Origin of the sequence: Nocardia crassostreae, assembly GCF_001613405.1 — a bacterium.
Lineage (GTDB): Bacteria > Actinomycetota > Actinomycetes > Mycobacteriales > Mycobacteriaceae > Nocardia > Nocardia crassostreae.
In genome coordinates, this window is record NZ_BDCH01000012.1 from 226,922 (window position 1) to 339,377 (window position 112,456).

At 67.8% G+C, this 112,456-nt stretch carries 111 protein-coding genes, 1 tRNA gene and 11 pseudogenes (2 of these 123 cut by a window edge); 69 read left to right on the plus strand and 54 right to left on the minus strand.

Annotated features, from left to right (window positions below; translation table 11 throughout):
• Positions 1-504 carry the 5' portion of a DUF5984 family protein gene (locus tag NC4_RS07830; RefSeq protein WP_369690696.1) on the minus strand. It extends 297 nt beyond the left edge of the window, so only the first 504 of its 801 coding nucleotides appear in the window; its start codon is at positions 502-504; the stop codon falls past the left edge of the window.
• Here NC4_RS07830 and NC4_RS41490 point away from each other — a divergent pair.
• A complete protein-coding gene (locus NC4_RS41490) occupies positions 388-846 on the plus strand; it encodes a hypothetical protein (RefSeq protein WP_218021021.1) in 459 nt (152 codons plus the stop codon). The two genes, NC4_RS07830 and NC4_RS41490, sit on opposite strands and share 117 nt — an antisense overlap.
• Before the next feature lie 203 nt (positions 847-1,049).
• On the opposite strand, the gene NC4_RS42260 is transcribed toward NC4_RS41490, so the two are convergent.
• The 3 genes from NC4_RS42260 to NC4_RS07845 all read right to left on the minus strand — a co-directional run bounded on the left by NC4_RS42260 (position 1,050) and on the right by NC4_RS07845 (position 2,785).
• Entirely contained in the window at positions 1,050-1,607 is a 558-nt protein-coding gene (locus NC4_RS42260) for a hypothetical protein (protein WP_245721551.1), read from the minus strand.
• A gap of 175 nt (positions 1,608-1,782) precedes the next feature.
• Positions 1,783-2,328 (minus strand): hypothetical protein, encoded by a 546-nt coding sequence (locus NC4_RS42265; protein ID WP_245721552.1) that lies wholly within the window; start codon positions 2,326-2,328, stop codon positions 1,783-1,785.
• A gap of 106 nt (positions 2,329-2,434) precedes the next feature.
• Positions 2,435-2,785, minus strand: coding sequence for a DoxX family protein (locus NC4_RS07845; protein ID WP_067534410.1), 351 nt, complete (start codon positions 2,783-2,785; stop codon positions 2,435-2,437).
• A gap of 75 nt (positions 2,786-2,860) precedes the next feature.
• Here NC4_RS07845 and NC4_RS07850 point away from each other — a divergent pair, with 75 nt between their 5' ends.
• Together NC4_RS07850 and NC4_RS07855 are read left to right on the plus strand one after the other, a co-directional pair.
• Positions 2,861-3,811: a sigma-70 family RNA polymerase sigma factor gene (locus NC4_RS07850; RefSeq protein ID WP_067534413.1), complete on the plus strand. Its 951-nt coding sequence runs from the start codon at positions 2,861-2,863 to the stop codon at positions 3,809-3,811.
• Positions 3,812-3,826: 15 nt separating this feature from the next.
• Positions 3,827-4,527: pseudogene (locus tag NC4_RS07855) on the plus strand (alpha/beta fold hydrolase); the annotation flags it as partial.
• A gap of 305 nt (positions 4,528-4,832) precedes the next feature.
• Here the strand turns inward: NC4_RS07855 and NC4_RS07860 are convergent.
• Both NC4_RS07860 and NC4_RS43845 read right to left on the minus strand, forming a co-directional pair.
• Positions 4,833-5,372 (minus strand): annotated as a pseudogene (locus NC4_RS07860) (LysR substrate-binding domain-containing protein); the annotation flags it as partial.
• The gene (locus tag NC4_RS43845; RefSeq protein WP_281186245.1) at positions 5,291-5,566 is read right to left on the minus strand and encodes a helix-turn-helix domain-containing protein; all 276 of its coding nucleotides are present in this window, start codon (positions 5,564-5,566) and stop codon (positions 5,291-5,293) included. The pseudogene NC4_RS07860 and the gene NC4_RS43845, both read right to left, overlap by 82 nt.
• Before the next feature lie 131 nt (positions 5,567-5,697).
• Between NC4_RS43845 and NC4_RS07865 the strand changes: the two genes are divergently transcribed.
• On the plus strand, positions 5,698-6,009 hold the full coding sequence (locus tag NC4_RS07865) for an EthD family reductase (protein WP_067534416.1): 312 nt from the start codon (positions 5,698-5,700) through the stop codon (positions 6,007-6,009).
• Between the two features lie 36 nt (positions 6,010-6,045).
• Here the strand turns inward: NC4_RS07865 and NC4_RS07870 are convergent, their stop codons facing one another.
• Entirely contained in the window at positions 6,046-6,942 is an 897-nt protein-coding gene (locus NC4_RS07870; protein WP_218020959.1) for a LysR family transcriptional regulator, read from the minus strand.
• A gap of 48 nt (positions 6,943-6,990) precedes the next feature.
• Here NC4_RS07870 and NC4_RS07875 point away from each other — a divergent pair, with 48 nt between their 5' ends.
• Positions 6,991-7,716, plus strand: a complete 726-nt coding sequence (locus NC4_RS07875) for an SDR family NAD(P)-dependent oxidoreductase (RefSeq protein WP_067535931.1) — start codon at positions 6,991-6,993, stop codon at positions 7,714-7,716.
• 16 nt (positions 7,717-7,732) lie between these two features.
• Here the strand turns inward: NC4_RS07875 and NC4_RS07880 are convergent, their stop codons facing one another.
• A complete protein-coding gene (locus tag NC4_RS07880) occupies positions 7,733-8,674 on the minus strand; it encodes an MBL fold metallo-hydrolase (RefSeq protein ID WP_245721553.1) in 942 nt (313 codons plus the stop codon).
• Between NC4_RS07880 and NC4_RS07885 the strand changes: the two genes are divergently transcribed.
• The 3 genes from NC4_RS07885 to NC4_RS07895 all read left to right on the plus strand — a co-directional run bounded on the left by NC4_RS07885 (position 8,663) and on the right by NC4_RS07895 (position 10,298).
• Positions 8,663-9,268: a helix-turn-helix domain-containing protein gene (locus NC4_RS07885; protein WP_067534422.1), complete on the plus strand. Its 606-nt coding sequence runs from the start codon at positions 8,663-8,665 to the stop codon at positions 9,266-9,268. The genes NC4_RS07880 and NC4_RS07885 overlap by 12 nt on opposite strands.
• A gap of 96 nt (positions 9,269-9,364) precedes the next feature.
• Positions 9,365-9,871 carry a DUF1772 domain-containing protein gene (locus NC4_RS07890; RefSeq protein WP_245721554.1) on the plus strand — a complete coding sequence of 169 codons (507 nt, stop codon included), beginning with the start codon at positions 9,365-9,367 and terminating at the stop codon, positions 9,869-9,871.
• A gap of 28 nt (positions 9,872-9,899) precedes the next feature.
• Complete coding sequence (locus tag NC4_RS07895) at positions 9,900-10,298, plus strand: PPOX class F420-dependent oxidoreductase (RefSeq protein ID WP_067534426.1); 399 nt, start codon at positions 9,900-9,902, stop codon at positions 10,296-10,298.
• Between the two features lie 84 nt (positions 10,299-10,382).
• Here NC4_RS07895 and NC4_RS07900 read toward each other — a convergent pair whose 3' ends face one another.
• From NC4_RS07900 to NC4_RS07910, 3 genes are read right to left on the minus strand one after another with little or no spacing between them, the layout of a single operon-like run.
• Positions 10,383-10,691 carry a transcriptional regulator gene (locus tag NC4_RS07900; RefSeq protein WP_067534429.1) on the minus strand — a complete coding sequence of 103 codons (309 nt, stop codon included), beginning with the start codon at positions 10,689-10,691 and terminating at the stop codon, positions 10,383-10,385.
• Positions 10,679-11,122 (minus strand): hypothetical protein, encoded by a 444-nt coding sequence (locus NC4_RS07905; RefSeq protein WP_067534432.1) that lies wholly within the window; start codon positions 11,120-11,122, stop codon positions 10,679-10,681. Before NC4_RS07905 ends, NC4_RS07900 begins: the two co-directional genes overlap by 13 nt.
• A 56-nt stretch (positions 11,123-11,178) precedes the next feature.
• Positions 11,179-12,105, minus strand: a complete 927-nt coding sequence (locus NC4_RS07910) for a MerR family transcriptional regulator (protein WP_067534436.1) — start codon at positions 12,103-12,105, stop codon at positions 11,179-11,181.
• A gap of 78 nt (positions 12,106-12,183) precedes the next feature.
• Here NC4_RS07910 and acpM point away from each other — a divergent pair.
• Positions 12,184-12,478, plus strand: a pseudogene (gene acpM, locus NC4_RS07915) (meromycolate extension acyl carrier protein AcpM).
• A 6-nt stretch (positions 12,479-12,484) separates the two neighbouring features.
• On the opposite strand, the gene NC4_RS07920 reads toward acpM, so the two are convergent.
• The 3 genes from NC4_RS07920 to NC4_RS07930 all read right to left on the minus strand — a co-directional run bounded on the left by NC4_RS07920 (position 12,485) and on the right by NC4_RS07930 (position 14,066).
• Positions 12,485-12,937, minus strand: a complete 453-nt coding sequence (locus NC4_RS07920) for a DUF1761 family protein (RefSeq protein WP_067534439.1) — start codon at positions 12,935-12,937, stop codon at positions 12,485-12,487.
• Positions 12,938-13,104: 167 nt separating this feature from the next.
• Positions 13,105-13,695 carry an LmeA family phospholipid-binding protein gene (locus tag NC4_RS07925; protein ID WP_245721555.1) on the minus strand — a complete coding sequence of 197 codons (591 nt, stop codon included), beginning with the start codon at positions 13,693-13,695 and terminating at the stop codon, positions 13,105-13,107.
• Between the two features lie 50 nt (positions 13,696-13,745).
• Positions 13,746-14,066, minus strand: a complete 321-nt coding sequence (locus NC4_RS07930) for a hypothetical protein (RefSeq protein ID WP_157554374.1) — start codon at positions 14,064-14,066, stop codon at positions 13,746-13,748.
• Between the two features lie 611 nt (positions 14,067-14,677).
• Here NC4_RS07930 and NC4_RS42270 point away from each other — a divergent pair.
• The 4 genes from NC4_RS42270 (at position 14,678) to NC4_RS07950 (ending at position 17,739) form a co-directional block, all read left to right on the plus strand.
• Complete coding sequence (locus tag NC4_RS42270) at positions 14,678-15,133, plus strand: hypothetical protein (protein WP_245721556.1); 456 nt, start codon at positions 14,678-14,680, stop codon at positions 15,131-15,133.
• A 40-nt stretch (positions 15,134-15,173) separates the two neighbouring features.
• Positions 15,174-15,911, plus strand: coding sequence for a MerR family transcriptional regulator (locus NC4_RS07940; RefSeq protein WP_067534445.1), 738 nt, complete (start codon positions 15,174-15,176; stop codon positions 15,909-15,911).
• A 274-nt stretch (positions 15,912-16,185) separates the two neighbouring features.
• Positions 16,186-16,971 carry a GNAT family N-acetyltransferase gene (locus NC4_RS07945; protein ID WP_245721557.1) on the plus strand — a complete coding sequence of 262 codons (786 nt, stop codon included), beginning with the start codon at positions 16,186-16,188 and terminating at the stop codon, positions 16,969-16,971.
• A 243-nt stretch (positions 16,972-17,214) separates the two neighbouring features.
• A complete protein-coding gene (locus tag NC4_RS07950; protein ID WP_067534448.1) occupies positions 17,215-17,739 on the plus strand; it encodes a hypothetical protein in 525 nt (174 codons plus the stop codon).
• A 6-nt stretch (positions 17,740-17,745) separates the two neighbouring features.
• Here NC4_RS07950 and NC4_RS07955 read toward each other — a convergent pair whose 3' ends face one another.
• Positions 17,746-18,225, minus strand: a complete 480-nt coding sequence (locus NC4_RS07955) for an MmyB family transcriptional regulator (protein WP_067534451.1) — start codon at positions 18,223-18,225, stop codon at positions 17,746-17,748.
• 122 nt (positions 18,226-18,347) lie between these two features.
• Between NC4_RS07955 and NC4_RS07960 the strand changes: the two genes are divergently transcribed.
• The 4 genes from NC4_RS07960 to NC4_RS07975 all read left to right on the plus strand — a co-directional run bounded on the left by NC4_RS07960 (position 18,348) and on the right by NC4_RS07975 (position 25,194).
• On the plus strand, positions 18,348-21,947 hold the full coding sequence (locus NC4_RS07960) for an ATP-binding protein (protein ID WP_084528670.1): 3,600 nt from the start codon (positions 18,348-18,350) through the stop codon (positions 21,945-21,947).
• An 85-nt stretch (positions 21,948-22,032) separates the two neighbouring features.
• Positions 22,033-22,647 carry a CHAP domain-containing protein gene (locus NC4_RS07965; protein WP_067535937.1) on the plus strand — a complete coding sequence of 205 codons (615 nt, stop codon included), beginning with the start codon at positions 22,033-22,035 and terminating at the stop codon, positions 22,645-22,647.
• A 205-nt stretch (positions 22,648-22,852) separates the two neighbouring features.
• Complete coding sequence (locus NC4_RS07970) at positions 22,853-24,196, plus strand: hypothetical protein (protein WP_067534457.1); 1,344 nt, start codon at positions 22,853-22,855, stop codon at positions 24,194-24,196.
• A 272-nt stretch (positions 24,197-24,468) separates the two neighbouring features.
• Complete coding sequence (locus tag NC4_RS07975) at positions 24,469-25,194, plus strand: DUF1906 domain-containing protein (protein WP_067534460.1); 726 nt, start codon at positions 24,469-24,471, stop codon at positions 25,192-25,194.
• Positions 25,195-25,198: 4 nt separating this feature from the next.
• Here NC4_RS07975 and NC4_RS07980 read toward each other — a convergent pair whose 3' ends face one another.
• Together NC4_RS07980 and NC4_RS07985 are read right to left on the minus strand one after the other, a co-directional pair.
• The gene (locus NC4_RS07980) at positions 25,199-25,558 is read right to left on the minus strand and encodes a hypothetical protein (RefSeq protein WP_067534463.1); all 360 of its coding nucleotides are present in this window, start codon (positions 25,556-25,558) and stop codon (positions 25,199-25,201) included.
• Between the two features lie 126 nt (positions 25,559-25,684).
• The gene (locus tag NC4_RS07985) at positions 25,685-26,467 is read right to left on the minus strand and encodes an Rv1157c family protein (RefSeq protein ID WP_067534465.1); all 783 of its coding nucleotides are present in this window, start codon (positions 26,465-26,467) and stop codon (positions 25,685-25,687) included.
• Positions 26,468-26,766: 299 nt separating this feature from the next.
• Between NC4_RS07985 and NC4_RS07990 the strand changes: the two genes are divergently transcribed.
• Complete coding sequence (locus NC4_RS07990; RefSeq protein WP_084528672.1) at positions 26,767-28,005, plus strand: mannosyltransferase; 1,239 nt, start codon at positions 26,767-26,769, stop codon at positions 28,003-28,005.
• Here the strand turns inward: NC4_RS07990 and NC4_RS07995 are convergent.
• Positions 27,934-28,227 (minus strand): 4a-hydroxytetrahydrobiopterin dehydratase, encoded by a 294-nt coding sequence (locus NC4_RS07995; RefSeq protein WP_067534468.1) that lies wholly within the window; start codon positions 28,225-28,227, stop codon positions 27,934-27,936. The genes NC4_RS07990 and NC4_RS07995 overlap by 72 nt on opposite strands.
• Positions 28,228-28,247: 20 nt before the next feature.
• A complete protein-coding gene (locus NC4_RS08000; protein WP_067534471.1) occupies positions 28,248-28,427 on the minus strand; it encodes a hypothetical protein in 180 nt (59 codons plus the stop codon).
• A gap of 104 nt (positions 28,428-28,531) precedes the next feature.
• Here NC4_RS08000 and typA point away from each other — a divergent pair, with 104 nt between their 5' ends.
• The 10 genes from typA (at position 28,532) to NC4_RS08040 (ending at position 39,019) form a co-directional block, all read left to right on the plus strand.
• Entirely contained in the window at positions 28,532-30,472 is a 1,941-nt protein-coding gene (gene typA / locus NC4_RS08005; protein ID WP_439957488.1) for a translational GTPase TypA, read from the plus strand.
• A 299-nt stretch (positions 30,473-30,771) separates the two neighbouring features.
• Positions 30,772-32,490: an ABC transporter family substrate-binding protein gene (locus NC4_RS08010; RefSeq protein WP_067535942.1), complete on the plus strand. Its 1,719-nt coding sequence runs from the start codon at positions 30,772-30,774 to the stop codon at positions 32,488-32,490.
• 73 nt (positions 32,491-32,563) lie between these two features.
• Positions 32,564-33,490, plus strand: coding sequence for an N-acetyl-1-D-myo-inositol-2-amino-2-deoxy-alpha-D-glucopyranoside deacetylase (gene mshB, locus NC4_RS08015; RefSeq protein ID WP_067535945.1), 927 nt, complete (start codon positions 32,564-32,566; stop codon positions 33,488-33,490).
• Positions 33,491-33,495: 5 nt separating this feature from the next.
• Entirely contained in the window at positions 33,496-33,654 is a 159-nt protein-coding gene (locus NC4_RS40960) for a hypothetical protein (RefSeq protein WP_169814747.1), read from the plus strand.
• Positions 33,651-34,154, plus strand: a complete 504-nt coding sequence (locus NC4_RS08020) for a hypothetical protein (protein ID WP_067534474.1) — start codon at positions 33,651-33,653, stop codon at positions 34,152-34,154. The genes NC4_RS40960 and NC4_RS08020 overlap by 4 nt, the downstream gene beginning before the upstream one ends.
• Positions 34,155-34,279: 125 nt before the next feature.
• Positions 34,280-35,590, plus strand: a complete 1,311-nt coding sequence (locus tag NC4_RS08025; RefSeq protein WP_067534477.1) for an FAD-binding oxidoreductase — start codon at positions 34,280-34,282, stop codon at positions 35,588-35,590.
• 215 nt (positions 35,591-35,805) lie between these two features.
• A complete protein-coding gene (locus NC4_RS42275; RefSeq protein ID WP_245721559.1) occupies positions 35,806-36,111 on the plus strand; it encodes a hypothetical protein in 306 nt (101 codons plus the stop codon).
• Between the two features lie 23 nt (positions 36,112-36,134).
• A complete protein-coding gene (locus NC4_RS08030) occupies positions 36,135-38,213 on the plus strand; it encodes a sensor histidine kinase (protein WP_369690721.1) in 2,079 nt (692 codons plus the stop codon).
• A gap of 39 nt (positions 38,214-38,252) precedes the next feature.
• Positions 38,253-38,648 (plus strand): roadblock/LC7 domain-containing protein, encoded by a 396-nt coding sequence (locus tag NC4_RS08035; RefSeq protein WP_067534480.1) that lies wholly within the window; start codon positions 38,253-38,255, stop codon positions 38,646-38,648.
• Complete coding sequence (locus NC4_RS08040; RefSeq protein WP_067534482.1) at positions 38,645-39,019, plus strand: DUF742 domain-containing protein; 375 nt, start codon at positions 38,645-38,647, stop codon at positions 39,017-39,019. Before NC4_RS08035 ends, NC4_RS08040 begins: the two co-directional genes overlap by 4 nt.
• A 2-nt stretch (positions 39,020-39,021) precedes the next feature.
• On the opposite strand, the gene NC4_RS08045 is transcribed toward NC4_RS08040, so the two are convergent.
• The 3 genes and pseudogenes from NC4_RS08045 to ilvD form a co-directional block, all read right to left on the minus strand.
• Positions 39,022-40,566, minus strand: coding sequence for a GMC family oxidoreductase N-terminal domain-containing protein (locus NC4_RS08045; RefSeq protein WP_369690701.1), 1,545 nt, complete (start codon positions 40,564-40,566; stop codon positions 39,022-39,024).
• Between the two features lie 70 nt (positions 40,567-40,636).
• A pseudogene (locus tag NC4_RS44435) lies at positions 40,637-40,978 on the minus strand (oxidoreductase); the annotation flags it as partial.
• A 115-nt stretch (positions 40,979-41,093) separates the two neighbouring features.
• A complete protein-coding gene (ilvD, locus tag NC4_RS08050) occupies positions 41,094-42,944 on the minus strand; it encodes a dihydroxy-acid dehydratase (protein ID WP_067534485.1) in 1,851 nt (616 codons plus the stop codon).
• Between the two features lie 179 nt (positions 42,945-43,123).
• On the opposite strand from ilvD, the pseudogene NC4_RS08055 reads away from it, so the two are divergent.
• Positions 43,124-43,918: pseudogene (locus tag NC4_RS08055) on the plus strand (helix-turn-helix transcriptional regulator).
• 91 nt (positions 43,919-44,009) lie between these two features.
• Positions 44,010-44,468 carry a hypothetical protein gene (locus NC4_RS08060; protein WP_067534488.1) on the plus strand — a complete coding sequence of 153 codons (459 nt, stop codon included), beginning with the start codon at positions 44,010-44,012 and terminating at the stop codon, positions 44,466-44,468.
• A gap of 14 nt (positions 44,469-44,482) precedes the next feature.
• Here NC4_RS08060 and NC4_RS40010 read toward each other — a convergent pair whose 3' ends face one another.
• Positions 44,483-44,695 carry a hypothetical protein gene (locus NC4_RS40010; RefSeq protein WP_157554376.1) on the minus strand — a complete coding sequence of 71 codons (213 nt, stop codon included), beginning with the start codon at positions 44,693-44,695 and terminating at the stop codon, positions 44,483-44,485.
• Between the two features lie 158 nt (positions 44,696-44,853).
• Between NC4_RS40010 and NC4_RS08065 the strand changes: the two genes are divergently transcribed.
• Positions 44,854-45,309, plus strand: a complete 456-nt coding sequence (locus tag NC4_RS08065) for an SRPBCC family protein (RefSeq protein ID WP_067534491.1) — start codon at positions 44,854-44,856, stop codon at positions 45,307-45,309.
• Positions 45,310-45,315: 6 nt separating this feature from the next.
• Here the strand turns inward: NC4_RS08065 and NC4_RS08070 are convergent, their stop codons facing one another.
• Both NC4_RS08070 and NC4_RS08075 read right to left on the minus strand, forming a co-directional pair.
• A complete protein-coding gene (locus tag NC4_RS08070) occupies positions 45,316-46,887 on the minus strand; it encodes a PH domain-containing protein (RefSeq protein WP_084528846.1) in 1,572 nt (523 codons plus the stop codon).
• Positions 46,888-46,943: 56 nt separating this feature from the next.
• Positions 46,944-47,450, minus strand: a complete 507-nt coding sequence (locus NC4_RS08075) for a PH domain-containing protein (RefSeq protein ID WP_157554379.1) — start codon at positions 47,448-47,450, stop codon at positions 46,944-46,946.
• 167 nt (positions 47,451-47,617) lie between these two features.
• Here NC4_RS08075 and NC4_RS08080 point away from each other — a divergent pair, with 167 nt between their 5' ends.
• From NC4_RS08080 to NC4_RS08110, 7 genes are all read left to right on the plus strand, one after another.
• Complete coding sequence (locus tag NC4_RS08080; RefSeq protein WP_067535947.1) at positions 47,618-50,305, plus strand: bifunctional FO biosynthesis protein CofGH; 2,688 nt, start codon at positions 47,618-47,620, stop codon at positions 50,303-50,305.
• 135 nt (positions 50,306-50,440) lie between these two features.
• Positions 50,441-50,764, plus strand: a complete 324-nt coding sequence (gene fdxA / locus NC4_RS08085; protein WP_067534504.1) for a ferredoxin — start codon at positions 50,441-50,443, stop codon at positions 50,762-50,764.
• 7 nt (positions 50,765-50,771) lie between these two features.
• Complete coding sequence (gene dapC / locus NC4_RS08090) at positions 50,772-51,875, plus strand: succinyldiaminopimelate transaminase (RefSeq protein ID WP_067534507.1); 1,104 nt, start codon at positions 50,772-50,774, stop codon at positions 51,873-51,875.
• A 69-nt stretch (positions 51,876-51,944) separates the two neighbouring features.
• Positions 51,945-52,018 (plus strand) — tRNA-Asp (locus tag NC4_RS08095).
• A 131-nt stretch (positions 52,019-52,149) separates the two neighbouring features.
• A complete protein-coding gene (locus NC4_RS08100) occupies positions 52,150-53,799 on the plus strand; it encodes a GMC oxidoreductase (RefSeq protein WP_245721561.1) in 1,650 nt (549 codons plus the stop codon).
• 72 nt (positions 53,800-53,871) lie between these two features.
• Complete coding sequence (gene pruA, locus NC4_RS08105) at positions 53,872-55,509, plus strand: L-glutamate gamma-semialdehyde dehydrogenase (protein WP_067534513.1); 1,638 nt, start codon at positions 53,872-53,874, stop codon at positions 55,507-55,509.
• The gene (locus tag NC4_RS08110; RefSeq protein ID WP_067534516.1) at positions 55,506-56,453 is read left to right on the plus strand and encodes a proline dehydrogenase family protein; all 948 of its coding nucleotides are present in this window, start codon (positions 55,506-55,508) and stop codon (positions 56,451-56,453) included. The genes pruA and NC4_RS08110 overlap by 4 nt, the downstream gene beginning before the upstream one ends.
• Here the strand turns inward: NC4_RS08110 and NC4_RS08115 are convergent.
• Positions 56,450-57,319 (minus strand): oxygenase MpaB family protein, encoded by an 870-nt coding sequence (locus NC4_RS08115; RefSeq protein ID WP_067534519.1) that lies wholly within the window; start codon positions 57,317-57,319, stop codon positions 56,450-56,452. The two genes, NC4_RS08110 and NC4_RS08115, sit on opposite strands and share 4 nt — an antisense overlap.
• Positions 57,320-57,473: 154 nt before the next feature.
• Between NC4_RS08115 and NC4_RS08120 the strand changes: the two genes are divergently transcribed.
• Positions 57,474-58,106: a TetR/AcrR family transcriptional regulator gene (locus NC4_RS08120; RefSeq protein WP_067534522.1), complete on the plus strand. Its 633-nt coding sequence runs from the start codon at positions 57,474-57,476 to the stop codon at positions 58,104-58,106.
• Between the two features lie 18 nt (positions 58,107-58,124).
• Here NC4_RS08120 and NC4_RS08125 read toward each other — a convergent pair whose 3' ends face one another.
• From NC4_RS08125 to NC4_RS08135, 3 genes are all read right to left on the minus strand, one after another.
• A complete protein-coding gene (locus NC4_RS08125; RefSeq protein ID WP_067534525.1) occupies positions 58,125-58,982 on the minus strand; it encodes an oxygenase MpaB family protein in 858 nt (285 codons plus the stop codon).
• Between the two features lie 117 nt (positions 58,983-59,099).
• Positions 59,100-60,287, minus strand: coding sequence for a Cmx/CmrA family chloramphenicol efflux MFS transporter (locus tag NC4_RS08130; protein ID WP_067534528.1), 1,188 nt, complete (start codon positions 60,285-60,287; stop codon positions 59,100-59,102).
• A 77-nt stretch (positions 60,288-60,364) separates the two neighbouring features.
• Positions 60,365-60,937, minus strand: coding sequence for a TetR/AcrR family transcriptional regulator (locus NC4_RS08135; protein ID WP_067534531.1), 573 nt, complete (start codon positions 60,935-60,937; stop codon positions 60,365-60,367).
• Between the two features lie 92 nt (positions 60,938-61,029).
• Here NC4_RS08135 and NC4_RS08140 point away from each other — a divergent pair.
• Both NC4_RS08140 and NC4_RS08145 read left to right on the plus strand, forming a co-directional pair.
• Positions 61,030-62,461, plus strand: a pseudogene (locus NC4_RS08140) (acyl-CoA synthetase).
• Between the two features lie 34 nt (positions 62,462-62,495).
• Positions 62,496-62,867 (plus strand): PPOX class F420-dependent oxidoreductase, encoded by a 372-nt coding sequence (locus tag NC4_RS08145; protein WP_067534534.1) that lies wholly within the window; start codon positions 62,496-62,498, stop codon positions 62,865-62,867.
• 148 nt (positions 62,868-63,015) lie between these two features.
• On the opposite strand, the gene dapD is transcribed toward NC4_RS08145, so the two are convergent.
• Positions 63,016-63,969: a 2,3,4,5-tetrahydropyridine-2,6-dicarboxylate N-succinyltransferase gene (gene dapD / locus NC4_RS08150; RefSeq protein ID WP_067534537.1), complete on the minus strand. Its 954-nt coding sequence runs from the start codon at positions 63,967-63,969 to the stop codon at positions 63,016-63,018.
• Between the two features lie 217 nt (positions 63,970-64,186).
• Here dapD and dapE point away from each other — a divergent pair, with 217 nt between their 5' ends.
• From dapE to NC4_RS08185, 7 genes are all read left to right on the plus strand, one after another.
• Positions 64,187-65,299: a succinyl-diaminopimelate desuccinylase gene (gene dapE / locus NC4_RS08155; protein ID WP_067534540.1), complete on the plus strand. Its 1,113-nt coding sequence runs from the start codon at positions 64,187-64,189 to the stop codon at positions 65,297-65,299.
• A 51-nt stretch (positions 65,300-65,350) separates the two neighbouring features.
• Positions 65,351-66,157 carry an LOG family protein gene (locus tag NC4_RS08160; RefSeq protein ID WP_067534543.1) on the plus strand — a complete coding sequence of 269 codons (807 nt, stop codon included), beginning with the start codon at positions 65,351-65,353 and terminating at the stop codon, positions 66,155-66,157.
• Positions 66,151-66,702 (plus strand): LOG family protein, encoded by a 552-nt coding sequence (locus NC4_RS08165; protein ID WP_067534546.1) that lies wholly within the window; start codon positions 66,151-66,153, stop codon positions 66,700-66,702. Before NC4_RS08160 ends, NC4_RS08165 begins: the two co-directional genes overlap by 7 nt.
• 73 nt (positions 66,703-66,775) lie before the next feature.
• Complete coding sequence (locus NC4_RS08170) at positions 66,776-68,545, plus strand: long-chain-acyl-CoA synthetase (protein WP_067534549.1); 1,770 nt, start codon at positions 66,776-66,778, stop codon at positions 68,543-68,545.
• A gap of 41 nt (positions 68,546-68,586) precedes the next feature.
• Positions 68,587-68,982: an SRPBCC family protein gene (locus NC4_RS08175; RefSeq protein WP_067534552.1), complete on the plus strand. Its 396-nt coding sequence runs from the start codon at positions 68,587-68,589 to the stop codon at positions 68,980-68,982.
• Between the two features lie 72 nt (positions 68,983-69,054).
• Positions 69,055-69,927: a dihydropteroate synthase gene (gene folP, locus NC4_RS08180; protein WP_067534555.1), complete on the plus strand. Its 873-nt coding sequence runs from the start codon at positions 69,055-69,057 to the stop codon at positions 69,925-69,927.
• Positions 69,924-70,844: a glucosyl-3-phosphoglycerate synthase gene (locus tag NC4_RS08185; protein WP_067534558.1), complete on the plus strand. Its 921-nt coding sequence runs from the start codon at positions 69,924-69,926 to the stop codon at positions 70,842-70,844. The genes folP and NC4_RS08185 overlap by 4 nt, the downstream gene beginning before the upstream one ends.
• Before the next feature lie 3 nt (positions 70,845-70,847).
• Here the strand turns inward: NC4_RS08185 and NC4_RS08190 are convergent, their stop codons facing one another.
• The 5 genes from NC4_RS08190 to sigE all read right to left on the minus strand — a co-directional run bounded on the left by NC4_RS08190 (position 70,848) and on the right by sigE (position 74,945).
• Positions 70,848-71,684 carry a hypothetical protein gene (locus tag NC4_RS08190; RefSeq protein WP_067534560.1) on the minus strand — a complete coding sequence of 279 codons (837 nt, stop codon included), beginning with the start codon at positions 71,682-71,684 and terminating at the stop codon, positions 70,848-70,850.
• 59 nt (positions 71,685-71,743) lie between these two features.
• Positions 71,744-72,145 (minus strand): Sec-independent protein translocase protein TatB, encoded by a 402-nt coding sequence (tatB, locus tag NC4_RS08195; RefSeq protein WP_067534563.1) that lies wholly within the window; start codon positions 72,143-72,145, stop codon positions 71,744-71,746.
• A 71-nt stretch (positions 72,146-72,216) separates the two neighbouring features.
• Positions 72,217-73,800, minus strand: a complete 1,584-nt coding sequence (locus NC4_RS08200) for a S1C family serine protease (RefSeq protein ID WP_084528676.1) — start codon at positions 73,798-73,800, stop codon at positions 72,217-72,219.
• A 10-nt stretch (positions 73,801-73,810) separates the two neighbouring features.
• Entirely contained in the window at positions 73,811-74,203 is a 393-nt protein-coding gene (locus tag NC4_RS08205; protein ID WP_067534566.1) for a hypothetical protein, read from the minus strand.
• Between the two features lie 70 nt (positions 74,204-74,273).
• Positions 74,274-74,945: an RNA polymerase sigma factor SigE gene (gene sigE / locus NC4_RS08210; protein ID WP_067534569.1), complete on the minus strand. Its 672-nt coding sequence runs from the start codon at positions 74,943-74,945 to the stop codon at positions 74,274-74,276.
• Between the two features lie 235 nt (positions 74,946-75,180).
• Here sigE and NC4_RS08215 point away from each other — a divergent pair, with 235 nt between their 5' ends.
• From NC4_RS08215 to NC4_RS08240, 6 genes and pseudogenes are all read left to right on the plus strand, one after another.
• Positions 75,181-75,828, plus strand: coding sequence for an O-methyltransferase (locus NC4_RS08215; protein ID WP_067534573.1), 648 nt, complete (start codon positions 75,181-75,183; stop codon positions 75,826-75,828).
• A gap of 97 nt (positions 75,829-75,925) precedes the next feature.
• Positions 75,926-76,570, plus strand: coding sequence for a TetR/AcrR family transcriptional regulator (locus NC4_RS08220; RefSeq protein WP_067534576.1), 645 nt, complete (start codon positions 75,926-75,928; stop codon positions 76,568-76,570).
• Positions 76,571-76,611: 41 nt separating this feature from the next.
• A pseudogene (locus tag NC4_RS08225) lies at positions 76,612-77,577 on the plus strand (ABC transporter ATP-binding protein).
• Entirely contained in the window at positions 77,574-79,220 is a 1,647-nt protein-coding gene (locus NC4_RS08230; RefSeq protein ID WP_067534579.1) for an ABC transporter permease, read from the plus strand. The pseudogene NC4_RS08225 and the gene NC4_RS08230 overlap by 4 nt, the downstream one beginning before the upstream one ends.
• A 303-nt stretch (positions 79,221-79,523) precedes the next feature.
• Positions 79,524-79,742 (plus strand): hypothetical protein, encoded by a 219-nt coding sequence (locus NC4_RS08235; RefSeq protein WP_067534582.1) that lies wholly within the window; start codon positions 79,524-79,526, stop codon positions 79,740-79,742.
• A gap of 77 nt (positions 79,743-79,819) precedes the next feature.
• Complete coding sequence (locus tag NC4_RS08240; RefSeq protein WP_067534585.1) at positions 79,820-80,245, plus strand: hypothetical protein; 426 nt, start codon at positions 79,820-79,822, stop codon at positions 80,243-80,245.
• A 33-nt stretch (positions 80,246-80,278) separates the two neighbouring features.
• On the opposite strand, the gene NC4_RS08245 is transcribed toward NC4_RS08240, so the two are convergent.
• Together NC4_RS08245 and glgC are read right to left on the minus strand one after the other, a co-directional pair.
• Entirely contained in the window at positions 80,279-81,469 is a 1,191-nt protein-coding gene (locus tag NC4_RS08245) for a DUF7373 family lipoprotein (protein WP_067534588.1), read from the minus strand.
• A gap of 76 nt (positions 81,470-81,545) precedes the next feature.
• Complete coding sequence (gene glgC / locus NC4_RS08250; RefSeq protein WP_067534591.1) at positions 81,546-82,760, minus strand: glucose-1-phosphate adenylyltransferase; 1,215 nt, start codon at positions 82,758-82,760, stop codon at positions 81,546-81,548.
• Between the two features lie 117 nt (positions 82,761-82,877).
• Here glgC and glgA point away from each other — a divergent pair, with 117 nt between their 5' ends.
• Positions 82,878-84,047 (plus strand): glycogen synthase, encoded by a 1,170-nt coding sequence (glgA, locus tag NC4_RS08255; RefSeq protein ID WP_067535953.1) that lies wholly within the window; start codon positions 82,878-82,880, stop codon positions 84,045-84,047.
• On the opposite strand, the gene NC4_RS08260 is transcribed toward glgA, so the two are convergent.
• Positions 84,044-84,550 carry a GNAT family N-acetyltransferase gene (locus tag NC4_RS08260; protein WP_218020961.1) on the minus strand — a complete coding sequence of 169 codons (507 nt, stop codon included), beginning with the start codon at positions 84,548-84,550 and terminating at the stop codon, positions 84,044-84,046. The genes glgA and NC4_RS08260 overlap by 4 nt on opposite strands.
• Before the next feature lie 69 nt (positions 84,551-84,619).
• Here NC4_RS08260 and NC4_RS08265 point away from each other — a divergent pair, with 69 nt between their 5' ends.
• Positions 84,620-85,516, plus strand: a complete 897-nt coding sequence (locus NC4_RS08265) for a LysR family transcriptional regulator (protein ID WP_067534594.1) — start codon at positions 84,620-84,622, stop codon at positions 85,514-85,516.
• Here NC4_RS08265 and NC4_RS08270 read toward each other — a convergent pair.
• The 9 genes and pseudogenes from NC4_RS08270 to NC4_RS08305 all read right to left on the minus strand — a co-directional run bounded on the left by NC4_RS08270 (position 85,498) and on the right by NC4_RS08305 (position 93,789).
• Positions 85,498-86,514 carry a putative RNA methyltransferase gene (locus NC4_RS08270; protein ID WP_439957489.1) on the minus strand — a complete coding sequence of 339 codons (1,017 nt, stop codon included), beginning with the start codon at positions 86,512-86,514 and terminating at the stop codon, positions 85,498-85,500. The two genes, NC4_RS08265 and NC4_RS08270, sit on opposite strands and share 19 nt — an antisense overlap.
• 21 nt (positions 86,515-86,535) lie before the next feature.
• Entirely contained in the window at positions 86,536-86,703 is a 168-nt protein-coding gene (locus NC4_RS38765) for a DUF3117 domain-containing protein (RefSeq protein ID WP_084528678.1), read from the minus strand.
• A 165-nt stretch (positions 86,704-86,868) separates the two neighbouring features.
• The gene (locus NC4_RS08275; protein ID WP_067534597.1) at positions 86,869-87,444 is read right to left on the minus strand and encodes a DNA-3-methyladenine glycosylase I; all 576 of its coding nucleotides are present in this window, start codon (positions 87,442-87,444) and stop codon (positions 86,869-86,871) included.
• Positions 87,445-87,776: 332 nt separating this feature from the next.
• Positions 87,777-88,049 (minus strand): annotated as a pseudogene (locus NC4_RS40015) (DivIVA domain-containing protein); the annotation flags it as partial.
• Positions 88,050-88,151: 102 nt separating this feature from the next.
• Positions 88,152-89,288: an Mrp/NBP35 family ATP-binding protein gene (locus NC4_RS08285; protein WP_067534600.1), complete on the minus strand. Its 1,137-nt coding sequence runs from the start codon at positions 89,286-89,288 to the stop codon at positions 88,152-88,154.
• 43 nt (positions 89,289-89,331) lie between these two features.
• Positions 89,332-90,192, minus strand: coding sequence for a lytic transglycosylase domain-containing protein (locus NC4_RS08290; RefSeq protein WP_067534603.1), 861 nt, complete (start codon positions 90,190-90,192; stop codon positions 89,332-89,334).
• A gap of 168 nt (positions 90,193-90,360) precedes the next feature.
• Complete coding sequence (locus NC4_RS08295; RefSeq protein ID WP_245721563.1) at positions 90,361-91,728, minus strand: lytic murein transglycosylase; 1,368 nt, start codon at positions 91,726-91,728, stop codon at positions 90,361-90,363.
• A gap of 157 nt (positions 91,729-91,885) precedes the next feature.
• The gene (locus NC4_RS08300) at positions 91,886-92,473 is read right to left on the minus strand and encodes a DUF1003 domain-containing protein (RefSeq protein WP_067534609.1); all 588 of its coding nucleotides are present in this window, start codon (positions 92,471-92,473) and stop codon (positions 91,886-91,888) included.
• Entirely contained in the window at positions 92,470-93,789 is a 1,320-nt protein-coding gene (locus NC4_RS08305; protein WP_067534612.1) for a magnesium transporter MgtE N-terminal domain-containing protein, read from the minus strand. Before NC4_RS08305 ends, NC4_RS08300 begins: the two co-directional genes overlap by 4 nt.
• A 72-nt stretch (positions 93,790-93,861) precedes the next feature.
• Between NC4_RS08305 and NC4_RS08310 the strand changes: the two genes are divergently transcribed.
• From NC4_RS08310 to NC4_RS08320, 3 genes are all read left to right on the plus strand, one after another.
• Positions 93,862-94,716: an HpcH/HpaI aldolase/citrate lyase family protein gene (locus tag NC4_RS08310; protein ID WP_067534615.1), complete on the plus strand. Its 855-nt coding sequence runs from the start codon at positions 93,862-93,864 to the stop codon at positions 94,714-94,716.
• Positions 94,717-94,786: 70 nt separating this feature from the next.
• Positions 94,787-95,284, plus strand: a complete 498-nt coding sequence (locus NC4_RS08315) for a YflT domain-containing protein (protein ID WP_067534618.1) — start codon at positions 94,787-94,789, stop codon at positions 95,282-95,284.
• Positions 95,285-95,287: 3 nt separating this feature from the next.
• Positions 95,288-95,863: a suppressor of fused domain protein gene (locus NC4_RS08320; RefSeq protein WP_157554387.1), complete on the plus strand. Its 576-nt coding sequence runs from the start codon at positions 95,288-95,290 to the stop codon at positions 95,861-95,863.
• 3 nt (positions 95,864-95,866) lie between these two features.
• On the opposite strand, the pseudogene NC4_RS08325 reads toward NC4_RS08320, so the two are convergent.
• Positions 95,867-96,943: pseudogene (locus tag NC4_RS08325) on the minus strand (magnesium and cobalt transport protein CorA).
• 71 nt (positions 96,944-97,014) lie between these two features.
• On the opposite strand from NC4_RS08325, the gene NC4_RS08330 reads away from it, so the two are divergent.
• The 5 genes and pseudogenes from NC4_RS08330 to NC4_RS08350 all read left to right on the plus strand — a co-directional run bounded on the left by NC4_RS08330 (position 97,015) and on the right by NC4_RS08350 (position 101,868).
• Entirely contained in the window at positions 97,015-97,869 is an 855-nt protein-coding gene (locus NC4_RS08330; RefSeq protein WP_067535962.1) for a PHP domain-containing protein, read from the plus strand.
• Positions 97,870-97,924: 55 nt separating this feature from the next.
• Positions 97,925-98,191, plus strand: coding sequence for a hypothetical protein (locus tag NC4_RS08335; RefSeq protein ID WP_067534622.1), 267 nt, complete (start codon positions 97,925-97,927; stop codon positions 98,189-98,191).
• Between the two features lie 51 nt (positions 98,192-98,242).
• On the plus strand, positions 98,243-99,502 hold the full coding sequence (locus NC4_RS08340) for an FAD-dependent oxidoreductase (RefSeq protein WP_067534625.1): 1,260 nt from the start codon (positions 98,243-98,245) through the stop codon (positions 99,500-99,502).
• 376 nt (positions 99,503-99,878) lie between these two features.
• A pseudogene (locus NC4_RS08345) lies at positions 99,879-101,060 on the plus strand (NAD(P)-dependent malic enzyme).
• A 196-nt stretch (positions 101,061-101,256) separates the two neighbouring features.
• On the plus strand, positions 101,257-101,868 hold the full coding sequence (locus NC4_RS08350) for a toast rack family protein (protein ID WP_067534628.1): 612 nt from the start codon (positions 101,257-101,259) through the stop codon (positions 101,866-101,868).
• Between the two features lie 54 nt (positions 101,869-101,922).
• Here the strand turns inward: NC4_RS08350 and NC4_RS08355 are convergent, their stop codons facing one another.
• The 5 genes and pseudogenes from NC4_RS08355 to NC4_RS08375 all read right to left on the minus strand — a co-directional run bounded on the left by NC4_RS08355 (position 101,923) and on the right by NC4_RS08375 (position 105,884).
• Positions 101,923-102,345 (minus strand): CBS domain-containing protein, encoded by a 423-nt coding sequence (locus tag NC4_RS08355; protein ID WP_067534631.1) that lies wholly within the window; start codon positions 102,343-102,345, stop codon positions 101,923-101,925.
• 71 nt (positions 102,346-102,416) lie between these two features.
• A complete protein-coding gene (locus NC4_RS08360; protein ID WP_067534634.1) occupies positions 102,417-103,097 on the minus strand; it encodes an ABC transporter permease in 681 nt (226 codons plus the stop codon).
• Positions 103,094-103,804, minus strand: a complete 711-nt coding sequence (locus tag NC4_RS08365; protein WP_067534637.1) for an ABC transporter permease — start codon at positions 103,802-103,804, stop codon at positions 103,094-103,096. The genes NC4_RS08360 and NC4_RS08365 overlap by 4 nt, the downstream gene beginning before the upstream one ends.
• 13 nt (positions 103,805-103,817) lie before the next feature.
• Positions 103,818-104,981, minus strand: a complete 1,164-nt coding sequence (locus NC4_RS08370; protein WP_067534640.1) for an ABC transporter ATP-binding protein — start codon at positions 104,979-104,981, stop codon at positions 103,818-103,820.
• Positions 104,982-104,990: 9 nt separating this feature from the next.
• Positions 104,991-105,884, minus strand: a pseudogene (locus NC4_RS08375) (ABC transporter substrate-binding protein).
• Positions 105,885-106,120: 236 nt separating this feature from the next.
• Here NC4_RS08375 and NC4_RS08380 point away from each other — a divergent pair.
• Complete coding sequence (locus tag NC4_RS08380; RefSeq protein ID WP_157554388.1) at positions 106,121-107,113, plus strand: glycine betaine ABC transporter substrate-binding protein; 993 nt, start codon at positions 106,121-106,123, stop codon at positions 107,111-107,113.
• Positions 107,114-107,210: 97 nt separating this feature from the next.
• Entirely contained in the window at positions 107,211-107,900 is a 690-nt protein-coding gene (locus NC4_RS08385; protein WP_169814748.1) for a Crp/Fnr family transcriptional regulator, read from the plus strand.
• Between the two features lie 598 nt (positions 107,901-108,498).
• Here the strand turns inward: NC4_RS08385 and NC4_RS08390 are convergent.
• Entirely contained in the window at positions 108,499-109,122 is a 624-nt protein-coding gene (locus NC4_RS08390) for a TetR/AcrR family transcriptional regulator (RefSeq protein ID WP_067535967.1), read from the minus strand.
• An 86-nt stretch (positions 109,123-109,208) separates the two neighbouring features.
• Between NC4_RS08390 and NC4_RS08395 the strand changes: the two genes are divergently transcribed.
• The 3 genes in view from NC4_RS08395 to NC4_RS08405 are tightly spaced (at most 39 nt apart) and all read left to right on the plus strand, a layout consistent with a single transcriptional unit that may run on beyond the window.
• Complete coding sequence (locus NC4_RS08395; protein ID WP_067534646.1) at positions 109,209-110,708, plus strand: flavin-containing monooxygenase; 1,500 nt, start codon at positions 109,209-109,211, stop codon at positions 110,706-110,708.
• A gap of 39 nt (positions 110,709-110,747) precedes the next feature.
• On the plus strand, positions 110,748-111,578 hold the full coding sequence (locus NC4_RS08400) for an SDR family NAD(P)-dependent oxidoreductase (RefSeq protein ID WP_067534649.1): 831 nt from the start codon (positions 110,748-110,750) through the stop codon (positions 111,576-111,578).
• A gap of 11 nt (positions 111,579-111,589) precedes the next feature.
• Positions 111,590-112,456, plus strand: partial view of an alpha/beta hydrolase gene (locus NC4_RS08405; protein WP_067534652.1) — the 5' portion only. Its footprint extends 48 nt past the window's final position; the window shows 867 of its 915 coding nt (coding positions 1-867); the start codon lies at positions 111,590-111,592; the stop codon falls past the right edge of the window.

Genomic DNA, 112,456 nt, shown 5'->3' on the forward strand with positions numbered 1-112,456 from the left:
ATCGGGGGTGAACCGCCACGCTACGGTGACCGTGTCCTGGGAGCCGAGGGTGCGACACCACCGGAAACCGGGCCCGAATCGAAGGTACGAGGTGTCGGTCCATCGCAGGCTATAGGCCTCCGATGCGGCGGCCGCGGAGTCGTCGAGGACGTCCGGATCGCCAGCATCGACGACCCATTCCTCGGCTTCCGCGGCAAAGAACTTCGCCACATTATCGGGTACCGGTTCGAGAGCCGAAGGCAGCACATCGAGCAGGTCCTCCCATAGCCGGACTACGTAATAGTCCACCCAGGGCGGCTCCGATGCGGGGTTCCCGCGTGTCCGGGTCAGGGTCTGCTCGGTGTATCGGAGCAACTCGACGCCACCGACTTCCAACCCGTACCACCCTTGAGTGAGACCGAACCAATGCAGCGTCGAACGCTCTCCCCACGCGACGACCTCGTCCAGGGGCGCAAGCTCGAACGGGATCCGCATCATGCCCCGATCCAACTGCTCGATCCACATCCTGTCGACCCCACGGGCCGCTCACCACTTCGCTTGCCGCGCATCGAGACAGCGGCGTACGTGCGCGGCCGCGTCGCTCCGGGCGGGATCGATGACGATCTGGTACTCGGAGCTGTCGAACACGTCGACCGTCACCACCGGCATGTCATCCGCGTCGGTGGCGACAATGCGACCATCGATCATCTGATCCAAACCCTCGGCGAACCGCTGGATTCCGGCCCAATCGAAGACAGCGACCCCAGTGTCGACCGCGACGTGGAATTCTGCCCACGTGGCGCCTTCGGGAGGTTGTCCGACGCCCTCGAATTCTTCGAGTTTCCACCGCCAGCTGTTCGCCGGTAACAAGGCGAGAACATCACGCAGAGGTACGAAGGAGTGTCGGTCGGTCCACATGGGGATCGTTTCGACGATCATCGAGCATCCTCACCACAGCGCCTACTGGCCGCTCACACCGGAGCACCTGTTGAAACCGTACTCTCGGGCGATGGCGGTGAGTCCGCCGGAGTTCGTGCGGTCGCTGGTTCGGTCAGCGCGGATCGTTTGTCTCACGACACGTCGAGTCCCGGGTTCAGGGCGATCTCCTCGAGCTGCGCTAACGGCAGAAGGTCGGCGGGGGCGTCGGCGAAGGAGATTTCGATCTGTGTTCCGGACGGGCGGGTGACGGTGACCGTGCGGTCGGTTCGCGGCGTTGACGCCGGTGCCGCACTTCGCTCTTCGTGGGTCTCGACCACAGTCCCGTCCGGCAGCCGCCGCCTCGCGTCGCCGTAGGAGGTATTGGGCTCCTGCGGCAGGGGTTGCTCGGTGCTGATCACGATGGCCAACCGCGATTGCCGGTCGGGCGTGGTTACTTGAACCGCCTGGCACACGCCGCCGCCCCACTCTCCTGGCAGCAGCGCCCCCAATGGCCGGTCCATGGTCACACCGTCGAGCGGGATCTGCGCCAGCACCGCATTCCATCGACTGGCCTGGGCCTGATCGATCACCGCGCCGGATATCCCGAAGGGCAGGCAGATCTCGGGCGGGCTCGATGTTCCAGGCGGAACCGGCGCGCTGATGCGTAGTTCGGGATCGGTCACCAGCGCGACAAGTTCATCGATGGCCAAGGGGACGGCTCGGGGACGGCCGCTGCCATCGGCGGCTTGATCGGTGGCGTTCGCGTAGGCGACGGATCCGTCGGGCAGATAGGCGGTGGCGTCGCGCGTAAGGGTGCGAACGCCCTCGATCTCATACCAGGTGTCATCGGTATCGACGATCGTGCCATCGGGAAGGTGGCGCCGTTCATCGAGTTCGCCTGCGACACACGGTGGAATCGGCTTGGTGCACGCTCACCGACAGCATGCCCTCTCGGTTACCGCGCAGCAGCGTGGCGCTCGCCCTGGTCCAACCGCCGAATTCCTTGTTCTGCGTGGCATCGCCGAGAATCGGCTGGAACACCAGCGAGCGCGTTAGCGGGGCGAAGGCGATCTCGACATCACCGGGCAGCCCATCCTGCAGCGCCCGCGTCATCGCGCCCGCCTTGGGACCGGAGAACCACGGATACGACGGATTATCGTATTCGTAGGTGACGGAGCGAACAATCCCGAACGTTTGCCTTTCCCGCGGAGGTTCTACGACATCGCAACCCGGGATCTGCACCGGAAACGCGACCGGCGGAGTGACATAGGAATTGTGGGCCCGATCTGTGGGCTCCGACGGCTCCGGCTCGAACACCAGCCAGGCGATGGGGTAGGCGGCCGCGACGATTGCGGCGCAGGTCAGACCCACCTTCCATCTGCTCACAGCTGGGGAGGGCCGGGCAGCGTCGTTGTCATCACCGTTCTCCACGTCCGCCATTGTGTCTGCCGGTACCGACATGCTGCACACTCGTCGGCGGACCCCATGCACGCATGCTCTTCGGAATAACAGGGTGTCAAGCGAGGCCGAAACGGCCTCAGGCCACGAAGACGGCCATGGCCAGGTAGAGCACCTCGGCGATGGCCGTCGTCCACAAACCGCGCCGGACCCGCACGATGATCGCCCCGGCGAAGAGCAGGGCGGTTCCGGTCGCCGCCACCGGCACCAGGATCGGTGCGATGTCGAGCACGGCGGGCAGGATCAGCCCTACCGCGCCCAGAAGGTCCACGACCCCAAGCGCTTTGAGGGCGCCGGGGCTGAAATCCTTTGCCCACGCGGCGTAGTCGCCCGCAGCCACGATCTTCTCCTTGGGGATCACCAGCTTGGCGCTGCTGACGAAGAGCACGGCCGCCAGCACTCCGGCCACGATCCACAGAGCGACGTTCATGATTTACTGCCTCCACTATTCATGTCGGAACGGCTTCCTGCTTCTCTGACGGGTGACGGCGAGGAAACCAGACACATGAACGGAAACGAGCTGCTCGCACGGCGTTTCGAGGAGCATCGGAGCCATCTGCGGGCGGTGGCCTACCGGATGCTGGGGTCGCTCAGCGAGGCCGACGACGCCGTGCAGACGACCTGGCTCAAGGCCGCCGGGGCCGACACCGACGACGTCGAGAACCTGGCCGGTTGGTTGGCGACCGTGGTGGGCCGGGTGTGCCTGGATATGCTCAGGTCCCGCGAGTCGCGACGCGAGGATTTCCTCGACGAACACGACGCGGACCTCGGTGCGCGGCCCCGGACCGATCCCGAGGAGGAGGCCCTGCTGGCGGACTCTGTCGGCCTGGCGCTGCTGGTGGTGTTGGACAAGCTCGCGCCGACCGAACGTATCGCCTTCGTCCTGCACGACCTGTTCGCCGTACCGTTCGCCGATATCGCCCCGATCGTCGATCGCAGCGCCGAGACGACGCAGCGGATCGCCAGCCGGGCGCGGCGACGGGTGCGAGGTAACCCCGGATCGAGCAGAGACGACCGGATGCGGCGATACCGCGCCGTCGAGACGTTCCTGCGGGCCGCCCAGAACGGTGAGTTCGAGGCGCTCCTGGCAATGCTCGACCCGGACGCGACCTACCGCGCGGACGAGGCCGCGCGGCTGCTGGGAGCAGGGACCGACCTCGACGGCGGCGGAGTCCTCGCCGCAGCATTCTGCGGAAAGGCGCGGCCTGCCCGCGCGATCATGCTCGACGGTGAGTCGGGCATTGCGCTGGCCCCGAACGGGACGCTGATGCTGGTCATGACCGTGCGATTCGCGGGCGAGCGCATCGCGGAGATCAACGCGGTCGCGGACGACGACCGATTGTCGAGAACAGAACTCACGGTGCCCTGGTCCGAACTCGAGCCATGCCGTTTCGGCGGTACCGAGCGTTGGGCGGCATTAGAGTCGCCACGTCCCGCACCCCCGGGCAGGAGCTAGCGTGGAGTCGTGGCCATGGTGCGAGTCGGCGGTCTGGAGATCGCCTACGACCGGGCTGGCGAGGGGCCGCCCGTGGTGTTCCTGCACAGCGCGGGGGACGACGCCCGCATCTGGCGGCCGCAATTTGACGTGCTCTCAGATGAATTCACCGTCGTGACCTGGGACGAGCCAGGAGCGGGCCGTTCATCCGATATCCCCGAGTCGTTCGGCCTCATGGACTACGCGCACTGTCTCGCCGAGGTCGTGGACTCGTTGCGGCTCGGTCCGGCGCATATCGCCGGTCTCTCCTGGGGCGGCACCCTCGCCTTGGAGTTCTACCGTCGACATCCGCACCTGGTGCGGACATTGATCCTCGCCGACACCTACGCGGACTGGAAGGGCTCCCTTCCCGCGGAGGAGGTACGAGCCCGGGTCGAGGGCGCGCGCCAGATGCTGGCCGCGCCGGGTGGTGAGTTCGTTCCGACCCGCCCGGACTGTTCGCTGGCGAGCCGCCCGCCGCGTACGTACCGCTGCTGGACGCGATGGCGGCCGTCGTGCGCCCGGAGACGATGCGCAAGCAGCTGGCGCTGATGGCCGAGGCCGACCAGCGCGATCTGCTGCCCACCGTGTCGGTGCCCACGCTGTTGCTGTGGGGCGAACAGGATGTGCGCTCGCCACTGGCTGTCGCACGGCCGTTCCAGGACGCGATCCCGCACGCCGAGCTTGTCGTGATTCCCGGCGCGGGACACCTGAGCAACCTGGAACGGCCCGAGGAGTTCAACCGCGCCGTACGCACGTTCTGCCACGCCCGCTCCTGATCCATGGTTCGTGGAAACACCTTCCTGGACTGGCCGTAATGACCGATACAGCGTGTCAGTCCGGCAGCCAGTTCAGTTCGTGCGCCAGGGTTTTGGCGACGGTACGGATACGGCGGTGTAGTGGTGATTGCACGCGTGGGAGGACCAGGTGGATGGTCAAGGGGGGGTGCGCCCTGAAGGGGGCGCCAGGTGAGACCGGCCGGTTGGGTCGTGACTGCGGCTTCACCGGCCGGGGCGAGGGTGAGGCCGTCGTGTAGGTCGCGTTGGGACATATCGAAAGAGACTGCGGGCGTGCGGAATCGGGGGTGTGGGCGGATGTCGCGGAACAGCGCGGACAGCTGGTCGTGGATTACGGGGTTGGCCGTGCGGTCGGGGAGTCGCAGCGGATAGGCGGCCGCATCGGCGATCTCGATCTCCGGGTGTTCGGCCAGCGGATGATGCTCTGCCAATTGGACTCCGATGCGCGCACATCGCAGCAGGAAACGGCGTACGCCGCGACCCGGCTGTTCACCGCGGGTGATCCCCGCGTCGATGCGGCCCTCGGCGACCGCGAGGGAGATCTCCGGTGTCGCCATCGGGAACGCGCCGACCTCGAGTCCGGGGCTGTCGCGAATCAGCCTGTCCACCAGCGCCGGTGCCGTCTCGGTCCCGGCGCTGAGGCTGTATCCGATACGCAGCGTGCCTAGTTCACCGGCCCCCGCCTTCCTGGCGGTGTCCCATGCCCGGTCCAGCGCCGCCAGCGCGGGCGGCGCTGGACCGGGCATGGGACACCGGCCGTGGTCAATACGACGCTGCGCGTGTTGCGAACCAGCAGGCTCGTACCGAGTTCGGTCTCCAATCGGCGCATCCGGGCGCTGAGCGCGGGCTGCGCGATACCGATCCGTTCCGCCGCGCGGGTGAAGTTCAACTCCTGCGCCAGCACCAGAAAGTACCGCAGGCTCACCGTATCCGGCGCCACATGCCCTCCCTGCCGATTGATAACGATCCGTTCTGAGCCTATCGCGTCTCGGTCTTTCCCTCGACCGCATATCGCGCCCTAACCTGCACATATGACGATTCAACCGACCGCGGTGGATGCAGGAGGCAGTCATGCATAAGCTGCTGGTCCTCTATCCCGAGCCCACCGACCCCGACCACTTCCGCGACTACTACGTGACCAAACACCTTCCACTGGTCAGGGAGTGGCCCGGCCTGATCGCGTGGCGCTACAGCTTCGACGTGGCGGCCCTCAACGGAGAAGCGCCGTATTTCGCGGTCTTCGAAGGCGACTTCGCCGACGCCGACGCCCTGGCCGCGGCGCAGGCGTCGGAACACGGCCAGCGGCTGGCCGCCGATGTCGCCAACTACGCCACCGGCGGTGTGGTCGTCATCCACTATCCGGTGCAGGACGGCACCGACTGAGGCAGGACGGTGCACGGGATGCGCGGATGTCGTCGGCTAGAGGCGTATCGCCGTGCGGACGAGGTCGGCGATGGGTTTGGATCTGCTGTGCGGGGGCCAGGCGATGACGGTCGTGACGGCCGGTGCGTCCGGCACCGGCACGATGGCGTGATCGTCGCGTAGTTGGGCTCGGAGCGATTCGGGCATGACCGCGCAGGCCCGGCCGAGCCTGATCAGCTGGGTCAGCTGGGTGTGGTCGCGAACCCGGGGGCCGGGCCCGTCCGGATAGCTTCCGTCCGGTCGGGGCCAGCGCGGCAGGGGCAGGTCCGCCAGGGCGTCGACCTCGGCCATCGATATGTGGGGCCGGTCGGCGAAGGGATGTCCGGCGGGCAGGACCACGATCTGCTGTTCGGTGTGCAGGTCCTCGGTGTCGAATCCAGCTGTCGTGTCGTAGGGCCGGTGGAGCAGAGCTACGTCGGCACGCCCGTTGCGTAGCAGGTTTTCCGGTTCGCCGGGACCGCACAGCATCACCTCGACCGCGACGGCGCCGGGCTCGGCGGCATAGGCGTCCAGCAGCTTCGACAGCAGTTCGCTGGACGCTCCCGCCTTGATGGCCAGCACCACGCCGGGCCGGTCGGCCGCGGCGCGGCGGGTGCGGCGCTCGGCGGCTTCGACCGCTTCGAGGGCGAGGCGGGCCTCCCGCAGTAGCACCGCCCCGGCCTCGGTCAATGTGATCGCACGGAAATTGCGGTGTAGCAGAACGACTCCGAGCCGCCGTTCCAGCTGCTGGATCGCCCGCGACAGCGGTGGTTGCGCCATCGAGAGCCGTTGTGCCGCCCGCCCGAAGTGCAATTCCTCGGCGACGGCGACGAAGTATCGCAACTCCCGCGTCTCCACCGGGGCATCGTATCCGGCGCTCACCACGGCCGATACCCGTGCGGTATCGGCGCCCACCCGATCGGTCTTGGCATCCTCATCCGGGTCCGCAGCATGATCGACGGCATGAGTGAACCGACGATCGCGCTGGTGACCGGCGCGAACAAAGGAATCGGATACGAGATCGCGGCGGGCCTGGGCGCCCTCGGCTGGCGAATCGGTGTGGGCGCGAGGGATCGACGACGCCGCGAGACCGCGGTGGAGAAGTTGCGCGCGGACGGGACCGATGCGTTCGGCGTGCCGCTCGACGTCGACGACGACGCGAGTGTCGCCGCCGCGGCCGAGCTCATCGCCGACCATGCCGGAGGGCTCGACGTCCTGGTCAACAATGCCGCGATCACCGGCGGTTCGCCGCAGACACCCACCACGATCGATCCCGCGACCGTGCGAACTGTGGTGGAAACCAACGTGATCGGCGTCATCCGGGTCACCAATGCGATGCTGCCCATGCTGCGCGGCTCGGCCGCACCGCGCATTGTCAACATGTCCAGCAGCGTGGGCTCGCTCGCCCTGCACACGACGCTCGGCATCGACATGGGTCCGATTCCCATGGCGTACCTGGCGTCGAAGACATTCCTCAACGCCGTCACCATCCAATACGCAAAGGAGTTGAGCGACACCAACATCCTGATCAACTCGGGCTGCCCCGGTTTCACCGCCACCGACCTCAACGGTTTCCGGGGCATCCGCACACCACAGCAGGGGGCGGCGATCGCGATTCACCTCGCGACCCTGCCCGCCGACGGACCGACCGGCGGATTCTTCGACGATGCCGGAACCGTGCCCTGGTGAGGTGAAATCTGCTGGATCAGCCGATCGGTAGTGAGAGGTATTGCAGCGCATAACCGTTGCCGGAGGGGGTTACGCGGGCGATGCCGGGCGAATCGAGGTGGGCCCCGGCTACGAAGTGGTGCGGTCGGGTCAGTTGTTCGAGGAGGGCCGCTCGCGCGGCGCGGGCCTGGGATTGATTGCCGTCGAACTCCCAGGACACGTTCGGCTGATCGAATTGGAGCGTGGGAACGTGCACGGTGTCGCCCCAGACGAGAAGGTGGCCGTTACCGCTTCTGATGTCGTAGACGGTGTGACCGGGTGTGTGGCCGGGTGTCGGGATCGCGGTGGTCCAGTCGTTGATCGCGACCTGCTCCGATACGGGTACGACCCGGTCGCGGATCGGCTCGAGTCGCCCGGTGAACACTGCGGTGTCGCCCGCGCCGATCCACACCCGCTCGAGTTCGGTGAACGCCTCTGAACCGTTCGGTGCGATCAAGCCGCTCACGTGGTCCTCGTGGTTGTGGGTGATGGCCACATTGGTGATACTCGCGCGATCGATTCCCGCTTCGTCGAGCGCGTCGTAGATCAATCCCATGGTGGGGTCATGCCAATTGTCGGACGCGCCGGTATCGATGAGAACCGAACGCGTGCCGTCGGTGACGTGGAAGGCATTGACCGACAGCCGCAGGTTGTCACCGACCAGCGGCACGACCGCCGGTAACTCGTCGAACGGGCACCCTTCCTCGTCGCGAAGCCGTGTCGGCGGCATGTCGATGTACCCGTCTCGCAACGAGATCACTTGCAGCTCACCGAATTCGAACACGGCGTGGTGTCGGCCGCTCGAGATCAAACGCATGGAACCTCCATCGTGTCGGACGCACATCGCGCGTCCCCGATAGAAGACCGTATCTTCTTTAGGAGAAAAGTACACTGCGAGCGGCGAAATACCCATCGATCGAGGAGCACGGTGGTCGAGCAAGACGAGAGCGCGACCGAACAACACGGCGACGACCTGGCCGGTGCGTTCGGCGTCAATGTGCGGCGCCGCCGTGAGCAGGCGGGGCTGACGTTGGAGCAGCTGTCCACCCGCTCGTCGGTCAGCCGGGCGATGCTGTCCAAGGTCGAACGCGGTGAGAAGAGCCCGACGATCGGCGTCGCATCCAGAATCGCCCACGCCCTCGACGCGTCCCTCTCGGACCTGATCGGTGGGCCGGGCGGGCCCGCATCCGGTGTGGCCGTCGTCATGCGCAAGAACGACCCCCCCGTTTTCCGTGACCCGGAAACCGGTTTCGAGCGCCACATGGTCTCGGCCGCCCCCGGCGCGGGAGGACCCGAAATGGTCGTCCACTACCTCCCCGCCCAAGTCTCGACGGGCCTGCTCCCCGCATACCCGCCGGGCACGGAGAAACAACTCGTAGTACTCGACGGCACCCTCACCGTCGCAATCGGCGGAATCATCGAAACCCTGAACCCGGGCGACTCTGCGTTCCTCCAAGCCGACGCGGACCACGGCTTCGCCAACCGAACGAACGATCCCTGCGAATACATCATGGTCATCTCACGCCGAGCCTGATCGGACTCTGCTCCTCGTCTGGCGCCCGGTGTTCTGAAATCTAGCAACGCTAGACAAGCTAGCGGTGTTATGTTACCGTTGCTCCATCGTCTAGCTATGCTAGATTTCAAGAAGAGGGAAACCGAAATGCTCGTTGTCGCCGGACAGATCATTGCCGCCACTGCCGTTCTCGCCAATGCCGTGGTCTACGGCACCGACGTCTCCTGCGCCGTGATCACACGGTCGGTCTACCGCAAGCTCGACGACGCGGCCGTGACCATGAGTGCGGGGTGGGGGCACTACTACGGGGACAGGCGTATGCCGATCGTCGGTGTGAGCGGTGTGGTCGTCGCGGTGCTCACGCTGCTGATTGCGTTGGGGGCCGGGCAGGTTGGGGCCGCTGTCGCGGCGGGGATCGCGGTGACGGCGCTGGTGGCCTGGCTCGCCTTCTATGTTCGCATTGCCAAGCCGATCAATACGCAGCAGACGGCTGCCGCGCGGAGCGGCATCATTCCGCCCAATGCCCGTGCGCTGCAGGACAAGTGGGACAGCATTCTGAAGTACCGGATCACCCTGCAGTTCATCGCCATCGCCGGATTGTGCGCCGCGCTCATCCTGTTCTGATTTTCGAATTCACCGAGGAGTAAACGACATGACCTTCACCATCAATGAACAGCAGTTCCTCGCCGAGGCCGGAATCGGCCGATTGGCCACGGTGTCGCCCGACGGTGTTGTGCAGAACAATCCGACCAGCTACCGGGTGAACGCCGACGGCACGATCGACATCGGGGGCATGCGGATGCGTACCAGCCGCAAATACCGCAATGTCGAAGCGGGCAGCCGCGTGTCGTTCGTCATCGACCAGCAGGTCTCACTGGAGCCGTACGTGATTCGCGGTATCGAGATACGCGGCACGGCCGAAGCGCTCGATGACGAGCAGCCGCCGTTCCCGCACCAGGAACGCACGGTCATCCGAATCCGCCCCGACCGAGTCATCTCCTGGGGCATCGACGGAGACTCCTTCGACTTCACCAGTCGCGGCGTCGAATAGTCAGGCAGCGTGCGTGATTCGCGGCGATGACCGAGCGCCCCACCCGGAGATTCGGGTGGGGCGCTGTCGTTTGTGGATGGGAACTCAGATTCCCTGATTCGAGCTCTCTCGCGCAGCTCGCGTGAGCGCGGCGAGTGCGCTCAGGTGCTCGTGGTAGGCGACGCGACCGCTATCGGTCAGTGCGAGCCAGGTTTTCGGCCTTCTCCCGGCATAGCCCTTGCGGATCGTGAGATACCCGCCGTCCTCGAGAACGGTCATGGCTTTCGACAGTGTGGACTTGTTCAGATCGCACAGTCGGGTGATCGTTCCGAATTCGGCTTCGCGGCAACCTTCCAGGAACGCAACCAGTTTCAGGCGTGGCAGGGAGCCGAGCAGCTCGCTCAGTTCGGGCATGCGCGGGCTCGCTGACGTGCGAAACCGAACCACGGTATGCCACCGACGATTACGCCGAACAGGATGTTCAGCCACCCGTGCGCGAAGTCGATCAACATACAGGCGGCCAGCGGTGGCAGTACGTAGAGCAGGAATCGCTGCCATCGTCGCGTGGGTTCGTCCGCCGGTGATCGCGGGATGACGCCTCGACTCCTTTGCGTGCGCCACACCCAAGCCATCATGACCAGAAATATGGCGAACACTCCGTACCCGCTGCACAAGAACCCGCTGCCGTCGTCGGCGTTGCCCAACCCGACCAAGGCCACCGCGCCACCGCCCAAGACTCCCGCCGCCGGTGGCACCCAGCCGGGCATGAACGCCGCGCGCCGCGCGCGCAGCGTGGCGGACGAAGTGATATCCAGCAGGTCCTGTGCCGTCGGTGCATCGCTCACAAACGTCACCCTACGCCAACAGGTTTCCATCCATCAACTAGTTGACTGCCCGTGCATCAGTGGGGGCTGGTGGAGTGGATCAGGGCGTTGTACAGCCAGTCGTGGGCTCGGCCGATGGTGACGCGCGGGCCGAAGAAGCGTTCGGTCAAGGTCCAATAGCGGTGGATTCGGCGGTCGGAATCGGTTGCATTAGTCAGCAACTGCCTGCGGAAGCGCGGGGAATCGCGTTGTCCTCGTGCGTGCGCGTGGGCTTCGACGAAACGGTCGAGTTCGCTTCCGGGGCGTGGGCTCACACCTTCCGATACGAGCGGCACGACGTAGGTCATGACGTTGCCCATAGCGGCGTACAGCTCTCGAGGGTCCCGGATCAGATCCGGTCGACAACGCCAGCATTGCTGCCGCACAGTGCTGCTCAGACCGGGGTCGTTCACCAGCGCGACCAACTCGGCATAGGCGACCACCTCGTCGACGGATGGATCGGCGGGTGGCTCGGGGACATTCCAGCCGACCCACATATCGCTGTCGCCGCGCGGTATCGGCGCGAGAATGCGCCGCCAGAACCGTGCGAGGTAATCGTGCACGGCATCGGCGTCCTGTGCGGCTGCCAGCAGAGCGAGTCGCTCGGCCCGCTGAGCGGGGGCGGCCGTCTCGAGGGCGCGCAGTGATGCCCGCCGCCATGCCAACGATCGGAATTCGATATCGAGCCGGGCACTTTCGGCGGCAATGGCCTCGGTTATCGACCACTTTTCCTGCAGCACTGCGGTGATCGATTCCAGTCCGAGGCCGAGCGTGCGCAATCGCCGGACCACCAGGAGTCGTTCGGTAGCGGTGTCGGCGTCGAACAGTCGATGCCCGCCCGGGCTGCGCTGGGCTTCCAGAATGCCTTCGTCGCAGTAGAACCGGATCGTGCGCACCGCAAGTCCGGTGTGGCGGGCCAATTCTCCGATGCTCAGCAGTGCAACGGGATTCGTGTCCTCTGTCACAAACTCTTGAACCTCCACCCCACTGGAACTCTTAGCGTACTGGCACTGACGTCCGACACCGACAGAGGAGAGTGTTTCGTGGCTACCACGCAAGAAGAGATCGTCGCCGGTTGCGGAGATCATCGAGGAGGTTACGGGGATCGATGCCGCGGAGGTGGTGCCGGAGAAGTCTTTTGCCGACGATCTGGAGATCGACTCCTTGTCGCTGGTGGAGATCGCTGTGCAGTTGGAGGACAAGTACAGCGTGAAGGTGCCGGACGAGGACCTTGCGAGCCTGAGAACCGTGGGTGACGCGGTTGCCTATGTTCAGAAGATGGAGGCCGAGGAGCCGGAGCTCGCTGCCGAGATGGAGGCGAGATATGGCGGCTCGTGATCGGGTTCAGGGTTGGGTGGCGCGGGGTTCGATGCGGAGCAGGGTGATTGTCAGGGCGCAGAGGGTCCAGGCGACGACCAGGCCGGAGGCGTTGATGAGGAAGAGGGTCCAGCTGTGGGCGGGGAGGATTACGAGGTCGTAGGAGTAGACGGTGGCGCCGAGGAGGGTGGCGGCTGCGGCGACTGTGGTGGTGGCGCGCAGGGGGGTTGGCCATCCGCGCCAGCGGAGTAGGACGGCTACGCCGATTGCTTGGATGACTGTGAGCAGGATTCCGGCGGGGTACCACAGGCCGAGGCTTTCGCCGTCCACGTCGGCTTCGGTCACGCCCATCAGGGGCTGCCAGGTGTCACGGAAGACGGCGGCGAACCACATGAACATGGTGACCAGCAGTAGGAAGCCGCCTGCGACGAAGCCGACTACGGGGATTCCGAAAACGGAGAAGGACAGGATCTTGCGCACGACGCGCCTCCCGAATTGTGATGTGCGACACCGATGAATCCACGATATCCGGGACTGTTCCGTGCTGCCGCCGAGTGAATCGGCGGCTGGTCACGGCAGGTTGGAGAAGCGGACTTCGTGGGCGACCGCGGTGACGATCAGGCCGTCGGCCGCGGGGGTGATGGATGTCAGGCGCGCGCCGAGGGGGAGCTGCTGGAGCGGGATGGTGAAGGTGAGGGTTTCGCGGAGGAAGGCCAAGGGGATTGTGAGGCCGCCTCCTGCGGTTCGGACCGAGACCGGAGTGACCTCGATGCCGGTATCGGCGGGACCGAGATGCCCTGCACCGGAAAGGTTCCGGTGACACTGAGGCCGTCCGGGCTGTTGGAGATCGACTCCACTTCGGGTGGGGCGTAACCCTTCACGGTGTCGTACGGAACCAGGGCCGTGGCGGTTGCGGTGGCCGCCACCAGATTCGAGGTGCGGGCGGCCAGCACATCGCTCAGCGGGGCCGAGACGTCGGTGAGAGTGACGTCGAGGTCGCGGACGGAGATGTTCTGCTCGGTCCACTCCCCGACGCGAATATCGACGGTCGGATATTCGCCAGCGACGGCCTGGGTCAGAAATGGGAAACCGCCTATGGTGACGCTCGGATCGTGCGGGAGCGCGTATTCCGCGGCGATCTTGCGGGCGATCTCGTTCTGCGTGAACGTGACCGCGACACGGTCGCCGACAACCAGCGCAATCCCCAGTAGGACGATCAATATCAGCAGTGTGCGCATGCACTCACCAGCTTTGCCATCCCACCATCATGCCGACCGGGTTGGCGGGCCTACAGGTTCGAATGCTCGAAGCGGGGCGTTTCGCTCGGCGTGGGCGCGATCCGCGGGACCGGAATAGTGACCCCGGGGAGAATCTCGATATAGGTTGTCTCGATCTTCGGCGGCGGGAGAGTAGGGCCGGGATTCGGCGCGAACGACGGGGCAGGAGTCGTCGTCGCCATCGCCGTCGTCGTGGATGGTGTGGGCGGCGGCGCGGGGACGGCGGTCGGGGTGGGGCTGCAGCCGGTGAGCGCGACGGTGAATGTCGCTGCGGCCAGTGCGATGACCACGCCGTGTGTCGGTCCATGCTGGCCGGGGGTCCTCGACGGCATCTGCACTCCTGGTTCAGTTCGGGGCAGCTGCGAGCCTACGAATCGGGGCGCATGTGGGCAAAGGCTGTGACCTGCGGGTTGATCGGGAAATGAGCGAGCGGCGGCGAATGTTCGGGTGAAAGGGGTTGACCTTGACGCAGCGTCAGGGTTGCAGGCTTGTCGCATGACGAACAACAGCATGTCCGCGGATCGGCTCGCACCGCCGATCGGCGGGTTCCAGGAGGTCGACGGGCGGCGTATCTTCGTGCATCGGTCGGGCGGCGTGGGACCGGCGGTGGTGTTCCTGCCGGGGGCGAGTGCGGTCGGGCTGGACTATTTCGCTGTCCAGCAACAGGTTTCGCAGTTCACCACCGCCGTCGTGTACGACCGGGGTGGTACGGGGTTCAGCGATACCGTCGAACTGCCGCGCACGGCGGCCGCGGTCGCCACGGAACTGCGTGAGCTGCTGCGGGCGCAGCACATCCCCGCCCCGTATGTGCTCGCGCCGCACTCCCTTGGCGGCCTCTACGCGCACCGGTTCGCGCAGCTGTATCTGCGCGAGGTGGCCGGACTGGTCTGGTTGGACGGCCTGCACCGCGATTGGGACGAGTTCATGCCCCCCCGCACTGCGATTGGCCGCGGCCGAGCAGATGCCGCCGCGGCTGGAGCAGCTCGAAGAGCTGGGCCCGGTCCTGCACGCCGTGCACGCCGAGTTGCTCGCGGACTATCCGGAGCACATCCGACGGACGCTGCTCGAGGCCAAGACGACTGCGGAATGGATCCGCTTCGGCATAGCGGAGCGCAGCACCCTGACCGGGCTGGCCGCCGAACTGAAGGCCGGACCCGACCTGCCCGATGTTCCGCTCATCGCGCTCAGCGCGCTGGGCGCGGATCCGTCCCAACCGGCCGAGACGCTGCGGGCCGTGCACGAGGCCCGGCGGCGCATGGACGCGGCCGTGGCGCGCGCGGTCTCGCACGGGGAACAGCGCATTCTCACCGATACCTTCCACCACCGGCTCTGCTTCGACCGCCCCGATGCCGTGGTCCGGGCGATCCGCGACGTCCTCGACCGTGTGGCCCGCCCCTAGACTCGGGGCGATCACGTTCGACGACGATCCGAGGAGGACAGTGCTCACGATCGGGCAGCTGGCGGCGACCGCCGGGGTGACCGTGCGCGCCGTCCGCCACTACCACCAGGTCGGCCTGCTGCCCGAGCCCGAACGCGATGCCTCCGGCTATCGCCGCTACAGCGCCCAGGCGGCGGTGGATCTCATCCGGATCAGAACGCTCGCCGACGCCGGTGTCCCGCTGTCCCGCATCGACGCGCTACTGCACGCGCACCCGGCCGAATTCGCCGCGGCGCTCACCGATATCGACGCGGAACTACAGCGCAAGATCGACCAGCTAGCCGAATACCGCACCCGGATAGCCGAATTGGCCGGTGGCGAACGCCTCGTCCTGCCACCCGCCGTGGTCGCCGTCCTGGACCGCATGCGCGGCCTCGGCATCAGCGAACAACGCATCCGCCTCGAGCGCGATTCATGGATCCTGTTGCGCGCCTTGGAACCCAACTCCATACCCCGCCGAATCCTGGAGAAAAACGCCGAACTGGATGACCCGGAGACCGCCCGCCTGATGCTCGCCTGCGATCGATCGGTCGACTGGGATCCGGCCGACCCCCGCCTGGACCGCCTCATCGACGACCTGGACGCCTGGGAAATCGCCCACGAACGCGACAACCCCCCCGCCCCCCGAAAACTGGTCTCCGCCCACATCTCCGACACCTCACCGGCATGGCACCGCATCATCGAAACGCTGACCCACCGCGCCGAGCAACGCCGCGCCGACCGGAGCCCTCCGGACTGATAGCCCCAGCAGACTCGTCCCCCCGGGACCGGCGGCCCACAGTGGTGGCGTCCCTCGTTGTCGCCCCCGAACATCTGCGCGCCGATGATGCGCGCGATGGGGTCGAGCGGCTCGGTGCCGAGCACTCACGGCTCGAGCAGGTGCCCACGTCGGCGGCATGTTTTCGGGTGTGCCGCGACACGCGGCGGTGGCGCGGGAAATTTGCGCGCAGCCTGCATTGCTGTGCGCTGGTGTTCCGCTATCGTTCATCCCACTATCGGATGCTGCTACTGGCGTGCCAGGGCTGGTTTCGTCGATTCCGGAGTGGGTGACCGGGGCGGCGCTGCCTGACGCGGGCCTCGACCGTTTCGTGAAAGTTCGAGGGAACGTGCCCGTACCCATTACTCTGACCGGCCGCCTGGTGCGGCTGGAACCCCTTGTGCCGCAGCATGCTTCGGGGCTCGCGGCGGCTGCCGAGGGGAATCGGGACGATTATGCGTTCACGCCCGTACCGCACGGGGTGGACGAGGCGCTGGACTATGTGGCGCAGGCGCTGGCGGGGCATGCGGCGGGTACCTCCCTGGCCTTCGCGATCATCGCGATGGCCAGCGGACGGGTGCTCGGATCGACGCGGTTCACGCGGTTCGACTACTGGCAGGGACCCGTGGTGTGGCCGCTGGTACACGGGCTCCCACCTGGGGATCCGCTACTGGCCGTGCCGGATGCCGCCGAGATCGGCAATACCTGGCTGTCGCCGCAGGCGCGCGGCGTCGGGATCAACCTGGAGTCCAAACTGCTCATGCTGCAGCACGCCTTCGACAGCTGGCGGGTGCGGCGCATCGCCATGCGGGCCGATGTGCGGAACCTACGCTCCCGCATGGCAATCGAGCGTCTCGGCGCCACCAGCGACGGGGTGCGGCGGGCCCACTCGCGCGGCCTGGACGGCGATGTGCGCTGTACGGCCTTCTACTCGATCCTGGACGAGGAGTGGCCCGCCGTGCGGGCGACCATCGCGGGGCAGCTCACCACGCGCACGCGGCTGGTCGACGCCATGGGCGCCGGACCGCTGATCGACGCCTAGCGGGCGGGTGCCGGGCGGTTGCCCGGTGGTGTGCCGAGCGGTTGCCGCGCGCGTCGATCCGGTCGAATCCCATGGGTTCGATTCATGTTCGGGGACTATAATTCCCGATGTCGAACAGGTCGGACGTCGAGGAGATTTGTCCGAGTCGGGTGACTCGGCGACCGGCATTCCCTCGGATCAGAAGTCAGCAACCGGGCGCGGGGCCGCACCAGCGGCCCCTCATTCTCGAAGGAGAAGGCGCGCATGCCCGATCCCATGAGCACCAAGGTCTACCTCTCGGATGCAGCGTCCGGATCCCCCGCCCTCAGCCTTTTCCTCGTCCCCGAACCCCGCGTTCCCGGCGGCTGCATGCTGCATCTGCTGGAGCAGACGCCGCTCACCGGCCGCTCCGTGCCCCGCCCGAATCCCGTCCTGGTCGACTGGTTGCAAGTGCACACCTCGCCCGCCATCCGCACCCGATTCCGGGCCTTCCGCCCCGGCCTGCCCGATCCGCGCCGGGTGCGCGCCGTCCTGCACGATCACTTCATCGCCGATCCGGCCCCGATGGGCTTGGACATCGCCGATCCGGAGGAGCTCACCCGGCTCGAACTGCTGCCCGAGCACGTGCTCGGCGCGCGTCGCATAGACGACTTCCACGATCGGGCCGTGCGCGAGGCCATGCTCGCCGTCTACCGGCACTTCGGCGTGGACCGGCACATACCACTCATGTATCACGGCTATGCCGAACCCGAGGACGGCTGGTTCGAGGTGCCCGCCGCCGAGGCGTGAGCGCGATCAGTCGAAAGGCACCAGGGTCATCAGCGACCAGGGCCGATTCGGATACGCGAAGCGGAAAGTCTGCACGTGCAGCTTGCTCTCGGTATGCGTCTGCGGTGACACCACGACCGCCGTGCGCTGCTGCGGAATCTCGGCGGTATCGGCCTTGTGCCACAGCTGATCCCACTCCGGGGCGCGCTGGCACAGGTTCAGCACCTCCTCGATCCGGCTGGCGGGCACCGATTCCGGAGCGAAGCGCCGGAAGGCCGTGACCATGAGCTGCGCTTCGGCCTCCCAGTCCCGCAGCACATAGCGGGCCATCGGCTCGAGCATGTGCGCGGTCAGCAGATTCATCCCCGACGCGGTGCCGGGAAACAGATCGCGGAATGCGGCATTGGCCTCGATCACGTCGAACGCGCCGTCGTGCAGACAGGCCGGATGCGGAAAGCTGTGCAATACCGCGAGATCGGCCGCGGGCACTCCGGAGGGGGCGAACATTCTTGGCAGTGTGCGGCACAACTCTTCGTGTTCACTTCGTATCGGGTTAAGCCCGGTCACAAGACTGGGTACTGCCGCAGAATTTCTGCCATATTGAAGCTCAAAGTTTGGTCTGGTCCGATATGGGTACGGGGTTGTTCGGTGCGATGGCGGTGACGCGAATCGGGGTGCTCGGCCCACTGCACATCAGCATCGACGGTCAACGGGTGCCGCCGGGCGCACCCATGCAATGCGCCGTACTGGGACGATTGGTCGCCGCGGGCGGGCGGGTGGTGCCCACCGATCGGCTCATCGACGATCTGTGGAACGGCGATCCGCCGACCAAAGCCGTTGCCGCCCTCCAGGTCTACATTCACAATCTGCGCCGGGTGTTCGAACCCGACCGGCCGCGGCGGGGGCGCTCGCGCGTCATCGTCTCCGAATCGCACGGGTACGCGCTCAACCTGGAACCCGCACAGGTGGATTCGTGGCATTTCGAGCAGCTGCTGCACGGGCACGAATCGGCCATGCGGGATCCGGCCGGGCGGCCCGATCCGCTGGAACAGTGCCGGGTGCTGGACGAGGCGCTGGCCTGCTGGCACGGGACGGCCTTCGAATCCTTCGCCGGAATGCCGTGGGCGGCACAGGAAACCGCCCGGCTCGCGGCGCTGCGGCTCACCGCCGCCGAACTCCGGGCGCAGGCCGCGCTGGAGATGAACCGGCCCGCCGAGGTGGTGCTGGCCCTGCGGCCCATTCTGGAGGAGCATCCGGGGCGGGAGGAATGCGCGCGGCTGCTGGCGCTGGCCCAGTACCGGCTGGGGCAATCCCTGGACGCGCTCGCCACGGTGCGGCACAGCCGGGAATTCCTCACCCTGGAGTTCGGGGTGGATCCCGGTCCGGGACTGCGGGATCTGGAAACCGCCATCCTGACGCACTCGGTGGACAGCGATCCGCCGACCACGCCGCTGGTGGTGCGCACCCCCGAACCCGTGGCCGTCCCGGACGAACTGCCGGACAGCGGATATGTCGAACAGCGCGATGCCATCCTGGCGGCGGCCGATATCGCGGCCGCCGGACATGTGCGCCTGGTGTGGGTGTCCGGTGAGGCCGGAGCCGGGAAAACCACACTGGCCGCGGCCATTACCGCGCAGCTGGCGGAACGATCGTGGTCCACGGTGTTCGGGCGCTGTCCCGAGGTGGAGGGCGCGCCGCCCGCCTGGGCCTGGGCCGAGGTCCTCACCGGTCTCGATGACGCCGCTCCGGAAACCTATACGGCCGCAGACGCTTTCACCCTCGCCCGCCGCGTGGTCCGCGCCTGCCGCGAACGCGCGGCCGCGGCCCCCTTCGCCATCGTCCTCGAGGACGTGCACGGTGCGGACACCGCCACCCTGCAGGTGCTGCGCCAGGTCGTGAACTGGCTGCGGGACCGCCCCATCCTCATCATCGCCACCCTGCGCGGCACCGAAGCCGGTCCGGGCGTGCGGGATACGGCCGCGGCCCTGGCCCTGTTCACCGCCGACCGCATCGAACTCGACGGCCTCGATCTCGCCGGAACCCGGCACGCCGCGGCCGCCGCCGGTCTCACCCTGCTCGACGATCGCACCGTCGCCCTGCTCCGCCGCCGCACCGGCGGCAACCCGTTGTTCGTCCGCGAACTCGCCAAACTCGTCGCCACCCGGGGCACCACCGTCGGCCTCCCCGACACCGTCCGCGACCTGCTCGGCCACCGCATCGACCAACTACCCGCCGATGTGGCCGAACTCCTCCAGCACATGTCCATCTGGGGCGAGGACTGCGACATCACCACCCTCGCCGCCGCGACCACCCACCCCACCGACACCGTCATCGATCTGCTCGCCACCGCCGAGGCCGCCCGCCTGCTCCGCACCGACCGCACCGGCCGCCTGGCCTTCGACCACGCCCTCATTCGCGAGACCGTCTACTACGGCATCCCCGTCCTCCGCCGCTCCCGAATGCACTGGGCCGCCTTCGAACTCCTCCGCGACCACAACCCCACCGACGGCAAGACCCCGCCGCCGACCCCCGGCCGCTCCGCCAGCGGCGCGGCCCTGGCCCTCTCCGCCAACAGCGCCGCCCTCGGCTTACCCCGACGCGACGAACCCCCCACCCCCTCCGTCAGCGCCGCAGCCCTCGCCTTCTCGGCAAACGACCCGCTGGCTCCCGCTGCCAGCGATGCGCGCGAGGAGTTCTCGGGGCGTGGGGTGGAGCGGGGGCGGGATGTCGACGCGCTGGCGCATCATGCGGCATTGGGGGCCAGTCCGGAGACCGCGGTGGAGGCGCTGGGGTTCGTGCGGGCTGCGGCTCGGCGGTGTGTGGAGCGGCGGATGCGGGCGGATGCGGTGCGACGGTGGCGGTCGGTGCTGACGTTGCACGAATTGGCGGGGCATGCGGAAGACGGTGCGGGGCAGGGTGATCGGGAGGCGCTGCTGGAGGCGCGGTGTGAGCTCGTCACGGCGCTGGCCTACGACGGGCAGCATATGGCGGCGCGGGCGGTGCGGGAGCAGTCCATCGCATTGGCGGAAGCGCTCGGCGGGACGGAGTTGCTGGCGCGGGCGGTGACCTGCTGGCCCACGCCGCTGATCTGGTCGGTGCACGATTGGCATACGCCGGATCCGCGGATTCGGGAGCCCTTGCGGATCGCGCTGGCGGATCCGGAGCTGCCGGTGCGGGTGCGGATTCTGGCGCAGGTCACCACCGTATTCGACTGGGCGCTCGACGATTCGGACGCGGCACGGGAGCTGGCGGATGCGGCTTTCGCGCTCGCCGCGGAACTCGATGATCCGGATCTGGTGTGCACGGTCGTGAACGCGCAGGCGTTCGCCGCCTTCGCGGCGGGCGGATTCCTGCGCGCCCGCGATGTGAAAAGCCATGCCGCGCAGCTGCTCCGGATTTCCACGGAGGCCAAGCTCACCGAATTCCGGGCGCTGGCGCACTATCTGCTCTTCCGCGCCGATCTAGCCGACGCGGATCTGGTTGCGGCGGACGCGCATGCGCGCAGTGCGGCCGCCTACTCCACCGACGGCCAGTTGCGGCACCTGCTCGACGCCATCACGCCCTTCGACATGGTGCTGGAACTATTGCGCGGCAATGTGGAGGAGACCCTGCGCATGCTGGAGGACGGCAGCTCGGCGGCGGAGGAGATCGTGGCGCATTCCGAGGAGGGCGCGGGCGAGTACACCCGCGACCCCAATGCGCTGCACATCGGCATCGCCATCTCCATCGGATGGCTGACCAACGATCTGTCCGGCCTGGCGGACGACCTCGGCCGACGCGCGGCCATCAAGCCCGAATTGTTCGCCTACGGCCACGCTCTCGCACTGGTGCACGCCGGGCGCGAGGAGGCCGCCCGCCGCGTGCTCGCGGCCAATCCGCCCATGGCGCGGCAATTCTGGTCCAGTTTCACCGCGACCCGCGCCCGCGTCTGCCTCGCGCTGGGCGATCTGTCCGCGGCGCGGGAGATCTACGACCGCTTGCTGCCCTACGCCGGATCGGTGGGCGGTCTGGAAACCGGAGCCACCGTGCTGGGCCCCATGGACCACGTCCTCGCGAACCTCGCCGACGCGCTCGGCCATCCGGATCGCGCCGCCGTCCACCGCGCCGCCGTCCACCGCGCCGCCGGAGACCGGCTGCAACAGCGGCTGCGCGCCGATCTGGCCGCGCTGTCGGAGCAGGCCGCACAGCGGCGAGTCCTGGCGAATCCCCGCCCGCACCCCGCCCTGTAGTTTCGGCGCACCGGTTGCGTTTCGCCGCGGCACGGATATGAAGATCAAGACGCGGCCGACGGGCGGCCGCACTCGGGAGGGGCGCATGATCATCGAGCGGGAGACGCGGCGCGGCAGAGCCTTCGGCTGGATCGCGGTGGCGCTGGGCATCGCCCTGATCGCGACCGCCGGAATCGTCGGCGTGCGCTGGTGGTCCGATCGCGACTGGCCAGCGCTCGCGGGGGAGCGGTTGCGCGATTTCCCAGCGGTCGACCGGACCGGACTGGACGGCACCCAGTCGCGGATCGTGGATGTGCTGCAGCAGGAATTCCGGGCGCAGCAGCCGGGAACGAAGTATTCCGAGGGTGTGGACGAGCCGTGGTGCGCCTACTTCGTGAGCTGGGTGATGCGCGAGGCGGGCCGATCCCTGGCTAATCCGAATTCCGGATCCTGGCGCATTCCGGGCGTGTACACGCTGGAGGAGTACTACCGCGGCGCGGGCCGATTCGAGGCCTGGAACTCGGGTTATCAGCCCAAGGTCGGCGATGTGGTGATGTACACCGACGCCAGCCCCTTCAATCAGCACACGAATATCGTGATCGGCGCGCAGGCGGGAACGATCATTTCCGTGGGCGGCAATGAATTCGGGAAAATCACCATCCACGAGTACCGGCCCGACGCCGTTTCGGGCCTGGTCGGCTACGGCAGGTATGCCGGTTAGACCTCCACTGGTATTGGACCCGGACTCTGGAATGTAGATACCTCGCAGGTTCCACATTCTGGAAACACCGGAACCGGAGGGTAGGACTCGGCGGAACTTCCGCCTACGATGGTGGCGGCGGTGCCCGGCAGCATCGCCGATCGATCCCTGTCCTGCTGCCCCCTCATCGGCAGGACAGGGGTCTCCGCCCGACGAACGCAGCTGGATGACACCGTCCCCGGAACCGACTTGGATCGATTACGCCGAATTCGGCGAACGTTTCGTGGCGGCGGCGGTAACGGAATCCCGGATCGAGGCGGCGGTGTCCGGTATGGACGGACGCGGAATGACCATTGGTCCCTTCTCCATCGGCCCGGCCGGATTGGCGCGATTCGTCGCCAAGGGCAGTGTCGGCAAGCCCACCGTCATTCGACGCGGCCCGCATGTGCACTTCGATGTCGGGTTGCCGGTGAAACTCCGGGTCGACGTCACTTTGGGCGGGCAGCGACTACGGCTGGAAGCGGTCGTGGAAATCGATCTCCAGATGCATGCGCGCGCCGCGGATCCGCTGCTCGTGGTCATCGATATTCCACCGGTCACCGGTCGGGACGTCAGTTTCGTCATGCGGGCGGCGGCCATCGGCACCGCCTTCGAGCTGCTGGTCGACCCCATTGCCAAGCTGGTGCAGAACGAAGTCGCCAACCGCATCAATGCGATTCTCGAGGATCCCGACGCCCAGCGCGGCCGCACCTTCGATGTGGAAGCCATCCTGAACGGCAGCAAATCGCCGTATCGCGGTCGGCCGACCCACGAATGGATCGGCTACGACGAATTCGGCCATCGCTTCTTCGAGCGCATTGTGACCGCCGAACGGGTGCAAGAAGTCGTCGAGTCCATGGCGGGCAAGCCCATCGAGGTCGGCCCGATGCGCGGCGGTCCGGGCAATAAGGCGCAGGTCTCGGTGAAGGGCACCGTGCGACTACCGCGGGTCGCCGAATCCGGCCGGGCCACCGGGGCGTCCGAGGGGTCAGCGGCGGCCGAGCCGGTGACGGCACAGCCCCCCGCGGCACCGCGTATCGCCGAGATCCGGCCCGCCGCACCGGCAACCGCTCCCGCAGCGGCGACCGCCCCCGGACCGGCATCCGCCGACACTCCAAGGCCCGCCACCGCGACCGTGCCCGCCGCGCGTCCGTCCGAGGCCACCGGGGGTTGGCATACCGATGCGCGCACCCAACTGGTGACCTTCGATCTCACCATTCCGGTGAGCCTCGACATCACCGTGGACGTCTTGCAGTCCAATCGGTATCGCGCCGAGGTCCAGGTACCGGTCGCATTGACCGCCCGCGCGGCCGATCCGCTGCTCATCGTCATCGATGCCGCCGCGCCCCGCGCCGAGGACATCGATCTGGAACTCACCGCCGAGGGCTGGCGCGCGGCCGCGCTGGGCAAGGTGGCGGGCATTCGCAAGCAGATCGCCGCCCAGGTGGCGCGGGTGGTGCGGGCCGAGGTTTCGGATGTCTCGCGCCGCACCATCGACGTGGCGGCCCGGCTGCAGGGCACGCGGGTCTGAGCCCCGCGCGGGCCCGCATGTCAATTGCCCGATTGCGCACCTGTGGGACATGTGATGCGTGTGGGTCCCGTGAGCCCGGCGATTCCAATGTGAATGTGGTGAAATGAAGCCACGCTCCAGGGCTCCCGGCGCACTGATGATCAGTTAGTCGTCATCGGGGAAGGTGCGCCGGGCACGCCGCTTCTTGTTCCACCGATCGTCGGCGGATCTTCATTTCTCTCTTCGCCCCCGGTCGGCATGTTCGACCAGCGAGTGTGCGAAGGAGTTCCGCGATGCGTATCGACCATGTCAGCCGCCGGTCCTTTCTCACCGGGGCCGCCGCCCTCGCCACCGGCGTGACGGCGGGACTGACCCTCCCGGCCCCCGCCGCGCAGGCGCGGCAACAGCTGGGCACCCTCCTCGATTACGCGGGCGGCGTCCCCGCGGCCGAGGTCATCAGCGCCGAAGGACATATGGGCGTCATCCGCTACGTCTCCGACCGGCGACCGGGCGCGGAATGGATGGCGGGCAAACCGCTGCTGGCGCGCGAGGTCGAAGCCCTCGCCGCGGCCGGGCTCACCGTCGTGTCCTGCTACCAGTTCGGCAAGGGCCCCACCGCCGATTGGCGCGGCGGCTACGAGGCCGGGCTGAAGCACGCCGCCCGCGGCCTGCTCCTGCACAAATCGGCGGGCGGCCCGGACCACGCGCCCATCTACGCCTCCATCGACGACAATCCCGCTGCGGCGGAATGGGAATCGCAGATCGACCCGTACCTGCGCGGCTGGGAGACCGTGCTGGGCCGGGACCGCGTCGGCGTCTACGCCAATACCCCCACCATCGACTTCATTCGCGACGTGGGCCTGTGTTCCTTCTTCTGGCAACACAATTGGGGCACCCCCAAGGGCTACGTGCATCCGCAGGCGCACCTGCACCAGTTCGAGATCGACAAGCGCGCGGTGGACGGCATCGGCGTGGACGTCAACTCCGTCCTGGCCCCGCAGTACGGGCAGTGGTGGTAGTTCCCTAGGTCTGGCAGTGGCAGGTGGGGTCGGCCCGGAGATCGGGTTCGTCGGCGACGACGCGCAGCAGCGGCCGGGGTTCGTGCTCGGTGGCGCCCTCGCCGAAGGCCTGGCGGTCGCCCATCCACGAGAACATGGACCAGCGCGACAGACCGGAGAAGGCGGAGCCGAGGCTGCCGAACGAGGCCGACGAGATGATCGACCCGAAGGAGCCGACCGAGCCGATCGACAGCACCGAGCCCACGCTGCCGATGGACAGGACCAAATAGGCCGAGCCGATCGAGAGGATCGAGCCCTCCGAACGGATCGACAGGATCGATCGGCGCGAATGCAGTCCCCGGGCGGAGTTCTTCACAGCGGCCATATCTAGCGGTCTACCACAGGAACTCATCGCACACACGGTTCCCGGGTGCGGCGTTGCGATCCGGGCATTGCAAAAGTTCGGGCCCCCTCGCGGTGGCGAGGGGGCCCGAACTTGAGGTGAGCGCTTTTACGCGACGGTGAAGAAGCCGACCGTCGGCAGGAACGAGCAGGTGATGGGCTGCGCGGACTCATCGGCCTGGGTGGTCAGCGAACCCGAGACCAGGGCGACCACGCGGCCGGAGCCGGTGGGGGCGATGGCCGACAGGGTGGCCGGGCCGTCCGGGTTGATCTTGGCCTCGTCGGTCAGGTTCATGACGCCGGTGGCGCGGGTGTCCAGGTTCAGCCACTGCACGGTCATGGGCGGGTTCTGCACCTCGGTGGGCCGCTTGGTGCCCAGCGCGGTGAAGACGAAACCGGTCTGACCGGCCGCCGGTCCGGGCGGGGGCAGGGTGGCCGGGCCCGCCACGGCGAGCGCGGTGCCCACCGAATCGGCGCTGGAGCTGATGCAGCCCTTGCCGATGGTCGGCCACAGGAACTGCGAGATGACCGGGCCGTCCTGCGGGATGTCCGGACCGCCGCCGCCGCTGCCGTCGAGGAACTTGATGATCCGGTTCAGGGTGTCCTTGATCGACTGCGGCAGCGGAGCCGACTCCAGGATCCGCTTCGCCTGATCGAGGATGGCCTGCTGCGGGCCGGGGGAGGCGATATCCGCGGGACCCGCGGCCGCGCCGATGATGGCGGGTACCAGCGAGGCGAGCGCGTCCACCGGGACACCCTCCGGAATTGCCGGAATGCTGACGGTCGCCTGCGTTTCAGGCGCCGCATGCGCGGCGGTCGGCACGACAACGGTGGCGCAGGCCGCCAGGGCCACTGCGGTCAATGCGAACCGCGATCCTCGGGTGCGAAGCACTGGTGTAGCCGTCCTTACCTCGGGTACATCTAGCAGCGATGGAGACATCGCTCCGCGCCACTCTAGGGACCGGGCCGCCGTCTTGTACAGCCACGGTGTGATCTTGCTGTCCTTGATCGGCTCAGGCTATCGAACAACCGACCAATTTGCGTGTTACAGATGTGGTCGTTGATGCGAATGTTACTGCCTAGGATGCGCGTTTCGCTGCACATTCGGGCTTATGACTACTCTTGTTCGTGGTCCTCACCGGGACCGGATTGCCCGCGCCCACATGTCGTCCGAGCTGAAAGTGCCGCGCCGTGAATCGACACTTCCGACTGGCCGTCGCGGCGCTCGGTCTGGCGGCGCTGACCCGCCTCGCCTGGGTGCTGTTATTGCCCAATGGCATGAACTTCGTCGATCTGCACGTCTATGTGGACGGGTCGGCGAATCTGGGTAGCGGACATCTCTACGACTACACCGACGCGAGCAAGACGCCCGATTTTCCGCTGCCGTTCACCTATCCGCCCTTCGCGGCGCTGGTCTTCTACCCGTTGCACTTCCTGCCGTTCGACGTGGTGGCCATCGCCTGGTTGTTGCTGACGGTGGCCGCGCTGTTCGGCGTGGTGTGGCTGGCGCTGGAACTCATGCTCGGGAAAGAAGCGCTGCGCGAACCGAAGTGGCGCACCGTGGCCGTCTGGTGGACGGCCGTCGGCACCTGGCTGGAGCCGATGCGAACGACCCTGGACTACGGCCAGGTCAATGTTTTCCTGGTGCTCATCGCCATGCTCGCCGTGCGCAGCACCCGGTGGTGGATTTCCGGCGCGCTGGTCGGCGCGGCCGCCGGGGTGAAGCTGACCCCGGCCGTCACCGGGCTGTACTTCGTGGCGCGGCGGCGGTGGCTGACCGCGGTGTGGTCGGCGATGGTCTTCGCCGGAACCATCGGGCTGATGTATCTGATCACGCCGGACGAGACCCGGAAGTACTTCGGGGAGTTGCTCGGCGACGCCACCCGGATCGGGCCGGTGGGTTCGGCGACCAATCAGTCGCTGCGCGGCGCGATCAGCCGGTTGCTCGGCCACGATGTGGGTACCGGCCCGGTGTGGATCGTGGCGGTGCTGATCACGGCCGTGCTCGCGGTGCTGGCCTGGCGGGCGCTGGCGGCCGACGACCGGCTGGGCACGCTGCTCATCGTGCAGCTGTTCGGCTTGATGGCCTCGCCGATCTCCTGGTCACACCATTGGATCTGGCTCATCCCGGTCATGCTGTGGCTGCTGTACGGCCCGCTGCGCGAGGCCGCGGGCGCGCGACTACTGGCCGGATACTGGCTGGTGACAACGGCTGTCGGCGTGCCGTGGGTGCTCTTGTACGCGCAGCCGGACATCTGGACCATCTCCCGGCCGGGCCTCTTGTCCTGGCTCGGCACGGTCGATGTGATCGGCGTTCTGATCTTCTATGTGTGGGTGGCCCGATCCGGCCGCCGGAACTCAGCTCTGAACGGCCAGCCGGTCGATCTCGTGCGCCAGGGCCATGTCCAAGGCGGTCAGTCCGCCCGCTGAATGCGTCGATAGCGTGAAAGTTACTCGCCGCCAGCGGATATCGATATCCGGATGATGATCGGCGGCTTCCGCCGCCACCGCGACGCGGCGCACCAGTTCGATGCCCGCCAGGAACGACGGGGCTTCGACGGTGCGGGCGATGCTGTCGCCGGTGCGGATCCAATCGGGTAGGTCGAGCAGGGCCTTGCTGATGTCGTCGTCGGAGAGCAGCGCGGGTGTCATGCCTCCGGTGTACTCCGCGATCAGGCCGCGCGGGCGGCTTTCAGGCCCTTCTTCAGCTCCTTCTTGGAGCAGCAGCCCGAGGCTTCCAGCTTCTTCATGCGCATGATCACGACAGGGCACTTGTAGCACCGCGTCTTCTTGCGGCAGCACTTCTTCTTCGGCTTCAGACTCGAAACGTCCTTCGCCTTCACCTTGCCCATGTTGGTTAGCTTAACCTAACTCGTACGCGCTAAACGTGTGAGTTACCTCGAACGGTAGTGTGTAGCTCGCCGCATGCCCGTGGAGTTTCGCATTTTGCTCAAGCATGACCCGGGTCGGCACCAACACTTTGCACCAGGAGGAATCAATCGTGTCGTCTGTCGAGTTCCGTAACGTCGCCATCGTGGCGCACGTCGACCACGGCAAGACAACACTGGTCGACGCCATGCTGCGTCAGTCCGGGGCGTTCGCCGAACGTGCCGAACTCGTCGACCGAGTGATGGACTCCGGTGATCTGGAGCGCGAGAAGGGCATCACCATTCTCGCGAAGAATACGGCAGTGCACCGCCACAATGCGGACGGTTCGGTGACAGTCATCAATGTCATCGACACCCCCGGCCACGCCGACTTCGGCGGTGAGGTCGAGCGCGGCCTGTCCATGGTCGACGGTGTCGTGCTGCTGGTCGACGCCTCCGAGGGCCCGCTGCCGCAGACCCGCTTCGTGCTGCGCAAGGCCCTGGCGGCCTCGCTGCCGGTCATCCTGGTGGTCAACAAGACCGACCGCCCGGACGCCCGCATCGAAGAGGTCGTCGAGGAGAGCCACGACCTGCTGCTGGACCTCGCCTCCGATCTGGACGACGAGGCCTCCGAGGCCGCCGAGCTGGCCCTGGACCTGCCGGTGCTCTACGCCTCCGGCCGTGAGGGCAAGGCCTCCACCACCCGCCCCGAGAACGGCAGCGCGCCGGACGCGGAGAACCTCGACGAGCTGTTCGAGGTCCTCATGAAGTACGTCCCCGGCCCCAAGGGCGATGCCACCAAGCCGCTGCAGGCGCATGTCACCAACCTCGACGCCTCGCCGTTCCTCGGCCGCATCGGCCTGGTGCGCATTCACAACGGCACGCTGAAGAAGGGCCAGAACGTGGCCTGGATGAGCGCCGAGGGCACCAAGACCGTAAAGATCACCGAGCTGCTCAAGACCGTCGGCGTGGAGCGCTCGCCCGGTGAGGAGGCCGTGGCCGGTGACATCGTCGCCGTCGCGGGCATTCCGGAGATCATGATCGGCGACACCCTCGCCGATCCGGAGAACCCGGTCGCCCTGCCGCGCATCACCGTCGACGAGCCCGCCATCTCGGTGACCATCGGCACCAATACCTCGCCGCTGGTCGGCCGGGTGCAGGGTCACAAGCTCACCGCCCGCATGGTGAAGTCGCGCCTGGATCAGGAACTGGTCGGCAATGTCTCGCTGCGCGTGCTCGATATCGGCCGCCCGGACGCCTGGGAGGTGCAGGGTCGTGGTGAGCTCGCGCTCGCCATCCTGGTCGAGCAGATGCGCCGCGAGGGCTTCGAGCTGACCGTCGGCAAGCCGCAGGTGGTCACCAAGCAGGTCGACGGCAAGGTGCACGAGCCCTTCGAAGAGCTGACCATCGACTGCCCGGACGAGTACCTGGGCGCCGTCACCCAGCTCCTCGCGGCCCGCAAGGGCAAGATGGTGCAGATGAGCAACCACTCCGCCGGGTGGGTGCGCATGGAGTTCATCGTCCCCTCGCGCGGCCTCATCGGCTTCCGCACCGACTTCCTCACCGAGACCCGCGGCACCGGTATCGCCAATGCCGTGTTCAACGGTTACGCCCCGTGGGCCGGTGAGATCCGCGCCCGCCACACCGGTTCGCTGGTGTCCGACCGCGCCGGATCGGTGACCCCGTTCGCCATGATCCAGCTGGCCGACCGCGGCCAGTTCTTCGTGGAGCCGGGCGCGGACACCTACGAGGGCATGGTCGTGGGCATCAACCCGCGCGCCGAGGATCTCGACATCAATGTCACCCGCGAGAAGAAGCTGACCAATATGCGGTCCGCCACCGGTGACGTGCTCGAGACCCTGGCCAAGCCGCTGCAGCTGGATCTCGAAGGCGCCATGGAGTTCTGCGCGGGCGACGAATGTGTCGAGGTCACCCCCGAGGTCGTGCGTGTGCGCAAGGTCATCCTCAATGCCAACGAGCGGCAGCGTGAGATCTCCCGCCGCAAGGCCCGCGACAAAGCCGCGCAGTAGCCAAATGCAACGGCTCGTGGGCCAGTGTGCCCACGAGCCGTTGCGCCACAGCGCCCTCCGGCGCACGCTCCCAGTAGGATCGATTTCCGGTTCGTTCCGCGCTTGCGCAGCTCTAGATCCGGCCGTCTGACGTCCACGATTGTGGTTCGCGGCCGTCTCGTTCTGGACTGACGGAGCGGGGGAGCGAAGCGGAGGAGCGGAGGAGGGAAGAACGAGACCTCAGGGCCGCGAACCCGCCGGAGCGAAGCGGAGGCAAATTGGACACAGCTCGGGTGCGCGCATCGTGGCGTGCGGTGTTGATGGTGGTGGCGACGGGTTTGGCGGTCGCCACCGGGTGCACCGCGAATCCGCCGCCGCCGATCGAGAGCACCGACAGCCCCAAGACGACGCCCGCCAAACCGAGCAAGAGCTCGGTGGTGGTGGCGGTGGACGATATCGGCATCGGGTTCAATCCGCATCTGCGGTCGCAGCTTTCGCCCGCGACCGCCGCGGTGGCCTCCATGGTGCTGCCGAGCCCCTTCCGGCCGGTGCCCAGTCCCGCGGTGCCTGGCGGGACCGACTGGGTTTTGGATCCGGCGCTCATGGTGGCGGCGGACGTCACGGCGCAGGAGCCGTTCACCATTACCTATCAGCTCAAGAACGAGGCGTCCTGGTCCGATGGCGCGCCCATCGCCGCCGAGGACTTCCGATACCTGTGGCAGCAGATGATCGCGCAACCCGGTGTGGTGGATCCCGCTGGGTACCGGCTCATTTCGGATGTCAGCTCCTCGGCGGGCGGTAAGACGGTGACCGTCACCATGGCCTCGGAGTATCCGGCGTGGCGGCAGCTGTTCGCCGATCTGCTGCCCTCGCATCTGGTGAAGGACAGCGGATTCGAGCAGGGGCTGGTCGACACCATCCGCATCTCGGGCGGGCAGTTCCGCATCAAGCAGACCGATCGCGGGCGCGAGGAGATCCTGCTCGAACGCAATGACCGGTACTGGGGCAAACCCGCGGTGCCGGATCAGATTCTGATGCGCCGCGGCGGCACGGCCGCGCAGGTGGCCGAATCGCTGCGGGTCGGGGACGCGCAGATGGCGCTGGTGCGCGGCGGGGTCGCCCTGCAGGCGCAACTGGCCGCCATCCCGTCGGTGCGGACCGCCGTCCAGGCGCAATCGCGGGAAATGCAATTGGTGCTCAATGGCCGCAGTGGCGATCTGGACGATGTGCGGGTGCGCCGCGCCGTCATCGGGCTGCTCGATCCGGTGCTGCTGGCCACGGTGGGCGCGCAGACCGGCAGCTGGGTGGAACCGGTGCGTGCGCAGGTGCTCGCGCCCTCGGATCCGGGCTATGTGCCGACCGCGCCCGCCCGGCTGAGTAAAGAGGAGGCGTTCGCGCTGCTGGCCGAGGCCGGATTCGGGCGCGCGCCGGAACAGCCGGTCAGCGATTCCCCGACCTCGCCCGCGCCGCAACCGCGCCCGATCGCCAAGAACGGCAAATCGCTGACCGTGCGCATCGGCGCGGTCGACGGCGACGACGCGTCGCTGGCGGTGGCCAATTCCGCCGCCGACCAATTGCGCAGCGCCGGAATCGATGTCATCGTCAGCAGCGTCGGAGCCGAACAGCTCTACGGCAAGGATCTGAGCGACAGCGGTATCGACGCCATTGTCGGCTGGGAGCGCGCCGGGGACGATCCGGCCACCGTACTGGCCTCGCGCTACGGCTGCCCGCCCGTGGAACCGCCCGGGGGCAACGGGGATTCGACCGCCGTGGACGATGCCAAGACCGCGCCGTCGAATCTGTCGGGCGTCTGCGATCCGACGCTGCAACCGGCCATCGACGCCGCGCTGCGCGGTATCGACGTGCCGAAGGTGATCGCGGAGGCCGAGCCCAAACTGTGGGAGCTGGCCACCGTGCTGCCCATCGTGCAGGACACCCAGGTCGCCGCCGCCGGGCCGAATGTGGACGGCGCCTCGCTGCAGGGCGCGATCCAGGCCGGTATCTACGCCGATGCCGCGAACTGGCGGCGGCTGCCGTGAGCGAGCGCAGCGAGCGAACCAACGGCGCAGCGCGCACCGCGCACGCCCACGACGAGCGCAGCGAGGAGTGGGCGTGAGCGCCGCGACCGCGACGGGCGGGCTGCTGCTGGTGCACGCGCATCCCGACGACGAATCCATCACCACCGGCGGCACCATCGCGCACTATCGGCGGCTGGGCATTCCGGTGACCGTGGTGACCTGCACCCTCGGTGAGGAGGGCGAGGTCATCGGTGACGAGTACGCGCATCTGGTGGCCGATCGGGCCGATCAGCTCGGCGGCTACCGGATTCACGAATTGACCGGGGCCCTGGCCGCGTTGGACGCGGCGCCGCCGCGGTTCCTGGGCGGCGCGGGCCGTTGGCGCGACTCCGGGATGGCGGGCACGCCGTCGGCCCGGAATCCGCGCGCCTTCGTGAACTCCGGGGATGCGGCGGTGGACGCGCTGGTCCAGGTGATCCTGGAACTGCGCCCGCGCGTGGTGGTCGGCTACGACCCGCGCGGCGGGTACGGGCATCCGGATCACATTCGCGCGCACGAGATCACGATGGCGGCGGTGGACGCGGCGGTCGACTGGGGCTGGGCGGTGCCGAAGGTCTACTGGACCGTCACCGACCGCGCCGTGCTGACCATGCACACCGATGCGCTCAAGCGCCGCACCGTCGATCAGCTGCCGGGCGCGCTGCCGCGCGGCTGGCGGCTGCCGCACGACGGCGAATTGGCCAGTGTGCCCACCGAATCCGTCACCACCACGGTGGACGTCTCGGATGCGCTCTCCGCCAAGCGGGCCGCCCTGCGCGCCCATGCCACCCAGGTGACGGTCGCGCCGTCGGGCCGCGAGTTCGCGCTGTCCAATGACATCGCCCAGCCGGTGCTGCCGGAGGAGCACTACATCCTGGTGCGCGGCGAGCGCGGCCCGGCCGGACCGGACGGCCGTGAGCACGATCTCTTCGCCGGATTGCCCGACACGCTCGGGTCCCGGCCCGTCGACGTGAAACACTGACCGGCATGTACAACTGGGATCTGCAGAATGCCATCGCGGCATTCGTCGAGAGCCAGCGCCCGCACTTCCAGGCGCAGCACGACCTGTACCTGCACGTGCTGTACGGATTCGTCGATATGCAGAGCCACCTGCTGACCCTCCTCGGCTTCCCGCCGGTGCCGTGACCGCCGCCGTGGGCGCCCGTCCGGGCGATTCCGGGGCCGTCACCAAGCGCGGGCGCAGTTGGTTCAACGGGGTGATCGCCGGACTGCTGGTGATCGACGCGCTGGTCACCCTCGTCCTCGAGGTGTTGTTCCTGCCGATCTATGCCGGGCAGGCGAATGTGCCGCAGTCCGATCCCCTGATGGCCGAGGCGTCGGCGCTGGCGGCGAACCTCACCGCCGGGGCCATTCCACTGCCGCTCACGGCCTTGGCGGCGGCCGTGGTGAATGTGCTGCTGGTGGCCGGAATGGCCACCGTCACAGACAATCTCGGCCTCATCGTGGCGCCGCTGACGGTGTGGACGCTCGGATACCTCTATCTCGCGCTGTTCGCGGGGCCCGGCAATGATGTGGTGCTCATACAGGACTGGCCCAGCATGCTGCTGCTGTTGTGCGGGCTGTTCCCGGCCGGGCTGTACCTCTATTGGCGGGTCAACGCGAATCTGCGCCCGGCCACCCGCTGATTTCCGCTGCTCACCCTGCCGCAGTCACACTTTCCGGACCTGCTTCGTCAATGGAGTGAACCGCGCCGCTCCGGCTTCCCGCCGGAGCGATGACGTACCGATCACTTCGATGAACGAGGAAGACAATGGCTTTCGAAGAGCTCCGTAATGCTGTCCAGGGTCGCGTGCTGGTGTCCGGCGACGCCGGGTACGAGGCGGCGGCCGCGGCCTGGAACAGCGCCATCGCGCAGCGACCGGCCTGTGTGGTGGAGGCGGCCGATGCCGCCGATGTGGCCGCGGTGGTGCGGTTCGCGCGGACCGCCGGGCGGCCGGTGGTGACCCAGCCGACCGGGCACGGCGCGACCGGCGAGATCGAGACCGCGATCCTGCTGCGCACGGGCGCGCTGAACACCGTCGAGGTGGACGCGTCTGCGCGACTGGCCCGGGTCGGTTCCGGCGCGAACTGGGGTCGGGTGCAGGCCGCGGCCGCGGTGCACGGGCTGACCGGACTGGCGGGCAGCAATCCGGTGGTCGGCGTGACCGGCTACACCCTCGGCGGAGGCCAGGGCTGGTTCGGGCGCAAGCACGGCTGGGCCTCGGATGCGGTGCGCGCCTTCGAGATCGTGGATGCGCAGGGCCTTCCGGGCCGGGTGACCGCCGACAGCGATGCCGAGCTGTTCTGGGCGCTGTGCGGTGGCGGCGGCGATTTCGCCGTGGTGACCGGAATCGAGTTCGAACTGTTCCCCGCGCCGGGGCTGTACGGCGGCCGGGTGCTGTGGCCCGCGGTGCAGACCCGGCAGGTGTGGGAGACGTTCCGGGAGTTGACCGCGGCGGCCCCCGACGAGCTGTCGGTGTGGTTCCACCGGTTGCAGCCGCCGCAGGCCCCGGAGTTGGTGGCCCTGGACGTGGCGTATCTGGGCGATCCGGAGCAGGGCCGCGTGCTGACCGCCGCCATCGATCGGATCGGCGGGGTGATCGCCGATAAGCGCGGTGCGCTGTCGGTGGCCGATCTCGGTGACATCTGCGCCGAGCCGACCGCGCCGAGCCCGTCCATGTCGCGGGCCGAGCTGCTGACCGATCTGGATGACGCGACGGTGAAAGTTCTGCTGGGCGAACCGCTTGCGCCGCTGATCAATATGCAGGTGCGGCATCTCGGCGGTGCGCTGGCCCGGACCGCTCCGGGCGCGGGTGCGCGCGGACCGGTCACCGAGCCCTACCTGCTGTACCTGCTCGGCCTGGGCCTGCCGCAGCTGAAGGAGGCCGTGGCGGCCAAGCGGCGCGAGATCGTCGAGGCGCTCGGTGCGCACGTCTCGGGTGCGAAGCCGTACACCTTCCTGATTCCGGGCGAATCGGCCGCTGCCGCCTTCGATGCGGAGACGCTCGGGCGGCTGCGCGCGATCAAGACCGCCCGCGACCCGCACAATGTGATCCGGGCCAACTACCCGGTGCGCGGCTGATCCTCCGGATGACATGAATCCGTAGTCACTTCGGGATCCATCCGTTACTCTCACCGCGAGGAAGCGTGACGAATCGCTCATTTCGAGCAGTTCGACACGCAGGTGGGACGCAGAAATGCGTTCGGGAGCGGAAGATTTAAGTGGGCAGCTGGCAGAACTTGCGCAAATCGGTTGGCAGGCTATCCGATTCGAGTGGGCGCGGACTCCGCGGCTGGATGAGCGTCCGCACGCGATTGCTGGCGATCGTGCTCATTTCCAGTGTGACGCTGCTGGCCATCGGCGGCGGTGCGGCCGTGTATCTGGTGCAGAACGCCCGCGAGGCCAAGCAGTGGGCCGAATTGGCGAGCAGCACAACCACACCGGCGATTCTCATGGTGTCCGCCTTCGAGGAGGAACGCCGACTGTCGGTGCTGCGGCTGGCCGGTGATCCGGACGCCGTGAACGAGCTGATCGGCGCCCGCCAGCGCTCGGACGCGGCGCTGGCCGCCGTCATCGCCAAGGGGATGCGGCCCGGGAGCTGAATCCGAACGGGTCGGCCGCCGATATCGAGGGCTACAACAAGCTTTTCGCCATGGTCCCGACACTGCGCGCCGGGGTGGACTCCACCCAGATGGCGGCGGAGCAGGTCTTCGGATTCTTCACGGCGGTGATCGGGACGATCATTTCCGCGTCCATGCTGGCGGCGCGGGTCGCGCCCGATGCCGAGATCGGCATCGAACTGGGTTACGGCGTCGAACCGCTGCGGGCGGCGGAGGCGCTGTCCCAGGCCGACACCATGGGTGCGGTGGCGCTGACCACCGGGGAGATGCCCGCGGCGACTCTGCTCGAATTCGGCCGCCGGGTGGGGGAACTCCGCAGCGAGGTCGCCTATTCGGCCTCGGTGCTGAAGGGGGTGCGGCTCGAACAGCTGAACACCATTACCGCGAGCACCGCCTGGCAGCAGGTCACCGCCATGCAGGACGCGCTGCTGCTGCGCGGGCCGGTGACCGCCGAGACCGACGAGAAGACCGGTAGCGCAGCGGAATCCGAGGAACAGGCGGTCGAGCTGCCGACCGATCTGGCGTCCTGGCAGCACGCGTCCCGGCAGGTCAATGTCGCCCTCCAGACGCTGTGGGAGGACCAGAGCCGCGATGCGCACGTCATCGCCCGCGCGCAGGGCGAGGAGGCCACTCGCAACTCGCTGCTCGGCGGGGCGGGGGTGCTGCTCATCGCCACCGTGGCCTTCGTGCTGGCGTTGCTGCTGGCCAATCGATTCATCGGGCGCATGCGCCGATTGTGCCGCGACACTCTGCAATTGGCCGATGAACGCATGCCCGAGCTGATCCGCAAGCTCGGCGCGGGCGAGGACGTCGATGCCGAGGCCGAGGTCTCGCGGCTGGACTTCGGCACCGATGAGCTGGGGCATGTGGCCGATGCCTTCAACCGCGCCCACGTGGTGGCGGTCTCGGCCGCGGCGGGCGAGGCCAGGACGCGCGCCGGTATCAATGCGGTGTTCCTCAATATCGCCCATCGCAGCCAGGTCGTGGTGCACCGGCAGCTGTCGCTGCTGGACCGGGCCGAGCGCGAGGAGAAGAACGCCGATCAGCTCGAATTGCTGTTCCAGCTCGACCATCTCGCGACGCGGGCGCGGCGCAATGCCGAGAACCTCATTATTCTGGGCGGCGAGCAGCCGGGGCGGCGCTGGCGGAATCCGGTGGCACTGCTGGATCTGGTGCGCGGCGCGGTGGCGGAAAGCCTGGACTACGCCAGGATTCAGACCGGGCGCATGCCGGAGGTGTGGATCGCCAGCCGCGCCGTCGCCGACGTGATCCATCTGCTGGCCGAGCTGCTGGACAATGCCACCGCGTGCTCGCCGCCGGAGTCGGAGGTCACGGTGTCGGCCGTGGTGGTCGGCCGGGGCGTGGCCGTGGAGATCACCGATCAGGGACTCGGCATGACCGAGACCGAATTCGCCGAACGCAATGCGGTACTGGCGGATCCGCCGGACTTCAGTGTGGCGACGTTGTCGGGCAATACCCGGCTCGGACTGTTCGTGGTCGCGAAACTGGCCGCGCGCCAAGGTATCTCGGTGCGACTCGGCGAGTCGGTGTACAGCGGCGTGCGTGCGGTGGTGCTGATTCCGTCGGTGCTGCTCGAGGGTATCGGCGCACATGCTCAGCTGCGCGGCGGCCGGGGCTCCGAACCGCTGAGCGGTGGGCCGGACACCCTGCAGAATCTCGCGCCCGTCTGGCCGAGCGCGCTGCGCTCGGATCGGTTCCCGGCGGTGCCGGTGGCGGATGAACCGGTGCGACAGTCGAATTCGGCTCCGGTGTCGACCCTGGTGAGTGATGGCCCGGCCCTGATCGAGCGTTCCGATTCCGGCGCGCTGGGCGCACCGGCGCTGCCCGCGGCCCCGCAGACTCGGGATCCCCGTCCGGTGCCGGTGAACGGCGCCCGGCCCGCCCTGCCGCGCCGGAGCCGCAAGGCGGCCGAACAGCCGCCCGCCGACGCACCGTCTGCGGCCGCTCCCGCGTCCGCCACCGCGCCGCGCCCGCGCACCGCGGAGGAGGCGCGCAGTCTCATGAGTGCGATCTCGAAGGGCACCCGCCAAGGCCGCCGGGTGCGCCCCGAATCCACCGACTAGACCCGATCCACCCATAACTCCATCGACGAGAAGGCGATCATGACCACTTCCCAGCGCATCGATCTCGGCTGGCTGCTCGACGAACTGGTCAACGGCCTGACCGCCGCGCAGTCGGCCGTGCTGCTCTCCACCGACGGCCTGCTGCTCGGATCCTCTGCGGGACAGGACCGTTCGGAGGCCGAGAAATTCGGCGCCATGGCCTCGGCCCTGCACAGCCTGGCGCGCAGCGCCGGTCACCACTTCAAGGCCGGTGCCGTGGTGCAGACGGTGGTGGAACTGGATCAGGCGGTCCTGTTCATCACCGCGGCCGGGGAGAACGCCTGCCTGGCGCTACTGGCCGCCGACACCGCCGATATGGGGCTGGTGGCCTTCGAGATGAATCAGACGGTGCAGCGCGTGGGCACCCATCTGTCGGTCGACCCGCGCAGGCCATGAACGAGCCACGCGAACACTGGTACGAGGACGAGGCGGGCCCGCTGGTCCGCCTCTACGCCGTGACCCGTGGTCGCGGCCGCACCGAGCGGCCGGAGCTGACCATGTCGACGCTGGTGGTCGTCGCCGACCGCGGACCCCGGCTGCGGCGGACCGAACCGGAGTACGCCGCCATCGAGAACCTGTGCCGCGCACCATTGTCGGTGGCGGAGGTCCCGGCGCACCTGCACCTGCCGCTGACCCTGACCAAGGTGCTGCTCGGCGATCTCATCGACGACGGGGTGATCATCTTCCGGGCGCCGCCGACGCCGACGGGCAGCAGCGCCGATATGGGGCTGCTGCACGCCGTACTGGAAGGCATCCGGTCGCTCTGAGACTAGGTCAGCCGGGCCGCGAGCCGGGTGGCGTTCATATGGGCGATGGCCTCGATGGACACCATGGGGTTGACGCCGGGGGCGGTGGGGAAACTGGAGCCGTCGGCGACGACGATATTGCCGACATCCCAGGTGACGCCGTCGGGATTGGTGGCCGAGAGCTCCGGGGTGCCGCCCATGCGGGCCGAGCCCATGATGTGCAGGGCGCCCATGGCGCACTGGCCCGGACCGTACCCCGCCGCCTTGCACGCGGCGTCGAATTCGGCGAGCGAGCCGCGGGTCCCCGGTTCGAAGGAGACACCGGCCTGATGGCCCGAAAAGATGCGGCGCGCGCCCGCGGCTTCGAGAATCTGTGCCGCGCCGACGATTCCGGTGTGCAGGTAAGCGGCGTCGTAGTCCGAGAGCTTGTACTTCACGATCGGCTCGCCGGTCTTGTCCACCTCGACGGTGCCCGAATCGCGATCGCGGGTAATGACGCCGACGGCATTCGAACGCGCGAAATCGAGCATGGTGGAACGGAATGCGGCCGCGCCGCGCCAGCTCATGAACCCGGTGCCGAGACCGGGATGGGTGGGACCGGTCTCGTAGATGACGCCGTAGCCGTTGCCGTCCAGATCGGCGTGGTGGCGGCTGATGCGGGTCTGCAGGCCGCCCTCCCAGGGGCGGATCTCCTCGTCGAAGACGCCGAAGACGGCGGCGGCCGGGTGCAGGCGCAGGTGGAGGCCGATGTTCTTGTTGCGCAACCCGGATCGTCGCAGCAGCGCGGGTGTCTGGACGGCGCCCGCGGCGACCACCACGGCGCGGGCCGTCACGGTGATCTCCGCGCCGCCGCAGGTGCGCGCCGACACCGATTCGGCGTGACCGTTCTTCACCTCGATGCGGCGCACATCGGCGTCGACCACCAGGCGGGCGCCGTGCGCGGCGGCGTCGGCGAGCCAGGTCTTGGCCGTGGACTGTTTGGCGCCCAGGCGGCAGCCGTAGCCGCAGCGGCCGCATTCGATACCGGCGTCACAGGCATCGGATACGTTGCGGGGCAGGGTGTCCACATCCCAGCCGAGTTCGCGGGCGCCACGCTCCAGGATGGCGTCGCGCAGCGACAGCGGCGAGCGTTGATCGGTCACGCCGATGCGCTTGGACACCGCAGTGAGGGCGTCCCCGTACTCGGCCTCGGCGAACTGCGGCACGCCCAGTTCGGCCCATTCCTGGCGGACCCGGTCGGGGGTGGGCAGCGAGGTGCTCCAGTTGACGACCGTGCCGCCGCCCAGGCAGCTGCCCGCGACCAGCGTGATCTGGCCTTCCGCCGAGGCGGCCGGGCCGGGGGCGTACATGGTGGTGAGGGCCGCCAGTTCGCCTTTGCCGAAATCCCGGTCGTCGTAATAGTTTCCGCGCTCCAGGACGATCACGTCCAGCCCGGCTCCGGCGAGCACGGCGGCGGCCGCGCCGCCGCCCGCACCCGAGCCGATAATGACGACATCGCAGGTGAGCGTGGTGGATTCGGTGAACCGCAGCGGTTCCAGCGGCGGTCTTCGGCGCGGTCGGCAACGCACCCGCCGGAGCCGGATAGCCGATCTCCTTCCACAGCGGATTCGTGCCTGTCGGGCCGGGTGTCACGTTGTAGGTGAGCAGCGCCGCGCCCTTGAGCGCCTGGAAGATGGCGCGCACCGGCGCGAGCCCCGAATCGCCGAGGCGCAGCAGCGCCGCCTCGCGCCGCTCCTGCGGCAGTGTCGAGAACTTCCGCAGGCCGTTGCCGGTGAGCAGCCCCAGCAGCCGCGAATCCCACATGCCGAGCAACATGGCCAGCTGCTTCTGCTCGGCCTCGCGCGGATTGCGCCCCAGAATGGAGAAGATGGTGTCGACGGCGCCGAGCTCGCTCGCCGGTGGCAGCGACAGCCCGTCGCCCGGCAGGAACGTATCGCAGATCATGCCCAGTGCGGCCCGCTGTTCGGCCGTAGGTTCCATGACGAATCCACCCTTCGTGAAGCTCGGGTGATTTCTACCACATAGCCATGAATCCGCGCTTACTTTGACCGGCTTTCAACTGGTGAAAGTTACTGAATCCGAGGTGAATTCGTAATTACATGGCGGCGGTCTCGGGTAGTTCCCGTACGCCGCCCCGGTCCGCGGACTGCGCGAGCAGGGCATAGGCGCGCAGCGCCTTCGACACCGGCCGCTCGCGGTGGCGCGGACGGAACCCGGCGGCGGCCTGTCGGGCGCGGCGCGCGGCGAGTTCGGTCTCGGGCACCTCCAGCCGGAGCGTCCGGGTCGGGATGTCGATGGTGATGCCGTCCCCATCCTCGACCAGGGCGATGACGCCGCCCGCAGCCGCCTCCGGGGAAACGTGCCCGATGGACAGTCCCGAGCTGCCGCCGGAGAAGCGGCCGTCGGTGACGACCGCGACCGAATCGGCCAGGCCGCGGCCTTTCAAATACGCGGTGGGATAGAGCATTTCCTGCATGCCGGGCCCGCCGCGCGGGCCCTCGTAACGGATCACGAGCACATCGCCCGCTCGCACCCGTTCGGTCAGGATGGCTTCGACGGCCTGCTCCTGGGATTCGGCCACCACGGCCTTGCCGTCGAAGGTGTGCATGCCCGCGGCGACGCCCGCGGATTTCACCACCGCGCCGTCGGCGGCCAGATTGCCGCGCAGCACCGCGAGCCCGCCATCGGCCGAGAACGCGTGCGCCACATCGCGAATGACGCCGCGCTCGGCATCGGTATCGAGCGACTCACAGCGCTCCGACTGCGAGAACGCGGTCGCGGAGCGCCTGCCGCCGGGCGCGGCATGGAACAACTCCACCGCCTCGGGCGCCGGATTCGGCCCGCGCACATCCCAGTCGTGCAGCCACTGCTCCAGCGAATCCGTGTGCACCGAACGCACATTCGGGTGCAGCAGCCCGGCTCGGTGCAGTTCGCCGAGGATGGCCGGGATCCCGCCCGCACGATGCACGTCCTCCATGAGCGCGCTGCCGTTCGGCGCGACCTTGCACAGGCAGGGCACGGTGTGCGAGCGCGCCTCGATCTCCTGGAGGGTGTGGTCGAGCTCGGCCTCGCGCGCGGCGGCCAGCAGGTGCAGCACGGTATTCGTGGACCCGCCCATGGCCAGGTCGAGGGCCATCGCATTGTCGAAGGCCGCCCGCGAGGCGATGGCCCGCGGCAGCACCGCGTCGTCGTCCTTCTCGTAGTAGCGGCGGGTGATGTCCATGACGGTCCGCCCGGCGCGTTCGTACAGGTCGCGGCGCGCGGTATGGGTGGCCAGGGGCGACCCGTTCCCGGGCAGGGCCAGCCCCAGCACTTCGACCAGGCAGTTCATCGAGTTGGCGGTGAACATGCCCGCGCAGGATCCGCAGGTCGGGCAGGCATTCTCCTCGATGCGGGCGATGTCCTCGTCCGAGACCGCGTCGTTGACGGCCTCGCTCATGGTGGTGATCAGGTCAAGTCGCTGCACCGTGCCATCGGTGAGCACGGTCCGCCCGCCTTCCATGGGTCCGCCGGAGACGAACACGGTGGGGATGTTCAGCAGCATGGCCGCCATCAACATGCCCGGAGTGATCTTGTCGCAGTTGGAGATGCAGACGAGTGCGTCCGCGCAATGCGCCTCGACCATGTACTCGATCGAATCGGCGATCAGATCCCGCGACGGCAGCGAGTAGAGCATGCCCCCGTGCCCCATGGCGATCCCGTCATCGATGGCGATCGTATTGAACTCCCGCGGTATCCCGCCCGCCTCCCGGATCGCCTCGCTGACGATGCGCCCCACCGGCTGCAGATGGGTATGCCCCGGAACGAACTCGGTGAAGCTGTTGGCCACCGCGACAACGGGTTTCACGCCGATATCGGCGCTGGGCACCCCGGAGGCGCGCATGAGGGCCCGAGCCCCCGCCATATTCCGCCCATGAGTAACAGTCCGAGACCTGAATTCCGCCATACCCGAATCTTGCAATCACCCCCCGCCCTCACGAAGACGCTCCTTCTACTGGTATTCCAACTACCACCCCAACGGGAGCAGGTACTGGTGCAGGTATTTGCCCGATTTTTCCTGCACCATTACCTGCTCGCGTGGGTCGGATACGGGTGTGGTGGGTGGGGGTGCTTAGGCTCGGGGCTGTGGAGGCGAGCGGTCGGCGGCGCGAGGAGCTGGGCGGATTTCTGCGCGCCCGGCGGGCGCAGCTGGATCCGACGGCCGTCGGGCTGCCGCCCGCTGGGCCGCGTAGGAGGGGCGGGCTGCGTCGCGAAGAGGTCGCTACGCTGTCCGGGGTCAGCGCGACGTGGTACACCTGGCTCGAGCAGGGCCGGGATATCTAGCCCTCCCGGCAAGTTCTGGATGCGCTGGCTCGGACGCTGCGCCTGACGCCGACCGAGCACGGGTACATCCTGTCCCTGGCCGGGTATGCGCCGTTGTCGGAATCCCCGGACGCGACAGCCGATTCCGCGCCTGCCCATATCCGGCATCTGCTGGACGCGCTCGATTTCCCCGCCTACGCCATCGCTCCCGACTGGCAGATCACCGGTTGGAACCGCGCGTACGCCGAGCTGTATCCCAATGTGGCGACGGTGGCTCCGGCCGAGCGCAACCTGCTGTGGCTCGTGTTCACCGATCCGTATGTGCGTGATCTGCTCCCGGATTGGGAGGTGACGAGCCGCCGGTTCCTGGCGGAATTCCGCGCCGAAGCCGGTCCGCGGCTGGGTGATCTGGCGCATACCCCGGTCATTCAGCGGCTGCTGGAAACGAGTGAACCTTTCCGTGCGGGCTGGCGCAGTCACGACATCGAAGGTTTCGCCTCGCGGGAACGGGTTTTTCACCATCCGGTGCGCGGAGATCTGCGTTTCGAACACCATCGCCTGGCCCCGGCGGACCACCCCGATCTGCATCTGGTGATCTACACGCCCATCCCGGAGTGACGGCTGAGTTTACGCCGTTTACTAAAACTGCTTTCCGCTTCGCTGGAACGCGTTACTGTTCCGTCAGTACGACCCGGTACCGAGGAGAATCATGGCGGGGAACACCGAACTGGCGGCGGCGATCGAACTGGGCATCGATACGCGAATCGCCTTGGTAGCAGCGGGATTGCTGTTCATCCTGGCGTTGCTGCTGGGCGTGTGGAAATACCAGCAGATCCGCACCTCACCGGATGCGACCGCGCATGTCTACGTCGATATCGCGCATCGGGCGACCCTGCTCTATTCGTTCGCCACAGTGCTGCTCGCGGTTTTCACCGAACTCAGTGCGTGGCCCGCCGCGGTGAATCTCACTGCGGACGTGGTGATCCTGCTTTTCTTTCTCGCGGCCATCGTGGCGTATATCGTGCACGGCTGGCTGCGCGACACCACCAATCAGTACCACGGGCAGACCGATAAGGCCGGGACACATATCTCCATGGTCACGCTGATCGTGGGCGAGGTCGGCGGATTCCTGGTGCTGTTCACCGGATTTGTGGCGGGCCAGTTCTGACCGGCCGCCTCGATTCACCCCGGGAACTGGTGCACGCGGGTCTGCGGGACCACGGCCGGGGCTTGCGGGGCGGGCGGTGATACCGGAGAGGGTGGCGGTGTCGTCGAGGGTGCGGGCGATGCCGAAATCGGTGAGGACCGCGCGCTCACCGTCGCGCCCACCCCGCCCGCACCGAGCAGTCGCCCGATGACGAACCCGGCGAACACCGCCCCCGGTTGCGAACCCACTCGGATCCTGCCCGGCCGATCAACGGGCCCGGCAGCCGAATCATGCTGCGACCCTGAGTGAATGTAGCGCAACCGGCAATCTTGTGGCCCCGCTGTTTTTTCCACAGAATCCGCTGTCGTGCCCCCATTTCGGCGATCGCTCATGAAATGGTGGTGACGTGACGTCTGATGCTGAATTGGACCCCGCTGCAGTAGAGATCGGCAGTTTCTTCCCGCATGCCCCGGACACCGTCTGGTCCGCCCTGACCACCCCGGTCCTGGTCGAGCAATGGCTCATGCGCTCAACCGGTTTGACCCCCGCCGTCGGCACCCACTTCATCTTCGCCGTCCCCACCCAGCCCGCCGGTGAAATCGCCTGCGAAGTCCTCACCGCCCGCCCCGCCGAACAACTCACCCTCACCTGGGTCGACCTCCGCCCCCGCTACCCCGCCCGCTGGATAGTCGACTGGACCCTCCAACCCCAAGGCCGAGGCACCCGCCTCCTCCTCACCCAAACCGGCTTCGACATAGAGAACCGCCGCCAGAAAATGGCCCGCAACGCCATGGAACGAGGCTGGAAATCCGCCCTCACCCGCCTCCGCGACGTCCTCGACGAGAGCAGCGCCGGACGGTGAGCGTCATCAGGACGCGGGAGCGGATGTGACGGCGGGGGAGCGGCGATGGCCGAGCAGGCCGGGGGTGACCGAATCGATCAGGGGCCAAGCTTGATCGAGGGGGAGGTCGATGAGGTGGTAGCGCTTCTTTCCGGCGGCGGTGGCGGCTATGAGGGTGGATACGCCTGCGCGGCGTTGCCAGAAGGTTTGGCGGACGGTCCAGCCGATTATGCCGGGGGCTTCGAGGCAGTCGCGGTCGCGGTCTAGGGAGCCGCTGCGGGTTATGAGCCAGGTGGGGGTGGTGGGGGTGGCGGGGATTACGGCGTGGCCTAGGCCTCGGTAGCGGTCCCAGGCGAGGGCTATGGCTATGGGGATCGCTAGGAGGGTGAGGGTCCAGAGCCAGGCTGGAATGTGTACTCCGGCAAGGGATAGTGCTAGCAGCGTGGCGGCGGAGGTGGCTATGGGGGCGAGGGCGCGGGTGTAGCGGCGGCGGTGGGCGGCGGGGCCGTGGGGGGTTAGGGGGGCGGTGATGGGTGGGGGTGTGGGGAGGGTGGTGTTGTCGATGTCGGGGTGGTTGTCGAGGAGGTGGGCGAGGGTGTGGTCTACGGCGGGGCGGGGGGCCTGGGGGAGGATTTTCTGGCGGGGGTCGGTGCCGGTCATGATGGCTTCCAGTTCGGCGGCACCGGCGAGCCGCAGCAATAGGGGCTCGTTGACGGTGGCGCCGCGGAGGCGGGCCAGGTCGAGGGTTACCTGGCGGGTGGTGAAGAGGCCGTGGCGGATGTGGAGGGTTTTGCCGTCGTCCACGACCTGGAGGCGGTGGTAGGTGGCCAGGTAGCGGGCGCAGGCGGCGAGGCTGACGACTACCACCAGGGCCACGATGAGGACGGCGACGAACAGGGCGATGACCAGGGCGCCGCGATGGCCTACGGCTTGGACGGCATTCGAGTCGAAGACCACCTGGGCGATGCCGTATTGGAAGGCGAGGCCGACGATGGGGGCGATGATGGCGAAGCCGGTCAGCGAGAGGGGGGCGTAGCGGACCCAATTCGGTTGCCAGTGGGCGATTTCCACCGGCGGGCGCGGGGTGGGCTCGGGTAGGCCGTTGGATTTCACCAGGGTTGGGCCGTCGCCGGTGAGCGCTCCGGGCGTGCCCTCCGTGCCCGGGATCGGCTGGGCGTCAGGCGATTCCGTGGTCTCGCGGGTGTGGGCGAGCAGGGCGGTGCGTAGATCGGGCACCAGACTCGCGTCCAGTGAATCGAGTTTGAACTGGTCGCCGCGCTCGGCCTGCTGACCGGTGCCGATGGACAGCACCGCCAGGCCCAGCGCCCGATGCAGCAGATCCGCTTCGACGTCCACCGAGCGCACGCGGTTACGGGGGATGGACAACTTTTTTCGCTGGATCAGGCCGGTGCGGAGTTCGACATTGTCGGTGGTGATCCGGTACGTGGTGGTGAACCAGCGGGTCAGGGCCAGCGCGATGATGACGGCGACCGCGGCCAGACTCCACAGGTGATTGCCGCTCTGGGTACCCGCGATCACCGAGGCCAGCAGCACCGGGATGAAGCGGAGAAGTTCGTTGACGGGGTGGACCAACAGCATTCGGCGATCCAGGCGCTGCCAGGAGCCCGGCCGCTCGTCCGGGTGCGGCGCCTCGGTCACGTCGCGTCTCCCCGGTGCCGGGCCGCGATCTCGGTGAGCCGGGTCACCGTGACCCGCGCGTCCTCGAGTTCGAGGGCGCTGATGTGCACCGCCCCGGCCGAGGACGCGGTGGTCACGGTGACCGTGGCCAGCCCGAGCAGCCGCTCCAGCGGCCCGCGATAGGTGTCGACGGTCTGCACCCGCGTAATGGGAGCGACCCGCGATTCCTGGGTCAGCCACCCGGTGCGGGTGTAGACCGCCTCATCGGTGATCTCCCACCGATGCACCGCGTATCGCCACAGCGGCACCACGGCAATGCTGAAAACGGCCAGCACCAGCATGATTCCGAAGACCCACGCCTGCACCGCGCGCCGATCCGAATCCAGCACCGCCCACACCGCCAGCCCCGCCAGCGGAAACGTCCAGGACAGCGCGGCACTGACGGCCCACAGCAGTTTCGCGCGCGGACTGGGCCGCAGGGCCGGATCCACCATGATGCCGCCGGGTGCGGTTGGCTGGGACATGCCTGCCATGCTTCCACGACTCCCGGTTGGTTCGCTGGACATACGATCGCGCATTCCGCCCGCGCGTGCGCCACCATTATTCGGGGGCGCACGCCGGAATACTCCTCCGGTGCGCCCGGTTGCTTGCTCTTATGGTACCCGAGTCGGATCAGTCGGATGGATGGCGCATGATCGAAGACGTGACGGATCTACCGAACCCGAAACTGCCCCCGTCCGCCCCCACCGCACCCAGCCCCGCCGGTATGCGCCGGGCGCTGAGGCGGGCCCGCGACGGGGCGACCCTCAACCTCGACGAGGCGGTGGTGCTGCTGCAGGCGCGCGGCGCCGATCTGGAGGATCTGAGCGCGTCGGCGGCGCGGGTGCGCGACGCCGGATTACGTGAGGCCGGGTACGCGGCCGCGGCACTCGCGTCAAGCCCGGAGGCGGCAGCTCGCGTAACCATGCAGGGGTCGCGAGTGCCGCAATCGGATACGGCGACGCTGCCGATCACCTACTCGCGCAAGGTGTTCATTCCGCTCACCCACCTGTGCCGGGACAAGTGTCACTACTGCACCTTCGTGACGGTGCCGGGCAAGCTGCGTGCCCAGGGCAAGGGCATGTACCTGGAGCCCGACGAGGTCCTCGAGATCGCCCGCAAGGGCGCCGAATTGGGTTGCAAGGAAGCGCTTTTCACCCTCGGTGACCGCCCCGAGGAGCGCTGGCCCGAGGCCCGCCAGTGGCTGGACGAGCGCGGCTACGACTCCACCCTCGACTACGTGCGCGCCATGTCCATCCGCGTCCTGGAGGAGACGGGCGTGCTCCCGCACCTGAATCCGGGCGTGATGACCTGGGAGGAACTGTCGCGCCTCAAGCCGGTGGCCCCGTCCATGGGCATGATGCTGGAGACCACCTCCACCCGCCTGTTCACCGAACCCGGCCAGGCGCACTACGGCAGCCCGGACAAGGATCCGGCGGTCCGGCTGCGCGCGCTCACCGACGCCGGGCGGCTCTCGGTCCCGTTCACCACCGGCATTCTGGTCTGCATCGGCGAGAACCTCACCGAGCGCGCCGAATCGATCATGGCGATCCGCAAGGCGCACAAGGCCTTCGGGCACGTACAGGAGGTGATCGTGCAGAACTTCCTGGCCAAGCACGACACCGCCATGCGCAATACCCCCGATGCCGACTTCGAGGAATTCCGCGCCACCATTGCCGTGGCCCGGCTGCTGCTCGGCCCGAAGATGCGCATCCAGGCCCCGCCCAACCTGGTCTCCCTGGACGAATGCCGGGCGCTCATCGCCGCCGGTATCGACGACTGGGGCGGGGTCTCGCCGCTCACCCCCGACCACGTGAACCCGGAACGGCCCTGGCCGAATCTGGAAGTCCTGGCCCAGGTGACCGCCGAGGCCGGTTACGTCCTCACCGAGCGCCTCACCGCGCACCCGAAATACGTGCTGGCGGGCCACCCCTGGATCGACCCGCGCGTCTCCAAGCATGTTGCGGCCCTTGCCGATCCGAAGACCGGCCTGGCCCGCGAGGTCAACCCGACGGGCCTGCCGTGGCAGGGGCCCGACCATGACTGGGAGTCGGTCGGCCGCATCGATCTCAATACCGCCATCGACAGCGAGGGACGGAACACCGAGTCCCGCAGTGATTCCGGTCTCGAATCCGACGGTCTTGGCGCCTTCGGCGACTGGGAGAGCATTCGCGAACAGGTGCACGAACTGGCCGCCGCCGCGCCCGAACGCTTCGACGCCGACGTCATGTCCGCCCTGCGCGCCGCCGAACGCGATCCCGCCGGACTCACCGACGACCAGTATCTGGCCCTGGCCACCGCCGACGGCCCGGCCCTGGAAGCCGTCGCCGCACTGGCCGATCAGCTGCGCCGCGACACCGTCGGCGACGATGTCACCTACATCGTCAACCGGAATATCAACTTCACCAATATCTGCTACACCGGCTGCCGCTTCTGCGCCTTCGCCCAGCGCAAGGGCGATGCCGACGCCTTCAGCCTGAGCGCCCAGGAGGTCGCCGACCGCGCCTGGGAGGCGCATGTCGAGGGCGCGACCGAAATCTGCATGCAGGGCGGCATCGACCCGGAACTGCCGGTCACCGGCTACGCCGATCTGGTGCGCGCCATCAAACAGCGCGTCCCGGGCATGCACGTGCACGCGTTCAGCCCCATGGAGGTCGTCAATGGCGCTTCCCGCGGCGGCCAATCCATTCACGATTGGCTGTCGGCGCTGAAAGAGGCCGGGCTCGACACCATTCCGGGCACCGCCGCCGAGATCCTCGACGATGAGGTCCGCTGGGTTCTGACCAAGGGCAAACTGCCCACCTCGGCCTGGGTGGATGTCATCACCACCGCCCACAAGCTGGGCATTCGCTCCAGTTCGACCATGATGTACGGCCATGTCGACAACCCGAAGCACTGGGTCGGCCACCTGCGCGTGCTGCGCGGAATCCAGGACGAGACAGGCGGTTTCACCGAGTTCGTGCTGCTGTCCTTCGTGCACCAGAGCGCCCCGCTCTATCTGGCGGGGGCCTCGCGCCCCGGCCCCACCATCCGCGACAATCGAGCGGCACACGCACTCGCGCGCATCATGCTGCACGGGCGCATCCAGAACATTCAGACCAGCTGGGTGAAACTCGGCATCAAGGGAACGCAGCTCATGCTCAATGGCGGCGCCAATGATCTGGGCGGCACCCTGATGGAGGAAACCATCTCCCGCATGGCTGGCTCCGAACACGGATCAGCGAAGACCGTCGAGGAACTGACCGAGATCGCCACCGGTATCGGTCGCCCGGTCCGGCAGCGCACCACCACCTATGGTGTGCCGCCGCATCGGCCACCGGTCTCCCTAGTGGTTGGATAGACATAATCCAGTCAAGTTAGGGCAGGCTGACCAGTAGTAATGTTGGGGCGTCGGGATACTGTTTCGCCGGGCCGGGATACTTGTTTCGCCAGTGCGGAACGACCCCACATGTGAGGACAGACTAGGAGAGCGGCAGTGCCGTACATCATCGCTGAACCGTGCGTTGACGTGAAGGACAAGGCGTGCATCGAGGAATGCCCCGTGGACTGCATCTACGAGGGCGGCCGCATGCTGTACATCCAACCGGACGAGTGCGTGGACTGTGGTGCATGTGAACCGGTCTGCCCGGTGGAGGCGATCTTCTACGAGGACGACACCCCGGATCAGTGGAGCGGTTACGTCAACGCCAATGTCGAGTTCTTCGATGATCTCGGCTCGCCCGGCGGCGCCACCAAGGTCGGCAAGGTCGACTACGACCCGCCGTTCATCGCCGCGCTACCGTCGATGGCTTCGGAGTAGGTAGAACTTGACTGCGCCGCGTGGCCGGGTCAGTTCGCTGCTGCCCGATTTCCCCTGGGACACCATTGCTTCGGTGAAGGCGAAGGCCGCTTCGCATCCCGGCGGCATCGTGGATCTGTCCGTCGGCACGCCGGTCGATCCGGTGGATCCGCTGATCCGCACCGCCCTGGCGTCGGTGGCCGAGGTACCCGGCTACCCGACCACGCACGGCACGCCCGAACTGCGTGCGGCCGTGGTGGAATCGCTGAAGCGGCGCTTCGGCATCACCGGCATCGACCCGGCCGCGGTCCTGCCCGCCATCGGCACCAAGGAACTGATCGCGGGCCTGCCGCGACTGCTCGGCCTCGGCCCGGCCGATCTGGTCGTCATCCCCGAGGTGGCCTACCCCACCTACGAGGTCGGCGCGCTGCTGTCCGGCTCCCGCATTCTGCGCGCCGACGGGGTGACGCGGCTGGGCCCGGAATCCCCGGCGCTCATCTTCCTGAATTCGCCGTCCAACCCGACCGGCAAGGTGCTGGGCGTCGAACACCTGCGCAAGGTGGTGGAATTCGCCCGCGAGCGCGGCGCGATCCTCGCCTCCGACGAGTGCTACCTGGGGCTGCCCTGGGAGGGCCGGGCGGTCTCCATCCTCGAGGTCTCCGACGGCGATCACACCGGCCTGCTGGCCATCCACTCGCTGTCCAAGACCTCGAATCTGGCCAGCTACCGCGCCGGGTTCGTGACCGGCGATCCGGCGCTCATCGCCGAACTGCTGGAGGTGCGCAAGCACTCCGGCATGATGCTGCCGTACCCCATCCAGGCCGCCATGACCGCCGCCCTCGGCGACGACACCCACGAGGCGCAGCAGCGCGAGCGCTACCGCGCGCGCCGCGAGGTGCTGCGGAAGGCATTGCTGGCGGCCGGTTTCCGCATCGACGACTCCGAGGCGGGCCTGTACCTGTGGTCGACCCGCGGCGAACCGTGCCGCACCACCCTGGACTGGCTGGCCGAGCGCGGCATTCTCGCCGCCCCCGGCGAGTTCTACGGACCCCGCGGCGCGGAGCACGTCCGCATTGCGCTGACGGCCACCGACGAACGCATCGCGACCGCCGCTGAGCGTCTGACCAGCTGATTTCCGTTGGCAATCGGGCTCGTGCTAACGTCTACGGCGTTGCAAGGCCCGGTGGCCTGAATACTTCAAGGCCCTGTGGCGCAGTTGGTTAGCGCGCCGCCCTGTCACGGCGGAGGTCGCGGGTTCGAGTCCCGTCAGGGTCGCACACAAGCGAAAACGAAAGTCCGGTTGCTCCTGCGACCGGACTTTTTTCGTTGTTCCCCGAAACTGACACGGGCATGCTTCACAACATCTATAACAGGTTCTCATTGCACACTCGATGAGGAGCCTTTCAGTGCGTGGACTCGTGTACGAAAACTCTGGTAAGAGCCGCTATGGCAGTAACGTCAGCCGCCGGGGGTTCCTAGCTGCAACAGGTGTCATTCTGGGCGCCGCCGTCCTCGGTCGCCGGACGCTGGCGCAGGCGCTGCCGACCAAGCAGCTGGCAGACGGCGATCGGGTGCCCGCGCTCGTCATCGGCAGTGGCTACGGCGGTGCGGTGGCCGCACTGCGACTGGCGCAGGCCGGGGTGGAGGTCGCCGTCGTCGAGATGGGCATGTCGTGGACCGCGCCCGGCTCCGACGGAAAGATCTTCTGCGGCATGCTGAAACCGGACGGCCGCTCGTTCTGGCTGCGCACCCGGACCGATCAGCCCATCTCCAATTTCGCGGGCGGCGACTACAACAAGGACATCCAGAAGTACACGGGCGTACTGGATTCCGAGAAGTTCAGCGGCATCCGCGTCTACCAGGGACGCGGGGTCGGCGGCGGCTCGCTGGTGAACGGCGGTATGGCCGTCACCCCGAAGCAGGAGTACTTCGGCAGCATCCTGCCCTCGGTCGACGCCAGGGAGATGTACTCCACCTACTACCCGCGCGCCAATGCCGCCCTCGGCGTGAACAATCTCGACCAGAGCTGGTTCGAGGACGCCGAGTGCTACAAGTACGCGCGCGTGGGCCGCAAGCACGCCGAGCGCTCCGGCTTCGCCTGGACCTTCGTGCCCAATGTCTACGACTTCGACTACATGAAGCAGGAGCAGGCGAACCAGGCCACGCGCTCGGCGCTGGCGTCGGAGGTCATCTACGGCAACAACTACGGCAAGAACTCCGTCGACAAGACCTATCTGGCCGAGGCGGTGGCCACCGGCAAGGTCGGCATCGCGCCCCTGCACCAGGTCACGGCCGTCTCGCCGACCGAGGGCGGATACAAGGTCGAGATGAAGCAGCTCGACACCGGCGGAGCCACCGTGGCGACCAAAGCGGTTGTGGCGCAGCGCGTGTTCTTCGCGGCGGGCAGCGTGGGCACGAGCAAGCTGCTGGTGGCCATGAAGGCCCAGGGCAAACTGCCCGATCTACCGGACACCGTGGGATCCAACTGGGGCAACAATGGCAATGTGATGGTGGCGCGGGCCAATCACATGTGGGACGACACCGGCAGCCTGCAATCCTGTATCCCCTGCCTGGGCATCGGCAACTGGGCCGATACCGCCGGACCGGTCTTCGCCGAGGTCTCGCCCATTCCGGCCGGGCTGGAGACCTTCATCAGCCTGTACCTGGCCATTACCAAGAACCCCAACCGCGGCAAGTTCACCTTCAACTCGGGTACCGGCGGCGTGGACCTGAACTGGCAGACCGGCTGGGCGCAGCCCAGTATCGATGCCGCCAAACGGGTCTTCGACAAGATCAACAAGAAGGAGGGGACCATCTACCGGACCGATCTGTTCGGCCTGTACAAGACCTGGGGCGACGATTTCACCTATCACCCGCTCGGCGGTTGCGTGCTCGACCAGTCCACCGACAATTACGGGCGGCTGACCTCCTATCCGGGCCTGTACATCATCGACGGCTCGCTGATTCCGGGCAGCACCACGGTCAATCCCTTCGTCACCATCACCGCGCTGGCCGAACGCAATATCGAGCAGATAGTCGCGACGGATTTACGGTAGCTGCGCGGATACGCCGGAAGGAGCTGGCGCGTTCCTCCCTGCTCGGCGGCAAAGTTCGCGATAGCCTGGGATATGGACGCTGTCACGGTTGTCCCCGCCCCGACCAATGAACCGGTGCACAGCTACGCACCGGGCAGCCGGGAACGAGAGCTGCTGTCGGCCAAGCTCGCTGAGCTTTCCGCTGCATCGGTGGACGTACCACTGGTGATCGGCGGAAAGCATCAGCCTGGTACCGGCGAGCGGTTCGACATCACCATGCCGCATCGTCATCGGCAGGTGCTGGGGACCTATACGAACACCACACACGACGAGGGCCGGGCGGCCATCGAGGCCGCCACGGCCGCCGCGCCGGGCTGGCGGGCGCTGCCCTTCGAGGAACGGGCCGCCGTCCTGCTCCGGGCGGCGGATCTGCTGGCCGGGCCATGGCGGGAAACCATTGCCGCCGCAACGATGCTCGGCCAATCCAAGACCGCGCAGCAGGCCGAGATCGACGCGCCCTGCGAACTGGTGGACTTCTGGCGCTTCAATGTGGCGTTCGCGCGGGAGATCCTGGCGCAGCAACCGGAATCCGCCGCGGGGGTGTGGAATCGGATGGACTATCGGCCCCTGGAAGGGTTCGTGTACGCCATCACCCCGTTCAACTTCACCGCCATTGCCGGGAATCTGCCCACCGCACCGGCCCTGATGGGCAATACCGTGGTGTGGAAACCCTCGCCCACGCAGACGCTTTCGGCCTTCTACACCATGCGGCTGCTGGAGGCCGCGGGCCTGCCGCCCGGCGTGATCAATATGGTGACCGGTGACGGGGCGCAGCTGTCGGAGATCGCACTGGCCGATTCCCGGCTGGCGGGCATCCATTTCACCGGCTCCACCCGTACCTTCCAGTTCCTGTGGCAGTCGGTCGGCGCGAATATCGGCCGCTACCAAGGTTATCCGCGATTGGTCGGCGAGACCGGCGGCAAGGATTTCATTGTCGCCCACTCCTCGGCGGATCCGGATGCGCTGCGCACGGCCCTGATTCGCGGCTCCTACGAGTATCAGGGGCAGAAGTGCTCGGCGGCCTCCCGCGCCTATATCGCCAAATCCGTCTGGCGCAGTATGGGTGAGGACTTCCTGGCGCAGGTCGAGGAGCTCACCTACGGCGATGTCGCCGATCTGTCGAATTTCGGTGGGGCGGTGATCGACAAGCGCGCCTACGACAAGAATGTGGCCGCCATCGCCAATGCCCGCAGCCGCGGCCTGACTATTCCGGCGGGCGGCGTCTACGACGATGCGGAGGGCTGGTTCATCCGGCCGACCGTGCTACTCGGCGATGATCCCGGCGACGAAGCCTTCGCCACCGAGTATTTCGGCCCGGTGCTGTCGGTGCACGTCTACGACGACAGCAGTCCGGACAGCTTCGCGACCATGCTCGCCACCGTCGAGTCCACCTCGCCGTACGGTCTCACCGGCGCGATCTTCGCCCGGGACCGGCACGCGGTCGAACACGCCGCCACCGCTTTGCGTTTCGCGGCGGGCAACTTCTACATCAATGACAAGCCCACCGGCGCGGTCGTCGGCCAGCAGCCCTTCGGCGGTGCGCGCGCATCCGGCACCGACGACAAGGCGGGCTCCCCGCTCAACCTGCTGCGCTGGGTCGCACCGCGCACCCTCAAGGAAACCTTCGTTCCGCCAACCGATTACCGCTACCCGCACATGGAGACGCGATGAATCCGCTGCGGCCGGTCATTCTGGCCGCGGCGAATTCGCCGAAGCTGAAGCGGGCGGTGACGCGCACGCCGCTCACCGCCGCCGTGGTCCGCCGCTTCGTGGCGGGGGAGACGCGCGCCGAACTGGTCCCCGTGGTGCGGGACCTGCTGGCCGGCGGCCGCATGATCAGCGTGGACTTCCTGGGTGAATACACCACCGAGCGCGCCATGGCCGATGCCGCTGTCGCGGAATACGTTTCGCTCATCGACGACCTGGCCGCCCTGGAGGCCGCCGACACCACGGTCCCCGGCGTCGAGGTCTCGGTGAAGCTCTCCGCCCTGGGGCAGTCCCTCGGCCAGGACGGCCCGGCCATTGCCGTGGAGAACCTGCACAAGCTGTGCGCCAAGGCCGACGAATCCCGGGTCTGGGTGACCGTCGACGCCGAGGACCACACCACCACCGAGGAGACCCTGGAGGCGGTCCGCCAGCTGCGCGCCGAATTCCCGTGGCTGGCCGTGGCGGTCCAGACCTACCTGCGCGGTTCGGAGGACCGGCTGCGTGAACTCGCGGCCGCGGGCGCCCGAATCCGCCTGTGCAAGGGCGCGTATCAGGAACCCGAGACCGTGGCCTTCCAGCGCGCCGCCGAGGTGGACGCCTCCTACTTGCGCTGTCTGGACGTCCTCATGCGCGGCAAGGGCTATCCCATGATCGCCTCGCACGATCCGGCCATGATCGACGCCGCCCTGACCCTCGCCGTCGAACAGCACCGCACCCCGGCCGATTTCGAGTTCCAGATGCTGTTCGGCATTCGGGATGCCGAACAGCGGCGGCTGGTGCGCGAGGGCCATGGGCTGCGCGTGTACGTCCCCTACGGCGGCCAGTGGTACGGCTATCTCATGCGGCGGCTCGCCGAACGTCCGGCCAATCTGGGCTTCTTCCTGCGTGCCCTGACCGAAGGGGGTTAGACCAGCGGGCGGCCCAGGCGGCGGCGAATGCGCATATCGGTCAGATAGAAGTTGAATGGGAACAGCCGCAGGGGCGTCGGTATGCGCGTCCACACGGCCGAGATCATGCGCAGCAGCAGGGTGAAGGCGCGTTCGTCGCGGGCGGTCCACGACATGTTCATCTCGTCGCGCAGATGTTGCGGCAGCAGCGCGGTGACCAGGAAGCGGTGCAGCCCGCCCAGGAGGAGCGGGAAGGGAACCGGCAGCATCTTCAGATCGGCCAGATCGTTGAAGTACGTGCGGGTGGTGTCGTCGATGGTGCGCTGGGCGAGGTTCTCCTCCCAGTACGCGTAGAACTCGTCGCGGGTGGTGGGCCACATCTCCGGGCGCATCTGTAGGCTGGTGCCCAGGCGCGCGCTGTACTGGTAGAAGGCCTCGGCCACATCCGGTTTCATGGGCCCGCGCATGCGCAGGTGCATATCGTCGAAGCCCCAGAAGATGCTGGCGGCTACCCACAGCTGCAGGTTCGGATCGAAGGCGTTGTACTTCACCGGACTGCCGGGCTTGGTGCGGATGGTGCGGTGCGAGTGATTGACGGCCTCGCGGTAGTCCCGGCGATCGTCCTCGGTGCCGAGCATGGCGACGGCGAGGTAGGTCAGGGTCGTGCGGAGCCGCTTGATGGGATGCACCATGACGCTGCCGCTGTGCACCTCGCTCTCCATGACGCCGTAGGCGACCGGTTTGAGCGAGAGCTGCATGACGACATTGGCCGCGCCCGCCATGAAGGATGCGATGCCGTCGATGTGCTCGCGGACTGTTTCGGGGGTCAGGGGCTCGAACGTCGCAATCGGCCGGTACTCATCGAATTCGCGCAGGGGGGCAGTCATCGTCGACTAGACTCCTCGTCGTCACTCCTCGGCGCTGAGGAGAGTGTGAGAATGTTCTCCTCTCACCCTCTCACCCTCTCATCGAGGTGATCAACTGTCAATGTGCGATGATTGGTGCCTCATCGTATCTTCGCGACCGGAAAGGGCTCGGACCATGGCCAAGCTGGCCAAACTGCTCCCGCTCGTGCGCGGATCCGGTCCGGAGGACCGGAATCAGGCGAAGGTTCTCGATGCCGCGTTGGTGGCCTTTCTCGATTTCGGGATCAAGCGGACGAGCATGGTCGAGGTGGCCCGGCGCGGTGGGCTGTCGCTGGCGACGCTGTATCGGCGCTATGCCGGAAAGAACGATCTGATCCAGGCGGTCGGGCTGCGCCAGGCCCGGCAGTTCATTGCCGACGCTGATGCCGCCATTCGGGCCGAGGTCGAGCGGGATGCCAGTGCCGAGGATCAGATCGTCGCGCTGTTCATCGCCTTCATCGAGGGGCTGCGCGGGAATCAGCTGCTGGATCGGCTGTTGAAGACCGAACCGGAGATCGTGCTGCCGTACCTCACGGTGCAGGGCGCGCCCGTCATCGAGATGGGGCGCGACTATCTCGCCGAGTTCATCGCCCGCCTGCAGGCGGAAGGCAAACTGCCCGAATGCGATCCGCTGCCGCTCGCCGAGATGATCGCCCGCGCGGCACTGTCGCTGGCGCTCACGCCGCAGACCGTGATTCCGCTCGGCGATCCGGCGGCCCTGCGCCGCTTCGCGCGCGATCATGTGGTACCGGGCTTCCGGATCATTTGAGCCGGAAGCCGTTTCGCCTCAGACCAGGCGCAGGCCGAGGCGGCGGCGCACACGCATATCCAACAGGTAGTAGTTGAGCGGGAAGCTGCGCACGGGGACCGGAAGCACGGATTCGGCCGCGCCGATCGCCTTCAATGTCGTGGCGAGCAAACGATCCTGGCGGGGTGACCAGGTCGCGCCCATCTCATTGCGCAGATGCGGGGGCAGCAGGCCGATGACGAAGAAGCGGTGCACGCCGCCGAAGGCCAGCCGGAAGGGGAGCGGCAGCATCTTCAGGTCGATGAGGTCGTCGAAATAGGCGCGGATCTTGGGATCGATGACGGTCTTGGCGAGGTTCTCCTCCCAATACCGGTCGAAGGCAACACGATCCGCGGGCCACATCTCCGGGCGCATCTGCAAGGTGGTGCCCAGCCGGGCGGCGTAGTGATAGAACGCGTCGGCATCGGGCTCGCTCATCGGGCCGTGCATGCGCTCGTACAGGTCCCGCGCGCCCCAATACAGGCAGGCCGCCACCCAGAGCTGGAGATTCGGGTCGAAGGCGTTGTACTTCACCGCACTTCCGGCGGGGGAGCGCACGTATTTGTGCACCGAGTCGACGGCTTCGCGGTAGGCCGCCCGCTCGTCCTCGCTGCCCAGCATGGCGACCGCCAGATACGTGATGGTGGTGCGCAGCCGCTTGATCGGATGGATAATCACATTGCCGGTCTCCACCGGGGACTCCACCACGCCGTAGCCGACGGGCCGGTTGGAGAGCTGCATGATGACGTTCGCGGCCCCGCCGAGCAGGCCGACCGCGCCGTCGAGGAACTGCCGGATATCGATCGGCGGCGATTCGCCTACTGCGTGTGCGGGCGTTGCACGAAGCGGCCTGGTCATCGTTGACCCCATCCTCGCGGTGAGAAGGTTATATACGAACTTTCTTACCCACTCGGCTCACCTGTCAACCGACTTGGCCGCTTCGTGCCCGCTTCGTGTCTTACCCGCCGGTACCGGTCAGTGCGCGGGCTGCAATTCGGCCCGCTCGATCCGGACGCCGGTGCTCCGCCGCCGCAGGGCCGCGGCCCAGACGATGGTGGCGAGGGCGAGCACGCCCAAACCCGCGCCGATCCACGCGACCGACGGGTATCCGAAGCCCGCGCCAATGGCGAGACCGCCCAGCCACGGCCCGACCGTGATGCCGACATTGAAGGCCGAGAAGTTTACCGCGGTGGCCAGCGTCGGGGCCGCGCCCGCCAGCGTGAACACATTCGTGTTGAGCGCCGGATTGGTCGAGAATCCGAAGGCCCCCAACAGGAAAGACAACACCACGACGGGCAGGGCGGCGGTCGCGGTGAGCGCCAGCGCCGAGGCGATGACGATGACGCCGAGCACGCCCGCGATCAAGGTCCGATAGGGATTCGCGTCCGCCGTGCGTCCGCCGACGGTAATGCCGAGCAGCGCGCCGAAACCGTAGACCGCGAGCACCGCCGGAACCCAGCCCGCGGACAACCCGGTCGTCTCGGTGAGCAGCGTGCCGAGGTAGGCGAAGATGACCAGCAGCGCACCCGTGGACACCGCGGTCGTGCTGTAGGACAACCAGAGTCGCGGATTGGCCATGGCGCGCACCTCGCTCCGCAGATCCGGCACGCTGTCCGGGCGTCCGCCGGGAATGGTGGCCGCCACGCCCGCCATGGTCAGCGCCGACAGGATGGCCACCGCCCAGAACGCGCCGCGCCAGCCGAAGTGCTGGCCGATCACCGTGCCCGCGGGCAGACCGGCGATGGTGGCGATGGTGAGACCGCCCGCGACAATGCTCATGGCCTTACCGCGCGCGTTCTCCGGCACCAGGCTCAAGGCCGTGGTCGCCGCGACGGCCCAGAATCCCGCATAGACGAAGGCGCCGATCACCCTGGTGCCGAACAACACCCAGTAGCCGGGCGTCAGCGCGGCCACCACGTGCGCGGCAATGAAGATCGCGAGAAAGGCCAGCAGTGCGGTGCGCCGCGGCCAGCGCAGCGTGACGACCGCCAGCACTGGCGCGCCGACCAGCATGCCGACGGCGAACGCCGAAATCAGCAGTCCGGCTTGTGGAATGGTGACGCTGAGATCGGTGGACAGCTGCGTGAGCAGGCCGGAGAGCATGATCTCCGAGGTGCCCTGGGCGAAGATGGAGAATCCCAGGATGTAGACGGCTAATGGCATCGGGTACCTCACTAGTTCTGGACTGATCTGCACAAAACGGGAGCATGGGAAAAGCCCCGGGGGTGAAAAGTCTTGGATTACAGGGCGTTCAGGGCCGTCGTCGCAATGGCGTTCAGGGTCTCGCGGTCCGCACCGCCGCGCGCGGTCACGCGCATACCGCCGATGGTGGCCATGACGAACCGAGCGAGATCCCGGGCGTCCCCGGTGTTGCCGAAGTCGCCGTCGCGCTGACCGCCGCGTATGACATCGGTGATGGTGTCGAGACGGCGTCGCTCGTCCGCGCGCAGGAGGGCGGCGATCTCCGGATCGTGCGGCGCGAGCTCGACGAGCGAGTTGACCACCAGGCAGCCGACCGGATCGTCCTCGGGAGCGTCGATCACCTGCCAGAGCAGGGCGCGAATCTTCTCCCGGGCCGGTGTGTCGGCGTGCAGCAGCTCGAAGATGGTGTCGTTCTTGGTGTTCATGTAGTGCCGCAGGGCCCGCTCGAAGAGGTCGTGCTTGCTGGCGAAGGTGTTGTAGATACTGCTGCGGCCCAATCCGGTGGCCGCGCACAGCGCCTGGGTGGAGGTGCCCTCGTATCCGGTGGTCCAGAACGCGCGCATGGCGGCGTCCACCGCCCGGTCCTCGTCGAATGCCCTCGGTCGTGCCATGCGGCTCACGCTAACACATTTTGGACAGATCAGTGCAAAACTGGGGCGAAATGCGGTCCCGGTAGCGTGAACGCGTGTCGTACGGGTCGCCGCTGTTGTTGAGTTCGCTGAATTCGGCCGCCGTGGCCGCCGGAGCCGATATTCCCGACGCCGTCACCATCGAGGGCGTCACGCTCTCGCGCAGTGATCTGCTGGGCGCCGCCACCTCGGTCGCCGAGCGCGTGGCGCGGGCCGATCGGGTGGCGGTGCTGGCCGAGCCGACCGTGGCCACCGTGCTGGCGGTGGTCGGCTGCCTCATCGCGGGCGTCACCGTGGTGCCGGTGCCGCCGGATGCCGGAAGCGCGGAACTGGCGCACATCCTGAACGAATTCGGGCGCGCAGGCCTGGCTCGGAAAGGCGCCGGAGGGCTCGGATCTGCCCGTGGTGCCGGTGCGCAAGCATTCGCGCTCGTGGCACACCTATGCCGAACCCGACCCGGGCGCAACGGCTTTCATTCTCTACACCTCCGGCACCACGGGCGCGCCCAAGGGTGTGATGCTCAGCCGCCGCGCCATAGCCGCCGGGCTCGACGCCCTCGCCGAAGCCTGGCAATGGACGTGGAAAGACACGCTGGTGCACGGGCTTCCGCTGTTCCACGTGCACGGGCTCATCCTCGGTGTGCTGGGCCCGTTGCGGATCGGCAGCCCGCTGATCCACACCGGCAAGCCCACGCCGCGGGCGTATGCCGAGGCGCACGGCACCATGTACTTCGGCGTGCCCACCGTCTGGTCCCGCGTGGTCGAAGAACCGGATGCGGCACGGGAATTGGCCAAGGCGCGGGTGCTCGTCTCCGGGAGCGCGCCGCTGCCCGTCCCGGTCTTCGAGCGCCTGCGCGAACTCACCGGTCAGGCCCCGCTCGAGCGCTACGGCATGAGCGAAACCATGATCACCATCTCCACCCGGCCCGATGGCGAACGCCGCCCCGGCTGGGTCGGCGCCCCGATCGCCGGGGTCGAGACCCGCCTGCGCGACGAGGCGGGCAATCCCGTTGCGCACGACGGGGAGAGCGTCGGCGGACTCCAGGTGCGCGGCCCCATGCTCTTCGACGGCTACCTGAACAAGCCCGAGGTCACCGCCGAGAACTTCACCGCGGACGGCTGGTTCAAGACCGGCGATGTCGCGGTCATCGACGCCGAGGGCTTCCACCGCATTGTCGGCCGGGAGTCGGTCGACCTCATCAAATCCGGCGGCTACCGCATCGGCGCGGGCGAGATCGAGACCGCGCTGCTCGGCTTGCCCGAGGTCGCCGAGACCGCGGTCGTCGGCGTCCCCGACGATGATCTGGGCCAGCGCATCGTCGCCTACGTGGTGCTGCGGAACGGCATCGCCGATTCGGCCGACCTGCGGCAGCAATTGATCGACCATGTGGCGGACCAGCTTTCGCTGCACAAGCGCCCGCGGGAAGTGCGCGTGGTGGACAGCCTGCCGCGCAATGCCATGGGCAAGGTGCAGAAGAAGCAGCTGCTCCAGAAAGTGCGGTCTTGACCTCGAGTGCACTCGAGATCCTACCGTCGCAGGCATGATCGCACGACTGACCCCCGCCCAGATCGACTACCTCGAGAGCCAGCTGCTCGGCCGCCTGGCCACCGTGCGCCCCGACGGCTCCCCGCAGAACAACCCGGTCGGCTTTCGCTACAACGCCCCGCTCGGCACCATCGATATCGGCGGCTACCGCATGGGCACCACCCAGAAGTTCCGCAACCTGGCCAAGGAGGAACGCGTCTCCCTCGTCGTCGACGACGTCGTCTCGACCAACCCCTGGACCGTACGCTGCCTCGAAATCCGCTGCACCGCACAAGCATTGAAAGACGTGGACCCCTACGCCCAGGGCATGTCCCGCGAACTCATCCGCCTCACCCACGAGCGCGTCTTGGCCTTCGGCATCGAATAGCTAGCTTGCATCCGAAGGCGACAACTGATTTCGTGCGGTCCGGGTAACTCGTCGGGTACGTCCAAAATCGGTGTGTCTCCCAACCGCTGGCACGCGTTGCCAACGGTCGGCGGCTCTCAGCCGGGCGCTGAAGTCTCGGGGAGGCGGATCAGTTGGCGTGCAGGTCGGCATTCAGCTCGATGCCGGTGCCCTTGTGCGCCACCACTTCCACCGCGCCGGTGACCGAATTGCGGCGGAACAGCAGGTTGGACTTGCCGCTCAGGTCGGCGGCCTTGATGACCGCGCCGTCGGGCAGGGTGACCTTGGTGCCCGCGGTGACGTAGAGGCCCGCCTCCACCACGCAGTCGTCGCCGAGGGAGATGCCGATACCGGCATTGGCGCCCAGCAGGCAGCGCTCGCCGAGGGAGATGACCTGCTTGCCGCCGCCGGACAGGGTGCCCATGATGGACGCGCCGCCGCCGATATCGGAGCCGTCGCCGACCACCACACCGGCCGAGATGCGGCCCTCGACCATGGAGCTGCCGAGCGTCCCGGCATTGAAGTTCACGAAACCCTCATGCATGACCGTGGTGCCCGAGGCCAGATGGGCGCCCAGGCGCACGCGATCGGCGTCGGCAATGCGCACGCCCGAGGGGACCACGTAGTCGACCATGCGCGGGAACTTGTCCACGCCGTACACGGTCACGGGGCCGCGAGCGCGCAGCCGCAGCCGGGTCAGCTCGAACTCCTCCAGCGAGCACGGGCCGAAGTTGGTCCACGCCACATTGGCGAGCAGGCCGAACACGCCGTCCAGATTCGCGCCGTGCGGGCGGACCAGGCGATGCGAGAGCAGCTGCAGGCGCAGGTACGCGTCATGGGTGTCCACCGGCGCCGCCGCCAGATCCGCAATGGTCGTGCGCACCACGACCAGCTCGACCCGGCGCTCCTTGTCCGCGCCCGCCAGCGCGGCGAACTTGGCGTACTCGACATCCGAGGCATCCAGGCGCTGCGTCCCGGCCTCGGCGAATTCTCCCAGCTCCGGGTACGGGTACCAGGTGTCCAGCACCGTCCCGTTCTCGGTGATGGTGGCGAGTCCGACTGCTACTGCTCCCTGAGTGCTCACGGTCAGGAAGGTTACCGTGCCGGAGTCGGCTACTGACCGCACGCCCAGATCCCAAACACCAAGCACCGGGCAAGCCGGCGATGTGAAAGACGTGCAGGGTTCGCGGCCGTCTCGATTCTGGACTGAGTGGAGCGGGGGAGCGAAGCGGAGGAGCGGAGGGAGGGAAGAATCGAGACTTCGGGGCCGCGAACCAGCCCGGAGCGAAGCGGAGGGCAAAATGGATACAGTGACCATCGATCTGAGCGCCGATCCCATCGACCTTGCCGCCGCTCTGGTGGACATTCCCAGCGTCTCCAAGGACGAGGCGCGCATCGCCGATGTGGTGGAGCTGGCGCTGCGCGAGCAGATTGAGGGGTTCGAGATCGTGCGGCACGGCAATACCGTGCTGGCCCGCACCGATCGCGGGCTGCCGACCCGGGTCATTCTGGCCGGACATCTCGATACCGTGCCCATTGCCGACAATGTGCCGAGCCGCTTCGAGGTCGGGCCGGACGGCGAACGGCAGCTGTGGGGCTGCGGCACCGTGGACATGAAATCCGGTGACGCGGTCTTCCTGCACCTGGCCGCCACCGTCGCCGAGCCGGTGCACGATCTGACGCTCATCTTCTACGACTGCGAGGAGATCGCCTCGGAGTTCAATGGCCTCGGCCGCATCGAACGCGAACTGCCCGACTGGCTGGACGGCGATCTGGCCGTACTCGGCGAACCCTCCGGCGGCTGGGTCGAGGCCGGATGCCAGGGCACCCTGCGGGTGCGGCTCACCACCGCGGGCGTGCGCGCGCACAGTGCGCGAGCCTGGCTGGGCGACAATGCCATTCACCGCCTCGCGCCGGTGCTCGAGCGGCTCGCGAACTATCGGGCGCGGGAGGTGGACATCGACGGCTGCGTGTATCGCGAGGGCCTGTCCGCGGTCCGCGTCTCCGGCGGGGTGGCGGGCAATGTGGTCCCGGACGTCGCCGAGGTGGACGTGAACTTCCGTTTCGCGCCCGACCGCACCCTGGAGCAGGCCACCGACCATGTCCGCGAGGTCTTCGCCGGGCTGGAACTGGGCTTCGAACGCACCGACGGCGCACCGGGGGCGCTGCCGGGTCTCTCGGCGCCCGCCGCCAAGGATCTCATCGAGATCGTGCACGGGCACGGCAGCGGCGGCGTCCGCGCCAAGTACGGCTGGACCGATGTGTCCCGCTTCGCCGCGCGCGGCATTCCGGCCATCAACTTCGGCCCGGGCGATCCCAATCTCGCCCACAAGCGCGACGAGCACCTGCCGGTCGACCAGATCACCCAGGTCACGTCCATGCTGCGCAGCTATCTGACGGGCGACAAAAACTGATCGATTCGGCACGTTCCCCTGGACGCAACCCGGCACGGGTAGGTTGGCTGCATGTCTGCTGAGGCTGAATTTCCCAGCGCCGGTACGGCGAAGTCCCCCCGGTTCCGCGGTCCGATAATGCTGCGGCGGGATCGGAAGAAGGATATCGGGACCACCGATCAGCACCTGCTGGATTCGCGGGACGCGGCCGATTGGGTGCATACCGATCCGTGGCGCGTATTGCGCATTCAAGCCGAATTCGTCGAGGGCTTCGGCGCTTTGGCGGAGGTGCCGCGCGCGGTGGCGGTCTTCGGCTCGGCGCGCACCGCGCCGGATCATCCGGAATACCAGGCGGGCATGGCGATCGGCGGTGCGTTGGCGCGCGCCGGATTCGCCGTCATCACCGGCGGCGGGCCGGGCGCCATGGAGGCCGCCAATCGCGGCGCCTCGGAGGCGGGCGGCTATTCCATCGGCCTGGGCATCGAGCTGCCGTTCGAACAGCATCTCAACGAGTGGGTCGACCTCGGGATCAACTTCCGGTATTTCTTCGCCCGCAAGACCATGTTCGTCAAGTACTCCGAGGCATTCATCTGCCTCCCGGGCGGTTTCGGCACCCTGGACGAGCTGTTCGAGGCGCTGACGCTGGTGCAGACGCGCAAGATCACCCGCTTCCCGATCATTCTGTTCGGCACCAAATACTGCGCGGGCCTGGTGGATTGGATGCGCGACTCGCTGCTCGGCTCGGCCAAGATCGCACCCGGTGACATGAGCCTGCTGCACGTCACCGACAGCGTGGACGAGGTCGTGCAGATCGTCCTGCAGGCGGCGCGGGCGCGCGCCGAGATGCAGGACGCCGAGGTGGTGACCGACGAGTGGTGAGCGAACCGTATGCGGTGTGCGTGTACTGCTCGGCCAGCGCCGCCGATCCGGCCGCGCTGGACCTGGCCACCCGGGTCGGCGCCGAAATCGGCCGCCGCGGTTGGCAATTGGTCTCCGGCGGCGGCTGCGTGTCCATGATGGGCGCGGTGGCCGCGGCCGGGCGGGCGGCCGGGGCCGCGACCGTCGGCGTCATCCCGAAGAAGCTGGTGCACCTGGAGGTCGCCGATACCGACGCCGACGAGCTGATCGTCGCCGACACCATGCGCGAGCGCAAGCAGGTCATGGACGATCGCGCCGACGCCTTCCTGACCCTGCCCGGCGGCATCGGCACCCTCGAGGAATTGTTCGAAACCTGGACCGGGGCATACCTGGGCGTGCAGGACAAGCCGGTGGTGGTGCTCGATCCCGACGGTCACTACCGCGGCATGTTCGACTGGATCGAGGAATTGCGCGGCCGCGGCTATGTGGGTCGCGAGGCTCTCGACCGGGTCGTCCGGACCGCCGATTTCGACGAGGCCTTCGCCGCGCTGCGCCCCGAACTGTGACCTGGCTCTCGACAATTCGGACACTATCCGCAAGGGTGTCGGGTGAGCACGACCCGGTGAGGAGCACGACGCAGTGAATACCGATGCCCACACGACAGTCAGCCTGCTGGACCTGGCCCGCAGCCTGCCCGGTATGGCCGCGCAGGCGCCGGGCATGGTGCGCAGCGCCGCGCACATGCTGGTGAAGTCCGGCGACAGGGCGTCCATCGGGCTGGCCTTCCAGCGCGCCGCCGCCAAGCATCCGGATCGGCCGTTCCTGCGCTTCGAGGGCCGCGAATACTCCTGGGGCGAAGCCAATTCCGTGGTGAACCGGTATGCGAGCGTCCTGGGCGCGCGCGGGGTGAAACGCGGTGACGTGGTCGGCATCCTCATGGTCAACCGGCCCGAGGCGCTGCTGACCGTGCTGGCCGTCGTGAAACTCGGCGCCACCGCCGGACTCATGAACCACAATCAGCGAGATACCGTGCTGCAGCACAGTTTCGGGCTGCTGAACTCGGTGGTCGACGTGATCGGCGAGGAGTGCGCCGATGCCGTGGCGACGCTCGCCCAGGCCCGCCCGAATGTGCTCTGGTCGCAGGAGATGGAGGCGGCCGCGCACACCGCCGATGCGCGCAATCCCGCTGTGACCGAACAGATCACCGCCCGCGAGCGGGCCTACCTGATCTTCACCTCGGGCACCACCGGCCTGCCCAAGGCCAGCGTCATGACCCACCTGCGCTGGATCAAGGCCATGGCGGGCATCGGCGGGCTCGGCGTGCGGCTGCGCGGCGACGACACCCTCTACTGCTGCCTGCCGCTCTATCACAACAACGCGCTCACCGTGGCGCTGGCCTCGGTGATCTCCGGCGGCTCGACTTTCGCACTGGGACGCAAGTTCTCGGCCTCCCGCTTCTGGGACGAGGCCATGGCCAACCGGGCCACCGCCTTCGTCTACATCGGCGAGTTCTGCCGCTATCTGATCAACCAGCCGCCCAAGCGCACCGACCGGCTGCACACGGTCCGCCTCGCCGTCGGCAACGGCCTGCGCCCGGAGCTCTGGGACGAGTTCCGGGAACGCTTCGGCATCAAGCGCATTGTCGAGTTCTACGGCGCCAGTGAGGGAAACGTCGCCTTCATCAATGCCTTCACCGTCGACAAGACCGCGGGCTTCACCCCGCTGCCGTACGCGGTCGTCGAATACGACGACGCCACCGGCAAGGCCAAACGCGGTCCCGACGGCAGACTGCACCGCGTCCGCACCGGCGGCACCGGCCTGCTGCTGTCCAAGGTCACCACGCGCTCACCCTTCGACGGCTACACCGACTCCGCCGCCACCGAGGCCAAACTCGTGCGCGACGGCCTGCGGCCGGGCGATTGCTGGTTCGACACCGGCGATCTCGTGCGTGATCAGGGCTGGGGTCATATCGCCTTCGTGGACCGGCTCGGCGACACCTTCCGCTGGAAGGGCGAGAATGTCGCCACCACCGAGGTGGAGGGCGCCTTCGATGGCATCGACGCCGTCACCCAGGCGGTCGTCTACGGCGTCGACATCCCGGGCGCCGACGGTAAGGCGGGCATGGCGGCGGTGACCCTGCACGAGGATGCGAGCTTCGACGGTCTCGTCGCGGCCAAGGCCCTCACCGAGCGTCTGCCTGCCTACGCGGTACCGCTCTTCATTCGTGTGGTGGCGGAGCTCGAACAGACCTCCACCTTCAAGAGCCGCAAGGTGGAACTGCGCAAACAGGGGTACGCACCCGACGGCGAGAGCACCGTCTACGTGCTGGCCGGGCGCACCGACGGGTATGTCCCGTTCTATTCGGATTACCCCGCCGAAGTGGCCGCGGGCCAGGTCCCGCGCCTGTGAACCCTTGACTCTCCCGTAACGGGAGACCCGAGGCTGAGTCCATGACGACAATCCGTAGGGAGATCAGCCTCGACATCCACCCGGACAAGGTCTGGGACGCGGTGCGCGACATCGGCTCCGCCCATCGGCTGTTCCAGGGTGTGCTGACCGACTCCTCTCTCGACGGCGATATCCGGGTCGTGACGTTCGCCAATGGCCTCGTGGCTCGCGAGGTGGTGGTGAGCCTCGACGATGCCGCCCGGCGCTTCGTCTACTCGGTGGTGGAGGGCATGCCCGGACTCACGCATCACAATGCCTCCATGGAGGTGCTGGCCGAGGGCTCGGACCGTACGCGTTTCGTGTGGACCACCGATGTGCTGCCCGATGACCTGGGGCCGCGTGTCGCCGAGCTGGTCGAACTCGGCATGGCGGCGCTGCGCCGCACACTGGAACGGTAGAACCGCCGTTCAGCGCCCGGTTTCGGTCGCCCGCCCAGCGGGTGGGCGACAGCGCTCGGTACAGTCGAGATCATGTGTGCGCCGTTGCCGACATTGTGCGGGAAGCCGGTGGCGACGGATCGGGCGCTGGTGATGGCGATCGTGAACCGGACGCCGGACTCGTTCTATGACAAAGGTGCAACCTTCAGTGACGAGGCCGCCATGGCCGCGGTCGACAGGGCCGTGGCCGAGGGCGCGGACCTGGTCGATATCGGCGGCGTGAAGGCCGGGCCGGGCAGTGATGTGGATGCCGCCGAGGAGGCGCGGCGGGTGGTGCCGTTCGTGGCGGCCATTCGGGAACGCCATCCCGAGCTACTCATCAGCATCGACACCTGGCGCGCCGGGGTGGCGCGGGCGGCCGTGGCCGAGGGTGCGGATCTGATCAATGACACCTGGGCGGGCGCGGACCCGGATCTGGTCGGGGTGGCGGCCGAATTGGGCGTCGGCATCGTGTGCAGCCATACCGGCGGGGCGGTGCCGCGCACCCGCCCGCATCGTGTGCGCTATGCCGATGTGGTCGCCGAGGTGACCGAGACCGTCGTCGCGGCGGCGGAGAACGCCGCGGCGGCCGGAGTGGCAAAAGATTCGATCCTGATCGATCCGACGCACGATTTTGGCAAAAACACCTATCACGGGCTCGAATTGTTGCGGGCGATAGACGTTCTTGTGAAAACCGGATGGCCCGTCTTGATGGCGCTGAGCAATAAGGATTTCATCGGAGAGACTCTTGGTGTCGAGCTGTCCGAGCGATTGGAGGGAACGTTGGCAGCGACTGCTTGGTCGGCCGCCGCCGGCGCCCGCGTTTTCCGAGTGCACGAGGTAGCCGCCACGCGTCGGGTGGTCGACATGATCGCCGCCATTCAGGGCTTGCGCCCTCCCGCACGAACATTGCGAGGTCTGGCATGACCGATTGGGTGAATTCCAATAGCTGGGACCGTCCGGACTGGACGGTTGAAGAACTCGTTTCCGCCAAGGGCGACCGCACAGTTTCCGTCGTCCTGCCCGCACTGAACGAAGAGGCCACCGTCGCGGCCGTGGTGGCGAGCATCCGCCCGCTGCTCGGCACCCTCGTCGACGAACTCGTGGTCCTGGACTCCGGCTCCACCGATGCCACCGCCGAGCGCGCGCACGCCGCCGGAGCGCGCGTGGTGACCCGCGAACAGGCCGTCCCCGAACTCGAGCCCGTACCGGGCAAGGGCGAGGTGCTGTGGCGGTCACTGGCCGTCACCAGCGGCGATCTGGTGGCCTTCGTGGATTCGGATCTCATCGATCCCGATCCTATGTTCGTCCCCAAACTGCTGGGCCCGCTGCTCACGGTGGACGGCATGCATCTGGTGAAGGCGTACTACCGCCGCCCGCTGCGCCAGGGCGCCACCATCGACGACAACGGCGGCGGCCGCGTCACCGAGTTGGTGGCCCGCCCGCTGCTCGCGGCGCTGCGCCCCGAACTCTCGAAGGTATTGCAGCCCTTGGGAGGCGAGTACGCGGGCACCCGCGAACTGCTCACCGCGGTGCCCTTCGCGCCCGGCTACGGCGTCGAGATCGGCCTGCTCCTGGACACCCACGACATGCTGGGCCTGTCCGCCATCGGCCAGGTGAATCTCGGTGTGCGCCAGCACCGCAACCGCCCGCTGTCCGAACTCGGCGTCATGAGCCGCCAGATCCTCGGCACCGTCCTGGGACGCGCCGGAGTCTCCGACTCCGGCGCCGCGCTGACCCAATTCCCGCTCGTCGGCGGCGAATTCACCGCCCAGGCCACTGAGGTCTCCCTCGCCGACCGCCCGCCCATGAACACCCTGCGCCCGGAATGGGCGGCCGCCTGACTCCTATCTGTCGTGCCGATAGATGGGAGTGAGGAGGTCTGCCTCGATGGGCTCACCGGTGGACCGGTCGTAGCGCACGCCCACCACGGCCGAGAACGGATGCGTGCTCGCGCGCTCGTGCAAGGTGGCCAGGCGGGTCGCCAGCAGCCGGATCGCGCCCAGTGAGGCCGGGGGATGCAGGCCGTCTATGACGAGCACCGAGCCCTTGCCGTCCGGGCGCGGCAGGCGCGCCAGATAGGCGATGTCGTAGGGTTCGGTGCCGCCCGGCCGGTACACCCGGCGCGCGGCCCGGTCCTCGATACCGCGGCGCACCCGTCCGGCCCGGGCCACGGTGCGGCGCAGCCGGGGATCGGCGGCCACCAGATAGCGCAGGCTGGGGGAGAGCTCCGGGCCGCCGAGGACGATGAGACCGTCGCGGTCCAGATCCAGTGGGCGTCCCGGCAGGAAGCGCTGCACGGTGGCGGTAAAGCCCAGTTCCCGTAGCAGTTCCACCAGGCGGTGCGGCGCCGCGGCGTCCGGTGCGCCCACCAGCGCGATGGAGCGCGTGGTGCTGCGCACGTCCGGGGTGAGGATGGTCAGCGGGCCGTGCCCGAAGAACAAGCCCTCCGGCACCGGCCCCTGGGTGCTCACCTGATGGATACGGGCCCGCGAAAGTCCTGCCGACGCACCGATTCTGGCAAATGTCCAGCCCTCGGCGTGCAGTTCGCGAATGACGGCGCGGCGGATGCGCGTGAGCTCGTTGATGGTCTGCTGCGCTGCCGCCACGCCTTCGGTGGCGGCTTTCAGGCGTTCGACCTTGTCCTCGATCGCGAATACCCGGGCCACCTCATCGGCCGACATGTCCGCAGTCTAGATACCTGAACAGCTTGGGGTGTCTAGTCCGCTTGACGAAATCCGCCTCAGGTGGCGTCCGGATCGACCGGTGGACGTTCGTTGCGCTCCAGGGGTTTCTGCTGGTGCGGCATGCCATATTCCCCGAAACCGCTGTTCCCGGCGGTAATAGGCTTGTCGAAATTACCAGTCAGAAGTGAATCGTCGCCGTCCAGAAGATGTTTGGTCAGCATGGATTTTGGATTCATACTGCGCAGTTCGTTCAGCTGTTCCAGCGGCTTGCGGATCTCGTCGAATTCCGGACCCAGCTCCTGCTTCAACTGCGACGTGGCGCCCGTCGCATAGTCGCGCACCTGCTTGAGCGACTGCGTGGTCCAGCGCACGGCGCCGGGCAGTCGCTCCGGACCGAGAATGACGAGGGCGGCGACAAGAAGAATCAGCATCTCGCCCCAGCTGATATTGCTGAACACGGAACCAGGCTACCTGTGCCCGGTTCCGGTGGTTTGCCCGCCGGGCGTGCGCTCGGCCACTCTCGGCGGACCTACTCCTCGTCGGACTGCAGTGTTACCGGAACGTCCACCTCGCGGCCGTCGCGGATCAGCTGGACGTTCACCGTCTGGCCGATCTCGTGCGCCTGTACGGCCACGGTCAGCTCCTCCGGGCCGGAGACATCGCGATCACCGACCTTCACGATCACATCGCCCTCCACGATGCCCGCCCGGGCCGCCGCGGAATCGGGCTGCACATCGGCCACGGCCGCACCGCTCATCACATCATTGGCGACGATCTTGGTCTTGGCGCTCACGCCCAGCTTCGGATGCAGCACCTTGCCGTCGCGAATGAGCGCCTGCGAAATCTTCTTCACGTGATCCACCGGAATGGCGAAGCCCAGGCCCACCGAACCGCCGCTCTCGGTCTTGATGGCGGTATTGATGCCCACGAGGCGGCCTTCCATATCCACCAGCGCGCCACCGGAGTTGCCGTGGTTGATGGCGGCATCGGTCTGCACGGCGTCGAGCACCGCATTGGTGTCGGTGCCCTCGCCGCCCACCTTCACCGGCCGGTGCAGCGCCGACACGATGCCGGAGGTGACGGTCTTCTCCAGACCCAGCGGCGAGCCGATGGCCAGCACGTCATCGCCGACCTGCACGTCCTGGGAATTGCCGAGCTGGATGACCGACAGGTTCTTCACATCCACCTTGAGCACGGCCAGATCGGATTTGGTGTCGCGGCCGACGATATGGGTCGGGACCCGGGTGTCGTCGGAGAACACCACCTGCAATTGCGCCTTACCGCTCTTGTCATTGGCGGCCAGCGAGATCACGTGGTTGTTGGTGACGATGTAGCCCGCGCCGTCGATCACCACGCCCGAACCCGAGGAACCGGTATCGCCGACCCAGGCCCGCACGGTCACCATGGCGGGCATGACCGCGTCGACCACCTTGGTGATCTGGCCGTGCGGCTGATCCGGTCCGTCGGCGGTCTGCAACTCCACCTTGCGGGAGGTGAGCGCCGAGGTGGATTCACCGGTGAACGTGCCGACCAGTCCGCCCACCAGGCCGATGGCCAGGGCAATGGCGGTCAGCGCGGCGAGCGCCTTGGGCGAGACCTTGCCGCCGAACAGGACCTCGCGCGCGGTCAGCAGTCGACCCGGGACGAGCGGCGCGGGCTGTCGCACCGCCAGGGCGGGCGCGCCCAGCCGGGCCGCGGAATCGGGATCGCGCCACGGATCGGCGGGCGCGGACGGCGCGGCCTGATCCTGCTGGGCGTCGGGATCGCGCTGCAGGATTTCGGTGGAACCGGCGGGCCGGGCAAAGGCTTCGGCCAGTACGGCATCCGGGGGCCGGTTCTGCAATTCGGGCCCGTCCTGCGGCGCACTCGCCGCCGCGCCCGCGGTGCGCGCCGCGAAGGAGCCGTTCAGCCCGTTCGGGCGGCGGAAGGCGCGCGCGGTGTGCGTATCCACATGCGGCCGATAGACCGGCCGCGGCCCCAGCACCGGTGCGTCCGACGGCCGCAGGTTCCCCCGATCGGCCGCCGAATCGGAGTCCTGCGCAGATCGCGGCAGGTTGTTTTCCGCGGGCCCCTCACCCGGAACCGGGCCCGTGTTCTTCGATTCGGTGGTCACGCGTTGAACTCTACTTGCGCCACCACGAGGTCCACCGCCTGCTGTCGAACGAATCTTGGCGCAGCCCGAAGGAACTCGCGCCGCGCGTGGGCAGGCCGTCGCGTTCGGCGGGCAGCGAATGACCGGCGCCGGGCAACTCCGACAGCGGAATCCGGCTCAGAGTGTCGTGCAGGCGCAGCGGTGCGGTGATCTGATCCTTGGACTGCCGCAGCGCGACCCGGGCCTGCTGCTGGGCTTCGACCTCCGCCGCGCATTCCAGGCAGGAGGAGAGATGATCGGCGGCGCGCAGATACGCGTTCATCCGCAATTCGCCGTCGACGTACGCGGCGATGGCCTCGCTGGCCAGATGCTCGGTCGGGGCGAAACGAGGTGGACGACGCGGCGTTCTGTCCTCGCCACTCATACGGTGCACACCCTTCCGGACGATTCGAGCTGCATCGGGTGGACCGATGCGCGGGCTCACGCCCGCGCCCTCACCCGACCTTTTCGGCGGCGGCAGAACGCCGCTCCACCCCATTATGCTCGAGGTGCTCGCGCAGTGCCTGACGTCCTCGATGGATGCGGCTGCGCACGGTGCCCAGCTTCACGCCGAGGGTGGCGCCGATCTCCTCGTAGGACAGGCCCTCGATATCACAGAGCACCACGGCGGCGCGGAATTCCGGCGCCAGCGAATCCAGGGCGGCCTGCAGCTCGGGATCGAGATTGGCGTCGTGGTACGCCTGCTCCGGATTCGGGCCCTCCGATGGCACCCGGTCGTAGTCCTCCGGCAGCGCTTCCATGCGAATGCGGTTGCGGCGGCGCACCATATCCAGGAACAGGTTCGTGGTGATGCGGTGCAGCCAGCCCTCGAAGGTGCCGGGCTGATAGTTCGACAGCGACCGGAACACCCGAATGAAGGTTTCCTGGGTCAGATCCTCGGCGTCCTGCGGATCGCCGGTCAGACGGTAGGCCAGCCGGTACACGCGGTCGGCATGCTCACGGACCAGTTCGTCCCAGGTGGGCATGACCGCACGGTCACCGGTGGCATCGAAAGCCGCGGTCCTGGTCAGGGGACCTGCGTCGAGATCGCTGTCCGGCGTTGTCGCACCGTCGAGCGAAAAGTCCTGCGTGGGCAGGATGGCGGGTTCACGCGCCGCGTCGACCATGTGGATGGGGTTACCTCCTACTCGGGACCGTGTCCCGGTTTCCTGGTACAACCGACCCGGTGGGTCGTGTTGTTCCCGGTAACCGGACCGCCGGTCGCTGGCCTGGCGTAGCGCTTACTCTTCCCGGTCCTGATGTGGCCGCCGTATGTGGAGGCTGAGCGACACCTGAGAAAAATCGCCACACCGGCCGGTCGCCGCCGCCCCTTCCCGGCATATCGCCATTAGCCTCTAATCCGTGAGTCAATCCCCCGCGGCATCGAATCTGCAGCGCAACCTCGCCTATGTGGAGGAATCCGTCGCCGAGGACGAGATCCTCGTGGCCGCGCGTGAGCGTGCGCTCGAACTCGGCGCCGCGCCCGTCCCGCCCGCGGTCGGAACCTTGCTGAGCATGTACTCACAGCTGCTGGGTGCGCGGGCGGTGGTGGAGGTGGGCACCGGGGCCGGGGTGAGCGGGCTGTGGCTGCTGGACGGTATGCGTGAGGACGGCACCCTGACCACCATCGACTCCGAACCCGAGCATCAGCGGGCGGCGCGGGAGGCGTTCCGGTCCGCGGAGATCGCACCGGCGCGGACCCGGCTCATCAACGGCCGCGCGCTGGATGTGTTGCCGCGCTTGGCCGATGGGGCCTACGACCTGGTCTTCATCGATGCCGCGCCGCTGGAGCATCCGCAGTATGTGGCACAGGCCGTGCGGTTGCTACGTGAGGGCGGGGCGATTCTGCTGCACAATGCGCTGCTCGGCGGGCGGGTGCCCGATCCGGCGCAACGGGATCCGCAGACCCAGGCGGTGCGGGCGGCCACGCGGGCCATTGCGGAGGATCCGCAACTGACCAGCGTGCTGATTCCGGTCGGCGACGGGCTGCTCTGCGCCTCGCGCGGCTGAGGTTTTTATCCCGCCTGTCCTGGGTGTTCGCACATTTACGGAACATTTACGCCCGGACTCTTGCCAGTCGATTGAACGAGTGTTTAATGTATTGAACATGCGTTCAGCCGACGATATGACGACCCGGGCGCGCATCCGCGAAACGGCCATCACCGTATTCGGGGAGCAGGGCTTCGGGGTGGGCGTTCGCGCCATCGCCGCCGCGGCGGGAGTCTCGCCCGGGCTCGTCATCCACCACTTCGGATCGAAGGACGGGCTGCGCGAGGCTTGTGATGACCACGTCCGGGAGGTGGTGCGGACCGCGAAAATGCAGGCGATGGAGAAGAATTCGTCGACCAGTTCGATCATGCAGCAGCTGGCCGAGATCGAGGAATTCGCGCCGTACATCGCCTATCTGGTGCGCAGCTTTCAGCACGGCGGCAGCCTCATGCTGAGTTTCTTCGAGCATATGGTCGAAGATGCCGAGGCCTACCTGAGCGCCGGGATCGCCGCCGGAACCGTGCGCAGACCCAAGGACATTCAGGCCACGGTGCGCTACCTGGCCACCCAGAACGGCGGCGGGATGATGCTGTTCCTGCAGCTCAACCAGGCCAGGCACGACGGCCCGGTGGATTTCCGGAAAGCATTGCGCGAGTACGCCGATCAAATGATGTACCCGGCGCTCGAGCTTTTCACGCACGGTCTGTGGACCGATACGTCCCTGCTCGACGCCCTCGAACAGCAACAGCAACAGCGGCAATAACGCGCTGTTTCCACAAATATCGTATCCCACAAGGAGATTCGATGAACGTTCCTGCCAATGCCGCGATCACCGTCCGTGATCTGCACAAGAATTTCGGGCAGGTGCGAGCTCTGGACGGCCTGAATCTACAGGTCGCCTAGGGCGAGGTGCACGGATTCCTGGGCCCCAACGGGGCCGGGAAATCCACCACCATCCGCATCCTGCTCGGCATACTCGCCCGCACCTCCGGTGAAGCCGAGGTGCTGGGCCGGGATCCGTGGACCGATGCGGTCGCGCTACACCACGATATCGCTTATGTCCCAGGTGATGTCACGCTGTGGCCGTCACTGTCGGGCGGTGAGACCATCGATCTGCTCGGCCGCATGCGCGGCGGTATCGACCAGCAGCGCCGGGCCGAGCTGATCGAGCGCTTCGAACTCGATCCGAAGAAGAAGGCCCGCACCTATTCCAAGGGCAATCGGCAGAAAGTCGCTCTGGTATCGGCGTTCTCGTCTAATGCCACGCTGCTCATGCTGGACGAGCCGACCTCCGGCCTGGATCCGCTCATGGAGCAGGTGTTCAACGAATGCGTGGCGGAGGCGGCGGCGCGCGGCTGCACCGTACTGCTGTCGAGCCACATTCTCTCGGAGGTGGAGAAGCTGTGCGAGCGGGTGACCATCATCCGCGCCGGGAAGACCGTGGAAACCGGCACCCTGAAGCAGCTGCGGCATTTGAGCCGCACCTCCATCACCGCCGAATTGAGCGGGGACCCTGGTGATCTGACCCGTATTCCCGGTGTGGCGGATATCAGCATCGAAGACCACACGCTGCACTGCCAGGTGGACAGCGAGCACCTCGGCGAGCTCATCCGGGTGCTCGGCGATGCCGGGGTGCGCAGCCTCGTCAGCCAGCCGCCGACATTGGAAGAGCTGTTCCTGCGCCACTACTCGCTCAACGGCGACGACGAGGCGCGGTCCGGCGGCGCGCCGGAGCGGGCGGCCGCCGCATCGCAGAAGGTCGCGAAATGACCACCATCGCCGCACCCCGTCCCGTCGAATCATCCTTGCGCTCATCCGATTTCACTGGCACCGGGCAGCTCCTGCGGCTGTACCTGCGGCGGGACCGGATCGTCATGCCGCTCTGGGTGCTGCTGCTGTCGCTGCCGGTGGGCAGCGTGTACATCGGCAGTATCGAATCGGTGTATCCCAACGAGGCCGACCGGGCGAGCTTCGCGGACTCGATTCTGGCCAGCCCCGCCCAGCTCGCCATGTACGGCCCGCTCTACAACACCAGTATCGGCGCGACCGGTATCTGGAAGGCGGGCATGTTCTACACGCTCATCGCCGTGGCCACCATCCTCACCGTCATCCGGCACACCCGGGCCGAGGAGGAAACCGGGCGCGGGGAATTGGTGGCCGCCACCCGAATCGGGCGGTACGCCGGGCTCACCGCGGCGCTGGTCATGGGCCTCGGCGGCGCGCTGGCCACCGGACTGCTCGCCACCCTGAGTCTGTTGGGGACCGATGTGCCGAAGTCCGGATCGCTGGCCTTCGGGCTGGCGCTGGCCGGATCCGGCGCGGTCTTCGCCGCCGTGGCGGCGGTCGCCGCACAGGTGTCGCCGAGCGCCCGCACGGCGCGCGGCATTGCCTTCGCGGTGCTGGCCGCCGCCTACACGCTGCGCGCCATCGGCGATGCCAAGTCCGGCGCCGGACCGACCAGTGTGCTCACCTGGCTGTCGCCGCAGGGCTGGTCGTTGCAGGTGCGGCCGTATGCCGGAGATCATTTCGCGGTCCTGCTGCTGCACCTGATCGCGACGCTCGTACTGGTCGGCATCGCCTACACGCTGCTGGCCAATCGGGACGTGGGCGCCGGACTCATCGCCGAGCGGCCCGGTGCGCCCGCCGCCGGTCCCGGATTGGCCGGGCCGTTCGGGCTGGCGTGGCGATTGCAGCGCGGCACGCTGGCGGCGTGGATCGTCGGGCTCGGGCTCTACGGCCTGGTGTTCGGTAGCGTCATTCACGGCATCAGCGATGAACTCGGCAAAAGCGACACCATCCGGGACGTGATCACGCGCTTGGGCGGTTCGGAGTCGCTGGAGAATTCGATGATCACCTACGGCTTCACCATGCTGGGCGTGGCCGCCACCGCCTGTGCCATTTCGGCGGCGCTGCGCCTGCACGGTGAGGAGTCCACCCAGCACGCCGAATCGGTGCTCACCGTCGCGGTGTCCCGAATCCGCTGGGCCGCATCGCATCTGGTGTTCGCACTGCTGGGTCCGGTGCTGGCGCTGACGGTGGCCGCGACCATCGGCGGGCTGGTGTACGGCCGGGCCGCCGGTGATGTGAGCGGCAAACTCGGTGACGTGCTGGGCGCGGCCCTGGTGCAGGTGCCCGCCGTCTGGTTCTTCGTGGGCGTGACGGTGCTGCTGTTCGGTCTCCTGCCGCGCTGGACGCCGGTCGCGTGGGGCGTGTACGTGGGCGCTATCGCGGTCTTCCTGCTCGGCGCGATTTCCGGAGCACCGCAATGGTTCCGCGATCTCGATCCGTTCGAGCACGCCCCGAAGCTGCCGGGCGCGGAGTTCACCGCCACGCCGCTGGTCATCCTGCTGCTCGTCGATGCGGCGCTGATCATGGTGGGTCTCATCGGCTTCCGCCGCCGCGACCTGCGCTAGTCCGCCTCCCCGCAAATTCGGCGGGCAGCTGGGAGCTGTCGGAGTCGGGCACCCGTGGCGGCGGTCGGGTGCCCCATCAACTTTGGACGTACCCGGTGGGTTACCCGGACCTTGCGAGATCAGTTGTCGCGTTCCGGCCGCTCCCCTGATATAGGGGAGCGGTCCTGGGTCGGATGATGACCAAGGGGCGCAATTGGTTTCGATTCGGCAGGGCTGGCAGCGCAGAGGCAGAGGCGAGGGCTGGATTCGAACGGGGGAGGGGTGGTAGACGAATAGAGAGGAACGATTCGGAGGAGGTGGGGGATGCATTACGCGGGTCTGGTACTGGGCGCGCATCTGCCGGCGGGATGGCTGTGGCCGGCGTTGATCTTGATGGGCCTCATAATCTTCGGGGCGCTCTTGGTCCTGCTGTTGGTCAGCGGCGCCCGGTTCGACGATATGTCGCACGTGGTGCCCGCCACGCCCGGTCCGTGCGCGCCGTTCTGCTACAACGAGGGCGCGCCCGCGGCCGGATATCGCTGAACGGCCGTTCGCGGCGGGAGGTTTCCGCGCCGGAGGGACGGATACTCCAAGGGAACAGTTCGACGATCGAGGTCTTCATGAGTCAGCGGGTTCCCGCGGTGGTGGGTCTGTACTTCCGCGAGTCCGGGCGGTGGCGCCGGATCGCCGAATTCCGGCTGGCCGCAGCCGGTCACGTCACCTTCCGCGCGGTGGATCCGGTGGAGGGCTTGGTCGCGCGCGTCTGGTATCACCAGGGCGTCGACATACTCGGCACGGAACGGACGGTGCTGCCCGAGGACGGCATCGAGTTCCTGCGAGCCCTGTTGCAGCCGTTCGGTTTCCGTGATTACCGCTTCCGCGACGACAGCGCGCCCGGCGGCGCCGGACGGCGATTCGTGCACGGAGCGGGCGGACATGCGGGAAATGGGCTGGCGCGCAACGGTCATGACCGGGCACAGCACGACGGCGGCGATGGCAGGCCGACCGCCTGGCGCTATCTGGAAGGGGATACCGTCCACTTCTGATACCGCCACTTCCGCACCGCCCCAGCCGATTTCCTACAGGCTGTTGGCCAGTAGCGCGTACTGCGCCGCGGCCATGGTGCCGACCTCCGGTTCGCTCTTGGCATTCACCACGCCCACATAGCGTTTGTAGATCACATAGCAGCGGTAGTCGTTCCCGGACCGGCGCTTCACGCACTTGGTATCGGGCACATTGTCGGGAACGGCGCCATTGTCGGCGGTTTCGCTCAGGCTCGCGATGAGCCCGGCCACCAGCTCCGCGCTCGCCGCGGCGTCCCGGGTGCGGAACAGGAAGTTGTCGTCCACGCTCGCCATGGCGTCCATGCCGGTGTCCTGCACCAGCCGGGCCCGCAGACTCTGATCCCCGGCGGGATGAATGAGCTGATTCGCGCCGAACACTGCGAACACATCCGGATCGGGCGTGTGCTTGTCGCGATCGTCGGTCAGCACCCGGGCCAGCAGACGGCCGGGATCCACCGGCAGCTCGTCCAGCTTGTCGGCGGGCGTGGCCGCGAAGGCGTCCACGGCGGCCACCTCGGCATCCAGGGTCTTCTTCACCCAGGCCAGCAGGTCGGATTCCTCGGCCTTGGGGCGCATGAGGAACAGCGAGATGACGAATTCCTTGCGCGCCATGGACACTCCGATATTGGCGACGCCCGGCCGCCAGTGCACGAACGCGTCCGGATACTCCGGCAGCGTCAGCTTGCGGTTCTGCTCCAGGGCCACATTGAAGTCGGCGTCCGCGATCTCGCGCGCGGCCAGCTTGGCATTGTCCGTGGACGAGAAGCGCAGCAGCCGGATGGTGACCGCCGTGCCGGTGGGATCCACGGTGTCGTCGGCCCGATCCGGCTTGTCCGAGCCGCTGGCGGCGAAACCGGCCAGGAACTCCCGGTTCTCCAGAACGGGCCGGGCCGAGGAGGACAGATTGCTGACGCCGATCACATCCTGCACGTTCTTCAGCACGATGCCGCCGCGGCCGTGGCTCAGGCTCTGATCGACCCGCACCGTCGGCACCACGGCCTCGGCCATGCGCATGCCCTCCAGCAGCGAGCCGTTGTCGCCCGCGGGCTGATCGTAGGTGTAGCGGCCGACCGGATAGCTGCCCGCATCCAGTGTGCGGACATCGATTTCACCGGCGACCGGGGTGCCCTGCGCACCGCAACCGGCCAGCACGGCGGTCAGGGCGAGACAGGTCGCGGTGGTCAACAGGCGTACCGCGCGGTTCATGGCATTCCCTCCCGCGCTGCTCAGCAGCGGCGCTCCCTCCCGATTTTCGCCAGCGGGACGGGGGACTTTCCACCGTTCAGACCCAGATGCCCTTGCCGACGGTGACCACGCCGCCATTGCTCACCGCGAAGCGGTCGCGATCGCGGTCCAGATCGACGCCGATGATCTCGCCCTCGGTGACCACCACGTTCTTGTCCAGAATGGCGTGCCGCACCACCGCCCCGCGGCCGATGCGCACCCCCGGCATGAGCACGCTGCCCTCGACCGTGGCGCCATCGTCCACCAGCACATTCGAGAACAGCACCGAATTGCGCACCGTCGCCGTCGGCAGAATGCTGCCCGCCCCGACAATGGATTCCTGCGCCAGCCCGCCGCGGCCGAACTTGGCGGGCGGGAGATTCTCCGCCGCACCGCGAATGGGCCAGTGCTTGTTGTAGAGGTCGAAGACCGGGTCCACCGACACCAGATCCATATGCGCCTCGTAGAAGGCGTCCAGGGTGCCGACATCGCGCCAGTAGCCGCGGCTGCGGTCGGTGCTGCCGGGCACGTCGTTGGCCCCGAAGTCGTAGACCGCGGCCTTGCCCTCGCGCACCAGGCTCGGAATGATGTCGCCGCCCATATCGTGGTCGGAGTCGTTGTCCTCGGCATCGGCGCGAATGGCGTCCACCAGCACCTTGGTGGTGAACACGTAATTGCCCATGAACGCGAAGGTGACGTTGGGGTCGTCGGGGGTGCCCGGCGGATGCACCGGCTTCTCCAGAAAGCTGACGATGCGGCCGGATTCATCGGAATCGATACAGCCGAAGGCGCTGGCCCCGCTGCGCGGCACCCAAATGCCCGCCACCGTCACGCCCGCGCCGGAATCGATGTGCGCGGTCACCATCTGCTCCGGATCCATGCGGTACACGTGGTCCGCGCCGAAGACCACGATGTACTCCGGGTCCTCGTCGTAGATCAGGTTCAGCGACTGCATGATGGCGTCCGCGCTGCCGGTGTACCAGCGCGGGCCCAGCCGCTGCTGGGCCGGGACGGGGGTGATGTACTCGCCGCCGAATCCGGACAGCCGCCAGGTCTGCGAGATATGGCGGTCCAGGTAGTGCGACTTGTACTGGGTCAGCACGCAGATCTTCAGATACCCGGCATTGACCAGGTTCGACAGCACGAAATCGATGAGCCGGTACGCGCCGCCGAACGGTACCGCGGGCTTGGCGCGATCCTTCGTGAGCGGAAAGAGTCGCTTGCCCTCGCCGCCGGCGAGCACGATCCCGAGTACGTGCGGCTGGCTCCTCACAATGCCAAACTACCGGGTGAGTTCGAACACCGAATGGCGACCGTGTTCCGTGTTGATCGCAGGTTATCCCGCGTCTACCTTGGACCGGTGAGTTACGGCGCGGAGGGCGCCCGCGAACTGCGGGTCGCGATGATGACCCGCGAGTACCCGCCCGAGGTGTACGGCGGGGCGGGAGTGCATGTCACCGAACTGGTTCCGCGCCTGCGGAGGCTGTGCGACGTGACCGTGCACTGCATGGGCGTGCAGCGCGGCGATGCCGTGGTGCACCAGCCCGATCCCATGCTCTACGCCGCCAACTCCGCGCTACAGATGATGTCCGCGCAGCTCCGCATGGCCGATGCCGCGGGCGGCGCCGATGTGGTGCACTCGCACACCTGGTACACCGGGCTGGCCGGGCACCTGGCCGCCACGCTGTACGGGATTCCGCATGTGCTGACCGCGCATTCGCTGGAACCGCGGCGGCCGTGGAAGGCCGAGCAGCTGGGCGGCGGCTACCGGCTCTCGTCGTGGTCGGAGCACAATGCCATGACCTACGCCTACGCCGTCATCGCGGTGAGCGCGGCCATGCGGGCCGATCTGCTCGCCGCCTACCCGGATATCGATCCCGCGAAAGTGCATGTGGTGCACAACGGAATCGACGCCGAGGTGTGGCATCCGGGCGGGCCCGCCGCGGGCAGCCGCGACATTCTCGGTGAGCTCGGGGTGCGGATGGACCGGCCCGTGGCCGCCTTCGTCGGGCGCATCACCCGGCAGAAGGGGGTCGCGCATCTGCTGGCCGCCGCACGGCATCTGGACCCGGACATCCAGTTGGTGCTGTGCGCCGGAGCCGCCGACACCCCGGCCATGGAGGCCGAGGTCGCGGCGGCGGTGCGGGAGCTGTCCGCCATACGCGACGGCGTCTTCTGGATCAAGCAGATGCTGCCCACCGAGCTGGTGCGCCAGATCCTCGCGGCCGCCACCGTTTTCGTGTGTCCCTCGGTGTACGAACCGCTCGGCATCGTGAATCTGGAGGCCATGGCCTGCGGGACCGCCGTGGTGGCCTCGAATGTGGGCGGGATTCCGGAGGTGATCGCCGACGGCGAGACCGGGCGCCTGGTGCACTACAACGACGCCACGCCCGCCGACTACGAGCGGGCCCTGGCGCACGCGGTGAATCTGGTGGCGGCCGATCCGGTCTCGGCCGCGGCCACGGGCGTCGCCGGACGGGCCCGGGCCATCGGCGAATTCGATTGGAACCGGATCGCCGCGCACACCGCGCGCATCTACGACCAGGCCCGCAAGACCTAGGCGCCGAGCCGGTACCTCATGAAGACGTTCGCCCGGTCGTACGGCGTGGGCGGCAGTTCCGAGGGCGGCACATGCACGAAACCCTCGGATTCGTACAGGTGCACGGCATTGGCGAGCACGCTGTTGCTGGCCAGGATGATCTCGGTGGCCCCCTGCGCGCGGGCCCAGTCGAGCGCCGCCCGCAGCACGATGCGGCCGATGCCGCGGCCGCGCTGTTCCGGGGACACCGACATCTTGGACAGCTCGTAGACGCCGTGGCCCTCGGCCACCATGGCGCCGCAGCCGACGATCTCCGCGCCGTCGCGGGCGATGAAGACCTGGCCGCCGTCGGCCACGATGCGGTCGGGATGGTCGAGGGTGGCGAGGTCGGCGGCCTCGACGCTGAAGAACTTCTCGATCCACTCCAGATTGAGGTCGCGGAAGGCGCGGGCATCGGCCGCGCCGGACATGGGCTCGACCACGATCGAGCCGATTTCGGGGGTGCGGGCATCGGTCTGAGTCACCGCATCAGCATGGCGTGCCAGCAATCATAACGTCCAATACTTGATAGCTCAGATCGATATGATCAGCTTATGGATGGGGTTGAGCTGCGGCACCTGCGCTACTTCCTGGCCGTCGCCGAGGAACTGCACTTCGGGCGGGCCGCCGCCCGGCTGCACATTGCCCAGCCCGCCCTCACCCAGCAGATCCAGCGCCTGGAAACCCTGCTGGGGACGAAACTGTTCGACCGCACCTCGCGCACGGTGGCGCTCACCCCGGCCGGGGCGGTGCTGCGGGACCGGGCCATCGCCCTGCTCGGCCACGCCGAGCGCGATCTCGCGGAGATCATGCGGATCGGCCAGGGCAGTCAGGGCACGCTCTACCTCGGCTTCGTGCCCTCGGTGCTCCCGCTGGACCCACTGCGCGGCGTGCGCGAATTCCGCGAACTCTTCCCGCTGGTGGAAGTCGAACTGGTGGAAGGGTTCACGAGCCACCTCATGGAGCGGCTGTCCACCGGCGCACTGGATCTCGCCATCGTGCGCGATCCCGACGACCGCCCCGGCACCACCACCGTGCCCCTGATCACCGAGCCCTATGTCGCGGTCCTGCCCGCCGACCACCCGCTCGCCGAGCGTGCGGCCATCACCGGCGCCGAACTGGCCGACCACCCCTGGGTCTTCTTCCCCCGCGCCGCCGGATCCCGCGCCCACGACCGCAATCTGGCCCCCGTCCGCGCCTCCGGCCGCCATCCCCGCATAGTCCAGGAAGCCACCAACTGGACCATCATCCTCTACCTGGTGGCCGCCGGTTTCGGCGTCACCGTCGCCCCGCGCAGCGCCACCTTCACCGCCCCCGCCTCGGCCCGCATCATCCCCCTCGCCGAAACCGACGCCACCACAACGATCTACATCGCGCATCGCACCGGCGAGCCCCGCCCCCTGGTCCACAACCTGCTGGATCTGCTCCCCAATCAGCCCCGCACCCGATAGACCGTGACCCGCACCGACGCCGTCACCGCCATCGGATCCGGCAGCGCCGCAATGCGATCCGCCCGCTCCGCCGCCGCATGATGCGCCGAAGGCCCCATCCCCGCGACGTGCGCGACATCCGCGCGCGTGAGCGACATGGCGTACTCGACATCCTGCCGCTCGAGCAGTTCGAAGCGCTCACCCAGCGAGTCCGCCAGCCGATCGTCCTTGGCCGCATCGACACTCACCATCCCGAGCGGTTCGATGAGCTCCGTCAGATGCCGCGACGTCGGCGTGACGACGATGAACCGGCCTTCCGGCCGCAGCACCCGCGCCACCTCGTCGGCATTCCGCGGCGCGAAGACGCACAGCACCGCATCCAGCACACCGTCCCGCACCGGCAGTCCGCGCCACGCATCGGCCAGCACCGACCCGATGCGCGAATGCGCTCGCGCCGCCCGCTTCGCAGCCGGTTTCGAGACATCGAGCGCAATGCCCCGCCCGTCCGGCAGCTCGTCCAGCGCCGCCCCCAGGTAATACCCGGTTCCCGCGCCTATCTCGAGCACTGCCGCTCCGGCAGTCGGTCGACGTGGTGCGGCGCCGGACAGCAGGATCGATTTGAGCCGCGCCGCCGAGGGGGCGACCGCGGTCGCGCCCGGCCGCGTCATCGCGTCGCGGTGTGAGCGCGCCGACGGCAGTTCGGCCGCGACGGCGTGGGCGAGGGCGGCTGCGATCGGGGCGAAGTGGCCCGCGGATTGGAAGGCGGCGCGGGCGTCGAGCATGGCCGGGGTGTCGCCGGTCATTTTGGTGGCGGCGCCGGTGAGGAGGCTGACGTAGCCCTGGCGGGCGAGGTCGAAAGTGTGGCCGCGGGGGCAGCGCAGGGTTCGGTCGGTGACCGAAATGTCGCTTCCGCATTCCGGGCAGGACAGTAGATCGGCGCAAGCGATTAGGCGCTCGGCCGGGGGTGATTCGGTTTTACCCATGGTGCCGGTGAGCCGGTCCAGGTCGGTGGGGCTCACCGGCACAGGCAAGTCTGGCTATTAGCTGGTGACTTTGATGAGTTCGTCACCGAGCGCTGCGGCTTCGTCCGGCGTGAGCTCGACGACCAGTCGCCCGCCACCCTCGAGTGGAACCCGCATGACGATTCCACGCCCTTCCTTGGTTGCCTCGAGGGGACCGTCCCCGGTGCGGGGCTTCATGGCCGCCATCCTCTGCTCCCTCCAGATCTGCGCGGTCTGCTGCGCACTTTCATGGAACTCCAGTTGTCACCAACCAGGCAGCCCGCCGGTATGTGGCGGGCCGCACCAAGCCCATTCTTCCCTATCGCGGATCGGGGCGGGTACCTGAGTTCCAAAAACCGACCGTCGGGGCGTCTAGCGAGTACGCACATTCACCCAGCAATCGGCGATGTGATCGTCTACCATTCCGGTCGCCTGCATGAGCGCATAGGCGGTCGTGGGTCCCGCGAACTTGAATCCGAGCCGCTTCAGTTCTTTTGCGAGAGCTGTTGATTCGGGCGTGACGGCGGGCACATCCGCGAGTGCGCGCGGGCGCGGTTTGGCGGCCGGTGCGAAGCCCCACAGCAGCTCGTCCAGGCTTTTTCCGAGGTCCCGGGCAACCCGCGCATTATGGATGCTCGCCTCGATTTTGGCTCGATTGCGAACAATGCCCGCATCCGCCATGAGGCGCTCCACATCCTTGTCCCCGAACCCCGCGACCCGCTCGATCTCGAACCCCGCGAAGGCGGCGCGGAAGGCGGGCCGCTTCCGCAAAATCGTGATCCACGCCAGCCCCGACTGGAACGCTTCGAGACACACCCGTTCGAAGAGCGCGTCATCACCGTGCAGCGGCCGACCCCACTCCTGATCGTGGTAATCCCGATAAAGCTGCGAGCCGTCCGACCATCCGCACCGCACGAGCCCGTCGGCGCCGAATTCCACCTCGCTCATCGCGCGCCGGGCGCCCCGGCGCCGGGTTCGCGGGAGTCCTCGCCCTTGGTCTCCGCGCTCTCGGAGGTGGTGGCCGGACCGCCTTGCCCGAACCAGGGGTCGCCCGCCGGGACCGCCGCCTCGGCCGGGCCCGCGCTCGGCACGCCCGGCAGCACCTGCGGGACCGGTTGCGGGTCGCCGACGCCGGGTGCTGGAGATTCGCTGGCGGGGATCCGGCGCGGCGCGGGCGCGTCCACGGGTTCCTGCGCCACGGGGGCGGCGGCCGCCGTGCCCGGCGCGCCGTTCGGCGAGGGCTGCTTGCTCAGCGCCACCGCGGATCGATCGCCGCGGGCGGCGGCCAGTTGGTGCTCGAGTTCGTCGATGCGGGCGGCCAGGCGGGTCAGCGCCCAGTCCACCTCGCCCGCCTTGTAGCCGCGCAGCACCTGCTGGAAGCGCAGCGCGCGCACATCACTGCCGCTGATGCCCGCCGCGGGGAGAACGGTGACCGTGGTCCCCTCCGGTAGCGGGCCGAGCTCCTCCGACCGTCCGAAGATCGCGCTGGCGACCAGGAACAGCAGCGCGGCGACGAGGCCGACGATCAGCACGTACAGCAGCAGCGTGAGCATGTTCCCGAGCTTATGTGGGGACCCGCCGCCGGATACACCTCGGCCCGGCGGAATTCGGCCGTCGCGTTCTCGCCTCTCCCAAACGAACCGGAGGGGTATCGGTTAGAGGTGCCGCGTCGTGTCGATGCTCAGCGACATGCCCGCCAGGCCGCGGCGGCGCACGGCGATCTTGTCGGCAATGCTCAACAGGGCCTTGCCGGAGGGGCTCTCCGGGGCGCGCAGCACGATCGGCTCGCCCTCGTCGCCCGCCTCGCACAGCGCCTGCTCGATCGGGATCTGGCCCAGCAGCGGCACATTCGCGCCGACGGCGCGAGTCAGGTTGTCGGCCACGGTCTGGCCGCCGCCGGAGCCGTAGAGGTCCATGCGGGTGCCGTCCGGCAGATCCAGCCAGGACATGTTCTCGATCACGCCCGCGATGCGCTGGCGCGTCTGCAGGGCGATGGAACCGGCCCGCTCGGCCACCTCGGCGGCCGCGAGCTGCGGGGTGGTGACGACCAGGATCTCGGCATTGGGAATGAGCTGGGCGAGGGAGATGGCCACATCGCCGGTGCCCGGCGGCAGATCCAGCAGCAGGATGTCCAGATCGCCCCAGAACACATCGGCCAGGAACTGCTGCAGCGCGCGGTGCAGCATCGGGCCGCGCCACACCACGGGCGTATTGCCCTGGGTGAACATGGAGATGGAGATGACCTTCACATCGTGCGCCTGCGGCGGCATGATCATCCGCTCCACCTGGGTGGGGCGCTGATCGGTGCCCAGCATGCGGGGCACGGAATGGCCGTAGATATCGGCGTCCAGCACACCGACCGAGAGCCCGCGCGCGGCCAGGGCGGCCGCGAGATTCACGGTGACACTGGACTTTCCGACGCCGCCCTTACCGGAGGCGACGGCGTACACGCGGGTCAGCGAGCCCGGCTGGGCGAACGGGATGACCGGTTCGGCCGCATCGCCGCGCAGCTTCTTGCGCAGTTCGGTGCGCTGCTCGTCGTTCATGACGTCCAGGCCGACGGTGATGCCGCCGACCCCGGCCACATCGGCGACGGCCTTGGTGACCCGCTCGGAGAGGGTGGTCTTCATGGGGCAGGCCGCCGTCGTCAGGTAGATCACGACGTGGACACTGCTGTCGGCGCCGATCTCGACGCTTTTCACCATGCCCAGTTCGGTGATCGGCTTCCGGATCTCCGGGTCGTCCACCTTCGCGAGCGCGCCCCGCACATCCGATTCCGTTACCACTGGCATACCCCGAGTCTAGGAGCGCCGACGCGGACCGGCGCGACCGGACCTAGATGCGCGGGAGCTGGGCGGCCACCGGGCCGATACCGGTCGTGTACGCGGCTTCCCAGGCCATCACATTGGCGACGTAGGCCATGGAGTTGTTGTAGCGCAGGATGGCCCGGGTCTGCTGGCCCGCATCACGCATGTCGAGGCCGCCGGAGCACAGGTACTTGCCCGCGGTGAGGGCGGCGTCGAAGAGGTTCTGCGGATCGGCTATGCCGTCGCCATTGTCGTCGGCGGCGAAGCGGGTCCAGGTCTCCGGCAGGAACTGCATGGGGCCCACCGCGCGGTCGTAGCCGTCCAGGCCGTCCAGCGCGCCATTGTCGGAATCGTGAATCACGTTGTTACCGGCCAGACTTCCGTCGAGCACCGGTCCGTAGACCGGGTCGATGGTGTTGCCCGCCTCGTCGGCCTTGCCGCCGAAGGCGTGAATGGATTCGACGCGGCCGATACCGGTCAGCATGGACCACGGCATATTGCAGACCGGATTGTCCGCCGCCAGAATGCGTTCCGCGTTCTGGTAGGCGTTCACGGCGACGCCGGGCACGCCCAGCGGACCGGCCGGGAGCGCCGCCGGGACGCGGCCGTCGGGCTGCGCCACGGTCTTCACGATCGGTGGCGGCGGGGGAGCGAGCTGCTTGGCTTCGCGGAGCAGTTTGTCCTCGGCGGCCGGGGCCGCCTCGGCTAGCGGTACGTGATCGTCGGGATCAACCGAAAGTCGTTGTTCGATACCGACATTCAGTTTCTCGGCGAGCGACCCGTCGGCTGCTCCGGTAACGGTGGCGAGTCCTGCGGGCATGAGCCCTGTCAAGGCGATGACCGATCCGCGACGAACTTTGGGGACCGGCGGTTTACGGTGACGACCCACTGTGTGGTGACCCTCCATTGCCATCGGTTGTGAAACCGGGGTGGTGCAACGGAAGACCACGCTACATCATTCGAGACCTGTTCGTTACTGCTTCGTGACCAATTCTCAGGTTTGGCAAAGAAAACGGTTCGGGGGCGGTGCCCCCGAACCGCGCGATCTACCTGAATGTTACGGAACGGGCGCCGGTGCCGGGGCCGGAAGCGGAATAGTGATTCCGAACGGCAGCGTGATGCCCGGCGCCGGGGTGGTCTCGGGGACCGCCGATTCGGCGGGCGCCAGTGGCTCGGGTTCCTCGGTCACGGCCGGGACCTCGGGGACCGCTTCCGGCTGCTCGGCGGGTTGCGGCTGCTGTTCCTGCTGGGCGGGCTGCTGCTGTGGCTGCGGCTGGGTGCAGAGCACCTGCTGGAGCACCTCCGGCTGGCCCGGCTGCTGGCCCGCCTCCGGTGCGGCCTCCTCGTTCGGGTCGCGCGCCGGATCGACCGGATTGGGCTTGGGTGCCGAATCCTGGGCCTGCTCACAGGCATTCAGCTCCGGAGTCGGCGCCGGGCAGAACACGCCGCAGGGGATCGCGGGCAGGCCCGGGATGGTGATCATCACCTGGGTCTGGGTTTCCGGGGCGACGGTGGTCGTCGGCACATCGGTGGTCGTGGTGGGAATCTCGGTGGCGGCCACGGTCATATCCGGTCCCGCCTGCGGCAGCGATCCGGGCGCGATGAGCGCGTCCGAGATATCCACTGCCGCGGGCGCGCCGCCGGTCTTGTAGGCCTGCGCCCAGCTCAGCACCTGGGCCGCGTAGGACATCGAATTGTTGTAGCGCAGTACGGCTTTGAGCTGCTGCTGGGAATCGCGCAGATCCAGGCCGCCGGAGCACAGGTACTTGCCCGCGGCCAGTGCGGAGTCGAAGACATTGTGCGGATCGGCCACGCCGTCGCCATTGCCGTCCGCGGCATACAGCGACCAGGTGCCGGGCAGGAACTGCATGGGCCCGATGGCGCGCACCCAACCGCCGCCCGCGGCCGGGATGACCTCGTTGCCGGGCAGCGTGCCGTCCAGCGCCGGACCGTAGATGGGCGAGACCGTGGTGCCCGCGGCATCGGTGCGGCCACTGCTGGCATGGAAGGACTCGATGCGCCCGATACCGGCCAGCAGGCTCCAGGACAGCCCGCAGCCGGGCATGGAGGATTCCAGCGCCAGTTCGGCATTGCGGTAGGCCGCCAGCACGATCTCCGGAATGCCGAGCGCGCCGGTGCCGCCGGGCAGGGCGATGTTCTGCAGCGATACCGAGCCGAGCAGCGGCGAGCCGTCGGTGGGCGGGGTGAGTGCGCTGAGTTTGCGGGGCGCCTCCGGAGCCGCCGGAACCAGGCCGACGGTCAGATCCGAGGCGGGTTCCACAACGCTCTCACCGGCGCCGTCGGTGGCCTGGGCGGCCAGCAGCGCTTCCGGCGCGGCCTGCGGTGCGGCCGGGGGATGCACCGTGGTGTTGGTGGCCGAACCGGCGGTGACCAGGCCCGCGATCAAGAGCGCCGACGCTGTCACCGGTGCAGATATTCTCTTCGCCACCACACAAATCCCCTCAGTCGTGCGGCCTGACCCTTGAAACCGACACCTCACTACCCTGGTGTCTGGGTCGGTCGCTCGGAACAACGTGATCCAGGTTACCCATCAGTCAGGTTTTTGTGTACAACTTGTGCGGCTACTCGGAATCTTTCTGGGGTGAAACCGCAACCTCTGGCCTCTTTCGGTCGGTACTCTTCTTTGCCTTCCTCGGCTTGACCACTTCACCGTCGGAGGCCAGTTTCTCCAGCCTGATCAGGGTTTCCTTGACATCTTCCAGCTCGCGGCGCAGATAGTCACGTGTTGCCACCTCACCCACGGCGAGTCGCAGCGCGGCGAGTTCGCGCGCCAGGAATTCCGTGTCCGCTTTTGTCTGGGCTGCCCGGGCCCGATCCTCCTCCAGAGCCACCCGGTCCCGGTTGTCCTGACGGTTCTGCGCCAGCAGGATGAGCGGCGCGGCATAGGCGGCCTGGGTGGAGAAGGCCAGGTTCAGCAGGATGAACGGATACGGGTCCCAGCGCAGCCGGATCGCGAAGACATTGAGCAGGATCCAGGCGATGACGATGATGGTCTGGATGGCCAGATAGCGCCCGGTGCCCAGGAAGCGGGCCACCCGCTCGCTACTGCGCGCCAGCGCCTCGGCATCCCAGTCGAACCCGCGGAAGCGGCTCTCGACCGGCGTCTCCATCCGCTGCCGGGCGCTGATCTTCTCACTGCGTTCGCTCATCCGCGACCTCCCGTGCCCTCGATCAGCGGCAAGCCTTGTGCATCGTGATTGTCCTCGTCCTGCTCGCGCCAGTCCTCGGGCAGCAGGTGGTCGAGGAGGTCGTCGACGGTGACCGCGCCGAGCAGATGGTTCTCGTCGTCGACCACCGGGCCGCACACCAGGTTGTAGGTGGCGAAATAGCGGGTGACCGCGCTGAGCGGAGCCTCCGGCCGCAGCCGCACCAGATCGGCGTCCACGATGCCGCCGACCAGGTTGGCGGGCGGTTCGCGCAGCAGCTGCTGGAAGTGCACGCAACCCAGATAGCGGCCGGTCGGGGTGGCGGTCGGCGGGCGGGCTACGAAGACCATACTGGCCAGCGCCGGGGTTAGCTCCGGATCACGCACGCGGGCAAGGGCTTCCGCGACCGTGGTGGCGGGGGTGAGCACCACCGGCTTGGAGGTCATCAGACCGCCCGCGGTGTAGGGGGCATGTTCGAGCAGGCGGCGCACCGGTTCGGAATCCTCCGGATCCATCAGCGCCAGCAGCGATTCCGCCTCGCCCTCAGGCAGCTCGCCCAGCAGGTCGGCGGCATCGTCGGGATCCATGGCCTCGAGCAGATCGGCGGCGCGCTCGGTGCCGAGGGCTTCCAGCAGCTCCACCTGATCGCTCTCGGGCAGCTCCTGCACCACATCGGCGAGCCGTTCGTCGTCCATGGCCCCGGACACCTCGACGCGGCGCTTGTTCGGCAGATCGCGCAGGATGTGCGCCACATCGGCGGCGCGCATGCCCTCGAACTGGGCGAGCAGCTGGGTGACGTCCTGACCGGGCATGTTCAGCTCGGTCTGGGTGAGGCCGCGCACGAACGACCAGTCCACCACGTGCACCGCCCCGCGCCGCCCGAAGCCGAGGCGGCGGCGTTCGCGCACCGCCATCCGGGAGATCACCCAGTCGCGGGTGCGGGACTGCTCGATGCCGAGATCGACCACCACCACCTCGCCATGGGCGAGTTTCGGCAGCGCTGGATCGTCCACCCGCACGGTGGAGTCCAGCACCTGCGCGATGGCCAGCATCTCACCGGGCCGCTGCTCGAAACGCCGCACGCTGATGGTGCCCGTGGTGAGCGTGACCGAACCCGGTTCCACCGAGGTCACCCGCAGCATGGGCACGAAAATCCGCTTGCGGGTGGGCAGTTCGACCAGGATGCCGAGAACGCGCGGCTGCTGGCGGTCGTAGCGGACGGAGATCACGAGGTCGCGAATGCGGCCGATAGACTCCCCGTCCGGTCCCAGCACCACCAAGCCCGCGAGCCGGGCGGCGAAAACTTTCGTCGCTGCCATAAGGGTCAAGGCTAGTGGGTCTGGACTGCCCGAAATGTCGCGCCACGAGCGCGGACAGCGAAGGAGTGACCCATGACATCCCGCCGTTCGGTGCTGGCCGTACCCGGCAGCAATCCGCGCATGATCGAGAAGGCCAAGGGGCTCGCCGCCAAGGCCGCCGCCCGCGCCAATATCGTGACCGCGCTCAATGCCGGGGGCTGGAACGGCCAGATCCGGGTGGTGCGGGTCAACGACTGGAGCACCGAGCACACCTACGCCGATGTCATCACCGTGGTGGAGGGCGCGGGCTCGGAACTCGACGCCATCCTGCTGCCCAAGGTCACCGATGCCGGGCAGGTGCGGGCCCTCGACCTGCTGCTGACCCAGCTGGAGAAGGCCAACGGCCTGCCGGTCGGGCGCATCGGCATCGAACCGCAGATCGAGAACGCGCTCGGACTGCGCAATATCGACGCCATCGCCACCGCGAGCCCGCGCGTGCAGACCCTGGTGTTCGGCCCGGCCGACTTCATGGCCTCGATCACCATGCGCACCCTCGTGGTGGGCGAACAGCCCGAGGGCTACGAGCCCGGCGACGCCTACCACCGCATCTACATGACGATCCTGCTGGCGGCCCGCGCGCACGGCCTGCAGGCCATCGACGGCCCGTACCTGGCGGTTCGCGATCTCGACGGGTTCCGCCGCAATGCCGCGCGCACCGCGGCCCTGGGTTTCGACGGCAAGTGGGTGCTGCACCCGGATCAGATCACCGCCTGCAACGAGATCTTCAGCCCCCGCCAGGCCGACTACGACCGGGCGGAGGAGATCCTGGACGCGTACGCTTTCCATACGTCGACGGCGGGCGGCGCCCGGGGCGCGGTCATGCTGGGCGATGAGATGATCGACGAGGCCAGTGCGAAAATGGCGCAGGTCATCGCTGATAAAGGATGAGCGGCAGGAATGACGCGAAACACGCAGTTCGTACCGCCGTCGGACGATCCGAACTAGGCATGATGGAGTCATGACGAATCCCATGGGGAACACCGGCCGCAATCGCGGGCCCGGTCTGCCGACGCCGCCCTCGGGCTGGCCGGTCGGCTCGTACCCGACCTATGCGGAGGCGCAACGGGCGGTCGACTACCTGGCCGACAATCAATTCCCGGTGGAGAACGTGACCATCGTCGGCGTCGACCTCATGCAGGTCGAGCGCGTGCTGTACCGGCTGACCTGGGGCAAGGTCATTGGCGGCGGTATGGTTTCGGGCGCCTGGCTGGGCCTGTTCATCGGCCTGCTGCTGAGCCTGTTCAGCACCAGCGGCAATCAGTACTGGCCGCTGCTGGTCGGCCTGGTCGGCGGCATCATCTTCGGCGTCATCTCCACCGCCATCCCGTACGCCGCCACCCGCGGGCAGCGCGATTTCGCCTCCACCATGCAGTTGGTGGCCGGTCGCTACGACGTGCTGTGCGATCCCAAGGCCGCGGAGCAGGCACGCGACATGCTGGCGAGGCTGGCCATCTAGTTCATGGATGTGATGGAGCAGGTCCGGGCGCGCACGCTCGGGCATTTCGGTGTGGAGTCCGCGGATGCGGCATCGGTGACGTTCCTGGGGTTGGAGCCCATCGATATCCTGCGCGTTCCGGACGGTGAGTTCGTGCACTACGTGACCGTGGGCGGTTCCCGGCACCCCATGACGGATCCGGCTGCGGCGCTTGCCGATCCGGTGCGCGGGCCGCGTGCGGAGTTGGAGTTGACGCTGCGCGGCGGTGTCGGCGCGGGCTCGGGACTGACCCGGGCGCTGGGCGTGCTGGTGGCGGCGCCCGCCGTGGAAGGCGTTGTGCTGCAACCCGATGCGTTGCTGGATCTGGGAGAACCGCTGTGGGCCGACGCCTCGTTCACCGCGGTGCTGCTGGGCGAGAGCGATATCCCGGAGGTCGTGCTGCCGGAACCCGCTGAGCCCGTGCGCTTTCTGAGCGTCACGCCGATCACCGCGACCGAGGCCGCCTGGGTTCGGATCCGCGGTGCGGCCGCGCTCCGGGATGCCTGGAACGAAGCGGGGATCGATGTCCGGGATCCGGACCGCTCGGCGGCGAGTCTGTAAGTCTCACAACCACTTGTTGCTGCGGAAGTTGGCGTAGAGCAGCCCGCAGAAGATCACCATGATGGCGACGACGAGGCCGTAGCCGTAGGTCCACTTCAATTCCGGCATGTGGTCGAAGTTCATGCCGTAGATGCCCGCGATCATGGTCGGCACCGCCGCCATGGCCGCGTAGGCGGAGATCTTGCGCATATCGGTGTTCTGCTGCACGCCGATCTTGGCCAGCGCGGCATTGATGAGCGCGCTGAGTGATTCGTCGAAATCGGTGACCTGTTCGGTGACCGCCGTGTGGTGGTCGGTGACATCGCGCATGTAGGAGCGGATCTCGGTGGGCAGCGGCAGCGACATGTCGTGGGTGAGCAGCTGGAGCGGGATGGCCAGCGGCTTCACCGCCCGGCGTAGCTCCACCACCTCGCGCTTGAGCTGATAGATGGCCTCGATCTGGATCTTGTTGGCCGGAGTGAAGACCTCTTCCTCCATGGCGTCCACATCGTCCTCGATCTCGGCGACGACCTCGATATAGGAATCCACGATGTGATCGGCGACGGCATGCATGACGGCACTGGGGCCGAGCGCCAGTTGCGCGTGGTCGGATTCCAGCTCCCGGCGCACACCGGCCAGCCCGGTGTGCTCGCCGTGCCGGACGGTGATCACGAAATTCTCGCCGAGGAACACCATCATCTAGCCGGTGTCGACGATCTCGCTGACGGTGTTCAGCTCGTGCTCGTGGTAGCGCACGGTGCGCAGCACCAGCACCAGCACCCGGTTCTCGTACCGCTCCAGTTTCGGGCGCTGATGGCCTTTGACGGCGTCCTCGGCGGCGAGCGGGTGCAGCCCGAAGGTCTCCGCCACATCGGTCATGAGCGCCGCACTGGGCTCGTGCAGGCCGAGCCAGACGAATCCGTCATTGCGTTCGCGCACTTCGGCCAGGGCGTTCTTGTAGGTGCAGCGGTCCCACAGCCGCGCGCCGTCGATGTAGACCGCGCAGTCGACGATGTCGCCGGGGGCCACGGTCACGTGCTTCTCGCCCGACGGATGCTCACCCGCCTTCCCGGGCCAGCGGATGGACGGCAGCGGTGGAATCGATGACACCCGGTGAGTCTAATTGCCCGGCCGCCCGGGACAGCCGCTCCGGCGCAGGCAAGATGGACGGCGTGCGCATCGATCTCCACACCCATTCCACCGCGTCCGACGGCACGGACACCCCGGCCGAACTGATCGGCGAGGCCGCGGCCGCCGGACTCGACGTGGTCGCCCTGACCGATCACGACACCACCTCCGGCTGGGCGGAGGCCGCCGCGGCCCTGCCGCCGGGTTTGACGCTGGTGCGGGGCATGGAGATGTCGTGTGTGGGGCTGGGCGAGGACGGGTATCCGGTGCCGGTGCATCTGCTGGCCTACCTGTTCGATCCGGCCGACGAATCCTTCGCGCAGGAGCGGGAGCGCCTGCGCGCCGAGCGGATCGTGCGACTACGGTCCATGGCCGAGCAGATGGCGGCCGACGGCCTGCCCATCGATCCGGAGGCGGTGATGGCCTCGGTGGGTCCCTCGGCGGGGCGGCCGCATCTGGCTCGGGCGCTGGTGAACGCGGGCGTGGTGCCGACGGTGGACGCCGCCTTCCAGGATCTGCTGGCGCCGCACGGCCGGTACTACGTGGAGAAGGCCGACACGCCGCTGCGACGTGCGGTCGAGATGGTGGCCTCGGCGGGCGGGGTGAGTGTGGTGGCGCATGCGCGGGCCCGCAAGCGCGGGCGGCTGCTGTCGCTCGATCACATTCGGGAGCTGGCCGAACTCGGTTTGGGCGGGCTGGAGCTGGACCATCCCGATCACAATGCGGCCGACCGGGAGGTATTGCGGGGGCTGGCGGGCGAACTGGGGCTGGTGACCACCGGCTCCTCGGACTACCACGGCAGCAACAAGACCATTCGGCTCGGTGAATTCACCACCGACCCAACACAATTCGAGGAAATCTTGGGCAAAGCGAGCGGGGTGCCGGTGATTGCCGGATGACGGGTGCGGACCGGGCGGCTCGCGGCGCCGGGCAGGGTGGCCGCGTGGAGCCGGTATGAGGCTGGTGCGAGGGTTGAGCGGGGTGGTCGCCGGGGGCGTGGTGATGCTGGCGGCGACCGTCGTGGGTGCGGAGATCATCCGTATCCGGCGCGGATTTCCCGGTCCCGGCTGGGATACCGTGGCGTGGCATGTCGGTGCGGCACTCGCGGTTTCGGCGGCACAGATATTCACCGACCGGCGGCATGGATTCGCCGCTTTTTCCGGATCGGTGGTCGTTTTCTTGATTGCCGGATATCTGCTGTGGGCGCAGTGGTGGAATTGAAATACGCATAACGGTTGCGAGCGGTTGAACTGTGGCCGAACATTTGTCGTTATGGGCGAATTCGACGCCGATGTTCTGATCCTGGGTGGTGGTCCGGCCGGAGCCTGGGCCGCACTCGCCGCGGCGGCCGCGGGTGCTCGGGTATTGGTGGTCGACAAGGCCCGCTGCGGGACCAGCGGACCGACCGCGAGGGGCGGGGTGACGCTGTGGAACATCCCGGCGGGACGGGGTCGCGAGGAGGCGGTGGCGCAGAACTTCGCGCACGCCGGGGGAATCGGCGATCCGGAGTGGATGCGGCGGGTGCTGGAGGAGACCCACCGGCGGGTGGGGCAATTGGTGCAGGGCGGTTTCCGGTTCCAGGGCGAGCATCCCGGGCGGCCCGCGCGGGTGTATCTGGACGGCGGAAAATATCTCGGCCGGATGCGGCGCAGCATGGTGGTCGCGGGGGTGCGGATTCTCGATCATCACCCGGCCCTGCAACTTCTCACCGACGGCGACGGCACGGTCTCCGGGGCGGCCGGGGTGGCGCTGTCCGGCGAACCGCGCGCCTGGACCGCGCGAGCCCGGGCGGTGGTGCTCGCGACCGGCGGCTGCGCCTTCCTCTCCGGTGGCGCGGGCACCGATGTGGACACCGGCGACGGACTGCTCATGGGCGTGGAGGCGGGCGCCGAACTGTCCGGCATGGAATTCTCCAACGCCCATTCGCTGGTGCCCGCCGAACATCCGCTGCGGCTGGCGGGCGCGGCGGCCTTCGCGCCCGACCAGGTCATGCACTTCGCCACCCTCTACGACGAATCCCGGTCGGTGCTGTGCGGTAACGGCTGCGGGTCGCGGGCCCAGGTCTTCGCCGCGCTCGCCGATGGCCGCCGCGTCTACGCCACGCTCGACCAATTGCCCGAGGACCTGCGGGGGGAACTGCTGCGCGGCGGCGGGCCCGACTGGTCGGGCCGGGTGCCGCTGCGCGCGGTCCTGGAGGGCACCGTGCGCGGCACCGGCGGGCTGCGGCTGGCCGGACTCGACTGCGCCACCACGGTTCCCGGCCTCTACGGCGCGGGCGATGTGACCACCCGCGAACCCATTACCGGCGCGGTCTCCGGCTTCGGCGGGCAGAACGGCGCGTGGGCCATCGCCACCGGCGTGTGGGCCGGTGCGGCCGGGGCTCACCTCCGCCGTGCCAAGTCCGCGAGACACTTCTCGGCAGGAAAGTGCCGACCTGCGAGTTTCCTGAAACCCAGGGGTGATTCGAGTCGCCTACGCTTCGAGGATGCTGCACCCGCGCGACGGCCCGAGGGGCGATTTGGCGCGTCGTAGCAGGTACTGGCAGAATGGCTGGACCCTGGCCGAAGCCACCGCCCGGCCTCGGGGACTCGGTGATCACGATCCGCGACTCGCGGGTTCTCCCGCGATCACCCCGGCGATATCGCCCGGACCCACCCGTCCGGTTTTCGCTCGATGATCTGTGCCGCGACACGCTTCCTCTACGATCCCGTATTACTTTGTGTCCGTTGCCACGATGTGATGGCAAGGTTTCACCGAGTGGGCTCGCAATGAGGCGGCCCGGCGCGCCGATATAAGAGCACCGAAACCCTATTACCTATTACCGAACGGTAACCGTCAAACGGTTGAGTCCGCCCCGAGCAGGAGTGAAATAGTGTCACCTGTGACTGAAGCTGTGAACGCCACCAAGATCAGCCCCGCGTCCAATACCAACCTGTCCGATATCACCACGGAAGAGATTTTCGCGGGCCATCTCGGCGGCAAGCTCTCGGTCGAACTCACCGCGCCCCTCGAGACGCAGCGCGATCTGTCCATCGCCTACACCCCGGGCGTCGCGTAGGTCTGCCGCGGCATCCACAAGGACGAGTCGCTGGCCAAGACCTACACCTGGGCCGAGCGTCTGGTCGTGGTGGTCTCCGACGGCACCGCCGTGCTGGGCCTGGGCGATATCGGCCCGCGCGCCTCGCTGCCGGTGATGGAGGGCAAGGCGGCGCTGTTCAAGAAGTTCGCCGGGCTGGACTCGATTCCGATCGTGCTCGACACCACCGATCCCGACGAGATCGTCGAGACCCTGATTCGCCTGCGCCCCAGCTTCGGCGCGGTCAATCTGGAGGACATCTCCGCGCCGCGCTGCTTCGAGATCGAGAAGCGCGTCATCGAGGCCCTGGACTGCCCGGTCATGCACGATGATCAGCACGGCACCGCCATTGTGGTGCTGGCCGCCCTCAAGGGTGCGGCCGCGGTGCAGGGCCGCGATATGTCCGGTCTGAAGGTCGTGGTGTCCGGTGCGGGCGCGGCGGGTGTGGCCTGCACCAATATCCTGCTGGCGGCAGGTGTCTCGGACATCATCGTGCTCGACTCCAAGGGCATCGTGAGCCGTGATCGCGCGGACCTCAACGAGGTGAAGGCCGAGCTGGCACAGCGCACCAACCCGCGCGATATCACCGGCGGCGCGGCCGAGGCCCTCCAGGGCGCGGACGTCTTCCTGGGCCTGTCGGCGGGCACCATCGCCGAGGAGCTCATTGCCGCCATGGCTCCCGAGTCCATCGTGTTCGCCATGTCGAACCCGGATCCGGAAATCCACCCCGAGGTGGCGCGCGAGTACGCCGCCATCGTGGCCACCGGGCGCAGCGACTTCCCGAACCAGATCAACAATGTGCTCGCGTTCCCGGGTGTGTTCAAGGGTGCGCTGGATGCCGGTGCGCGCCGGATCACCGAGGGTATGAAGGTCGCCGCGGCCGAGGCCATCTTCGGCGTGGTCGCCGGTGAGCTCTCCGCCGACAAGATCATCCCCAGCCCGCTGGACCCGCGCGTGGCCCCGGCCGTCGCCGAGGCCGTCGGCAGTGCCGCCCGCGCCGAGGGCGTGGCCTGATCTCAAGCTGAGACATTCGGCCCCCTCGCAGGACTGCGAGGGGGCCGAAGTGCATTAGGGGGAGACCGTTCGGCGCGGGGATGAAGCGCATCCGGGGAACACGCACGTGGTGTGTGAATGCGCCGGTCAGCGCGGATTCTGGGTTACCTTGAGGCCGCGAGAGTTCGGGCCGCTGCGACGAACGGGAGGGCACTCCATGCGCGAAACCGACTACTCGGCGCTTTTGGCCGGTACCGCTACCGGGGTGCTGCGCTTCGGGCGGGGCGTGGTCCATCTGGCGGTGCTCGCGGATGCGAACCTGAGCGGGTTGTTCCGGGCGCGCTTCGACGGCCCGCCTCCGGTGGTCGCGGCCACGGGTAATGCGATCGCCATCGACTACAAGGGTTTTCACCCGTTCGCCTGGCGTCGGCGCGCGGCGGACATCGCCTTGAATCCGGCCATTCCGTGGCGGATAGAGATCGGTCACGGCGTCAGCAGCATGACCGCGGACCTGCGGCCATTGCGCGTCACCGAGGTCAATGTCAGTGGCGGGGCGAGCAATGTCGATCTGCTGCTGGGCCGTCCGCAGGGCACGGTGCCGGTGTGCTTCGGCGCGGGGGTCAGCAAGGTCGGGATCATCCGGCCCCGGGATGTGGCGGTGCTGGCCGTGGTGCGCGGCGGCGCGAGCAAGTTCCGCCTCGACGAGCAGAAGTTCGGGGCGCTGGGCGGGGAGACGCGGCTGGAATCGCCGGACTATACGGCCGCGGTGGACCGCTACGACATCGAGATCGGCGGCGGGGCCAGCAGGCTCACCATCGACCGGCACTGAAACGGGAACGGGGCCCGCTCCTTTCGCGCGAACCCCGTCGTCTGGGATGTCGTACTAATGCGGAATCGAGACCGCGGCGACGAATTCGGCCAACTGCTGATCGGTGACGTTCTTGGCGAGATCCGATTCGCAGATCATGCCGACCAACTGCTTGCCGCCCTTCACATCGATGACCGGCAGCCGTTTGATCTGGTTCTGCTCCATGATGTCGAGGACGTCGGTGACCGAGGTGTCCACATCGACCCAGCGCGGGGTGCCCTGTGCCAGATCGCCCGCGCGTTCGCGGCTGGGGTCGTGGCCCTCGGCGATACACCGGACGACGATGTCACGGTCGGTGAGCATGCCGATCAAGCGGTCGTTATTGCAGATCGGCAGGGCGCCGACGTCCATATTGCGCATCATTTGCGCCGCGCGGTCCAGGGTTTCGTCCGCGGGAATGCATTCCGCGGTGCGGTGCATGATGTCGCGAGCCTTCATAGCTTTCACAACAGCCTCCTGTCGGTGGGGTGATCCAGCACTTCTTCGGGCCATCCACATCGTGACCCCGATCACACCCGGAGGTCAAACCGCAGCCGTCCGGTGCCGGGCACGCTGAGCCAGACCGCGAAGGCGAGCAGGCCGTCCAGGAGCAGGGCGAGCGCGGCCACCAGAATGGCGCCGACCAGGACGCGGTCGTATTTGTAGAGCCCGATGCCGTCGAAGATGTAGCGGCCCAGTCCACCCAGATTGACGTAGGCGGCAATGGTGGCGGTGGCGACGACCTGCAGGGTGGCCGCGCGCAGACCCGTCAGCAGAATGGGCAGGGCATTGGGCAGTTCCACGCGCAGCAGCACCTGGTGTTCGCGCATGCCCATGGCGCGGGAGGCGTCCACCACATCCGGATCCACATTGGCGATACCGGCGTACGCGCCCGCCAGCAGCGGCGGAATGCTGACGGTGAGCAGGGCCAGCAGCGGCGGGATCAGGCCCAGGCCCATGAGCAGCACCAGAAAGGTGAGCAGGCCCAGGGTGGGCAGGGCGCGCATGGCATTGGCGAAGCCGACAATGAGCGCCGAGCCGCGCCGGGTGTGGCCGATGAGCAGGCCCAGCGGGACGGCGAGCACGATCGAACCGGCGACGGTGAGGAAGCTGTACCAGAGGTGCTGGCCCAGGCGCGCGCCGATGCCGGTGGGGCCGGACCAGTTCGCACCGGTGCTCAGGAAATCCCAGGCGTCGATGAAAAGGTTCATGCGCCCGCGCCTTTCGCGGTATCCATGGACGGATCGACCGCGGTGCGCAGTAGTTGCGTACCGCCGCGCTTCTTGGTGGTGCGCACCCACGGGGTGGCCCAGCGGCCGATCAGGAACAGGGCGCGATCGATGACCAGCGCCAGCGCCAGCACGACGATGATGCCCGCGACGATCTCGTCCGGGTAGTCGCGCTGATAGCCCTGGGTGAACAGCTTGCCCAGACCGCCCACGCCGATCAGCGCGCCCACGGTGACCATGGAGATATTGGTGACCGCCACCACGCGCAGATTGGCCAGGAAGACCGGGAGGGCGAGCGGGAAGTCGACGGTCAGGGTGCGGCGCAGCCGGGTGTAGCCGATGGCGTCGGCGGCATCGAGGACGGTGGCGGGCACCGAATCCAGGGCCGCGGGCACCGCCACCACCAGCAGCGCCACCGAGTAGATGGTCAGCGCGATCACCACATTCAGCGGATCGATGGTGGAGATGCCGACCAGCGGCGGGATGATGACGAACAGCGCCAGCGACGGAATCGTATAGGCGATACCGGCGGCGGTCACGGTCACGCGGCGCAGCCACGGCACCCGATGCACCAGTGCGCCGAGGGGTATGGCGATGAGCAGGCCGATGAGCAGCGGGGCCATGGCCAGCGCCAGATGGGTGCGGGTGAACCCGGCGATCTCGCCCAGATTGTCGATCAGATAGTTCATCGCGGCTCCGGCATCAGCGGGACTCCCGGTCGGAGTAGCCGTTCTCGAAGAAGTCGCGATTGCGTTCGCTGTCCTCCTCGCCGCGCTGGCGCGCCAGCTGTTCGAGCACGTCACCGGCCAGGACGCCGCCGGTCACCGCGCCGGAATCGTCAACGGCCACACCGATTCCGGAGGGCGAGGAGACGGCGGCATCGAGGGCGAGGCGCAGATCGCCGCCGGGCGGGAACAGGGAGCCGCCCGCGGACATGCAGTCGTGCAGGGGTTTTCCGGCGCGGAAACTCTCCACGCCGGTCACATCCACCCAGCCCAGCGGATGCCGGTGCTCGTCCACGGCGAGCACCCATTCGCCGAGTTCCAGGCGCAGCGCCCGGATTTCGTCGACGGTGGCGGTGCGGATGTCGTGCAGGCGCACGCCCTGGGCGCTGCGGAACGACAGGGCGCGGTAGCCGCGGTCGCGGCCGACGAATTCGGCCACGAAATCGCTGGCGGGCTGGGCCAGGACATCCTGCGGGCGGTCGTACTGCTGCAATCGGCCGCCCGGGCCGAAGACGGCGATACGGTCGCCGAGGGTGACCGCCTCGTCGATGTCATGGGTGACGAAGACGATGGTCTTGCGCAATTCCGCTTGCAGCCGCAGCATTTCGGTCTGCAATTCGGCGCGCACCACCGGATCGACGGCGCTGAACGGTTCGTCCATGAGCAGGATGGGCGGATCGGCGGCCAGGGCCCGCGCCACGCCGACGCGCTGCTGCTGGCCGCCGGAGAGCTGGGCCGGATAGCGTTGCGCCAGAGCGCGATCCAGGCCGACCCGATCGAGGACCTCGAGCGCGGCCTTGCGGGCCTCACCGCGCCGTTTGCCCCGCAGCATGGGCACGGTCGCGACATTGTCGACGACCGTGCGGTGCGGCAGCAATCCGGCGCTCTGGATGACGTATCCGATACCGAGTCGCAGTTTCACCGGATCGGTTGTCGAGATGTCCTGTCCGGCAACGGTGATGGTCCCCGAGCTGGGGGTGATCATGCGGTTGATCATTCGCATGGAGGTGGTCTTGCCGCAGCCGGAGGGGCCGACGAACACCGTGAACGATCCGGACTTGATGCGCAGATCGAGGTGGTGCACCGCGGTGGTGCCGTCCGGATAGGTCTTGGTGACGCCGCTGAACTCGATATCGGACACGCGGATCTCCTATCCGACTGGCTTGTCGAGCCCCTGCGCGGCGACCCAGGTCTTGGCGGCGGCCGCGGGCTCGGTCTTGGCCGCGCCCGATACCGAGGTATTGAGCGAGATCAGTTCGGCGGTGGTGAGTTTCGCGGAGACTGCATTGAGCACGGCGAGCAGCTTGTCGCTCTTCTTGGCATTGTTGAACAGCGGCACCACGTTCTGGGCCGGGAAGTTGTTCTTCGGATCCTCCAGCACCACCAGGTTGTTCTCGGTGATGGCGGGGGAGGTGGTGAAGATGTCCGCGGCCGTCACCTGGCCGTCGACCAGGGCGCGCACGGTGGCCGGGCCGCCGCCGTCGGCGATCGGGACGAAGTTGCCGACGGAGATGTCGAGGTTGTAGTTCTTCTTCAGGCCGGGCAAACCGCCCGGGCGCTCCTGGAATTCGGCGGGCGCGGCGAACTTCACCTCGGCCGAATGCGCGGCCAGATCGGCGATGGTCTTCAGATTCCAGCGGTCCGCGGTGGCGCGGGTGACGACCACGGCGTCGGAGTCCTGGCCGAGGGCGGGGGTGCCGATACCGAGCTGATCGCCGACCGCGGTGGCCAGCGCCTTGTCGACATCGGCGGCCGAGGACGCGGTGGCGTTCTTGTCCAGGTACTGCAGCAGGTTGCCGGTGTAGTCCGGGATGAGGCTGATGGCGCATTCGCGCAACGCGGGCACATACGCCTCGCGGCTGCCGATATTCAGTTTGGTGTCGATCTAGAAACCGTTGGCGCGCAGCGCTTCCGCGTATATATTGGCGACCGTCTCGGATTCCGGGAAGTTGGCCGAGCCGACGGTGATCTGATTGGTGTCGGTGGAGCAGCTGCCCCCGCCCGACAGCGGATCGGAGTCGCTGCCACAGGCCGATGCCGCCATGGCCGCGGCCAGCGCCACCGCCGCGGCGAGAATTCGTAGCACGGTTCGAGTGGTGCGCCTGCCATCGGCGCGCGTGGTGAGCGTGTGCACTGTCGTCCTTCCGAGCGGGATGCGTGCGGCCCGCCGGTACTTCCGTGGCGAACCTGAGTGTTCATACTGCCCGTTGTGCGCCGCGCCCGGGGCCTACTGTGGGTCGGTTTCGCGTTTCGGCGGTGTGAGACGGCAGACTATGGCGGGTGTTCGGCAGAACAGACTCTTTCGCGCAGCCTGATCGCAAAGCCTCGCGGGCGCGCCGCGCACCGGTGCGATCCGTCCGGACGGTCCTGGCGCTGGCCGGTGCGGTCACCGTGCTGGCCGGTGCGGTCACCGTGCTGGCCGCCGGATGCGGCAGCGACGATCCCGGTCCGGTTCTCACCATCGGCTCGGGTGATTCCGCGCAGTCGCGCGTGCTGGCCGAGATCTACGCGGGAGCCCTGTCCCGCACCGGCGCCCACACCGCCACCAAATCCGGCATAGACCAACGCGGCTACCTCTCCGCCCTGGATTCCGACACCGTCACGGTCGTCCCCGATGTCAGCGGTGACCTGCTCACCGCCCTCGACTCCACCTCCGCGGCCCGCAAGCCCGAGGATGTCGTCACCGCCCTGAATCGCGCGCTCCCCGAAGGTCTGATCGTCTCCGATCCGGCCGACGGCACGGACCTGCGCCCCGCCGTGATCGTGCCCGCGGCCAAGTCCGCCGACTTCCCGTCCTCGCTGAAGGAACTCGCCCCCCGCTGTCCGGAGTTGACCGTCGGGGTGGCCACCGGTCCGGCTCTCGAACCCCTGCACGCGCCCTTGGACCCGCAGCGCGATGTCCTCGACCCGCTGCGCACCGTCTACGACTGCTCCCTCCCGACCCCTCGCACCTACTCCAGTGTCGCGGATCTCCGAAACGCCCTGTCCACCGGCGAAATCCAACTGGCCGTCGTCTCTGGCCCGCCCGCCTACCTCCCCGAGGGCGGCCTCGAGGTCCAACCCCTCGCCGACCCGGACTACGCCTTCCGCGCCGCCAACGTGATCCCGCTCCTCCGCAAGGGCACTCTCACCGACCAGCAACAACGCAAACTCAACTATGTGGCGGGCGAGCTCACCACCACCGACCTCGCCGATATGATCCGCGAGGTCCGCGACAACAATGTCGACCCCGCCGCCCTGGCCCGCAACTGGCTCGACGCCCACGCGCTCTGACTGCGTCGCAAGAACATTCGCGCCGCACCTCGCACCGTCGCGACAATGGGGCATGATTGTGAGCCTGGAAAACTGGCCATGGCCGGAGGGCACGTTCATGGCGAGGCTCTGTCCGGAGTCACGGCGGAGTCTGCTGCGACTCGGTGTGCAGTCCTATTACGGCCCCGGCCAGTTCCTGATGCGACAGGGTGGCGAGGGCAGCAGTGTCTACCTGCTGCGCTCCCGCGATACGACGGTATCGGCGTGCGTCAAGATCACCGATGCGGACGGCCAACTCTTCGCCATCCGGGTCAGCGGCGATGTGATCGGCGAACTGGCGGCGCTCGATCCCGGGTCGGTGCGCTCGGCCACCGCCTCGGTGTGTACGGCCACCATCGCGCACTGCATTCCGGGCGATGCGTTCGTGGCCTTCCTCGATGGGCACACCGATGGCTGGCAGGTGCTCTGCCGGACCATCGCGGATCGGCTCGCCTGGTCGGACCAGCGCCGCCTGGACTTCGGTGAGCGTCCCGTCCATGTCCGCCTGGCGCGCTTGCTGGTGGAGTTCGCCGAATCCCACGGGCGCCGAACCAAGCTCGTCCGGGAGCCCAGCGGGCCGGAGATCGAGGTGCGGGAGATGACGGTACGACTGTCCTACAAGGAACTCGGCAATCTCATCGGCGCCCGGGTGGACGCTGTCGGCCGGGCCATGACGACAATGCGCGCGGCGGACCTGGCGTGCCTGCAGAACGGGCACGTGGTCGTCCTCGACCTCGAGGGGTTGCGCGAATTCGCCGGTCTGACCTGAAATCTCCGGCGTCGCGCCCGGCATTCCATAATTTCACCCGGATCGGCCGGATTTTTCAGGCGCTCTTGCGTTTCCGCCATGTCACCCTCGTGGTTCCGCCGAAAGATTCCGAGAGGTGGCCAATGTCGGTACACCAGCAATCATCCGCATGCCGGGAGGCCGATCGGCTCTACCGCGCACTGATCGCCACCCACAGTCCCCTCGCGGCCGCCCTCATCACGGCGGCCGTCACCGGCCGGTGGCCCGCCGAAACCCCGCAACGAAATTCAAACGGCGGGGTCTCGGATTGATACCGGGGGCAACCGGTTTGCCGGAAAGTTCGCATACGGTGGAAGGTGCGGGGACAGCTTGCGAATCGTGAGAATCCACTGGGCTTTTCGGATTTTCAGGATGTTCTCAGTTCATTCGCTGGGAATTCTCGAGGTTGTTTCCACTTGACACTTCAGGAGGGGTTTCATGTCGGGAAACGAATCGCCGTCCGGGCCCGCGGAGGTCGATCGGCTGTATCGGAGTTTGGCGGGGACGCACAGTCCGTTGGCGGCGGCGCTCATCACGGCCGCGGTGACGGGGGAATGGCCGGGGGAGAGCGTGGTGCCGATCAGTCGCAGAGGGCTGCGGATAGTGTCTGGTTCAAGGCGAGCGCGGGGAGGGAATCGACGAGCATATCGATGAGCTCGGCGCGCGTGATGGGTTCGGCGCGCAGCCAGGTCAGGGTGGTTTCCTCGACGAAGGCGATCCAGCCGCGGACGGCCAGGGTCAGGCGGGGGCGGTCGGCGTCCTCCACGGGGATGGGGGATTCGGTGAGGATGCGGTCGACCTGGGCCTGGCGGTGGGCGTCGACCATGGCGGCCAGATCCGGGCTGGCGGAGGCGGGGCCGCGCAGGAGGGCCAGATAGGAGGTGCGGTTCTCCGAGACGTAGGCGATATAGCGCTCGATGGCGTCGCGGAGCATATCGGGGAGGGGGAGATCGCGATTGGGGCTGGTGCGTTCCAGCAGCTGGGCATTGGCGTGCTGGACGATCGCCAGGTGGAAGTCCTGTTTGGTGGGGAAGTAGTGGAAGAGCAGGCCGCGGGAGATGCCTGCCTGCTCGGCGATCTCGCCCACGGAGATATCCTCTAGCGCGCGTTCGCGCAGCATGCGGGCGCCGAGGGTGATGAGCTGGCTGCGGCGTTCGCCGGGGCTGAGGCGCACACGCTTGGCTCCGGTCTCCGGTCTGCTCACGCTGCGCTCCTTGGTCACGGGTTCAGCTTACTGAGCAAGAGTCAATACTGTTGACTCGGGCTCAATAAGACCTTACGCTCGCTTACATGAGTCGCAAGGTTACAGACAAAGCTGTCGGCAACCGGCCTGCCCGGCATTCCCGCATCATCATCGTCGGCAGCGGGTTCTCGGGCCTGGGTATGGCGATTCGGCTGAGCCAGCAGGGTCGCAATGATTACCTCGTGCTGGAGCGCGGGCACGATGTCGGCGGCACCTGGCGCGACAACACCTACCCGGGCGCGGCCTGCGATGTGCCCTCGCAGCTGTACTCGTACTCCTTCGCGCTCAACCCGGACTGGTCGCGCTCGTTCTCCAAGCAGCCGGAGATCCAGCGCTACATCCAGGGCGTCGCCGACAAGTACGGCGTGCGCGACCGCCACATCTTCGGCTGCGATATGACCGGCGCGCAGTGGAACGAGGAGACCTCGCGCTGGGAGATCCAGACCTCGCGGGGTCCGTTCACCGCCGATATCCTGATCTCCGCCGTCGGCGCCCTGTGCGAGCCGAATCTGCCGGATATCAAGGGCATCAACGGCTTCGAGGGCGAGATCTTCCACTCCGCCCGCTGGGATCACGACGCCGACCTGACCGGTAAGCGGGTCGCGGTCATCGGCACCGGCGCCTCGGCCATCCAGATCGTGCCCAATATCGCCGCGCAGGTCGCGCACCTGGACGTCTACCAGCGCACCGCGCCCTGGCTGCTCCCGCGCGGCGACCGGCCCTACACGCTGCCGGAAAAGCTGGCCTTCAAGCACATTCCGGGCTTCCAGGCGCTCTCCCGCGCCGCCATCTACGCCGTGCGCGAGACCCAGGTGGTGGGTCTGGCCAAGTTCCCGCCCGCCATGCTGGCCCTGGAAGCCGTCGCGCGCGCAAAGCTTTTCGCCGAGATCCGGGATCCGGAACTGCGCGCCAAGGTGACCCCGGACTTCCGCATCGGCTGCAAGCGCATGCTGATCTCCAACGACTACTACCCGGCGCTGTCCCGCGACAATGTCGACCTGGTGACCGACGGCATTCGGGAGATCAACGCCAACTCCATCGTCACCGCCGACGGCACCGAGCGCGTGGTGGACGCCATTGTGGTGGCCACCGGCTTCCACGTCACCGACTCCCCGGTCTTCGAGGCCATCGCCGGTCGCGACGGCCGCACCCTCGCAGAGGTTTTCGAGGAGGGCGGGCAGCAGGGCTACAAGGGTTCGACGATTCACAACTACCCGAATATGTTCTTCCTGCTGGGCCCGAATGTCGGCCTGGGCCACACCTCGATGGTGTACATGATCGAATCGCAGATCAATTACATTGCCGACGCGGTGGCGAAAATCGACAGCCTCGGGCTGCGGACCGTCGAGGTGCGCAAGGATGTGCAGGACGAGTTCAATACCGAGTTGCAGAAGAAGCTGGTCGGTTCGGTCTGGAGCACCGGCGGTTGCGCTTCCTGGTATCTCGACAAGCACGGCAACAACACCACACTGTGGCCGGATTTCACCTTCCGCTTCCGCAGTCTGCTCGAGAAATTCGATGTGTCTGCCTACGCGGTCAGCAAGTAAACCTCACCGAGAACCTCACCGAGCGAAAGTAGTGAATCCGTGAGCAACGATGCTTACTTCAAGGACAAGGTCTGCGTGATCACCGGCGCCGGCTCCGGCATCGGCCGCGCACTGGCGGAGAACCTGGCCCGGCGCGGGGCCAAGCTCGCGCTGTCGGACATCGACACCGAGGGTCTCGCCGAGACGGTGTCCCGCTGTGAGAAGTACGGCGTGCAGATCAAATCCGATCGGCTCAATGTGGCCGAGCGCGAGGCCGTGCTGGTCTACGCCGACGAGGTCAACAAGCACTTCGGCAAGGTCAACCAGATCTACAACAATGCCGGTATCGCCCACCACGGCGACGTGATCTCCACGTCCTTCAAGGACATCGACCGGATCATGGACGTCGACTTCTACGGAGTGGTCAACGGCACCAAGGCCTTCCTGCCGTACCTGGTCGAATCCGGTGCGGGCCACGTGGTGAACATCTCCGGCCTGTTCGGCCTCATTGCCGTCCCCGGCCAGAGTGCCTACAACGCCGCGAAATTCGCGGTGCGCGGCTTCACCGAGGCGTTGCGCCAGGAGATGATCATGTCCGGCCACAAGGTCAAAGTGACCCGTGTGCATCCGGGCGGCATCAAGACCGCGGTGGCCCGCAATGCCACCGTCGCCGAGGGGCTCAACCAGAAGAATCTGGCCGCCCTCTTCGACTCGAAGCTGGCCATGCACACCCCCGAGATGGCCGCCCAGACCATTACCGAGGGCGTCGCCCGCGGCCACGGGCGCGTGCTGATCGGCTGGGAGGCAAAGCTTCTCGACCTTTTCGTGCGCACCACCGGCTCGTACTATCAGCGCATCGCCGCCGTGACGCAAAAGCGCTTCCTGCCGTAAGGATTTCGGTTATGCCCGAGCTGTCGATCCCGCTCCCCGTGGCCCGCGCGGTCTTTCGCCCGATCTTCCAAGCCATCTTGAACGCCCGCCTGCCCTTCGCGGTGCAGCGGGCGCTCATGAGCGGCGGCGGGCCGCTGCAGGGCGTCCCGCGCGGTACCCACGTGGAGCGGGTCCGGCTCGGCGGCCGCCCGGCCGAGCGGGTGACCCGGGGCCCGTCCTCCGATATCGCCACCGTGCTGTACCTGCACGGCGGCGGTTATACGGTCGGATCCCCCTCCAGCCACCGCCCGCTGACGGGTTTCCTGGCGCGCGAAACCGGTTGCCCGATCCAGGCTTTGGACTATCGCCTGGCTCCGGAGCATCCGTTCCCGGCGGCCCTGGACGATGCCGAGGCCGCGTTCCTGGAACTGATCGCCTTCGGCTATCGCCCGGAACGCATTGCCATTGCCGGTGATTCGGCCGGTGGCGGGCTGTCGCTGGCGCTCGCGCTGCGGCTGCGCGACAAGCACGGCCTTACCCCGGCCGCGCTGGGTCTGATCGCCCCGTGGGCCGATCCCAACGAGATCCCGGACCGGCAGCGCGATCTGGTGATCAACAAGCCGTGGTCGCGGGCCTGCGCCGCCGCCTATCTGGGTGACGGCGACGGGTCCGACACCGGCTACGCGCCGCTGCTCGGCGATCTGCGCGGCCTGCCGCCGACCTATGTCCACGCCGATGTGGACGAACTGCTGTACGACCAGTGCACGCGGCTGGTGGCGAAACTGCGCGAATCGGGCGTCGATACCCGGTTCACCGAAACCGAGGGGCTCTGGCATGTCGCCCAGCTCCAGTCCGGTCTGGTCGCGCCCGCCGCGGCGATCACCACCGAACTCGGCGGC

Bases quoted from the DNA above. Each gene is read 5' to 3' on its own strand.
- NC4_RS08300 (WP_067534609.1), bottom strand. From the start codon at position 92,473: ATGAGCGAACGCAGTGAGAAGATCAGCGCCCGGCAGCGGATGGAGACG.
- NC4_RS08125 (WP_067534525.1), bottom strand. From the start codon at position 58,982: ATGACCAGGCCGCTTCGTGCAACGCCCGCACACGCAGTAGGCGAATCG.
- NC4_RS07925 (WP_245721555.1), bottom strand. From the start codon at position 13,695: ATGCGCACACTGCTGATATTGATCGTCCTACTGGGGATTGCGCTGGTT.
- NC4_RS08070 (WP_084528846.1), bottom strand. From the start codon at position 46,887: ATGCTGTTGGTCCACCCCGTCAACGAACTTCTCCGCTTCATCCCGGTG.
- NC4_RS08060 (WP_067534488.1), top strand. From the start codon at position 44,010: ATGGCGGGGAACACCGAACTGGCGGCGGCGATCGAACTGGGCATCGAT.
- NC4_RS08185 (WP_067534558.1), top strand. From the start codon at position 69,924: ATGACCGATTGGGTGAATTCCAATAGCTGGGACCGTCCGGACTGGACG.
- NC4_RS08355 (WP_067534631.1), bottom strand. From the start codon at position 102,345: ATGAAGGCTCGCGACATCATGCACCGCACCGCGGAATGCATTCCCGCG.
- NC4_RS08395 (WP_067534646.1), top strand. From the start codon at position 109,209: ATGAGTCGCAAGGTTACAGACAAAGCTGTCGGCAACCGGCCTGCCCGG.
- NC4_RS08335 (WP_067534622.1), top strand. From the start codon at position 97,925: ATGAGGCTGGTGCGAGGGTTGAGCGGGGTGGTCGCCGGGGGCGTGGTG.
- NC4_RS07895 (WP_067534426.1), top strand. From the start codon at position 9,900: ATGACCTTCACCATCAATGAACAGCAGTTCCTCGCCGAGGCCGGAATC.
- NC4_RS07970 (WP_067534457.1), top strand. From the start codon at position 22,853: ATGACACCGTCCCCGGAACCGACTTGGATCGATTACGCCGAATTCGGC.
- NC4_RS38765 (WP_084528678.1), bottom strand. From the start codon at position 86,703: ATGGCGGCCATGAAGCCCCGCACCGGGGACGGTCCCCTCGAGGCAACC.
- sigE (WP_067534569.1), bottom strand. From the start codon at position 74,945: ATGGTCGACGCGGCGCGTGAACCCGCCATCCTGCCCACGCAGGACTTT.
- NC4_RS08075 (WP_157554379.1), bottom strand. From the start codon at position 47,450: ATGTCCCAGCCAACCGCACCCGGCGGCATCATGGTGGATCCGGCCCTG.
- NC4_RS08285 (WP_067534600.1), bottom strand. From the start codon at position 89,288: ATGCCAGTGGTAACGGAATCGGATGTGCGGGGCGCGCTCGCGAAGGTG.
- NC4_RS07930 (WP_157554374.1), bottom strand. From the start codon at position 14,066: ATGCCGTCGAGGACCCCCGGCCAGCATGGACCGACACACGGCGTGGTC.
- pruA (WP_067534513.1), top strand. From the start codon at position 53,872: ATGGACGCTGTCACGGTTGTCCCCGCCCCGACCAATGAACCGGTGCAC.
- NC4_RS08010 (WP_067535942.1), top strand. From the start codon at position 30,772: ATGGTGGTGGCGACGGGTTTGGCGGTCGCCACCGGGTGCACCGCGAAT.
- NC4_RS08130 (WP_067534528.1), bottom strand. From the start codon at position 60,287: ATGCCATTAGCCGTCTACATCCTGGGATTCTCCATCTTCGCCCAGGGC.
- typA (WP_439957488.1), top strand. From the start codon at position 28,532: ATGACCCGGGTCGGCACCAACACTTTGCACCAGGAGGAATCAATCGTG.
- NC4_RS08315 (WP_067534618.1), top strand. From the start codon at position 94,787: ATGACGAATCCCATGGGGAACACCGGCCGCAATCGCGGGCCCGGTCTG.
- NC4_RS08365 (WP_067534637.1), bottom strand. From the start codon at position 103,804: ATGAACTATCTGATCGACAATCTGGGCGAGATCGCCGGGTTCACCCGC.
- NC4_RS07995 (WP_067534468.1), bottom strand. From the start codon at position 28,227: ATGACACCCGCGCTGCTCTCCGACGACGACATCAGCAAGGCCCTGCTC.
- NC4_RS08305 (WP_067534612.1), bottom strand. From the start codon at position 93,789: ATGGCAGCGACGAAAGTTTTCGCCGCCCGGCTCGCGGGCTTGGTGGTG.
- NC4_RS08230 (WP_067534579.1), top strand. From the start codon at position 77,574: ATGACCACCATCGCCGCACCCCGTCCCGTCGAATCATCCTTGCGCTCA.
- folP (WP_067534555.1), top strand. From the start codon at position 69,055: ATGTGTGCGCCGTTGCCGACATTGTGCGGGAAGCCGGTGGCGACGGAT.
- NC4_RS07960 (WP_084528670.1), top strand. From the start codon at position 18,348: ATGGGTACGGGGTTGTTCGGTGCGATGGCGGTGACGCGAATCGGGGTG.
- NC4_RS08235 (WP_067534582.1), top strand. From the start codon at position 79,524: ATGCATTACGCGGGTCTGGTACTGGGCGCGCATCTGCCGGCGGGATGG.
- NC4_RS08350 (WP_067534628.1), top strand. From the start codon at position 101,257: ATGCGCGAAACCGACTACTCGGCGCTTTTGGCCGGTACCGCTACCGGG.
- NC4_RS08190 (WP_067534560.1), bottom strand. From the start codon at position 71,684: ATGTCGGCCGATGAGGTGGCCCGGGTATTCGCGATCGAGGACAAGGTC.
- NC4_RS08310 (WP_067534615.1), top strand. From the start codon at position 93,862: ATGACATCCCGCCGTTCGGTGCTGGCCGTACCCGGCAGCAATCCGCGC.
- NC4_RS08175 (WP_067534552.1), top strand. From the start codon at position 68,587: ATGACGACAATCCGTAGGGAGATCAGCCTCGACATCCACCCGGACAAG.
- NC4_RS08205 (WP_067534566.1), bottom strand. From the start codon at position 74,203: ATGAGTGGCGAGGACAGAACGCCGCGTCGTCCACCTCGTTTCGCCCCG.
- NC4_RS08385 (WP_169814748.1), top strand. From the start codon at position 107,211: ATGGCGAGGCTCTGTCCGGAGTCACGGCGGAGTCTGCTGCGACTCGGT.
- NC4_RS08000 (WP_067534471.1), bottom strand. From the start codon at position 28,427: ATGGGCAAGGTGAAGGCGAAGGACGTTTCGAGTCTGAAGCCGAAGAAG.
- dapE (WP_067534540.1), top strand. From the start codon at position 64,187: ATGGATACAGTGACCATCGATCTGAGCGCCGATCCCATCGACCTTGCC.
- NC4_RS08145 (WP_067534534.1), top strand. From the start codon at position 62,496: ATGATCGCACGACTGACCCCCGCCCAGATCGACTACCTCGAGAGCCAG.
- NC4_RS08275 (WP_067534597.1), bottom strand. From the start codon at position 87,444: ATGAGCGAGGTGGAATTCGGCGCCGACGGGCTCGTGCGGTGCGGATGG.
- NC4_RS07850 (WP_067534413.1), top strand. From the start codon at position 2,861: ATGAACGGAAACGAGCTGCTCGCACGGCGTTTCGAGGAGCATCGGAGC.
- NC4_RS40960 (WP_169814747.1), top strand. From the start codon at position 33,496: ATGTACAACTGGGATCTGCAGAATGCCATCGCGGCATTCGTCGAGAGC.
- NC4_RS08220 (WP_067534576.1), top strand. From the start codon at position 75,926: ATGCGTTCAGCCGACGATATGACGACCCGGGCGCGCATCCGCGAAACG.
- ilvD (WP_067534485.1), bottom strand. From the start codon at position 42,944: ATGGCGGAATTCAGGTCTCGGACTGTTACTCATGGGCGGAATATGGCG.
- NC4_RS07900 (WP_067534429.1), bottom strand. From the start codon at position 10,691: ATGCCCGAACTGAGCGAGCTGCTCGGCTCCCTGCCACGCCTGAAACTG.
- NC4_RS08080 (WP_067535947.1), top strand. From the start codon at position 47,618: ATGATCGAAGACGTGACGGATCTACCGAACCCGAAACTGCCCCCGTCC.
- NC4_RS42275 (WP_245721559.1), top strand. From the start codon at position 35,806: ATGAGCGTCCGCACGCGATTGCTGGCGATCGTGCTCATTTCCAGTGTG.
- NC4_RS08035 (WP_067534480.1), top strand. From the start codon at position 38,253: ATGACCACTTCCCAGCGCATCGATCTCGGCTGGCTGCTCGACGAACTG.
- NC4_RS07950 (WP_067534448.1), top strand. From the start codon at position 17,215: ATGCCCGATCCCATGAGCACCAAGGTCTACCTCTCGGATGCAGCGTCC.
- NC4_RS08320 (WP_157554387.1), top strand. From the start codon at position 95,288: ATGGATGTGATGGAGCAGGTCCGGGCGCGCACGCTCGGGCATTTCGGT.
- NC4_RS07975 (WP_067534460.1), top strand. From the start codon at position 24,469: ATGCGTATCGACCATGTCAGCCGCCGGTCCTTTCTCACCGGGGCCGCC.
- NC4_RS07955 (WP_067534451.1), bottom strand. From the start codon at position 18,225: ATGTTCGCCCCCTCCGGAGTGCCCGCGGCCGATCTCGCGGTATTGCAC.
- NC4_RS08245 (WP_067534588.1), bottom strand. From the start codon at position 81,469: ATGAACCGCGCGGTACGCCTGTTGACCACCGCGACCTGTCTCGCCCTG.
- NC4_RS07845 (WP_067534410.1), bottom strand. From the start codon at position 2,785: ATGAACGTCGCTCTGTGGATCGTGGCCGGAGTGCTGGCGGCCGTGCTC.
- NC4_RS08110 (WP_067534516.1), top strand. From the start codon at position 55,506: ATGAATCCGCTGCGGCCGGTCATTCTGGCCGCGGCGAATTCGCCGAAG.
- NC4_RS08135 (WP_067534531.1), bottom strand. From the start codon at position 60,937: ATGGCACGACCGAGGGCATTCGACGAGGACCGGGCGGTGGACGCCGCC.
- NC4_RS07965 (WP_067535937.1), top strand. From the start codon at position 22,033: ATGATCATCGAGCGGGAGACGCGGCGCGGCAGAGCCTTCGGCTGGATC.
- NC4_RS08115 (WP_067534519.1), bottom strand. From the start codon at position 57,319: ATGACTGCCCCCCTGCGCGAATTCGATGAGTACCGGCCGATTGCGACG.
- NC4_RS08265 (WP_067534594.1), top strand. From the start codon at position 84,620: ATGGATGGGGTTGAGCTGCGGCACCTGCGCTACTTCCTGGCCGTCGCC.
- NC4_RS08040 (WP_067534482.1), top strand. From the start codon at position 38,645: ATGAACGAGCCACGCGAACACTGGTACGAGGACGAGGCGGGCCCGCTG.
- NC4_RS07890 (WP_245721554.1), top strand. From the start codon at position 9,365: ATGCTAGATTTCAAGAAGAGGGAAACCGAAATGCTCGTTGTCGCCGGA.
- NC4_RS07875 (WP_067535931.1), top strand. From the start codon at position 6,991: ATGAGTGAACCGACGATCGCGCTGGTGACCGGCGCGAACAAAGGAATC.
- NC4_RS07980 (WP_067534463.1), bottom strand. From the start codon at position 25,558: ATGGCCGCTGTGAAGAACTCCGCCCGGGGACTGCATTCGCGCCGATCG.
- NC4_RS08340 (WP_067534625.1), top strand. From the start codon at position 98,243: ATGGGCGAATTCGACGCCGATGTTCTGATCCTGGGTGGTGGTCCGGCC.
- NC4_RS07865 (WP_067534416.1), top strand. From the start codon at position 5,698: ATGCATAAGCTGCTGGTCCTCTATCCCGAGCCCACCGACCCCGACCAC.
- NC4_RS08025 (WP_067534477.1), top strand. From the start codon at position 34,280: ATGGCTTTCGAAGAGCTCCGTAATGCTGTCCAGGGTCGCGTGCTGGTG.
- NC4_RS08160 (WP_067534543.1), top strand. From the start codon at position 65,351: ATGTCTGCTGAGGCTGAATTTCCCAGCGCCGGTACGGCGAAGTCCCCC.
- NC4_RS08360 (WP_067534634.1), bottom strand. From the start codon at position 103,097: ATGAACCTTTTCATCGACGCCTGGGATTTCCTGAGCACCGGTGCGAAC.
- NC4_RS08120 (WP_067534522.1), top strand. From the start codon at position 57,474: ATGGCCAAGCTGGCCAAACTGCTCCCGCTCGTGCGCGGATCCGGTCCG.
- NC4_RS08240 (WP_067534585.1), top strand. From the start codon at position 79,820: ATGAGTCAGCGGGTTCCCGCGGTGGTGGGTCTGTACTTCCGCGAGTCC.